This window comes from Neptunicoccus cionae, assembly GCF_002860325.1.
In the GTDB taxonomy this organism is placed as follows: domain Bacteria; phylum Pseudomonadota; class Alphaproteobacteria; order Rhodobacterales; family Rhodobacteraceae; genus Amylibacter; species Amylibacter lutimaris.
Window position 1 is genome coordinate 1 of record NZ_PKOJ01000011.1, and the last position, 95,515, is coordinate 95,515.

The 95,515-nt window shown below is 56.7% G+C and carries 115 protein-coding genes; 34 read left to right on the forward strand and 81 right to left on the reverse strand.

The genetic code is table 11. From position 1 onward, the window contains the following. Window positions 1-436 precede the first annotated feature (436 nt). Complete coding sequence (locus tag C0U40_RS19035; protein ID WP_101657386.1) at window positions 437-1,102, forward strand: sulfotransferase family 2 domain-containing protein; 666 nt, start codon at window positions 437-439, stop codon at window positions 1,100-1,102. 109 nt (window positions 1,103-1,211) lie between these two features. On the opposite strand, the gene C0U40_RS19040 is transcribed toward C0U40_RS19035, so the two are convergent. From C0U40_RS19040 to C0U40_RS19070, 7 genes are all read right to left on the reverse strand, one after another. Then, window positions 1,212-1,667, reverse strand: a complete 456-nt coding sequence (locus C0U40_RS19040; RefSeq protein ID WP_286135121.1) for a DUF302 domain-containing protein — start codon at window positions 1,665-1,667, stop codon at window positions 1,212-1,214. 103 nt (window positions 1,668-1,770) lie between these two features. Then, entirely contained in the window at window positions 1,771-2,367 is a 597-nt protein-coding gene (gene msrQ / locus C0U40_RS19045) for a protein-methionine-sulfoxide reductase heme-binding subunit MsrQ (RefSeq protein ID WP_101657387.1), read from the reverse strand. Between the two features lie 34 nt (window positions 2,368-2,401). Then, a complete protein-coding gene (gene msrP, locus C0U40_RS19050; RefSeq protein ID WP_101657388.1) occupies window positions 2,402-3,331 on the reverse strand; it encodes a protein-methionine-sulfoxide reductase catalytic subunit MsrP in 930 nt (309 codons plus the stop codon). A gap of 134 nt (window positions 3,332-3,465) precedes the next feature. Then, window positions 3,466-4,965, reverse strand: a complete 1,500-nt coding sequence (locus C0U40_RS19055) for an FMN-binding glutamate synthase family protein (RefSeq protein ID WP_101657479.1) — start codon at window positions 4,963-4,965, stop codon at window positions 3,466-3,468. Between the two features lie 331 nt (window positions 4,966-5,296). After that, on the reverse strand, window positions 5,297-7,906 hold the full coding sequence (clpB, locus tag C0U40_RS19060) for an ATP-dependent chaperone ClpB (protein WP_101657389.1): 2,610 nt from the start codon (window positions 7,904-7,906) through the stop codon (window positions 5,297-5,299). A gap of 167 nt (window positions 7,907-8,073) precedes the next feature. Then, entirely contained in the window at window positions 8,074-9,258 is a 1,185-nt protein-coding gene (locus C0U40_RS19065; protein WP_101657390.1) for an MFS transporter, read from the reverse strand. A 104-nt stretch (window positions 9,259-9,362) separates the two neighbouring features. Further along, window positions 9,363-10,604, reverse strand: coding sequence for a multidrug effflux MFS transporter (locus C0U40_RS19070; RefSeq protein WP_286135123.1), 1,242 nt, complete (start codon window positions 10,602-10,604; stop codon window positions 9,363-9,365). 68 nt (window positions 10,605-10,672) lie between these two features. Between C0U40_RS19070 and pyrF the strand changes: the two genes are divergently transcribed. The 3 genes from pyrF (at window position 10,673) to C0U40_RS19080 (ending at window position 12,908) form a co-directional block, all read left to right on the forward strand. Continuing rightward, window positions 10,673-11,368 carry an orotidine-5'-phosphate decarboxylase gene (gene pyrF, locus C0U40_RS19075; protein WP_101657392.1) on the forward strand — a complete coding sequence of 232 codons (696 nt, stop codon included), beginning with the start codon at window positions 10,673-10,675 and terminating at the stop codon, window positions 11,366-11,368. Window positions 11,369-11,466: 98 nt separating this feature from the next. Further along, on the forward strand, window positions 11,467-11,613 hold the full coding sequence (locus C0U40_RS20255; protein ID WP_180957753.1) for a hypothetical protein: 147 nt from the start codon (window positions 11,467-11,469) through the stop codon (window positions 11,611-11,613). A 35-nt stretch (window positions 11,614-11,648) separates the two neighbouring features. Further along, window positions 11,649-12,908 carry a DNA polymerase IV gene (locus tag C0U40_RS19080; protein WP_101657393.1) on the forward strand — a complete coding sequence of 420 codons (1,260 nt, stop codon included), beginning with the start codon at window positions 11,649-11,651 and terminating at the stop codon, window positions 12,906-12,908. Window positions 12,909-12,954: 46 nt separating this feature from the next. Here C0U40_RS19080 and C0U40_RS19085 read toward each other — a convergent pair whose 3' ends face one another. Continuing rightward, window positions 12,955-14,955, reverse strand: coding sequence for a peptidoglycan -binding protein (locus C0U40_RS19085; protein WP_101657394.1), 2,001 nt, complete (start codon window positions 14,953-14,955; stop codon window positions 12,955-12,957). Between the two features lie 3 nt (window positions 14,956-14,958). After that, window positions 14,959-16,170, reverse strand: a complete 1,212-nt coding sequence (locus tag C0U40_RS19090) for a biopolymer transporter ExbB (protein WP_101657395.1) — start codon at window positions 16,168-16,170, stop codon at window positions 14,959-14,961. A gap of 167 nt (window positions 16,171-16,337) precedes the next feature. On the opposite strand from C0U40_RS19090, the gene C0U40_RS19095 reads away from it, so the two are divergent. Together C0U40_RS19095 and C0U40_RS19100 are read left to right on the forward strand one after the other, a co-directional pair. Then, window positions 16,338-17,279, forward strand: a complete 942-nt coding sequence (locus tag C0U40_RS19095) for an SPFH domain-containing protein (protein ID WP_286135125.1) — start codon at window positions 16,338-16,340, stop codon at window positions 17,277-17,279. A 12-nt stretch (window positions 17,280-17,291) separates the two neighbouring features. Next, window positions 17,292-17,759: an NfeD family protein gene (locus tag C0U40_RS19100; RefSeq protein WP_101657396.1), complete on the forward strand. Its 468-nt coding sequence runs from the start codon at window positions 17,292-17,294 to the stop codon at window positions 17,757-17,759. A gap of 4 nt (window positions 17,760-17,763) precedes the next feature. On the opposite strand, the gene C0U40_RS19105 is transcribed toward C0U40_RS19100, so the two are convergent. Beyond that, complete coding sequence (locus tag C0U40_RS19105) at window positions 17,764-18,315, reverse strand: gamma-glutamylcyclotransferase (RefSeq protein WP_435673804.1); 552 nt, start codon at window positions 18,313-18,315, stop codon at window positions 17,764-17,766. A 60-nt stretch (window positions 18,316-18,375) separates the two neighbouring features. Here C0U40_RS19105 and C0U40_RS19110 point away from each other — a divergent pair, with 60 nt between their 5' ends. Further along, complete coding sequence (locus tag C0U40_RS19110; protein WP_180957754.1) at window positions 18,376-19,383, forward strand: DUF2125 domain-containing protein; 1,008 nt, start codon at window positions 18,376-18,378, stop codon at window positions 19,381-19,383. Window positions 19,384-19,393: 10 nt separating this feature from the next. Here C0U40_RS19110 and C0U40_RS20375 read toward each other — a convergent pair whose 3' ends face one another. The 4 genes from C0U40_RS20375 to C0U40_RS19130 all read right to left on the reverse strand — a co-directional run bounded on the left by C0U40_RS20375 (window position 19,394) and on the right by C0U40_RS19130 (window position 24,678). Then, window positions 19,394-20,368, reverse strand: coding sequence for an extensin-like domain-containing protein (locus tag C0U40_RS20375; RefSeq protein WP_286135126.1), 975 nt, complete (start codon window positions 20,366-20,368; stop codon window positions 19,394-19,396). 2 nt (window positions 20,369-20,370) lie between these two features. Next, window positions 20,371-21,294 (reverse strand): prephenate/arogenate dehydrogenase family protein, encoded by a 924-nt coding sequence (locus C0U40_RS19120; RefSeq protein ID WP_101657398.1) that lies wholly within the window; start codon window positions 21,292-21,294, stop codon window positions 20,371-20,373. Then, window positions 21,291-22,382 carry a histidinol-phosphate transaminase gene (gene hisC, locus C0U40_RS19125; protein ID WP_101657399.1) on the reverse strand — a complete coding sequence of 364 codons (1,092 nt, stop codon included), beginning with the start codon at window positions 22,380-22,382 and terminating at the stop codon, window positions 21,291-21,293. Before hisC ends, C0U40_RS19120 begins: the two co-directional genes overlap by 4 nt. A 73-nt stretch (window positions 22,383-22,455) precedes the next feature. Continuing rightward, entirely contained in the window at window positions 22,456-24,678 is a 2,223-nt protein-coding gene (locus C0U40_RS19130; RefSeq protein WP_101657400.1) for a primosomal protein N', read from the reverse strand. Between the two features lie 83 nt (window positions 24,679-24,761). On the opposite strand from C0U40_RS19130, the gene fsa reads away from it, so the two are divergent. The 4 genes from fsa to C0U40_RS19150 are packed head-to-tail and all read left to right on the forward strand — an operon-like array spanning window position 24,762 to window position 27,808. Continuing rightward, the gene (gene fsa / locus C0U40_RS19135; protein WP_101657401.1) at window positions 24,762-25,415 is read left to right on the forward strand and encodes a fructose-6-phosphate aldolase; all 654 of its coding nucleotides are present in this window, start codon (window positions 24,762-24,764) and stop codon (window positions 25,413-25,415) included. A gap of 25 nt (window positions 25,416-25,440) precedes the next feature. Further along, window positions 25,441-26,157 (forward strand): DUF484 family protein, encoded by a 717-nt coding sequence (locus tag C0U40_RS19140; protein WP_101657402.1) that lies wholly within the window; start codon window positions 25,441-25,443, stop codon window positions 26,155-26,157. Beyond that, on the forward strand, window positions 26,157-27,077 hold the full coding sequence (locus C0U40_RS19145) for a tyrosine recombinase XerC (RefSeq protein ID WP_101657403.1): 921 nt from the start codon (window positions 26,157-26,159) through the stop codon (window positions 27,075-27,077). The genes C0U40_RS19140 and C0U40_RS19145 overlap by 1 nt, the downstream gene beginning before the upstream one ends. Window positions 27,078-27,115: 38 nt before the next feature. Beyond that, complete coding sequence (locus C0U40_RS19150; RefSeq protein ID WP_101657483.1) at window positions 27,116-27,808, forward strand: CDP-alcohol phosphatidyltransferase family protein; 693 nt, start codon at window positions 27,116-27,118, stop codon at window positions 27,806-27,808. 14 nt (window positions 27,809-27,822) lie between these two features. On the opposite strand, the gene C0U40_RS19155 is transcribed toward C0U40_RS19150, so the two are convergent. Both C0U40_RS19155 and C0U40_RS19160 read right to left on the reverse strand, forming a co-directional pair. Beyond that, complete coding sequence (locus C0U40_RS19155; RefSeq protein WP_101657404.1) at window positions 27,823-28,659, reverse strand: EamA family transporter; 837 nt, start codon at window positions 28,657-28,659, stop codon at window positions 27,823-27,825. Window positions 28,660-28,669: 10 nt separating this feature from the next. Next, window positions 28,670-29,125, reverse strand: coding sequence for a methylated-DNA--[protein]-cysteine S-methyltransferase (locus C0U40_RS19160; RefSeq protein ID WP_101657405.1), 456 nt, complete (start codon window positions 29,123-29,125; stop codon window positions 28,670-28,672). Between C0U40_RS19160 and C0U40_RS20260 the strand changes: the two genes are divergently transcribed. Beyond that, window positions 29,124-29,291 (forward strand): hypothetical protein, encoded by a 168-nt coding sequence (locus tag C0U40_RS20260; protein WP_180957755.1) that lies wholly within the window; start codon window positions 29,124-29,126, stop codon window positions 29,289-29,291. The two genes, C0U40_RS19160 and C0U40_RS20260, sit on opposite strands and share 2 nt — an antisense overlap. A 146-nt stretch (window positions 29,292-29,437) precedes the next feature. On the opposite strand, the gene C0U40_RS19165 is transcribed toward C0U40_RS20260, so the two are convergent. The 10 genes from C0U40_RS19165 to folK all read right to left on the reverse strand — a co-directional run bounded on the left by C0U40_RS19165 (window position 29,438) and on the right by folK (window position 37,312). Beyond that, on the reverse strand, window positions 29,438-29,767 hold the full coding sequence (locus C0U40_RS19165) for a DUF1491 family protein (protein WP_101657406.1): 330 nt from the start codon (window positions 29,765-29,767) through the stop codon (window positions 29,438-29,440). A 3-nt stretch (window positions 29,768-29,770) separates the two neighbouring features. Continuing rightward, the gene (era, locus tag C0U40_RS19170) at window positions 29,771-30,685 is read right to left on the reverse strand and encodes a GTPase Era (RefSeq protein WP_101657407.1); all 915 of its coding nucleotides are present in this window, start codon (window positions 30,683-30,685) and stop codon (window positions 29,771-29,773) included. A gap of 1 nt (window position 30,686) precedes the next feature. Further along, window positions 30,687-31,367 carry a ribonuclease III gene (gene rnc / locus C0U40_RS19175; protein WP_101657408.1) on the reverse strand — a complete coding sequence of 227 codons (681 nt, stop codon included), beginning with the start codon at window positions 31,365-31,367 and terminating at the stop codon, window positions 30,687-30,689. Next, the gene (lepB, locus tag C0U40_RS19180; protein WP_101657409.1) at window positions 31,364-32,170 is read right to left on the reverse strand and encodes a signal peptidase I; all 807 of its coding nucleotides are present in this window, start codon (window positions 32,168-32,170) and stop codon (window positions 31,364-31,366) included. The genes rnc and lepB overlap by 4 nt, the downstream gene beginning before the upstream one ends. Window positions 32,171-32,220: 50 nt before the next feature. Then, on the reverse strand, window positions 32,221-32,622 hold the full coding sequence (acpS, locus tag C0U40_RS19185; protein WP_101657410.1) for a holo-ACP synthase: 402 nt from the start codon (window positions 32,620-32,622) through the stop codon (window positions 32,221-32,223). Next, window positions 32,619-33,371 (reverse strand): pyridoxine 5'-phosphate synthase, encoded by a 753-nt coding sequence (locus C0U40_RS19190; RefSeq protein ID WP_101657411.1) that lies wholly within the window; start codon window positions 33,369-33,371, stop codon window positions 32,619-32,621. Before C0U40_RS19190 ends, acpS begins: the two co-directional genes overlap by 4 nt. Window positions 33,372-33,392: 21 nt before the next feature. Continuing rightward, window positions 33,393-34,028, reverse strand: a complete 636-nt coding sequence (locus C0U40_RS19195; RefSeq protein ID WP_101657412.1) for a DUF2062 domain-containing protein — start codon at window positions 34,026-34,028, stop codon at window positions 33,393-33,395. Between the two features lie 69 nt (window positions 34,029-34,097). Continuing rightward, window positions 34,098-36,221, reverse strand: coding sequence for a RelA/SpoT family protein (locus C0U40_RS19200; protein WP_101657484.1), 2,124 nt, complete (start codon window positions 36,219-36,221; stop codon window positions 34,098-34,100). Between the two features lie 36 nt (window positions 36,222-36,257). After that, window positions 36,258-36,608, reverse strand: coding sequence for a DNA-directed RNA polymerase subunit omega (gene rpoZ / locus C0U40_RS19205; protein WP_101657485.1), 351 nt, complete (start codon window positions 36,606-36,608; stop codon window positions 36,258-36,260). Between the two features lie 86 nt (window positions 36,609-36,694). After that, window positions 36,695-37,312, reverse strand: coding sequence for a 2-amino-4-hydroxy-6-hydroxymethyldihydropteridine diphosphokinase (gene folK / locus C0U40_RS19210; protein ID WP_219619819.1), 618 nt, complete (start codon window positions 37,310-37,312; stop codon window positions 36,695-36,697). A gap of 95 nt (window positions 37,313-37,407) precedes the next feature. On the opposite strand from folK, the gene C0U40_RS19215 reads away from it, so the two are divergent. The 3 genes from C0U40_RS19215 to C0U40_RS19225 all read left to right on the forward strand — a co-directional run bounded on the left by C0U40_RS19215 (window position 37,408) and on the right by C0U40_RS19225 (window position 39,582). Next, entirely contained in the window at window positions 37,408-37,986 is a 579-nt protein-coding gene (locus C0U40_RS19215) for an NYN domain-containing protein (RefSeq protein ID WP_069301526.1), read from the forward strand. Window positions 37,987-38,070: 84 nt separating this feature from the next. Beyond that, window positions 38,071-38,424: an MmcQ/YjbR family DNA-binding protein gene (locus C0U40_RS19220; RefSeq protein ID WP_101657414.1), complete on the forward strand. Its 354-nt coding sequence runs from the start codon at window positions 38,071-38,073 to the stop codon at window positions 38,422-38,424. A gap of 105 nt (window positions 38,425-38,529) precedes the next feature. Further along, on the forward strand, window positions 38,530-39,582 hold the full coding sequence (locus tag C0U40_RS19225; RefSeq protein WP_101657415.1) for a fatty acid desaturase: 1,053 nt from the start codon (window positions 38,530-38,532) through the stop codon (window positions 39,580-39,582). A gap of 25 nt (window positions 39,583-39,607) precedes the next feature. On the opposite strand, the gene C0U40_RS19230 is transcribed toward C0U40_RS19225, so the two are convergent. Continuing rightward, window positions 39,608-40,525 (reverse strand): response regulator transcription factor, encoded by a 918-nt coding sequence (locus C0U40_RS19230; protein ID WP_101657416.1) that lies wholly within the window; start codon window positions 40,523-40,525, stop codon window positions 39,608-39,610. A 316-nt stretch (window positions 40,526-40,841) separates the two neighbouring features. Here C0U40_RS19230 and ispH point away from each other — a divergent pair, with 316 nt between their 5' ends. From ispH to C0U40_RS19260, 6 genes are all read left to right on the forward strand, one after another. Then, a complete protein-coding gene (gene ispH / locus C0U40_RS19235) occupies window positions 40,842-41,795 on the forward strand; it encodes a 4-hydroxy-3-methylbut-2-enyl diphosphate reductase (RefSeq protein ID WP_101657417.1) in 954 nt (317 codons plus the stop codon). After that, window positions 41,795-42,238, forward strand: coding sequence for a DUF3429 domain-containing protein (locus C0U40_RS19240; RefSeq protein ID WP_101657418.1), 444 nt, complete (start codon window positions 41,795-41,797; stop codon window positions 42,236-42,238). Before ispH ends, C0U40_RS19240 begins: the two co-directional genes overlap by 1 nt. Window positions 42,239-42,316: 78 nt before the next feature. Next, a complete protein-coding gene (locus C0U40_RS19245) occupies window positions 42,317-42,904 on the forward strand; it encodes a class I SAM-dependent DNA methyltransferase (protein WP_101657419.1) in 588 nt (195 codons plus the stop codon). Beyond that, window positions 42,897-43,373 (forward strand): ribonuclease HI, encoded by a 477-nt coding sequence (rnhA, locus tag C0U40_RS19250; RefSeq protein ID WP_101657420.1) that lies wholly within the window; start codon window positions 42,897-42,899, stop codon window positions 43,371-43,373. The genes C0U40_RS19245 and rnhA overlap by 8 nt, the downstream gene beginning before the upstream one ends. Beyond that, on the forward strand, window positions 43,370-43,993 hold the full coding sequence (locus tag C0U40_RS19255; protein ID WP_101657421.1) for a trimeric intracellular cation channel family protein: 624 nt from the start codon (window positions 43,370-43,372) through the stop codon (window positions 43,991-43,993). Before rnhA ends, C0U40_RS19255 begins: the two co-directional genes overlap by 4 nt. A gap of 146 nt (window positions 43,994-44,139) precedes the next feature. Next, a complete protein-coding gene (locus C0U40_RS19260; protein WP_101657422.1) occupies window positions 44,140-45,099 on the forward strand; it encodes an acetyl-CoA carboxylase carboxyltransferase subunit alpha in 960 nt (319 codons plus the stop codon). 32 nt (window positions 45,100-45,131) lie between these two features. Here C0U40_RS19260 and C0U40_RS19265 read toward each other — a convergent pair whose 3' ends face one another. Further along, complete coding sequence (locus tag C0U40_RS19265; RefSeq protein ID WP_145991959.1) at window positions 45,132-46,682, reverse strand: hypothetical protein; 1,551 nt, start codon at window positions 46,680-46,682, stop codon at window positions 45,132-45,134. A gap of 44 nt (window positions 46,683-46,726) precedes the next feature. On the opposite strand from C0U40_RS19265, the gene C0U40_RS19270 reads away from it, so the two are divergent. Then, window positions 46,727-47,473, forward strand: a complete 747-nt coding sequence (locus C0U40_RS19270) for a metallophosphoesterase (RefSeq protein WP_101657424.1) — start codon at window positions 46,727-46,729, stop codon at window positions 47,471-47,473. 96 nt (window positions 47,474-47,569) lie between these two features. Here the strand turns inward: C0U40_RS19270 and C0U40_RS19275 are convergent, their stop codons facing one another. The 10 genes from C0U40_RS19275 to C0U40_RS20270 all read right to left on the reverse strand — a co-directional run bounded on the left by C0U40_RS19275 (window position 47,570) and on the right by C0U40_RS20270 (window position 55,411). Continuing rightward, window positions 47,570-47,761 (reverse strand): DUF2783 domain-containing protein, encoded by a 192-nt coding sequence (locus C0U40_RS19275; RefSeq protein ID WP_101657425.1) that lies wholly within the window; start codon window positions 47,759-47,761, stop codon window positions 47,570-47,572. A 4-nt stretch (window positions 47,762-47,765) separates the two neighbouring features. Beyond that, window positions 47,766-49,364: an FAD-dependent oxidoreductase gene (locus C0U40_RS19280; protein WP_101657426.1), complete on the reverse strand. Its 1,599-nt coding sequence runs from the start codon at window positions 49,362-49,364 to the stop codon at window positions 47,766-47,768. 3 nt (window positions 49,365-49,367) lie between these two features. Further along, the gene (locus C0U40_RS19285; protein ID WP_286135130.1) at window positions 49,368-49,883 is read right to left on the reverse strand and encodes a DinB family protein; all 516 of its coding nucleotides are present in this window, start codon (window positions 49,881-49,883) and stop codon (window positions 49,368-49,370) included. Beyond that, a complete protein-coding gene (locus C0U40_RS19290) occupies window positions 49,880-50,164 on the reverse strand; it encodes a hypothetical protein (RefSeq protein WP_101657428.1) in 285 nt (94 codons plus the stop codon). The genes C0U40_RS19285 and C0U40_RS19290 overlap by 4 nt, the downstream gene beginning before the upstream one ends. A gap of 15 nt (window positions 50,165-50,179) precedes the next feature. Further along, on the reverse strand, window positions 50,180-51,130 hold the full coding sequence (locus tag C0U40_RS19295; protein ID WP_101657429.1) for an MBL fold metallo-hydrolase: 951 nt from the start codon (window positions 51,128-51,130) through the stop codon (window positions 50,180-50,182). A 149-nt stretch (window positions 51,131-51,279) separates the two neighbouring features. Next, entirely contained in the window at window positions 51,280-51,747 is a 468-nt protein-coding gene (locus C0U40_RS19300) for a DUF922 domain-containing protein (protein WP_101657430.1), read from the reverse strand. A gap of 128 nt (window positions 51,748-51,875) precedes the next feature. After that, window positions 51,876-53,147: a fumarylacetoacetase gene (gene fahA / locus C0U40_RS19305; protein WP_101657431.1), complete on the reverse strand. Its 1,272-nt coding sequence runs from the start codon at window positions 53,145-53,147 to the stop codon at window positions 51,876-51,878. Between the two features lie 42 nt (window positions 53,148-53,189). Continuing rightward, window positions 53,190-53,336, reverse strand: coding sequence for a hypothetical protein (locus C0U40_RS20265; protein ID WP_180957757.1), 147 nt, complete (start codon window positions 53,334-53,336; stop codon window positions 53,190-53,192). Next, complete coding sequence (gene hmgA, locus C0U40_RS19310; protein ID WP_101657432.1) at window positions 53,333-54,697, reverse strand: homogentisate 1,2-dioxygenase; 1,365 nt, start codon at window positions 54,695-54,697, stop codon at window positions 53,333-53,335. The genes C0U40_RS20265 and hmgA overlap by 4 nt, the downstream gene beginning before the upstream one ends. A gap of 60 nt (window positions 54,698-54,757) precedes the next feature. Beyond that, entirely contained in the window at window positions 54,758-55,411 is a 654-nt protein-coding gene (locus tag C0U40_RS20270; protein WP_286135131.1) for a class I SAM-dependent methyltransferase, read from the reverse strand. Between the two features lie 75 nt (window positions 55,412-55,486). Between C0U40_RS20270 and C0U40_RS20380 the strand changes: the two genes are divergently transcribed. Further along, the gene (locus C0U40_RS20380; RefSeq protein ID WP_286135132.1) at window positions 55,487-55,915 is read left to right on the forward strand and encodes a MarR family winged helix-turn-helix transcriptional regulator; all 429 of its coding nucleotides are present in this window, start codon (window positions 55,487-55,489) and stop codon (window positions 55,913-55,915) included. After that, a complete protein-coding gene (gene maiA / locus C0U40_RS19325) occupies window positions 55,912-56,538 on the forward strand; it encodes a maleylacetoacetate isomerase (RefSeq protein WP_101657433.1) in 627 nt (208 codons plus the stop codon). Before C0U40_RS20380 ends, maiA begins: the two co-directional genes overlap by 4 nt. A 112-nt stretch (window positions 56,539-56,650) precedes the next feature. Here the strand turns inward: maiA and C0U40_RS19330 are convergent, their stop codons facing one another. Further along, entirely contained in the window at window positions 56,651-57,382 is a 732-nt protein-coding gene (locus C0U40_RS19330) for an SDR family NAD(P)-dependent oxidoreductase (protein ID WP_101657434.1), read from the reverse strand. A gap of 92 nt (window positions 57,383-57,474) precedes the next feature. On the opposite strand from C0U40_RS19330, the gene argB reads away from it, so the two are divergent. Genes argB through C0U40_RS19355 form a run of 5 tightly spaced genes read left to right on the forward strand, consistent with a single transcriptional unit; the run spans window position 57,475 to window position 61,754 of the window. Continuing rightward, window positions 57,475-58,338, forward strand: coding sequence for an acetylglutamate kinase (gene argB, locus C0U40_RS19335; protein WP_101657435.1), 864 nt, complete (start codon window positions 57,475-57,477; stop codon window positions 58,336-58,338). Continuing rightward, a complete protein-coding gene (locus tag C0U40_RS19340; protein WP_101657436.1) occupies window positions 58,338-59,132 on the forward strand; it encodes a sterol desaturase family protein in 795 nt (264 codons plus the stop codon). The genes argB and C0U40_RS19340 overlap by 1 nt, the downstream gene beginning before the upstream one ends. Next, entirely contained in the window at window positions 59,129-59,791 is a 663-nt protein-coding gene (locus C0U40_RS19345; protein ID WP_101657437.1) for a ferredoxin, read from the forward strand. Before C0U40_RS19340 ends, C0U40_RS19345 begins: the two co-directional genes overlap by 4 nt. Continuing rightward, window positions 59,791-60,300, forward strand: a complete 510-nt coding sequence (locus tag C0U40_RS19350; RefSeq protein WP_101657438.1) for a SixA phosphatase family protein — start codon at window positions 59,791-59,793, stop codon at window positions 60,298-60,300. Before C0U40_RS19345 ends, C0U40_RS19350 begins: the two co-directional genes overlap by 1 nt. A 29-nt stretch (window positions 60,301-60,329) precedes the next feature. After that, a complete protein-coding gene (locus C0U40_RS19355; protein WP_101657439.1) occupies window positions 60,330-61,754 on the forward strand; it encodes a M20 family metallopeptidase in 1,425 nt (474 codons plus the stop codon). Between the two features lie 56 nt (window positions 61,755-61,810). Here C0U40_RS19355 and C0U40_RS19360 read toward each other — a convergent pair whose 3' ends face one another. The 8 genes from C0U40_RS19360 to C0U40_RS19395 form a co-directional block, all read right to left on the reverse strand. Next, window positions 61,811-62,602: an amino acid ABC transporter ATP-binding protein gene (locus C0U40_RS19360; RefSeq protein WP_101657440.1), complete on the reverse strand. Its 792-nt coding sequence runs from the start codon at window positions 62,600-62,602 to the stop codon at window positions 61,811-61,813. A 15-nt stretch (window positions 62,603-62,617) separates the two neighbouring features. Continuing rightward, window positions 62,618-63,928: an amino acid ABC transporter permease gene (locus C0U40_RS19365; RefSeq protein ID WP_101657441.1), complete on the reverse strand. Its 1,311-nt coding sequence runs from the start codon at window positions 63,926-63,928 to the stop codon at window positions 62,618-62,620. Window position 63,929: 1 nt separating this feature from the next. Further along, the gene (locus C0U40_RS19370; protein WP_101657442.1) at window positions 63,930-65,147 is read right to left on the reverse strand and encodes an amino acid ABC transporter permease; all 1,218 of its coding nucleotides are present in this window, start codon (window positions 65,145-65,147) and stop codon (window positions 63,930-63,932) included. A 156-nt stretch (window positions 65,148-65,303) separates the two neighbouring features. After that, complete coding sequence (locus C0U40_RS19375) at window positions 65,304-66,323, reverse strand: amino acid ABC transporter substrate-binding protein (protein ID WP_101657443.1); 1,020 nt, start codon at window positions 66,321-66,323, stop codon at window positions 65,304-65,306. A gap of 304 nt (window positions 66,324-66,627) precedes the next feature. Continuing rightward, on the reverse strand, window positions 66,628-67,347 hold the full coding sequence (locus C0U40_RS19380; RefSeq protein WP_101657444.1) for an ATP12 family chaperone protein: 720 nt from the start codon (window positions 67,345-67,347) through the stop codon (window positions 66,628-66,630). A 6-nt stretch (window positions 67,348-67,353) separates the two neighbouring features. Further along, window positions 67,354-68,397 (reverse strand): RluA family pseudouridine synthase, encoded by a 1,044-nt coding sequence (locus C0U40_RS19385; RefSeq protein WP_101657445.1) that lies wholly within the window; start codon window positions 68,395-68,397, stop codon window positions 67,354-67,356. Further along, window positions 68,394-68,771: a fluoride efflux transporter CrcB gene (gene crcB / locus C0U40_RS19390; RefSeq protein WP_101657446.1), complete on the reverse strand. Its 378-nt coding sequence runs from the start codon at window positions 68,769-68,771 to the stop codon at window positions 68,394-68,396. The genes C0U40_RS19385 and crcB overlap by 4 nt, the downstream gene beginning before the upstream one ends. 64 nt (window positions 68,772-68,835) lie before the next feature. Next, entirely contained in the window at window positions 68,836-69,015 is a 180-nt protein-coding gene (locus C0U40_RS19395; RefSeq protein WP_101657447.1) for a hypothetical protein, read from the reverse strand. Between the two features lie 3 nt (window positions 69,016-69,018). Between C0U40_RS19395 and C0U40_RS19400 the strand changes: the two genes are divergently transcribed. After that, on the forward strand, window positions 69,019-69,219 hold the full coding sequence (locus C0U40_RS19400) for a hypothetical protein (protein ID WP_101657448.1): 201 nt from the start codon (window positions 69,019-69,021) through the stop codon (window positions 69,217-69,219). 165 nt (window positions 69,220-69,384) lie between these two features. Here the strand turns inward: C0U40_RS19400 and C0U40_RS19405 are convergent, their stop codons facing one another. The 9 genes from C0U40_RS19405 to C0U40_RS19450 form a co-directional block, all read right to left on the reverse strand. Then, window positions 69,385-70,716, reverse strand: coding sequence for a replication-associated recombination protein A (locus tag C0U40_RS19405; protein ID WP_101657449.1), 1,332 nt, complete (start codon window positions 70,714-70,716; stop codon window positions 69,385-69,387). 158 nt (window positions 70,717-70,874) lie between these two features. After that, entirely contained in the window at window positions 70,875-71,297 is a 423-nt protein-coding gene (rplQ, locus tag C0U40_RS19410) for a 50S ribosomal protein L17 (RefSeq protein WP_101657450.1), read from the reverse strand. A 137-nt stretch (window positions 71,298-71,434) separates the two neighbouring features. Next, window positions 71,435-72,451, reverse strand: coding sequence for a DNA-directed RNA polymerase subunit alpha (locus C0U40_RS19415; protein ID WP_101657451.1), 1,017 nt, complete (start codon window positions 72,449-72,451; stop codon window positions 71,435-71,437). 113 nt (window positions 72,452-72,564) lie between these two features. Then, complete coding sequence (rpsK, locus tag C0U40_RS19420) at window positions 72,565-72,954, reverse strand: 30S ribosomal protein S11 (RefSeq protein WP_069301459.1); 390 nt, start codon at window positions 72,952-72,954, stop codon at window positions 72,565-72,567. 14 nt (window positions 72,955-72,968) lie between these two features. Next, window positions 72,969-73,337, reverse strand: coding sequence for a 30S ribosomal protein S13 (gene rpsM / locus C0U40_RS19425; RefSeq protein WP_101657452.1), 369 nt, complete (start codon window positions 73,335-73,337; stop codon window positions 72,969-72,971). 332 nt (window positions 73,338-73,669) lie between these two features. Next, window positions 73,670-74,320, reverse strand: a complete 651-nt coding sequence (locus C0U40_RS19430; protein WP_101657453.1) for an adenylate kinase — start codon at window positions 74,318-74,320, stop codon at window positions 73,670-73,672. 196 nt (window positions 74,321-74,516) lie between these two features. After that, the gene (secY, locus tag C0U40_RS19435; RefSeq protein ID WP_101657454.1) at window positions 74,517-75,881 is read right to left on the reverse strand and encodes a preprotein translocase subunit SecY; all 1,365 of its coding nucleotides are present in this window, start codon (window positions 75,879-75,881) and stop codon (window positions 74,517-74,519) included. A gap of 216 nt (window positions 75,882-76,097) precedes the next feature. Beyond that, window positions 76,098-76,580: a 50S ribosomal protein L15 gene (gene rplO / locus C0U40_RS19440; protein WP_101657455.1), complete on the reverse strand. Its 483-nt coding sequence runs from the start codon at window positions 76,578-76,580 to the stop codon at window positions 76,098-76,100. Between the two features lie 532 nt (window positions 76,581-77,112). Further along, the gene (locus tag C0U40_RS19450) at window positions 77,113-77,736 is read right to left on the reverse strand and encodes a class I SAM-dependent methyltransferase (RefSeq protein ID WP_219619820.1); all 624 of its coding nucleotides are present in this window, start codon (window positions 77,734-77,736) and stop codon (window positions 77,113-77,115) included. An 85-nt stretch (window positions 77,737-77,821) separates the two neighbouring features. On the opposite strand from C0U40_RS19450, the gene C0U40_RS19455 reads away from it, so the two are divergent. Next, entirely contained in the window at window positions 77,822-78,724 is a 903-nt protein-coding gene (locus tag C0U40_RS19455; protein WP_101657458.1) for a LysR family transcriptional regulator, read from the forward strand. Window positions 78,725-78,793: 69 nt separating this feature from the next. Here the strand turns inward: C0U40_RS19455 and rpmD are convergent, their stop codons facing one another. The 11 genes from rpmD to rpmC form a co-directional block, all read right to left on the reverse strand. Beyond that, window positions 78,794-78,982 carry a 50S ribosomal protein L30 gene (gene rpmD, locus C0U40_RS19460; RefSeq protein ID WP_101657459.1) on the reverse strand — a complete coding sequence of 63 codons (189 nt, stop codon included), beginning with the start codon at window positions 78,980-78,982 and terminating at the stop codon, window positions 78,794-78,796. A 4-nt stretch (window positions 78,983-78,986) separates the two neighbouring features. Beyond that, window positions 78,987-79,568, reverse strand: coding sequence for a 30S ribosomal protein S5 (gene rpsE / locus C0U40_RS19465; protein WP_101657460.1), 582 nt, complete (start codon window positions 79,566-79,568; stop codon window positions 78,987-78,989). A 108-nt stretch (window positions 79,569-79,676) separates the two neighbouring features. Further along, window positions 79,677-80,036: a 50S ribosomal protein L18 gene (rplR, locus tag C0U40_RS19470; RefSeq protein ID WP_101657461.1), complete on the reverse strand. Its 360-nt coding sequence runs from the start codon at window positions 80,034-80,036 to the stop codon at window positions 79,677-79,679. A 12-nt stretch (window positions 80,037-80,048) separates the two neighbouring features. Beyond that, a complete protein-coding gene (gene rplF / locus C0U40_RS19475; protein WP_101657462.1) occupies window positions 80,049-80,582 on the reverse strand; it encodes a 50S ribosomal protein L6 in 534 nt (177 codons plus the stop codon). A 10-nt stretch (window positions 80,583-80,592) separates the two neighbouring features. Next, window positions 80,593-80,985 carry a 30S ribosomal protein S8 gene (gene rpsH, locus C0U40_RS19480; RefSeq protein WP_101657463.1) on the reverse strand — a complete coding sequence of 131 codons (393 nt, stop codon included), beginning with the start codon at window positions 80,983-80,985 and terminating at the stop codon, window positions 80,593-80,595. A 12-nt stretch (window positions 80,986-80,997) separates the two neighbouring features. Continuing rightward, window positions 80,998-81,303 carry a 30S ribosomal protein S14 gene (gene rpsN / locus C0U40_RS19485; protein WP_069301450.1) on the reverse strand — a complete coding sequence of 102 codons (306 nt, stop codon included), beginning with the start codon at window positions 81,301-81,303 and terminating at the stop codon, window positions 80,998-81,000. A gap of 21 nt (window positions 81,304-81,324) precedes the next feature. After that, window positions 81,325-81,876, reverse strand: coding sequence for a 50S ribosomal protein L5 (rplE, locus tag C0U40_RS19490; RefSeq protein ID WP_101657464.1), 552 nt, complete (start codon window positions 81,874-81,876; stop codon window positions 81,325-81,327). Continuing rightward, the gene (gene rplX, locus C0U40_RS19495) at window positions 81,869-82,183 is read right to left on the reverse strand and encodes a 50S ribosomal protein L24 (RefSeq protein ID WP_101657465.1); all 315 of its coding nucleotides are present in this window, start codon (window positions 82,181-82,183) and stop codon (window positions 81,869-81,871) included. Before rplX ends, rplE begins: the two co-directional genes overlap by 8 nt. Further along, window positions 82,183-82,551: a 50S ribosomal protein L14 gene (gene rplN / locus C0U40_RS19500; RefSeq protein ID WP_101657466.1), complete on the reverse strand. Its 369-nt coding sequence runs from the start codon at window positions 82,549-82,551 to the stop codon at window positions 82,183-82,185. Before rplN ends, rplX begins: the two co-directional genes overlap by 1 nt. A 79-nt stretch (window positions 82,552-82,630) precedes the next feature. Further along, the gene (rpsQ, locus tag C0U40_RS19505; RefSeq protein WP_101657467.1) at window positions 82,631-82,867 is read right to left on the reverse strand and encodes a 30S ribosomal protein S17; all 237 of its coding nucleotides are present in this window, start codon (window positions 82,865-82,867) and stop codon (window positions 82,631-82,633) included. Window positions 82,868-82,880: 13 nt separating this feature from the next. Further along, complete coding sequence (gene rpmC / locus C0U40_RS19510) at window positions 82,881-83,084, reverse strand: 50S ribosomal protein L29 (protein WP_101657468.1); 204 nt, start codon at window positions 83,082-83,084, stop codon at window positions 82,881-82,883. Between the two features lie 345 nt (window positions 83,085-83,429). Here rpmC and C0U40_RS19515 point away from each other — a divergent pair, with 345 nt between their 5' ends. Further along, the gene (locus tag C0U40_RS19515; RefSeq protein ID WP_101657469.1) at window positions 83,430-84,242 is read left to right on the forward strand and encodes a hypothetical protein; all 813 of its coding nucleotides are present in this window, start codon (window positions 83,430-83,432) and stop codon (window positions 84,240-84,242) included. A 28-nt stretch (window positions 84,243-84,270) separates the two neighbouring features. On the opposite strand, the gene C0U40_RS19520 is transcribed toward C0U40_RS19515, so the two are convergent. The 3 genes from C0U40_RS19520 to C0U40_RS19530 form a co-directional block, all read right to left on the reverse strand. Next, window positions 84,271-84,807, reverse strand: coding sequence for a hypothetical protein (locus C0U40_RS19520; RefSeq protein ID WP_286135139.1), 537 nt, complete (start codon window positions 84,805-84,807; stop codon window positions 84,271-84,273). A 147-nt stretch (window positions 84,808-84,954) separates the two neighbouring features. After that, on the reverse strand, window positions 84,955-85,584 hold the full coding sequence (locus tag C0U40_RS19525; RefSeq protein ID WP_101657471.1) for a 2OG-Fe(II) oxygenase family protein: 630 nt from the start codon (window positions 85,582-85,584) through the stop codon (window positions 84,955-84,957). 41 nt (window positions 85,585-85,625) lie between these two features. Next, complete coding sequence (locus C0U40_RS19530; protein ID WP_101657488.1) at window positions 85,626-87,011, reverse strand: sodium:proline symporter; 1,386 nt, start codon at window positions 87,009-87,011, stop codon at window positions 85,626-85,628. Window positions 87,012-87,171: 160 nt separating this feature from the next. Here C0U40_RS19530 and C0U40_RS19535 point away from each other — a divergent pair, with 160 nt between their 5' ends. Both C0U40_RS19535 and C0U40_RS19540 read left to right on the forward strand, forming a co-directional pair. After that, on the forward strand, window positions 87,172-87,423 hold the full coding sequence (locus C0U40_RS19535; RefSeq protein WP_101657472.1) for a ParB N-terminal domain-containing protein: 252 nt from the start codon (window positions 87,172-87,174) through the stop codon (window positions 87,421-87,423). Between the two features lie 53 nt (window positions 87,424-87,476). Beyond that, window positions 87,477-88,256, forward strand: coding sequence for a hypothetical protein (locus tag C0U40_RS19540; RefSeq protein ID WP_101657473.1), 780 nt, complete (start codon window positions 87,477-87,479; stop codon window positions 88,254-88,256). Window positions 88,257-88,291: 35 nt separating this feature from the next. Here the strand turns inward: C0U40_RS19540 and rplP are convergent, their stop codons facing one another. From rplP to C0U40_RS20440, 11 genes are all read right to left on the reverse strand, one after another. Then, window positions 88,292-88,705 carry a 50S ribosomal protein L16 gene (rplP, locus tag C0U40_RS19545; RefSeq protein WP_069301442.1) on the reverse strand — a complete coding sequence of 138 codons (414 nt, stop codon included), beginning with the start codon at window positions 88,703-88,705 and terminating at the stop codon, window positions 88,292-88,294. Window positions 88,706-88,717: 12 nt separating this feature from the next. Further along, entirely contained in the window at window positions 88,718-89,419 is a 702-nt protein-coding gene (gene rpsC, locus C0U40_RS19550) for a 30S ribosomal protein S3 (protein ID WP_069301441.1), read from the reverse strand. After that, the gene (gene rplV / locus C0U40_RS19555) at window positions 89,419-89,802 is read right to left on the reverse strand and encodes a 50S ribosomal protein L22 (RefSeq protein ID WP_069301440.1); all 384 of its coding nucleotides are present in this window, start codon (window positions 89,800-89,802) and stop codon (window positions 89,419-89,421) included. The genes rpsC and rplV overlap by 1 nt, the downstream gene beginning before the upstream one ends. A gap of 3 nt (window positions 89,803-89,805) precedes the next feature. After that, window positions 89,806-90,084: a 30S ribosomal protein S19 gene (rpsS, locus tag C0U40_RS19560; RefSeq protein WP_069301439.1), complete on the reverse strand. Its 279-nt coding sequence runs from the start codon at window positions 90,082-90,084 to the stop codon at window positions 89,806-89,808. Between the two features lie 3 nt (window positions 90,085-90,087). After that, a complete protein-coding gene (gene rplB, locus C0U40_RS19565) occupies window positions 90,088-90,927 on the reverse strand; it encodes a 50S ribosomal protein L2 (RefSeq protein ID WP_101657474.1) in 840 nt (279 codons plus the stop codon). A 304-nt stretch (window positions 90,928-91,231) separates the two neighbouring features. After that, window positions 91,232-93,127, reverse strand: a complete 1,896-nt coding sequence (locus C0U40_RS19570; RefSeq protein ID WP_101657475.1) for a choice-of-anchor I family protein — start codon at window positions 93,125-93,127, stop codon at window positions 91,232-91,234. Window positions 93,128-93,295: 168 nt separating this feature from the next. Then, window positions 93,296-93,592 carry a 50S ribosomal protein L23 gene (locus C0U40_RS19575; RefSeq protein WP_101657476.1) on the reverse strand — a complete coding sequence of 99 codons (297 nt, stop codon included), beginning with the start codon at window positions 93,590-93,592 and terminating at the stop codon, window positions 93,296-93,298. Next, the gene (gene rplD / locus C0U40_RS19580) at window positions 93,589-94,209 is read right to left on the reverse strand and encodes a 50S ribosomal protein L4 (RefSeq protein WP_101657477.1); all 621 of its coding nucleotides are present in this window, start codon (window positions 94,207-94,209) and stop codon (window positions 93,589-93,591) included. The genes C0U40_RS19575 and rplD overlap by 4 nt, the downstream gene beginning before the upstream one ends. Continuing rightward, window positions 94,206-95,054: a 50S ribosomal protein L3 gene (gene rplC / locus C0U40_RS19585; protein ID WP_101657489.1), complete on the reverse strand. Its 849-nt coding sequence runs from the start codon at window positions 95,052-95,054 to the stop codon at window positions 94,206-94,208. The genes rplD and rplC overlap by 4 nt, the downstream gene beginning before the upstream one ends. 15 nt (window positions 95,055-95,069) lie before the next feature. Continuing rightward, window positions 95,070-95,378 (reverse strand): 30S ribosomal protein S10, encoded by a 309-nt coding sequence (rpsJ, locus tag C0U40_RS19590; RefSeq protein WP_069301434.1) that lies wholly within the window; start codon window positions 95,376-95,378, stop codon window positions 95,070-95,072. Between the two features lie 71 nt (window positions 95,379-95,449). Beyond that, window positions 95,450-95,515 (reverse strand): hypothetical protein (locus tag C0U40_RS20440; protein WP_219619822.1); only part of this gene is annotated, 66 nt, incomplete at its 5' end.

The following is a 95,515-nucleotide window of genomic DNA, read 5'->3' on the forward strand; positions in this document are numbered from 1 at the left end:
AGTCCTTGTTGCCGTCAGCGCCGTGGTGTGTACCTCGTTGCCTCCGGTGAAGCGGTGTTTAGGCCTACTAACTCAGACCCGCAACCCCTTTTTTTACGAAACTGTCATTTTTTCGAAATAATCCGAAAAATCGGGTGTTATCAACGCCCACGGGGCGGAATGTTGCGCAGACCCCTAGGGTAAACTTGTCAAAAATTGCGCAGGAATCCCGCAGCAATCCACGCAGCCCGGTTGTTCGCACGGCTTAAGAGGTTCCGGGCCCCGACTCGTGCGTTGAATCGCACCGGAATCACGGGAGCCGAAGTCTGATTCCGACTCGGAACCGGTCCCAGAGCCGGTGAAATGCGGAATCAGGACAGAAATTCGCTCTGAGACCGACTGATTTGCCCAGCCCGTGCGTAACAGGCAGATCCTGTCATAATAAAGGTGCCCAGAGATGTACGTTCCCCGAACCTTCCTTGATGAACTGATTCCCGCACGCGGCCGTAAGATGCTGTTCGTCCACCCGCCCAAATGCGGCGGCAAGTTTGTGGAGCGTGCCTTTGGCAAACGGGCCCGCAATTGTATATCGGTCAGGCATCCGAACCTGCGAGGGCATCTGTTCTGGACAGAGTATCGGGACCGGATGAGAGCGCTGGGGGATAGTGTTGATACCTATTACACCTTCTCTGTCATGCGGAACCCTTTTGCCTGGCGGGTGTCCTTCTATGAATACGTGCGCAAAGACACCGGAGGGCGGCACTCCGGCCTGCCCCATCTCCACGCTCTTTGGTCCAGGATGACATTTTCAGATTATCTGGACTGGCTGGAAGATCCGGCGGCCCCGACAACGGTGCGGTTCAGGCCCCGTGCGCAAGTGTCCGACTGGTTTACCAATGAAGAGGGGATCATCAGTGTGGACTATGTGATGCGGCAGGAAGTGCTGACGCAGGATCTCTCGCGGCTTGGCCACAGCTTCGGCATCAGACTGCGTATTCCTGACGCTCCGGTGAACCGATCGGTATCGGGCGACTGGCGGCGGTACTACAGTTCTGGTGATGTAGATAAAGTGGCGGCTTTACATCAAAGAGATATTGCCCTGTTCGGGTACAGCTTTGAATAGGGCGCACATCCGCCTACCGTGGTCCCAACACCAAAAACAACGATGCCCCCTGCCTTTATCCGGCGGGGGGCATTTTTACAGTTTGGTCAGTCTGGCTGAAAAGCAGGCCTTACATCGCAGCCTTGGCAGTCAGATTCTTCAGCGCAGTTGCCATCGGATCCAGTAGCGAAGCATCCGGTTCGATGCTTTCTAGGGATCCCAGCGACTCGGCAGGGTTTTCATAGGCAAACCAAGTCTTACCTGCGTCATCTTCATAGACCAACACCTTCAACGGCAGATGCAATCCGGCAAGGCGGTTTGCTTCCATAGCAGGCGTCCCCACTTTGGGATTGCCAAAGATCACGAGTTCGCTTGCCCCGATGTCCGAGCCTATGGATTTGGCCCCTGCCCCGTGATCAACCCGTGCAAACACTTTGGCGCCAGCGCCTTCGATTGCGCTCACAAGCGCATCGACGGCACCTGAAACAGTTTTTTCCGTTTCAACTTTTACAATCCCCTCGGCCCAAGCCAGCATCGGGGTCACGGCCACAGCGGCTGTGGCGATAATCGTCTTCATGTAATGCATGATCGTTTCCTTATAATTCCAGTTAACGCGACACATTCAAGACGTAGCTTCATACCAGCGAAAAGCGAACCACAGTGCCGTGAACAGGGGGATCGCGCAGGTTTCAGCGGATCAGCTTTGGAATCCTGTACGCGACCAGAATCACAGCGATGGCGAGATAGACCAGAGGCTCTGTCTGCCACGTCTTTTTCAACATCACGAAATGCGCTGCTCCCAGGATCACGGCCAGATAAGCGCCATAGTGGATCTGGCGCCAGCGTTTGGGGCCAAGTTTGCGGATTGAAAGATTGTTCGAGGTGACGGCCAACGGGATCAGGATCAGGAACGCCAGAACACCGACGATGATATAGGGGCGTTTGGTAATGTCCTTGATCAGGGCGTCCCACCAGAACTGGTTGTCGAGCACCAGATAGACCAGCAAATGCGCGCACACGTAGAAAAATGCCATCAGACCGATCGCGCGGCGGTATTTGATCAGATTCAAACCGCCCAGATCGCGCAGCGGTGTCACCAAAAGGCCGAGCACCAGAAGTTTCAGCGCATATTCCCCCAACCCGTGCTCCAACGCCTCGACCGGATTGGGGCCGGGGTTTTGCAACACGGTCCAGAACAGCCAGAACCCCGGAAACAGCAGGATCGGATACAAAGGCCATGCCGGCAGCTTGCGCGCTGCCGCATTCACAGATTGGCTGACTGACATGATTGGTCCCTGTCCGATGGCAATGTTGTACCGGTTAGTAGAATTTCGACAGGTCCATACCGTCATAAAGGCTCGCCACCGCGTCCCCGTAGCCGTTGAACATCTCGGTCGGTTCCTTGCTGGCGAACAGCCCGGAACCGATCACCCGATGGGACGCCTGAGACCAGCGCGGATGGCTGACGTTCGGATTCACATTACTATAGAACCCGTATTCCCGCGCGTTAATCAGGTTCCATGTGGCAGGAGGTTCCTTTTCCGTCAGGGTAATCTTCACAATGGATTTGATGGATTTGAAGCCGTACTTCCAAGGCACAACCAGACGCAGCGGTGCGCCGTTCTGGTTTGGCAAAGGCTCGTCATACAAGCCCGTGGCCATCAGTGTCAGCGGGTGCATGGCTTCGTCCAGACGCAAACCTTCTACATAAGGCCACGGGAAAGAACCGTTTTTCTGACCGTGCATTTCCTCGGGGCGCATCAGGGTTTCAAACGCTACGTATTTGGCATTGCCTTGCGGATCGGCTTTGGCGATCAGGTCAGACAGTTGGAAACCGACCCAAGGCACCACCATGGACCACGCCTCGACACAACGGAAGCGATAGATGCGTTCCTCCAATGTCATATCCTTGAGAATATCTTCCAGCGCATAGTTGCCCGGATTGTTCACCAGCCCGCCGATTTCCACAGACCAAGGGTCCGTCGTCAGTGCGTGGGCGTATTGTGCCGGATCGCCCTTGCCGGTGCCAAATTCATAAAAGTTGTTATAACTAGTGACGTCTTCGTAAGAGGTCGGTTCCTCGGTTGTGGACCATTCGCTTTTCGCAGCATTCAGGGCCGCCGCTGCCGGAGTGACCAGCCCGCCTGCAAGGGTCATGCCGGCGGCCCCTGTCATCAACTGGCGACGGTTTAGAAAATCAGCCTTTGGCGTGATGTCGGAATATTTCAGCGCGGTCTTAAAACGGCCCATAAAGACCCTCCCTCTACAATAATGTCTGTATCCAGATTGGCTTAGACCTAGTGTAATTCCAAAGCAAAACACGCGCGTTCACGACCTTGTTGGAAAGATTACAGCCCTGTGGCGCTTACAACGTTGTAAGCAGACTAACCGGATGCGCTGCCGGTTGGGATCGGACGCGGCCAGATTTCCGACATAAGCGTAGAGCGGCCATTGTCCTGCACGATCCGCACATGGTGACGCCGTATCGCGCGGGGTTCGGTAACACCAACGGAATGGGCGATGATCTCGACTTCCTTAGTGATCATCTTCGCATAGGCAGCCACCTTCTCGAATTTATCCTCGGGCACCAGCCCTTTCTGAAAGCGTGGATCATGGGTGGTGATCCCTGTCGGACAGGTGTTCCGGTTGCATTTAAGCGCCTGAATACAGCCGAGGCTGAACATGAAGCCGCGCGCCGAGGTCACGAAATCCGCACCCGCTGCAATCGCCCAAGCCACATCACCCGGGTTCATCAGCTTGCCACTGGCAATCAGGCGGATGCGATCGCGCAGCCCCATTTCGACCAGCAGATCAGAAACCAGAGGCAGGCTTTCGCGGATGGTAATCCCAACCAGATCCATCAACGGCATCGGGCTTGCGCCCGTTCCACCGTCGCCACTGTCTACAGTAATGAAGTCCGGTGCACTTTCCTCACCGCGTTTGTGGATCTCGCCAAAGAGTTCACGCAGGGCCGCTTCATCACTGACAACGGTTTTGATCCCCACAGGTTTACCCGTCACATCACGAATATGGTGAATCATGTCGAGCAGTTCCGACATGCTGCCGATCTCGGGGTGGCGGTTTGGAGAGATCGACGCCTCACCTACAGGAATACCGCGAATTTCGGCAATTTCCGGTGTAACCTTTGCCGCCGGAAGTATTCCCCCTTTGCCGGGCTTTGCCCCCTGCGCCAGTTTGATTTCGAACATGCGCACCTGTTCATGGGCGGCAATGGCGCGCAGGCGATCATCTGACAGGCTGCCATCGACATCCCGCACGCCGTATTTTGCCGTACCGATCTGGAACACAAGATCACAGCCGCCTTCCAGATGAAACGGCGACAGGCCACCCTCCCCCGTATTCAGCCAGATCCCCGCTTTTTGTGCCCCACGGGACAAGGCCCGCACCGCAGGGCGGGACAACGCGCCAAAGCTCATGCCGGAAATGTTGAACAGGGACGGCGCATCATAGGGCTGGCGGGCGTATGGGCCGATTTGCAAAGGTTCGGTCCGCGCAGCCTGCGTTTCCAGTGGCGGAAAGGCGGCATTCACGAAAATCGGCGTCCCCGGAATCGTCAGGTTGCGGGTAGACCCGAAGGCAACTGTATTGCCCTTACCGGATGCGGCCCGTTTCACCCAGTTTCTTTGCGCACGGTTGAACGGCAGTTCCTCGCGATCCATGGCAAAGAAATACTGGCGGAAGAATTCGCCCAGTTCGGTGAACAGACCGCGAAACCGCCCCACAACCGGATAATTCCGCCGCACCGCATCGCTGGTCTGGCTGCGGTCGATGACAAACATCACCACCACGGCGGCAAAACCGATGCCAACCGCACAGATAAAGGCAATCGCAAAATAAAAGAGGATCGTAGACACAAGGTTCATCAGGAACATAAGGCAGGGAACTCCGTAGCTTTCAGGTGTTCAGGGGACACTGTCCCAGCCCCACTGAACCCTTCAATGTGTAGCCCGTGCCGCCTGAAACACAAAGCCCGCAGGCAAATGCGACAGTCAAAAATACTTGAGATAAACAAACAGCCCCACAGCCAGCGTGAAAGGCCAGACCACGAAGGCCAGCCGCACAGCCAGAAACAGGATGATCCGGAGAAATCTGGCCAGCATATCGCAGGTCCCTTCCTTTGGCCTGATTGCAAACCGCCCCGCAAGCACAAGACCTGCGGGGCGGCAAGGGTTTTACATGCCCGAGCGGCAGCGGTTAATGAACCGGCGCATCGGCGGGCGGCTTGGCAGCCTGCGCGACGCCGTTGATCACCAGTCCGTTGTCATCGGCGCTGACTGTGACGGTGGACCCGTCCAGCACTTCGCCCGACAACAACAGTTCTGCCAGCGGGTCCTGAACCGCTTTCTGGATCACACGTTTCAACGGGCGTGCACCATAGACCGGATCATAACCCTGATTGGCCAGCCAGGTCCGCGCGGCTTCGTCCATTTCCAGCGCAATCTTGCGTCCCGAAAGACGGCGTTCCAGAATATCGAGCTGGATGTCCACGATCCCGTCCATGTTCTCACGGCTGAGCCGGTCAAACAGCACGATCTCGTCCAGACGGTTGATAAACTCGGGCCGGAAATGGGCTTGAACCGCCTGCATCACATCCGCCTTCGCCTTGTTGCTGTCCGCCCCTTCGGGCAACTGGCTAAGCGCCTGCGACCCGAGGTTACTCGTCAGGATAATCAGCGTCTGCTTGAAATCCACAGTCCGCCCCTGCCCGTCGGTCAGAACACCATCGTCCAGCACCTGCAAAAGCACGTTGAACACATCGGGGTGGGCTTTTTCCACCTCGTCGAACAACACCACCTGATAGGGCCGGCGCCGCACGGCTTCGGTCAGCACACCGCCTTCGTCATACCCGACATAGCCCGGAGGCGCACCGATCAGGCGGGACACCGCGTGTTTTTCCATGAATTCGGACATATCAATACGAACCATCGCCTGATCGTCGTCAAACAGGAACTCTGCCAGAGCCTTCGTCAGTTCGGTTTTACCTACACCGGTCGGGCCGAGGAACAGGAAAGACCCCTGCGGACGGTTTTCGTCGGACAGCCCCGCACGGGACCGGCGCACCGCATTGGAAACGGCCCTAACCGCCTCGCGCTGGCCGATCACCCGTTTACCGAGCTCTCCTTCCATGCGCAGCAGTTTTTCGCGGGTGCCTTCCAGCATCTTGTCCACGGGAATACCTGTCCAGCGCTCGACAACGCTTGCGATATGTTCGGGGCGCACGGCCTCGTCCACCATCACATCGTCCTCGCGGCCTTCAGCCTCTGACAGCTTCTTCTCCAGCTCGGGGATAACGCCGTATTGCAGCTCGCCCATCTTGGCCAGATCACCGGCGCGGCGGGCAGTTTCAAATTGCACCCGCGCCTGGTCCAGTTCTTCCTTGATGTCACGCGCGCTCGCCAGCTTGTCCCGCTCTGCCTGCCAGTGTGCCGTCATCTCGGACGACTTTTCCTGCAGTTCGGACACCTCTTTTTGCAAGGTCTCCAGACGGTCCTTGGAAGCCGCATCACTTTCGGTTTTCAGCGCCTCGACCTCGATCTGTTTTTGCAACAACTCGCGGTCGATCGCATCAAGCGCTTCGGGCTTGCTGTCCACTTCCATGCGCAGACGGCTGGCCGCTTCGTCCATCAGGTCAATCGCCTTATCCGGCAGGAACCGGTCGGTAATATACCGGTTGGACAGATTGGCCGCAGCAACCAGCGCACTGTCGGAAATACGGATACCGTGGTGCAGTTCGTATTTTTCCTTGATGCCGCGCAGGATTGAGATCGTGTCAGATACAGTTGGCTCCTGTACCATGACAGGCTGGAAACGCCGCGCAAGGGCTGCGTCCTTCTCTACATGCTTGCGGTATTCATCAAGCGTGGTGGCACCAACACAGTGCAACTCTCCCCGCGCCAGCGCAGGTTTCAGCAGGTTGGACGCATCCATCGCGCCTTCGGATTTACCGGCCCCGACCAGCGTGTGCATCTCGTCGATGAACAGGATAATCGCGCCGGCTGCCTCGGTCACTTCCGTCAGGATTGACTTCAGACGTTCTTCAAATTCACCGCGATATTTCGCGCCAGCAATCAACGCCCCCATGTCCAGCGCCATCAGCGTCTTGTTTTGAAGGCTTTCGGGTACGTCGCCGTTGACGATGCGCAGGGCAAGCCCTTCGGCAATCGCGGTTTTACCCACGCCCGGCTCCCCGATCAGCACAGGGTTGTTCTTGGTGCGGCGCGACAGAACCTGCATGGCACGGCGGATTTCTTCGTCCCGGCCAATGATCGGGTCAATTTTGCCGTCCCGTGCCGCTTCGGTCAGGTCGCGGGCGTATTTCTTCAGCGCGTCATAGCCGTCCTCGGCACTGGCGCTGTCGGCGGTGCGCCCCTTGCGCACGTCATTGATGGCTGCGTTCAGCCCCTGAGCCGTCACACCCCCGTCTTTCAGAATGGTCGCCGCATCGGACTTCACGATTGCCAGCGCGGTCAGCATCCGTTCGACAGGTACAAAAGAATCGCCTGCTTTTTGCGCCAGTTTCTCGGCCTCGGCAAAAATCTTGGCGGTTTGCCCGTCCATATAAATCTGGCCGTTGTCGCCTGACACTTTGGGCATTTTTGCAAGGTTCACGTCCAGATCCTGCAGGACACGGGACGGATTGCCCCCCGCTGCCTTGATCAGATTGGCCGCAAGCCCCTGCTCGTCATCCAGAAGGGCCTTCAACAGGTGTTGTGGTGTAAAGCGCTGGTGATCCTCGCGCATTGCAATGGTCTGGGCCGATTGAATCATCCCCCGAGACCGTTCTGTGAACTTCTCTAAGTTCATGGTCTTCTCCTTTTACAAGCGCCTGCGATGGAAAATGACGCCCGAAAACGGCACGTCAGGGTGCAAGCCTTAGCATCAAGATAGGAAGCCCCCTCCCAACCGACAAGAGCCGCAGTGAAAATCCCGCAAGGGTTTCAGGCCGCTTCAATGTTCCGAAAATACTCGGATCACGACCGGATGTTCTTGCCATCGCGGCTGAAGACATAGGCGACACAGCCCGCCAGAAGACAAAGCGCGAAAAAACCGAACAGCCATTGATAGGCGACAACAGCCGTGCTTTGTGGTGCAACCGCTCCGTAGATATTGCCCGAAAGGGACTGCAACAACCCCGTGCCGCCCATCCCGAACAGGTTCAGCAGGGTCACACCGCGCCCTGTCAGATGCTCGGGGAAGAAGGTTTTCGCATGGGCAATAATCACCACAAATGTCGCCCCTGTCAGACCGATCATTGCCAGCAACACGGTTGCAACCACAACAGAATGCCCCGCAAACAGGATCAGCAGCAGCACACAGGCCAGATTGATCAGGTTGCCGCCCAGCACAATCGTCTTGCGCGACGGGATCAAGCGGTCCATCGGCCCGTAAACGAAATTCCCTGCCACCATCGCAAAGCTCATCACAAGGGTCACAACCCCGATCACTTCCGGAGTGGCCGCAAAAACTTCGTCCAGATAAGGGCCAACCCAAAGCCCCCGCAAACCGGCAACAGAAATATAGTTCACCGCCATCATCGCAAGAATCGGCCAAAGCACCGGCATGGCCAGCAGGTCCAGCACAGATCCTTTCTGCGCCACCGCAACCCGTTCGGGATCACGTACAAAAACCGCAGCCATCAATGCGATGAACAGCGTCACCCCTGTCAACACCCACATGGTCCCGCGCCAGCCGAACCACTCGACCGCCAGCGTCAGCGGCAGGGCGCTGCCGATATTACCGAACGTACCGATCCCGAGTGTCACCCCCGCCAGAGTCGCAAATACTGCAGGAGCGTAGGAGCGGGCAAAGATGTAGTAAGAGGCCATCAGGACCGGCGAACACCCCACGCCGATCAGCATCATCGCAAGGGTGATGTGAAGCGGAGTACTTGCAAGCGCGAACAGTGCCGCCCCGCCTCCGCCGCCAATAGCAAAGAGAACACTCGCCGTGATCCTTGGCCCGATCCGGTCGAGCGCTTCCCCGACAGGGATTTGCATCGCCGCGAAGACAAGGAACCACATACCGCTCGCAAAGGCGAGGTCTTCGGGCCCTGCCCCGATATCCACCCCGAGCGCAGGCGCCATAACTGCAAGAAAAGCCCTGTAAAACTGGCTCATCACATAAGCCAGCACAAGAAAGACGATGCCCGCGTTCATGGCCTAATTCCACTTCTCAAATTTGCTGACCCAACTGGTAGGGGAATTCACGGCCCTTGCCAATTCGCAAATACGGCGACCCTGCGTCGGCACTTGTCCTAACGTCAGCTTCGTTCGGCGTTGCGCACGTCATTGGCTGCAACCAGACCGAGGATCGTCACTCCGAACAGGATCGCCATCAGCACAAAAACGCCCGAATTTTCGTTCAGAACCGCGCCGGTTACAGAGGTGAGGATCGCACCACCCCCGACCACAGCCGCACCGGACAGGCCCGATGCACTGCCAGCCAGATCGGGCCGCACGGACAAGGCACCCGAATTGCTCGCCGGAAGGGTCAACCCGTTGCCGATCCCGATAAAGACAACCGAACCGAACAAAACCAGCGGATGCATGATCCCTGCCACCAGCAGGACAAATCCGCCGCCAAGCCCGACCAGCGCCACAATCCGGCCTGCGATCATCATGGTAGAAAGCGCGTAGCGTTTGGCATTTCGCCCCGACAGGAAATTACCAAAGACAAACCCCATCGTAATTGCCCCCATCCCGAGGCCGAGCATGGCAGGTGTCAGACCGAACTGCGCCTCTCCTACCAACGGGGCTCCTGCAAGGAAGACATAAAAGGCGCCAACCGAACAGGCCTGACACGCCACATGGCCCCAGAACTCCCGTGCGCCCAACAGGGCCGGATAGGTTTTGAACTGAGCAAGTAATGTATCCGATTTCTTGGTATTGGTTTCTCCGAGATCGCGCCAGCACAAGGTAAAAACACCCGCACCAAGCGCGGCAAACAACAGGAATGTCACCCGCCAGCCGAACATCTGGTCCAGCACGCCGCCCACAACCGGCCCCACCATCGGTGCCAGCGCCATGACCATCGCCACATACCCCATCATGCTTGCCGCTTCCTGCGGGGGGGCCATATCCCGGATCACTGCACGGCTTAGGGCCATTCCTGCAATCACCGCCCCCTGAAGCAGACGGAACCCCAGAAAGACCCAGACATTCGGCGCCAGCCAGCACCCGATCGACGCCACCGTAAAGATCGCCATAGCCGCCAGCAAAACCGGTCTGCGGCCCCACCGGTCCGAAAGCGGCCCCATGATGATCTGCAATACAGCGCTCACCCCGAGATACCCTGCAATCGATAGATTGATCACCGCGTAATCCACCTCAAAGTCCCGCGCCATATTCGACAGGGATGGCAGAAACATATTCAGCGACAGCACAGAGATCGCAGTCAGCAACACGAGCGTTACAAAACGGGGCGGAGAGTGGGGCGTGAACACAGAAAAACTCTTTAATCGGGTTGCCAGCAAATACCATGCTGCCACACCATGCGCAAACACTGCCTGTTGCCTTGACTTTCCGCCCTCACCGCCCCAAACCCCGAAAAACCAGCCAACGGAGCCCTGATATGCCTGCTGATGACCGCCTGATCGTTGCCCTTGATGTCCCTAACATTCTGGATGGCATGGCCATCGCGGAAAAGCTCGGGGATAGTGTGTCGTTTTACAAGATCGGGCTCGGCATGTTGACGGGGGGCGGTCTTGCGCTTGCCAATGAATTGAAAGAACAGGGCAAACGCGTATTTCTTGACATGAAGTTCTTTGACATCGGGGCCACTGTAGAGCGGGCCGTCGGCGGCATCGCGCAGTATGATTTCGACTTCCTGACCGTCCACGGTGATCCCCATGTGGTGCGTGCGGCTGTGGCAGGCCGCGGCGACAGCGGCCTCAAGATCCTTGCTGTTACAATCCTGACCTCCCTCGACCGGAGCGATCTGGACGATTGCCTGATCCAGTCCGGTGATCTGCAAGACCTCGTGATCGAACGGGCCCGCGCGGCTTTTCTTGCCGGTGCAGACGGGGTGATTGCCTCACCGCAAGAAGCTGCTTTGATCCGTGCCCTGCCAGAAGCTGCAGGGCGGTTGATTGTAACACCGGGGGTACGCCCGACCGGCTCGGCCTCGGGCGATCAGAAACGCATTGCAACACCGGCCAGCGCCATCGGGGACGGGGCGGATCACATCGTTGTAGGGCGTCCGATTGTTCAGGCCGACGATCCGGCTGCCGCAGCACGGGCGATCCTTGCGGAACTGGCCACGATCTGAGGGCAAACGCCTAAAATACAAGAATCTTCAATTGAATATTTAACGCATCGTTAAGGTTTGGGCGCGATCCAGAGAGCCGAACCTTAACGGAGCCCCCAATGGATATATTCTCGAAAATCGGCCTGACTGCCCTGATCGCGACCAGCCTGCTTGTGACCCACGCCAAAGCATCCCCTGACACTTCGAACGCCTTGGCATTTCCAGTATTATACGCCGGAAATTCCCAAACTGACATCACGTCCTGACTGGTATTGGCAACAGAACTGCGGGATAAGACCCTATGCCAAAACCTGCCTTCTGCCGAGATTGCCTGAAACGCTGCGCGCCAAAACCGCGCTGCGAACATTGTGCTTCACCGCGGGTGCTGGCCCATGAGGAATTGTTCTCGCTCTCCATCGCCCATATGGATTGCGACGCATTTTATGCATCAGTGGAGAAACGGGACAATCCGGATATCCGCGACAAGCCGGTGATCATCGGCGGCGGCAAACGGGGCGTTGTTTCCACCGCCTGCTATATCGCGCGGATCAACGGGGTGCATTCTGCCATGCCCATGTTCAAGGCGCTGAAACTCTGCCCCGAAGCGGTGGTGGTAAAACCCAGAATGGACGCCTACGTCGAAGTGTCCCGCGCCATCCGCGCCATGATGGAAGACCTGACACCGGTGGTCGAACCCCTATCACTGGATGAGGCATTCATCGACCTAAGCGGCACAGAAAAACTGCACGGCGCCCCGCCAGCGATCATGCTCGCACGGCTGGTGAAACGGATGGAGGACGAATTGGGGATTTCCGGTTCCATCGGCCTGTCCCACAACAAGTTCCTAGCCAAACTTGCCTCCGATCTGGACAAGCCGCGCGGGTTTTCCGTGGTTGGAAAGGCGGAAACACTGGACCTTCTCGCGCCACTCCCCATCAAGAAAATCTGGGGCGCCGGACCGGTTTTGCAACGCAAACTGCAAAGTGACGGCATCCAGACCTTCGCAGACCTGCGCCGCCGCGATCGCAAGGCGCTCGGTGAACGCTACGGCTCCATGGGGGATCGGCTCTGGCACTTGGCGCAGGGACTTGATCACCGCCGCATTTCGGGGCGCGATCCGGTGAAAAGCATCTCCAAGGAAACCACTTTCTTTGAAGACACAGGCGATGCCGACCTGCTGGACGGGCATCTCTGGCGGCTGGCCGAACAGGTGTCAGACCGCGCAAAGGCCAAGGAATATGCGGGTAAGACCGTTACGTTGAAGGTGAAGAAAGCGGATTTCAAAACCCTGAACCGCTCTGTCACCCTGTCCGAACCAACCCAGATGGCGGACAGGATTTACACCCACGGGCGCCAGATGCTTGACGGGGTGATCGACAAGGCCCCCTTCCGCCTGATCGGTATCGGCATCAGCCAACTGACCCGCCCCGAAGAAGCCGATCACTATATGGACCTGCTGGAACAGGACGCCGCGAAACGCGCCAAGGCGGAACGGGCCACAGACGCAATCCGCGAAAGATTCGGCAAAGACGCCATCCTGAAGGGACGTGCCCTGCGCTGACCTGCTTCGATGTTCCAGAAATACTCCCCGCGCGGAGCGCAGAAACCTATTTTTCCGTAAACTTCAATTCAATCCGACGGTTCTGCGCCAGTGCCTCTGGGCTGTCGCCCTCTGCAATCGGCTGGTATTCCCCGAATCCGTTGGCCGCCAGCCGGTTCGCCGGCACCCCGAGCTCGCTGTTCAGATAGCGCACCACAGACAGCGCCCGCGCCTGACTAAGCTCCCAGTTGTCGCGGAACTCTCCGAAACCGGACAGGGGTATTTTATCGGTATGTCCGTCCACCCGCAGAATCCAGTCGATTTCCGGCGGGATCTGGTCGGCAACATCCAGAATGATGCTGGCCACATTGGCAATCTCTGCCTTGCCCTGCTCCCCGAGAGTGGCCGAACCGGCGGCAAACAGGATTTCGGAGGAAAACACGAAACGGTCCCCGACGATACGAACCCCTTCCTGTGTCCCGAGCACATCGCGCAAGCGGCCAAAGAACTCGGAGCGGAACTTCTTGAGGTCATTGGCCTCTGCTTCCAGTCGCTGGCGTTCAGCTTCTTCCAGCTCAAGCCGCTTTTTCTGCTCGGCCGCTACACGGGCCAGCGCGGTGTTCAGGTTCGCGCCCAGCGCTTCTATCTGTACCTGACTGGCTTCATCTGCTGCCTTTGAGGCGTCAAGCAATCCCTGCAAACGGTCCAGCTGCTTGCGCAGTTCTACCGTTTGTTCGTTCAGTAAAGCCAGCTTTTGCGCGGCTTCGCGGCTTGCGGTTTTCTCATCGGCCAGTTCCTGCCGTGCTACGGACAAAAGGGCGGCCTGACGGTCGCCTTCGCTCATGTTTTGGGCCGCTTCGCGCTCTGCCTCGCTCAGTTCGGCGCGGGTGGCAGCCAGCAGGGTCAGCGTGTCTTCCGCTTCCTTACGTTTGGCCTCCAGCGACAGGGTCATGGCGGTCAGTTCGTCCTCGGCCCCCTTCAGTTTCTCCCGCAGGGCTGCAGCGGCGGCGGCTTCGGCAAGTTTCGCCTTTTCCTCTTCGGAAAGGCTGTTAACCAGCGCATCAATCCGCGCACGCAATTCTTCTTCGGTCAGACCACGGGCGGTCAGTTCGGACTGCGCCTCTGCCAATGCCTGCGCCCGATCTTCGGTTTCCTGTTCGGCCCGAGCCAGCGCAGCCCTCTCCCGTTCCAGGGCGGTTTTTGTCTGGCCCAGTTCGCTGCGGCTCTCGGCCAGTTCGGAGCGTGTGGTGCTGACCTGCGCCAGCGCATCACTTAGCGATCCACGTGTCTGCGACAGGTCATCCTGCGTCGCCGCCAAAAGCGCCAGCGCATCCGCGAGCGAACCTTCCTTATTGCTGACGTCAGCCCGCAAATCGGCAATCAACCCTTCCAGTGCTTCCCGTTTCGCGGCTGCCAGACGCGCCGCCTCGGCGCTTTCGTCGATTTCTGTGCGGGCCTGTGCCAGTGCCAGTTGCAGGGCCTCTTTCTCGGAGATCACTGTCAGATTGGCTTGTTCCAATGCGTCTTTATCCGCCAGCAGCAGGCGTTTTTCCTCTTCCAGCGCGGCTTCGCGGCTTTCAGCATCCGCCACATCACCTTCTAGATCTTCAACCTGCCCCGTCAGAATTGCAACACGGGAACGGCTGTCGGAAAGCTGCGAATCCAGATCGGAATTTTGCGCCAGCAATGAAGCCACCTGCTCTTCGAACCCGGCAATCTGCGCGGCTTGATTCGAGGTTTCCGCGTTCAATGCAGCGATCAGAGAGTCTTGTTGCGCAGCGCGGTGCTGCGCATCCGCAAGCGAATCATTCAAACGGCTGACGTCTTCTTCCAGACCCGAGGCACGGGCCCGTTCCAGACCAAGCGCTTCGGACAGGCCAATGATTTCACCTGCAAGCGCGTCGAGTTCTTTGTCCTGTCCGGAGATTCGTTCGTTCAGCGTATATTGAACCACCATGAAGATGGTCAGCACAAACATCAGGATCAGCAAAAGCGCGGTCATCGCATCCACGAATCCGGGCCAGATATTGGCCGAAAACCGGTTCGCTGCGCGGCGGTTCAGGGCCATGGATTATCCCCTGCCACCGGGTTCATCAGATGCCGAGATTGCCGCACGCAATGTGGATGTCAGCCCTAAAAGATCGCTACGCAGTTCGCTGATGGCGCCCTGCCGTCCGGCAGTCATTTCCTCAAGAATGCGCAACATCTGGGTATCGATATTGCGCAAACGCATCTTGGCTTCGGCATCCCAGACCTCATCCCCTGCGGGGCGGGCCATTTGTGCAGGCAGCGCCTGCACAGCCTCGACCAGTTGTTTCTGCCCATAGGCGATTTGCTCGGCCAGACGATCCCGATCGCCCTGCCCCGCCGTTGCAACCTCGGCAAGGCGCTCCACCACCTGCCCCAGCCGTTCGAGCCGCTGATCGGTTTCGGCACGCCGTTCCTGATTCTGGCGCAGCAGGTCATGCAGGGTTTCTATCTGGTAGGTCGTATGTTCCAGCATGTCAGCGAGCGCGAAATTTTCCACGCTGCCCATATCCCCTTCACCTGTTGCGACCCCGATCCGTGTAATTGAAGACAGCCACTCTTCTAGTTCGCGGTAAAAACGGTTCTGGCCACGCCCTGCCATCAGATCCAGCAAACCGACAACCAGTGACCCTGCCAATCCCAGCAGCGACGAACCGAAGGCCGTACCCATACCGCCAAGCTGGCGTTCCAGACCGGACATAAGGTTGTCGAACACATCGACCGAACTGCCATCATCCTGTGGCGCGAGGGAACGTATCGTATCAACTACGGCAGGAACCGTCGTGGCCAGCCCGTAAAATGTACCCAAAAGACCAAGGAAGATCAGCAGGTTAATGACATATCGTGTGATCTCGCGGCCTTCATCAAGCCGTGTCGCCACACTGTCCTGAATGCTTTGTGTACTGGTCGAAGTCAGCGAAGCCCGGGCCGAGCGTTTACGCAGCAGATGGGCCAAAGGCGCCAATAATCCGGGCGGTTGAACGAACTCATGCCCCGGCCGGTCCAGCGCCAGCCCTTCGATCCAGCTGACCGAGCTGACCAGCGTAAACACCTGCCAGAAACAGGCAATGATGCCAAAGATGAACACCAAGCCGATAAAGCTGTTCAAATAGACGTTTGCCATAAAGATCGGCAGCAGTGATTGATACGACAGAAATCCCCCAATGGCGACGATGACGACAAACATCAACATCATAAGGATTTGCCGCACCGGTTGGGTAAAATGCGGGTCGATCTTCGTGTCTGACTTCAACATTCTTTGGGGCCTGCTCCGTGCTTGTCTGCACCCTAACCTGCTTGACTGGTGTTGCCAAATGGTATGTTCGCCGGACGCGCCAGACTGTTTACCAACTAAACCATTGTAAAAAAGCCGCGAACTCCCCAAATATAACTGTGTAAACCTGATTTGTTGGAGTGGTTGTTTTGGACGAATTACTTGGATTTGAATCCGTAGGCCTGACGGCCATTGCGCTGTTTGTCTTTGCGTTGATCCTGATATTCATGATGGTTCGCTCCATCCCGCAAGGCGAGGAATGGACGGTAGAGCGGTTTGGCCGTTACACCCGCACTCTCAAGCCCGGTTTGCGGTTCCTGATCCCTTTCATGGACAAGATCGGGGCGAAAATAAACATGATGGAAACCGTGCTTGATATCGACAGTCAGGAAGTCATCACCCGCGACAATGCGATGGTCGTGACCGATGCGGTTACTTTCTATCAGGTTGTGGACGCCGCTGCCGCTGCCTATGAGGTCCGCGATCTCTACCGTGCGCTGTCCAACCTGACGCAAACCAATATCCGTTCGGTAATCGGCTCTATGGATCTGGACGAAAGCCTGTCCAACCGCGAGATTATAAACGCCAAACTACTGACCGTGATTGACGAAGCCGCCAATCCGTGGGGCGTTAAAGTTACCCGTGTCGAGATCAAGGATCTGGCCCCGCCGCCGGACATCAACGAAGCGATGGCCCGCCAGATGAAAGCGGAACGGGACAAGCGCGCCTCGGTCCTGCAGGCCGAAGGTATGAAACAGGCTGCCATTCTGAAAGCGGAAGGCGAGCGGGAAGCCCAGATTCGCGAGGCTGAAGGCCGCAAGGAAGCTGCCTTCCTTGACGCGGAAGCCCGTGAACGGATGGCACAGGCCGAAGCCAAGGCGACGCAGATGGTTTCCGAAGCCATTGCCGCCGGTGACATACAGGCCGTGAACTACTTTGTTGCGCAAAAATACACCGAAGCCCTGCGGGATGTTGCCGCCAGCCCTTCGGCCAAGACCATCATGATCCCGCTTGAGGCGTCCTCTCTGATCGGGTCTATCGGGGGTATTGCCGACATCGCCAAAGCCGTCACCTCCGGCGACAAATCTTAAAAGGATTCAGCCATGCCTTTCCTCGATTTTCTCGTTGATCTGTCGCCGTGGTGGTGGGTCGCAGCGGCCTTTGTCATTGGCGCGGCAGAAATGGTTACAGGCACGGCAGTTTTGATCTGGATCGCCCTTGCGGCATTGGTCATGGCAGTATTGCACGCGCTGATGCCGGGCCTGTCGGGAGAGATGCAAATCACCTTATTTGCGGCTCTGTCCGTTGGCCTGACCTTTGCGGGGCGCTGGGTGGTCCAACGCTTTGGCGACGGTGCAGCGGCCCATGATACGCTGAACCAGCGGTCCAACCATTTGATCGGGCGCACGGCCACGGTGCTCGACTTTCATCCTGCCAGCCATAGCGGGGCCGTCACAATCGAGGGCATGCGCTGGCGGGCGGAATGGGCTGCCGGTGCAACTGCGGAAATCGGCAGCACCGTCAGGGTCAGCGCCGCAAAAGGAATGGTTTTGAAGGTAGAACCGGTTTAACCGCTCAGGCGGTTACACTCAGTTCCAGCACACGTTGGGTCAGCCATTCCAGATCGGGGTCGGGCAGACCCAGTTCCGCAAGGTGGCGGTTTACCTCTACCAGATATTCCGTGTTGGGCCCGCGCCCGCCGACAGCCTTGGCAATGACCTCGGCCTGACGTTCCAGCGAAAGACCCCCACAATACTGCACGTGATCCCGGTCCACCACATAGGACACACAGTCAACAACGCGACCGTCCCGCAGCTTTGCCGGATGGACCTGCTCCAGATAGGCCGCCGAAACCAGTTCCCGCTCTCGCAGGTAATCTATCGTCTGTTGTGCGGTTTCCGGCGGCACGAAAAAGGCGACCCCGTCACAATAGGATTTCGGCGCAGCGTCTAGGGCCAGCACCAGTCCCGGGGCTGCTTCTGTACCGCGATGGTGGATCGACCACATGCAAAAGCTGCGGGAAAACCCGTCCATCCGCGCAACTTCGCGTTCCGCAAACTCAAAACCCGGTTGCCACACCAAAGAGCCGTAGCCGAATACCCAAAAACCGTTATCAATATTTGTCACTGGTTCACCCCTTTCAGGGTGCTATAACCCGCGCCAAACGGAAAAGAAAAGGGGCTGCCCGTGGTTCGTGCTTTATTTGGAATCCTGATTGTCGTGTCGCTGGCATGGTTTGGCTATTGGTGGGTCGGCTCCAGCGCGCAGCAAACGGCCCTGTCCGCATGGCTGGAAGACCGCCGCTCTGCAGGATGGGTCGCGGATTACGACACGCTGGATGTGCAGGGCTTTCCCAGCCGCTTTGACACCCGTGTCACCGATCTCAACCTTGCAGACCCTGCTACAGGCTGGGCATGGCAGGCGCCGGAGTTCGAGGTTCTGATGCTCAGCTACAAACCGAACCACGCGATTGCCGTCTGGCCGGACACTCAAACCATCGCCACACCGCAGGAACGTATCGACGTGACCTCGCAGGATATGAGAGCCAGCATCAAATTTGATGCCAACACCGATCTTTCGCTTAATGCCGCAACGGCAGAGGTCAAGGACCTGACACTGACCTCCAATGCCGGTTGGGTGACTGAAATGGATGCAGCCATGCTGTCCACACGGCAAACAGCGGGTCAGGCCAATGCCCATGATCTGTTCTTGCAGACCACAAATCTGAAACCTGCGCGGATTTTCAAGGACATTATCGACCCCGACAACCTGCTACCGGATGTATTCGAAACCGTGCGTTTTAACGCAACCGCCGGATTTGATGCCCCTTGGGACCGCCACGCGGTGGAGGGGCGCAAGCCGGAGCTGACTTCCCTTGAGATCAAGGAGTTCAATGCCGCTTGGGGAGAGTTGAATTTCCAAGCCACCGGCACTGTAGAGTTGGATGCCGACGGTTATCCTACCGGCAAGATTTCAGTCAGGGCTAAAAACTGGCAGGATATGCTGGAACTCGGAGTGAGCGCAGGAATCGTCCCTGCCGAACTGCTTGGCACACTGGAAGGCGGGCTCGGTCTGCTGGCAAAACTATCCGGCAATCCCGATACGATTGACGCGCCATTGTCCTTTCAGAACCGCGTGATCTCGCTCGGTCCCTTCCCGATAGGCCGCGCCCCGCAGTTCCGGATCAATCCGTAACACAGCAGGATCAGCGGCAGTAAGCTCCGCCACCACGGTGCTGGGCGACGTCAAAGTGAAAGTGATCCTGATGAAAGCGGTTTGCCTTGGGGCCGAGCACGGTGCGAAAAGGGCCACAAGCAGTTTTGTGCAGGCGTTTCAAGGTCGGCCCGTCCTCGCCCGAGCGCCAGCCGCGCAGCACGCTCATGGTTGTGCCGTTCTTTAGCACAAATCCCGCAATATCCACGGCATTACCTTTGGCGTGTTCAGATAATTTGCCCCGTTTGGCGCTGTTGCGGTTGCGGCAGGAATAGCTGGCGATCAGTTGGATGCTTGCCAGCCCGCCGCCTTTCGTCCCCACTGTGGGTTTGGCAGAATCATGGACCCAACGATAAAGCGCACGGGCTGCGTCGCAGCCGATAAGCGCCTCTCGGGTCAGCTTGATGCCGTCGATCTCTGAAACCTTCACCGGCTTGGCGATACCACAAGCCCCTTTGCCGCGCACCCGTTTTACGGAATAGCCCCTGATCCCGCGCAATCCGCAAACCGATCCTTCCAGACTGTAGCGTTTCGCGCGATCCTTGCGCTTTGCCATCGCAAGCTGGAACCCTTCGGGCCGCGCCTGCGGCCGCGGGGACACAGCCAACCCGTCCAGCAGATCATCCGGCACAATTTGGCGCACAGACACGGTTACGGATTCCCCGATGCCGTCCCCTGCATCCATTCCCGTGGTCACAATCGCCGCTTTGGTCAGTTTCTGCGCGACTACGTCTTCTGTAATGGTCTGTTCCAGCACAACTTTCTGCACCGCGATGCTGGAAGCTGTCCGTCCGGTATCAAAGCGGCGCAGCTTTGGACGGGGCGCCATCAAAGGAGCTGCTGTCGGATTAAACTGCTCTGCCAACGCAAGGGGCCGCAATCGGGGCCGCTGATCCGGAGTTTGCGCAATGGCGGTACCTGCAATCAGGACCGCGCAGGCCATCAAGGATATCCGCCATTGCGCCATTTTCAGTCTCCTGCTTTCGGGTCGCGCCCGAAGTTCGGTGCGTTGGTATCCTGCCCTGCATCAATAATGCTGCGCCGGATTGCACGGGTGCGCGTGAAGTGGTCGAACAACTGTTCTCCGTCCCCGCGCCGAATGGCCCGTTGCAGATCGAACAGTTCTTCTGTGAAACGCCCGAGAATCTCTAGCGTCGCTTCTTTGTTATTGAGGAACACATCCCGCCACATGGTCGGATCAGAGGCCGCGATCCGCGTGAAATCGCGAAAACCGGCGGCAGAGAAATCAATGACTTCCTTATTCGCCACCCGTTGCAGATCATCAGCCACACCCACCATCGTATAGGCGATCAGATGCGGCGTATGACTTGTGACAGCCAGCACGAGGTCATGGTGCTCTGCATCCATTTCCTCAACATTCGCGCCCATTAAGGACCAAAGCTTTTGCAACCGTTCCACATAGGCGCGATCTGTATCCGGCAGGGGGGTAAAGAGACACCAGCGGTTCTTGAACAGATCGGCAAAGCCTGCGCGGGGGCCAGAGTGTTCTGTCCCTGCAAGCGGATGTGCCGGAATAAAATGAACATGATCGGGCATATGGGGCTGCACTGCTTCAATGATGGCCTTCTTGACCGATCCCACATCGGAAACCGTAGCATTCTGCGCCAGATGCGGTGCGATTTCCTGCGCAATCGCACCCATTACCCCGACCGGCACACAAAGCACTACCAGATCCGCGCCCTGAGCAGCTTCGGCGGCTGTGTCGAACACGGCATCCACCAGTCCAATGTCCAGTGCTGTTTTCCGTGTTTCTGCGGATCGGGCGTGGCCGACGATCTCACCGGCCAAACCTGCGCGGCGCACAGCCAGTGCCATGGAACCGGCGATCAGCCCAAGCCCGATCAGGGCGACCTTGTTGTAAAGCTGCGTCATGCTTCCCAGCCTTCCTTAAAGACGGAAAGAACAGCGATCACACGTTTGCAATCGGCCCCCTTGCCCACGGTAATCCGCAGACACTCCGGCAGGCCATAGCTTTTAACAGCGCGCACGATCAGTCCTTCAGCCCCGAGCGCACGATCCGCCGCATCGGCCTCGGCCTCTGATCCGAAACGGGCCAGAACAAAATTCCCCAAGGACGGGTCACAGGCAATGCCCAGCGCGGTCAGTTCTGTTTGCAGATAATCCCGCCACTGGCTGTTCAGCTCCTGACATTTGGCTGTGTAATCCACATCAAGCATTGCAGCTTGAGCAGCTGCAAGCGCACCTGCGTTTACATTGAATGGCCCGCGTACCCGTTGCAGCGTGTTCACGATCTCTGCCGGACCATAGCCCCAACCCATCCGCAAACCGCCCAGACCGTAAATCTTGGAAAAGGTGCGGGTCATGAAGATATTTTCGCGTTCTTCAACAAGACCGGCGTGCCCGTCAAAGCCTTCGACAAATTCAGCATAGGCCCCGTCCAGCACCAAAAGCGCCTGTTCGGGCAGCCCATCTGCCAGCCGCGCGACCTCCGCTTCGGAGATCATTGTGCCGGTGGGATTGTTGGGATTGGCAATGAAAACCAGCTTGGTGTTTTCATTCGCTGCTTCCAGTAGCGCATCCACATCTGTGGTCCGTTCTGTTTCACGCTCGGATACAGGCGTAGCCCCTGCTGCCTGTGCACAGAGTTTATACATCAGAAAGCCGTGTTCGGTGAACAGAACTTCGTCCCCTGCGCCGGCATAAGCCTGACACAGGAAGGAAATCAGCTCGTCCGAGCCGTTGGAGCAGATGATCCGCTCTGCATCCAGACCGTGCACCTTGGCAATGGCCGCACGTAATTCGCTGTGGTCCGACGACGGATAGACATGCAGATTGCCTGCAACGGAACGATAGGCCTGCTTGGCCTTCTCGCTTGCGCCCCAAGGGTTTTCGTTACTGCTGAGCTTCACCGTATTGGACACACCATCCACATGGGCCTTCCCGCCCACGTAAAGTTCGATGTCCATAATGCCCGGTTGTGGCTGAATGCGCGCCGTCATCTCACGTTATCCTTTTGGTATTCTGCGCCCGTGTTTAGCGGCGCAGCCCCCCCTGATAAAGCATTAATAGGCTTTAATAGAAGGTCTGGGGGTCGATATCTATGCTGATGCGCAGATTATTGGGCGGCTTTATGCTGGCATGCCAAGCGGCCAGCGCGGGTTGCAGCACGGTACCTTTATCCGCCTTGACCAGAATGCGCACACGGTGACGGCCCCGCACACGGGCAATCGGTGCGGGGGCAGGTCCGTAGATTTCCGCATTGATCCGCCGCAGGGGTTCGGCGTTGCGCACCATGTACTGCGCCACATCAAACACTTGGGCAAGGTCAGGACCGGACAGCACAATCCCCGCCATCCGTCCGAAAGGTGGCACGCCAGCCTGTTCGCGCTGGGCGGCTTCGGCGGCCCAGAAATCTTCCTCGTCGCCGGTCAGGATCGCCTGTATCACCGGATGCTCCGGTTGCAGGGTCTGGATGTAGGCAGTGCCTTTCTTATCAGCACGCCCCGCCCGACCTGCCAGCTGACGGATTAACTGAAAGGTCCGCTCCGCCGCACGCAGATCACTGCCCTGTAGCCCCAGATCCGCATCAATCACTCCAACACAGGTCAGCAGCGGAAAGTTATGCCCTTTGGCCACAAGCTGCGTGCCGATGATAATATCCGCCTCACCCTCGGCAATGGATTTGATCCGTTCTTTCAGGTTCCGCGCGGTCATGGACATATCGGAGGACAGCACCGCAATCCGCGCATCGGGAAAGCGTTCGACCGCTTCTTCGGCCAGACGCTCTACCCCCGGACCGACCGCTGCCAGCTTGCCTTCCACCTGACAGGAGGGGCAAGCCTCGGGCATCGGTTTGGTTTCCCCGCACTGATGGCACATCAGGCGACCCTGAAAGCGGTGTTCCACCATCCGCGCATCACAATCGTCACAGCCGATCTGGTGGCCACAGGCACGACACACCGTCACCGGCGCATAGCCACGACGGTTCAAAAACAACAGCGACTGTTCCTTGCGCTCCAACCTTGAAAAAACTTCCCGCGCCAGACTGTCGGAAATCCACCGCCCACTGGGGAGGTCTTCCTTGCGCAGGTCAATCGCCTTCATCTCCGGCAGTTCCGCCGCGCCAAACCGTTGCGCCAGATCAAAGCGTTCGTATTTCCCCGCCCGCGCATTGGCCCAGCTTTCAAGCGAAGGCGTCGCGCTGGCCAACACAACTGAAGCCCCGCAGATCGAGGCCCGTAACACCGCCATATCCCGCGCATTATAGAGCACACCGTCTTCCTGCTTGTAGGACTGATCGTGTTCTTCATCCACGACGATCAGGCCCAGATTCTGGAACGGCAGGTAAAGCGCCGAACGCGCCCCCACCACAAGCTGCGCCTTGCCTTCACCCACCATGCGCCAGCAGCGCCGCCGCTCTGTCACGGTGACGCCAGAATGCCACTCGGCAGGGCGTGCGCCAAAGCGTTGTTCCACTCGGTCCAGAAACTCCACCGTCAGGGCAATTTCCGGCAAAAGCACCAACGCCTGCCGCCCCTGCGCGAGACATTCGGCCACCGCCTCAAGGTAAACTTCGGTCTTGCCGGAGCCCGTCACCCCTTTGAGCAAGCTGGTACCATAGCTCTGCGAGGCCACTTTGTCCCGCAGCAACCCCGCCACCCGCGCCTGATCGCCGGTTAGTTCCTTACCTGCGTGAAGTGCATCCAGATGCGGATAGGGCAGATCGCGCGGGGTTTCGTATTCGACAAGTACCCCCTGCTTTACCAAACCCTTCACCACCGAAGACGTCACCCCCGCCAGTGTGGACAGCTCCCCCGCAGTAAAGCGCACGCCGCCGTGGTCTTCCAGAACGCCGATCACCTTTTCCCGCGCAGGGGTCATCCGGTCCGGTTCCTTATCCCCAAGCCCGTAGATCCGGCGCATTCCGGGCGGATCTGTCAGTCCGGGCGCACGGGTCGCCAACCGCAGCATGGCAGAAAGCGGCGTAAGCGTATAATCCCCGACGCGTGCCAGAAACTTTTGCATCTCCTCGCGCATCGGGGGCACATCAATCACCCCGATCACAGAGCGGATTTTTTTCGGGTCATACCCGCCCTGCCCAGCGCCCCAGACGACGCCAATTACCTTACGCGGGCCAAGGGGCACCTCCACATAGGCACCAAGGAAACAGCCCCCCGCAGGGGCCTTGTAATCCAGCAACCGGTCGAGCGGCTGCGCGGTCAGGACAGCCACAAGCTGACCCGCTTCAAAATAGCTTTGATCGGTGTATTCGGGCACGATAAGCGGGGTTCTCATTCACGGCGCATTGCGATAAACCCCAACATGACATCTGCGCAAGCCACGCGCAAGAAACCAACCGGACACAAGGAACCCCGAAGATGAAATTTTTTGTTGATACCGCCGATGTGGATGCAATCGCCGAACTGAATGATCTGGGCTTTGTGGATGGAGTTACAACCAATCCCTCACTGATCCTGAAATCCGGTCGCGACATTCTGGAAGTGACCAAAGAAATCTGTGGCATGATTGACGGTCCGGTCAGCGCTGAAGTTGTGGCACTGAATTACGACGACATGATTCAGGAAGGGCGCAAACTGGCCAAGATCGCAGAAAACATCGCCGTGAAAGTGCCACTGACATGGGACGGTCTGAAAACCTGTAAAACCCTGTCCGAAGAAGGCACAATGGTCAACGTAACCCTGTGTTTCTCTGCCAATCAGGCACTTCTGGCGGCCAAAGCGGGCGCGACCTTTATCTCTCCGTTCATCGGGCGTCTGGACGATATCAACATCGACGGGCTGCAACTGATCGAGGATATTCGCGTGATTTACGACAATTACGCCTATGAGACAGAGATCCTCGCAGCGTCTATCCGCACCGTTAACCATGTTTCCGATTGTGCCAAAATTGGCGCAGATGTTGTGACAGCCCCGCCAAATGTGTTGCAAAACCTTGCAAAACACCCGCTGACCGATAAAGGTCTTGAGGCGTTTATGGAAGATTGGGCGAAAACCGGACAGAAGATCCTGTAACGCCCCCAGATACGAGGCGTAGCGAATGGCAGAGCAAGCGAAACCGCAGGACGCGGTGCGTGAACATATTCTATCCGACCCTATTCAGGTTCTCGAAGACCGTGACATCATGCGCGCGCTCATCTCGGCAGACGAGGTGGCGCGCGGCAAAAATGTCATCGACCTGCGCGCCATCGCGCTTGAGCGGCTTGAGGCCAGACTGAACCGGCTGGAAGACACCCACCGCCATGTGATCGCTGCGGCCTATGACAATCTGGCCAGTACGAACCAGATACACAGGGCTACGCTTGCCATTCTTGAACCCAAGACATTCGCGGATTTTCTGGTTCTTCTGCAAGAAGAACTGGGCCGTATCCTGAACGTGGCTTCGGCCCGTCTGGTCCTTGAAAGCCCGGCAGCAACGCCGGATATGGAAGACCAGCTTCAGGCAGAATTCGGCAGCGGTGTGTGTTTTTGCGCCCCCGGTGCTGTGAATGATTATATCTCGCGCGGGCGCAACACATCGGTGCGCCCCGTGACCTTGCGGACTATCCATGACCCCGATCCGGTTCTGTTTGGTGATGCAGCAAGCAAGGTGACATCCGAAGCCCTGCTGCGGCTTGATCTGGGCAAGGGCAACCTTCCCGCGATGCTGGTGCTCGGCTCTGCCAGTAATGACCAGTTTACCCCGCAAAAAGGCGCAGATCTTCTGGTCTTTTTCGCCAGCGCCTTTGAACGTGTGCTGCGCCGCTGGCTGAACTGATGACAGCCCAAAGCGGCGCCTTTGATCTTCTGGGCCGCTGGCTGGCCAGTATCACTGCGTTGCAAGGCGCCTCTGCCAAAACCGTTGAAGCCTATCAGCGGGATGTGTCGGGGTTTCTCGGGTTTCTGGCCAATCATTTCGGCGGCGATCTGGGGAAAGCCAAACTCGGCACGGTTAAAATCACCGACATGCGGGCCTGGATGGCCCATGAGCGGCGGCGCGGTGTGGGGCCGCGCTCTCTCGCGCGGGAACTCTCGGCGGTTAAATCCTTTTACCGCTGGCTGGGCGAGGCAGAGGGCATTGAAGTCACCGCTCCGCTGGCAACGCGCGCCCCGAAGTTCAAAGCCCAACTGCCCCGCCCCGTCGCTAAAGATCAGGCAAAGGCCATGATCGAAACAGTAGAATTCCAAACACAGGACAGCTGGACAGGCGCGCGGGACACAGCGGTGATCACGCTGCTTTACGGATGCGGCCTGCGCATTTCCGAAGCACTGGGCCTGACATTCGCCGCCGTGCCATTGGGGGATACCCTGCGTATCCGTGGCAAGGGTGACAAAGACCGCGTTGTGCCCGTGCTGCCCGCCGCGCGCAAGGCCGTGGACAGCTATCTTGCGCTCTGCCCGTTCAGCCACACGGCTGAAACGCCACTGTTTCTGGGCAAAAAAGGGAAGGTTCTGAACCCGCGCCATATCCAGAAGGTGATGGAACAGACACGGATGCAGCTTGGACTGCCTGCCACCGCAACCCCCCACGCAATGCGTCACTCCTTTGCAACCCATCTGCTGGAAGCCGGCGGAGATTTGCGTGCGATACAGGAATTGCTGGGCCATGCCTCGCTTTCGACGACCCAAGCCTATACCGCTTTGGATCAGGCCCATTTGATGGCCGTATACAGAAAAGCCCATCCCAAAGGCGGATAAACATCGCCTTATTTGCAAAAATCTATATGAAGCCGCCCATGACACATCAGATCAAAGCTCTCTCGGTTCATCTTTTCACAGCCACCGGCGCCGTGTTTGCCATGCTCGCCATGCTGGCAGCGGCGCAGTCAAAATGGGATTTGATGTTCCTCTGGCTGGTTGTGGCCTTTGTTGTGGACGGGATCGACGGGCCACTGGCGCGGAAATACGAGGTGAAAACCCACGCTCCGCAATATGACGGTGTGATCCTCGATCTGATTATTGACTATCTGACCTACATCTTCATTCCGGCCTTTGCCCTGTTCCAGAGCGGTCTGCTGCCGGACTGGACAGGCTGGATTTGCATCCTTGTGATCACCTTCACTTCGGCGCTTTATATGGTGGACACGCGGATGAAGACCAAGGACAACAGCTTTTCCGGCTTTCCGGCCACGTGGAATATGCTGATACTGGTGATCTTTGCCACCGAGCCGAATTTCTGGGTGACATTATTTCTTGTCGTAGCCTGCGCGATCACCATGTTCACGCCGCTGAAATTCATCCACCCCGTGCGCACCGAACGCTGGCGCTGGCTGAGCCTGCCTGTCGCCCTGATCTGGACTGCCGCGGCAGCTATGGCCGCATGGGTTGATTTCAACCCCGGTCCGGGTGTGATACTGGTGCTGGCAGCCACAAGTATTTACCTGCTGCTTGCCGGTATCCTGCAACAGATCTTTCCGCAAAAAGCCTGATCCCCGCAAACGTTTCAGATTCTGATCGCTATCACCCCGAGAACGATCACTAGGGCGGCAATCAGCTTGCCTGTATCGGCTTTATCCCTGAAGAACAGAATACCGATCAGAACCGCGAAGAGGACGGATACCTCTCTTAGGGCTGTGACAAGTGCAATCGGGGCGACTGTCATCGCCCAGACAGCGATCCAGTAGGCGATGACCGAAGCCAGTCCCGCAATCATCCCCAGCGCCCACACCCGTGGGGCGCGTGGCAGCACAGCCCGCCCGCGCAAGGCGAGCCCTCCTATGGTGAACAAAAAGGCATCGAGGAAGAACAACCACCCCACAAAGCCTGAAGCATGGCCGGAGGCGCGCGCCCCCATACCGTCAAACAGCGAATACCCCGCCGTTCCCACTGCAGCCATCAACGCATAAGGAATAAGGGCGCGTTCTTCCCCGTGGGTAAAAACGCCCTTGGCCATCAATACAATACCAAGCCCGACCAGAAGAATACCGCCAATCTGTGCGAAGCTTACAACATCCGGCAGAATCATCAGGCTGACAACCAGCACGATCATGGGCGCAGTACCCCGCGCAATGGGATAAACGCGGCTGAGGTCTCCGCGCGTGTAAGCAATGGTCAGAAAGGACTTGTAAATCAGGTGAAACAGCACCGATCCCGCAAGAAGCCACCAAGACTCTTGTGCAGGGGCAGGAAAGACCAGAATCATCACCAACCCGATCACCCCGTGGGCGATCGACAAGAGGACCATGCCCTGAAACTTGTCCTCTCCGAACTTGATAATGGCGTTCCAGCTGGCGTGAAGCAGGGCCGCAAACAGGACAGCGGCGAAAACAGCTACGGACATGGACAGACTTTCAGATCAGAAGGGAATAAGCGCCTTCGCCTTGCAGCAGTTTGACTTTGGTTTCCACGCCGCCTGCACCGGAGAACCCGCCCAGATGGCCGGTGCCGACGACGCGATGGCAGGGAATAATCACCGGAATAGGATTGGAGCCACAGGCCTGCCCGACAGGCTGCGCTGGCACGCCAAGCGCCTTTGCAATCTCTCCATAGGTGCGCGTCTCCCCCTTCGGGATTGCTGACATGGCAGCATAGACCTGTTGCTGAAAATCAGTACCCGCAGGGGCAAGGGGCAGGTCGAACTGTTCAAGCCGCCCCTCAAAATAGGCTGCTAGCTGGTCAAGCCCTTCTTGCAACAACGCAGTATGCGATCCTTCCTGCCGCTCGGCCCACAGGAGTTCGGTAATCGCTTCGTTTTGTGCAATCAGGGTCAGGGTGCCGACCGGCGTTTTCAGATAGGCTGCGTTCATGGGCGCAGTGTTCCTCGGTTTGCAGGAATTTGGCAAGCGGGATATGGCCGGGGGAGAACTGCGAGATGTGTATCGTCATCCAGTGTTTGCCGTGAAACCCGAACCGATCACCCTGCTTAAACGACGCTTCATTTATGAAGCTTCAAATATCGCGCGTCTTGTATGAAGCTTCATTTATGACGCTTCATATTTGCAGGGTCATGCCTATTACATAGGAATAACAACACTTTATAAAAAACGAAAATCCGTAAAAGGAACATTGCAGGACCACCCCGTGCCTTTAACCGGAAGCCCCGTCATCTAGCGCTGGCCTCACTCCCGCAGACCGTCCTCATCCAGCAGATGCCGACCGGCCCGGTCTTCCACCTCGACAACCCAGATATCAGGATCAAAGGACCGTTGACGGCGCACAGCTTCGTCCACATCCCGTTCCGGCCCTTGGGCCAGAGTGACCCAAACGCGGTCCCCGTCCAGATTATAAGACCGCTGGTACAGTGTTGCTGTTCCGTCCAGAGGCGCCTGTTTCACCAGAACCGCCCCCGCCGTTGCATCCCCGCGCGCGGTGACAAACGCGGCTATATCTGCCAGCGCAAGGCGTCGCAGATAGGCTTTAACCCAGAACTCGGCGGTCACGCGGACCACGGATCACTCCCGCGTGTCTTTGAAGTCCAGACCCATTTCGGTAAACCGCTCGGCTTCGGTTTCCCAACGGGGGCGAACCTTGACCTGAAGGAACAGATGCACCTCGGCGCCGACCAGTTCTTTCAGTTCCTGCCGCGAGGCCATGGACACCGCCTTGATGGTTTCCCCTTTCGGCCCGACTGCGATCCCCTTGTGGCCTTCACGGGTGACATAAATCACCTGATCGATCCGCACAGAGCCGTCTTTCTTCTGTTCCCAATTTTCGGTTTCCACCGTCAGGAAATAGGGCAGTTCCTGATGCAAACGCAGCATCAGCTTTTCACGGGTGGTTTCCGCTGCGATCATGCGCAACGGCACATCCGCGATCTGGTCTTCCGGATACAGCCACGGGCCTGCGGGCAGGTTTTGCGCCAGATATTTGGTCAGATCCTTCACCCCGTGGCCCTTTTCAGCCGAGATCATAAAGACCTCTTCAAACGGGTAGGCATTGGACAGTTCCTGCGTCAGGGCGAGGAGTCGGGCGGATTCCACCTTGTCGATCTTGTTGATCGCAAGGGCAACCTTGGTGTTCTTGCCGACCTTGTTGCCCAACTCTTCCAGAATCATCCGCACCCCCGGAGACATGCCGCGATGGGCCTCTACCAGAAGAACGGTGATATCCGCATCCCCTGCCCCGGCCCAGGCTGCAGCCACCATGGCGCGGTCCAGATTACGCCGCGTGCGGAACAGACCCGGTGTATCAACAAAGACGATCTGGCTCTGGTCTTCAATCGCGATACCCCGAATACGGGCCCGCGTGGTTTGCACCTTGTGGGTCACGATAGAGACTTTCGCCCCGACAATCCGGTTCATCAGCGTGGATTTCCCCGCGTTCGGCTCTCCGATCAGTGCCACGAATCCGGCTCGTGTTTCAGTCATTCTACTTCTCCAGCAGCGTCAGGACGGCCTTCGCGGCAGCCTGTTGCGCATTGCGTTTACTTTCAGCGGCCCCGCGTCCGCGAAGCCCGTTTTCCAACTGCGCCTCGATCTCGAACTTGGGGGCGTGATCGGGTCCGGTGCGGCCCACTTCTATGTATTGTGGCGGCTTCATGCCACGGGCCTGCGCCCATTCCTGCAAAGTCGTCTTGGCATCCCGCGCATCTTCTTTGGCCGCATCGATCCGGCTGTCCCAAAGGCGCAGGATCAGGCGGCGGGCAACCTCGAATCCGGCATCGCGGTAGACTGCGGCCAGAACCGCTTCCATCGCGTCAGCCAGAATAGCCTGTTTACGCCGTCCGCCCGAAATCATCTCGGAGCGGCCCATTTTCAACGCCGCCCCCAGATCCAGTTCGCGGGCAATGTCTGCGCAGGTCTCCTTGCGCACCAATGCGTTGAACCGTGGCGCCATCTGCCCTTCCGAAGCAGACGGATCACGATCTGACAAGGCTTCGGCGATCACCAGCCCGAGCACCCGATCCCCTAGAAATTCCAGCCGTTGGTTGTCAGGCCGTGTGGCCGAAGACAAAGACGAATGGGTCACAGCCTGAATCAAAAGTTCGGGGTCTGCGAAATCATGCCCGAGACGGGCACTAAAGTCACGAAGTTCGGCAGCAAGCTTCACTGGAGCGCCTTGAAGAATCGATCGCTGCGCCATGTCCAGAACGCCAGAATGGAACTCCCCGCAGAAGAGAACATCACACGATCCGCGCGTCCGATCAGATAGGATTCCGGCACGAAGCCAACGCCATTGGGCTGGCGGAAGCGGCTGTCAGTGGAATTGTCGCGGTTGTCACCCATAAAGAAATAATGCCCTTCGGGAACGGTATAAACCGGCGTGTTATCTCCGCCGCGATCCCCGATGTTGAGCGTCAGATGGGAAACACCATTAGGCAGGGTTTCGACAAACTGTTCCTTTACGCATTCCGCGCCAATTCCGACCGCCCCGTTTCCGCAGGCTGGCAGATTGCCCATTGGACCTTGGGCATCGTAGGTTTCCACAAAAGACCCTGCAGGCTCCATCGGGACCGGTTCGCCGTTGATGTTCAACTGGCCGTTCACCACCTGCACCTTGTCGCCGGGAAGACCGATCAGACGTTTGATGTAATCCGCTTCGCTGGCAGGATGTTTGAAGACGATAATATCACCCTGTTCCGGCTCCCCCCCAAAGAGACGTCCGTCCCAATCCTTCGCGAACCCGCAGAAGTTGAAGCCGCGGATACTGGGACAGGAGGCCCAGCTGTAGCCATAAGTGAATTTATTTACGAACAGGAAATCCCCGATCAGCAACGTCGACTTCATAGAGCCTGACGGAATCCAGAACGGTTGAAACAGGATGGTACGGATTATGCCTGCCAGAAACAAAGCCCAGAATATGGTCTTGAATGTCTCGGCGATTCCGCCTGATTTTTCGCTTTTATCTGCCATTGCTGCCGCCTGTGTTCAAATATGCTGGCTACATGGCCTGTCAAAGGGGTTTAGTCAACTGGTGTAGCCTCTATCACCACAAAGGCCTGTGCCCAGGGATGATCATCCGTCAGGGAAACATGCACCACTGCGCGGTGACCCGGCGGAGTTAATTCTTCAAGCCGTTTCGCAGCCCATCCGGTCAGTTCCATCACCGGCTGGCCGGTCCGCATATTGCGCACGGACATATCCTTCCACGCGATCCCCATGCGCAATCCGGTACCAAGCGCTTTTGAGCACGCCTCTTTCGCGGCCCAGCGTTTGGCATAGGTGCCAACCGTATCACGGCGCCGCTCGGCCTTTGCCTGCTCGACTTCGGTAAAGACGCGGTTGCGGAACCGGTCTCCGAAACGCTCCAGCGTTCCGGCAATCCGGTCAATATTGGCCAGATCGGTTCCGATACCTAAAATCATAGTCCCGAACGCGCCTCGTCCATCAGGACGCGCATTCGCAGAATCGCGGTTTCCAGTCCGGTGAAAATCGCCTCACCGATCAGAAAGTGACCGATATTAAGCTCCTGAACCTCTGGCAGAGCGGCGATGGGTTTGACGGTGTCATAGGTCAGTCCATGGCCTGCGTGGACCTCCAGACCCAGATCCGCCGCAAAGGCGGCCATATCCCGCAGGCGCGCAAATTCTGCGTCCCTTTCTTCAAACCGCCCCTCTGCATGGGCATCGCAATAGGCTCCGGTGTGCAATTCGATGACCGGCGCACCGATCCGCGCCGCCGCTTCGATCTGCGGCCTGTCGGCGGCGATAAAGATAGAAACCCGGCAGCCCGCGTCCTTCAGAGGTGCGATGAAATGGGCCAGCTTGTTTTCTTCCCGCGCCACTTCCAATCCGCCTTCGGTCGTGCGTTCCTCGCGCTTTTCAGGGACGATACACACTGCGTGCGGCTTGTGGCGCAGTGCAATGGCCTGCATTTCATCCGTCGCCGCCATTTCAAAATTCAGCGGCACGGTCAGCCCGTCTACAAGCGCCTCAATGTCGGGATCTGTGATATGGCGGCGGTCTTCGCGCAGATGGGCGGTGATACCGTCCGCACCGGCCTGTTCCGCCAGAAGCGCGGCGCGCAACGGATCAGGCGTGTCGCCACCCCGCGCATTCCGAACCGTTGCCACGTGATCGATGTTCACACCCAGCCGCAATTTGCCCGTCGCCATCGGCTATTCCTTCCAGTCTGCTTAATCTGCTTTCTGCTGGCGCTTGGCCCGCAGTTCGTGAAACTTCTTCAATAACGCACCTTTACGGCGGTGTTGATAGGCCGAGATCATCGGTTTGGAAACAAAATACAAAACCAAGGCGCAGATCAACCCCGGGGCAATCCCGCCCACCAGATAAGGCCAGAACACATCATAAAAGAAGGATGTCACCCCGTGCCACGGGCTTGGCGGATAACCGAACAAGGCTTTGGCATTATCCAGTATAGTCCCCCAGGTTTCGACCACACCATGTTTCACCCGATGCCAGACCCGGCCCTCGTGGCCCTCCCCCAGCATCCACAACCCCAGCCGGTAACTGGTGGCGGCGATAAAGGGAAAGGTGATCGGGTTGCCAACAAAAGTACCCAGCAAAGCCGCCAGAACATTCCCACGCAGCACAAAAGCCAGTCCGGCTGCCAGAAAGAAATGCAATCCGAAAAAAGGGGTAAAAGTCACGAAAGCGCCGCAAGCGATTCCAAGCGCGATCTTGTGGGGCGTATCGGGCAACCGCTTGATCCGGTGCTTCACATACCCAAAGGCGCGCTTCCAACCCGATTTGGGATAGAAGAACTCTGCAATGCTTTGCAGCCACGTCCTTTGCTTTCTGCGTTTGAACACCCGAGATGCCTTTTGATCCTGTTGAACTGCACTTAGCGCCCTTGCACGCGAGTCGCCAGAACCCGCAGTTCACTCTGTCTGGTGATTTCGGTTTTTGCGCAACACTTGCGCCACGTCCGAATCAGCTTCCACCGCTGTGAGGACATGAATCAAATGTTCCACATCCCGCACCTCGATATCAATCGTCATCCGGTAAAAATCCTGTTTACGATCAGTGAATTCCAGATTTGATATGTTGGAGTTATGCTCTCCGATCAGGGTGCAGATCCGGCCCAGCACACCCGCATCATTGGCCATCGTGACCTCGATAGTGGCTTCCTGATCCGCCATTCTCTTGCCATCCAGCCAGCGCAAGTCGATCCACCGCTCAGGCGAGTCTTCGTATTCCACCAACCGCTCGCAATCGATCCGGTGTACCAGCACGCCGCTGCCCCGTGTCGCGATCCCGACGATCCGTTCTCCGGGAAGGGGTTGGCAGCATCCGCTGGTCTGCGCGAACTGGCCGGGCTCCAACCCGACAATCCGTTCGGCCGGTTCTTCTTGGGACAGCTCGTCCACACGGACCAGTTCGGGATAAAGCACCCCGACCAGATCGGAGCCGGTCATCTCGGCGCTGCCAATCTTGGCAAGAAGCTCTTCCGCGGAACCGATACCCATATGGGCCGCCGCAGTGCCAAGCGCCTTGTCAGTCGCTTTCTTGCCAACCCGCTCCAGCGCCACACGCGCCAGTTCACGTCCCAGCCGCACAAAGCCCTCACGATGTTCTTCGCGCAGGGCCTTTCTGATGGCAGATTTGGCACGGCCCGTCACCGCAATATCCATCCATGTGGATTGCGGGCGCTGGCCTTCGGCGGTGGTAATTTCCACCGACTGTCCGTTGCGCAACCGCGTCCAGAGCGGCACACGCCGCCCGTCCACCTTGGCCCCCACACAGGCAGAGCCGATGCGCGTGTGGATCGCATAGGCAAAATCGATCGGTGTCGCGCCACGGGGCAATTTGATCACATCGCCCTTCGGCGTGAAGCAGAACACCTGATCCGCAAACATATCCAGTTTCACATGTTCGAGGAATTCCTCGTTCATGTCATTGTTGGCCACATGTTCCGTCAGCTCTTCAAGCCATTTGAACGGATCGACAGCAAAAGGGTTCTCGGCCCGTTCGCCGTTACGATAAGACCAATGGGCCGCGACGCCGGATTCTGCCACTTCGTGCATCTGTTGGGTGCGGATCTGGATTTCCACCCGCTTGCCATCCCGTCCCGACACGGTGGTATGAATACTGCGATAGCCGTTGGACTTCGGCTGGCTTACATAGTCCTTGAACCGTCCCGGAACAGCCCGCCAGCGGCGATGCACCAACCCGAGAGCGGCGTATATATCGTCTTCTGTCTTTGTAATGATCCGGAAGCCAAAGATATCGGACAGCCGCGAAAAGCCCTCTTTCTTTTCCTCCATCTTGCGCCAGATGGAATAGGGCTTTTTTTCACGTCCGAGAACCGTCGCCTCGACCCCGGCTTTTTTCAGCAGGTCGCGGATGTCTTGGGTGATCTGCGGCGTCACATCGCCGGTTTCCTTGCGCAGGGTCAGGAAGCGGCGCATGATCGAATTACGCGCTTCGGGATTAAGGACGCGGAATGACAGGTCTTCCAGTTCCTCGCGCATCCACTGCATCCCCATGCGTCCCGCTAAGGGCGCATAGATTTCCATTGTTTCGCGGGCTTTGCGTTCCTGTTTGGGGCCGACCATATGGCGGATCGTGCGCATGTTATGCAGACGGTCGCTCAGCTTCACAAGGATCACCCGCACGTCCTTGGACATGGCAAGCAGCAGCTTGCGGAAGTTCTCGGCCTGTTTGTTGTCTTTCGACGACAGCTCCAGATTGGTCAGCTTGGTCACACCGTCCACCAGTTGGGCAACTTCGGTGCCAAAGCGTTTCTCAACGGCCTGATATGTGGATTTTGTGTCTTCTACCGTGTCGTGCAACAGGGCGGTGATGATCGTGTCATCGTCCAGCCGTTGTTCGGCCAGAATCATCGCAACTGCAATCGGGTGGGTAAAATAGGGCTCGCCGGAATGACGCATCTGCCCCGTGTGCATCAGCTTGCCATATTCATAGGCCGCCTCAATGCGCTCCACATTGCAATTCGGATTATACGTCCTGACCAGATCCACGAGAACCTGGGCAGGGACCATTTCAGTATTGGATTGAACAGAAGGCCCCATTCAGCCTTATTTCATTTCTTGCGCTTCCATCAGCGCGCGCAACAGGTTTTCTTCAGACATGTCGTCATCCGGCTTGTCCTGTTCTGTCCCCATCAACAGCGCCATTTGATCTTCTTCAGGCTCGTCGACCTCGATTTGGGTCTGGTAGCTTTCGATCGCAGCTTCACGCAGTTGGTCGGACGTCAGTGTTTCCTCTGCGATTTCGCGCAGGGCAACGACAGGGTTCTTGTCGTTGTCGCGGGGCACCGTGATTTCCGCGCCGGTTGAAATCTCACGCGCCCGATGTGCAGCCAGCATTACCAGCTCGAAACGGTTCGGTACTTTATCTACGCAATCTTCAACAGTAACACGTGCCATATTGGAAAACTCCGGCGGTTTGGGGATATCAAGAGTGCGCAAATAGCCGCTTTCCGGCAGGATTGCAAGGCCTATGCGGCAGGAGTTTACCCTGCCCCCGCGCCGTCACCGTCATTGTAAGGTACAATTTGGGCAACATCTTTTTCGCCGAACGCATTAATCAACTGGTCAAGCGTGGCTCCGGACACCGGATGGCGCCAATCCGGCGCGACATCCCGCAAGGGAATCAACACGAAGAGTCTGTCCTGGATTCGCGGATGTGGCAGGATAATCCGCCCCGGAGCCCGTTCCATCTGCAATTTTATCGGCAGATCGCGCCATTGTGAAAATGTCGCGATATCGGGTAAAACCTGCCCGGCAAAGTCGATCAGATCAAGGTCAATGACCCGCGCTTCCCAGCGTTTATCACGGGTGCGCCCAAGGCGCTGCTCTACCTTATGTAGCGCTTCCAAAACTGCTTCTGCACCAAGCGCAGTTTCACAATAAACAACCGCATTTACAAAATCCGGCCCTGCTCCGGCGGGAAATGCAGGCGTGCGAAAAAAACGGCTGATTTCAACCGGAAATAGCCCGATGCTTGACAAGTCATCGATTGCAGCTTCTACTATTTTCACTGAGGCGCCAATTTCGTTTGACAGGTTCGAACCCAAAGCAATTAAGCACTTTGAAAGATCTTCTCGGGCATTTTGTTGTTGCAGTACCAAAATTAGAACCTATTTTCTGCGGAGTTTCAGCCAGATCACAACACGCCAATAAACGACACCGCACTGGCTGAACAGACATTTTGGAAGGATCAATTATGTTCTATCGCGACGAGCGTCTGGCATTGTTCATCGACGGCTCAAATCTCTATGCGGCAGCCAAAGCCCTTGGTTTTGACATCGACTATAAGCTACTCCGTTCGGAGTTTATGCGTCGGGGCAAACTGTTGCGCGCATTCTACTACACAGCCCTTTTGGAAAGTGACGAATACTCTCCGATCCGTCCGCTGGTGGACTGGCTGAATTACAACGGTTTCAACATGGTTACGAAACCGGCCAAAGAATACACGGACAGCATGGGCCGCCGTAAGGTGAAAGGCAACATGGACATCGAACTTTGCGTCGATGCGATGGAGCTGGCTCCGCATGTGGATCACATTGTGTTGTTCTCCGGCGATGGCGACTATCGCCCGATGATCGAATCCCTGCAACGCAATGGCGTCCGGGTTTCTGTTGTCTCCACTATTCGCAGCCAGCCACCGATGATTTCGGACGATCTGCGCCGTCAGGCCGATAACTTTATCGAACTGGACGAACTGCGGGACGTTATCGGCAGACCACCGCGCCCCGAAGGGGAAGACCAGCGGAGTGAGCCGGAATACGAAGTTGAAAACTAATGGAAAAGGCGCCTGCGGGCGCCTTTTTTTTTCGGCACACACAGATAGTTCGCCCCGCGATTTTGCAGATATTGGTCTGGCACAATGAACCGTGAGGAATTCAACACCTTCTGCGCCGCACTCCCCCAAACCACACATGTGGTTCAATGGGGCAATGCAGATGTCTGGAAAGTGGGCGGCAAGGTTTTTGCAATTTGCGGCTGGAACGACGGCAAGGATGCATTCACCTTCAAAGCCCGACCTATCGCTTTTGAAGTTCTTTCCGGTCAACCGGGAATCCGCCCGGCGCCTTATCTTGCGTCCCGCGGAATGAAGTGGCTGCAACAATACGACGAGCCCGGCCTGTCTGATGAAGAACTCAAGGCACATCTGCGCGACAGTTACGATATGGTCGTGGCAAAACTGACCAAGAAGATGCGGGCCGAATTGGGATTATAGGCGGTTTGTCCCATGTTTGCCCTTAAGGCAGGTTGCTTAAGGGAACCCTGTAGCCTAAACCCGTGCGCAAAGACGAATAAAGATCAGGCAAGGAACCCCTGCTTCATGGACAACCCCCAACGGGCGGATGCAAACGACACTTCCGAAAAATCCGCACGCGACTGGGCCCTTAGCCTTGCGCAATACCGCAAACCAAACACAAGACGCGCTGTTTATGAACTTGCCGCCAGCCTGATTCCGTTTATCGGCCTCTGGGCGCTGGCATGGTGGATACTTCCTTACAGCGCGGTACTCGCCGTGCTGATCGCCATTCTCAACGGCGGGTTTCTGGTGCGGTTGTTTGCGATCCAGCACGATTGCGGCCACGGAGCCTTTGTGAAAAACGCGAAAGCCTCCAACTGGATCGGGCGCTGTCTGGGCGTGCTGACACTGACCCCCTATGCGGTTTGGCGCAAAAGCCATTCCCACCACCACAGCACATCGGGCAATCTGGACCACCGCGGCATGGGCGATGTCCACACGAAAACCGTTGCCGAATATGCAGAATTGAACCGTTGGCAGAAACTCGGCTACCGGCTCTACCGTTCTCCGTTTGTGTTGTTCGGCCTTGGCCCTGTCTATTTGTTTGTCTTGCAGAACCGCCTGCCTATCGGTCTGATGACGGCGGGGCGCATCTACTGGATTTCCGCCATGGGCACCAATGCTGTGCTTGCGCTGCTGCTGGGTCTGATCGCCTATTTCGGCGGCATCTGGCCGTTGCTGCTCGTTTTCGCGCCGACTGTGATGACCGCCGCTGCCGCTGGTGTCTGGCTGTTCTATGTCCAGCACCAGTTCGAGGAAACCCATTGGGACAGGGACGATGCGTGGAACATTCAGGACGCCGCCTTCCACGGCAGTTCCTATTACAAACTGCCTGCCTTCCTGAACTGGCTGACTGCCTATATCGGCGTGCACCATGTGCATCACCTGAACTGTCGCATCCCGTTCTATCGCCTGCCCGAAGTGCTAAGCGACCACACCAGACTGGCCCATATCCAGATTATCACTCTGGCCGAAAGCTTTCACTGCGCCCGCTTGCACCTGTGGGATGAAGACCAGCGCCGCCTGTTGTCTTTTGCACACGCGAACAAGCTGATCGCAGCCCAGCGACCGGCCTGAGCGAAGATCAGCGAAGCCGCAGCCCCTATGCGGCCTGCGCTTGTGACAAGGCCGTTTCCAGCATCTGCACCGGTTGAAACGCCTCTGGCGGGCACTCGTGGCTGGAATGGCCGAAGGCGATCCGGCTTTTGACGTAATCAACTGTGATGAAAGCCTCGTCCATCCGCGCGATGGCCCTGCTGAATCTGTCACACAGGGCAGCCACCTGCGCCGGTGTGGAACTGGTGTTTTGCACCAGAAATGCGCCATCCCCGTGATAGGTGAACAAGAACCCTTCCTGCTCTACGGTTTTCGCCAGAACCTTGACCATCTGGCTCAGGTAGTATCGGAACCCTTCCGGACTAAGCCGCATATGCAGGCTTGGCAGGTTCTTGATCTTCAGTGCCAGAATATTCAGCCGCTCGGGATGGTTCTGCTTCAACTGGAACAGGAAATTTTCAAACGCATCCTTCGGGATAAGGCTGGTGCTCCCCGCACTGGCGCGCCCTGCCTGCTCGACCGCAGCCACCAGCGCCCGCTCCATTTCCGGCAAGCCGGCACTCGGATCATTGCGCAGGTTGCGCAAGCTCGCCAAACGGGTTTCCGCCGCGTGCAGGCGGGTTTCGACCTCAAAGAACTCGAACGGTTTCGTGATGTAATCAAGCGCCCCTGCCGCGAAGGCCCCCTGAATGTTCTTAACATCCCCCATTGCGGTCAGCTTTAGCACCGGGGCATTTTTATATTCGGGAATTTCTCGCAGTTTCCGCAACAATTCCGTACCAGTCATCTCCGGCATCTGGATATCAAGAATGAAGCAGTCGAACGGAACAGTCGCCGCCTCCAAAAGCGCCAGCGCTTGTGCCCCCGACTCTGCCGTTTCGACGTTCTGATATCCTGCATGAAGGAGAAACGCCGCCAGAATTTCTATGATTTCGGGATCATCGTCCACAACCAGTATTTTCATCAGCCCACCTTGATGTAACCAAGCCGCGCAGCGGAACCCATACTCTCCGAAGCCGGCGAACCAAAAACAATTTACTGAAAGACCCGTTACACTTTCTGGATAGCATCAAGCGAAAAATACACGCAGAGGTTAAAACAATCTGTCAATTTTCGCCCTTATTTGACACAATTTTGCCACAGTTTTTAAACCAGCATTCCCGAATCTGCTCCGCAAAGCGGCAACATTTTACCGCCGCTGCAATTAAAACCCCCGTCAGGCTCGACCAGAGAGACAGTTTCACCTAGATAGAAAGCGCATCCAATCACAAGCCAGAGCCATGACAAAACCACCCCTGAACCTCTATCTTGCCGCACCACGGGGCTTTTGCGCCGGTGTGGACCGCGCCATCAAGATCGTCGAAATGGCGATCGAGAAATGGGGCGCCCCTGTCTACGTGCGTCACGAAATCGTGCACAACAAATACGTGGTGGACGGGCTGCGCGAGAAAGGCGCGGTTTTTGTGGAAGAACTCTCCGAATGCCCAGACGACAGGCCTGTGATTTTTTCGGCTCACGGCGTCCCGAAATCCGTCCCCGCCGCCGCACAGGCCCGCGAGATGGTTTTTGTCGATGCCACCTGCCCGCTGGTCAGCAAGGTCCACATAGAGGCAGAACGCCACCACCAGAACGGCCTGCAAATGGTGATGATCGGCCATGACGGCCATCCCGAGACCATCGGCACCATGGGCCAGCTGCCCGAAGGCGAAGTGTTGCTGGTGGAAACCCCTGCGGATGTGGCGAAACTAGCGCCCCGTGATCCGGAACAACTTGCCTATATCACACAGACCACCCTGTCGGTGGACGATACGATTGAAATCGTAGATGCGCTCAAAGCCCGTTTTCCGGCCATCGTCGGCCCCCATAAGGAAGACATCTGCTACGCCACCACAAACAGACAGGAAGCGGTTAAGGCGGTCGCACCGAAAATCGACGCCCTGCTGGTGATTGGTGCGCCGAACTCGTCCAACTCCAAACGGCTGGTTGAAGTGGGCAAAACCGCCGGATGCAGCTATTCCCAACTGGTGCAACGGGCCGCCGATATAGACTGGCGCGCCCTTGACGGGATCACATCTGTGGGCATCACCGCAGGGGCATCTGCGCCGGAAGTCCTGATCAACGAGGTGATTGACGCCTTCAAGGACCGTTATGACGTAACCAGCGAAGTGGTGGAAACCGCCGTCGAAAACGTCAGCTTCAAAGTGCCCCGCGTGCTGCGCGACACAGCCGCTTGATGGTACCGACACTGCCGCCACGCACCCCGCTGGCACTGGCAACCCTTGGAACCGCCCCCTTTGTCATCGGTGCAATCGGGGCCGCAACCGATACGGTTTTCACCCCTTTTCCCTACAGCAGTGTGCAATCTGTTATTCACTACGGGGTGGTGATCCTGTCTTTCCTGACCGGCATCCTCTGGGGGTTTGCGTCACATTCGCCGAAAGGCGAGTCCTCTTACGCCTACATCACTGGTGCGATCCCTGCGCTTTACGTCTTTTTCGCGGTTGCCGGAACTGATGCCGACAAGCTGGAAGCGCTGATGTTCGGCTTCCCTGCCCTGCTGGTGATCGACACATCCTTCCAGAAATCCGGACTAGCCCCGAAATGGTGGTTGACCCTTCGGATCCCCTCAACGCTGCTGATTATTGCCTGCCTGTTTCTGACACGGATCAGCATCTGACGGTCCGGCACAATAGACAATGCAGATTGAACAGGGCGACCCAACCGTGACACACTGCCCCAAAGACGGAGAGTGCAAATGGACCGCCAGACCATAGACATCTATGACGAGAAAGCCAGCGAATATGCCAGCCGCGTCACACGTGATACACCGTCCACCCATCTACGTGCTTTTATGGATGCACTTCCGGAAGGCGGCAGGGTTCTGGATCTGGGCTGTGGACCGGGCAATGCGGCAGCAAACATGCGGGATGCAGGGTTTGAGGTAACAGCCCTTGATGCCAGCCCCAAAATGGTAGAGCTCGGCGCGGCCCGTTACGGGCTGAACATCACCCTTGGCACCTTTGATGATGTGACACAGGTTGCGGTGTATGACGGTATCTGGGCCAGTTTCTCGCTGTTGCACGCCGCGCGGCAGGATATTCCCCGACACCTGAAGGCCATACATACGGCACTGAAATCCGGCGGTATTTTCGTGATCGGCGTAAAAACCGGAACCGGCACCAGCAGGGATGCAATCGGGCGACAGTATACCTATTTTGAACCGGACGAACTGGACCGGCTTTTGCGCAATGCGGGCTTTCGCCCTGTTGCCTCTGACAGCGGCTCTGATACAGGGTTGTCCGGTGAAACTTCCCCGTGGATTATTGTGACTGCCCATGCCTGAACTCTTCGCTTACACAGACGGTGCCTGCTCCGGAAACCCCGGTCCCGGAGGCTGGGGCGCTATGCTGATCGCCCGCGACGGCGACACCATCCTGAAAACCCGCGAACTGAACGGCGGCGAGCCGGAAACCACCAATAACCGGATGGAACTTCTGGCCGCGATCAACGCGCTCGAAGCACTGGAAAAACCCAGCACCATTACGCTCGTAACCGACAGCAATTACGTGAAAGACGGTATCACCAAGTGGATTTTCGGCTGGAAGAAAAACGGCTGGAAAACCGCCGCTAAAAAGCCGGTGAAGAACGAGGAATTGTGGAAGGCACTGGATGCCGCCACCAAGCGGCACAATATCACATGGAAATGGATTAAGGGACACGCTGGACACGCCGAAAACGAACGGGCAGATGAACTGGCCCGTCAGGGGATGGAACCCTTCAAACCCGCCAAGAAACCAGCCAAATCAAAATGACTCCGCTCGAAGCCCTTGATTTCGCAGCTGTTTTTGTCTTTGCCCTGACGGGAGCATTAACCGCCAGCCGCGCGCAGCTTGATATCATCGGCTTTGCCTTTCTGGCGAGCCTCACAGCGGTGGGTGGCGGAACCATCCGCGACCTGCTTCTTTACCAGAACCCGATCTTCTGGATCGAAGCCCCCCGATACATCATGATCGCCTGCGCGGCGGCAGCGCTGGTCTTTGTTACAGCCCATCTGTTTGAAAGCCGCCTGCGGGTGATCCTCTGGCTCGACGCCCTTGCCCTGTCCGTAGCCGTCGCAGCCGGTGCGGGTGTGGCCCTTGCCACCGGCCAGTCCCCGATTATCGTGGCCTTGATGGGTGCGGTTACCGGCACTATGGGCGGCCTGATGCGCGATGTGGTGGCCAACGAAGTGCCGCTTGCCCTGAAGCAGGGGGAACTCTACGTAACCGCCGCCTTCGCCGGTGCAGTGGCCGCCCTGCTGACGGCAGGTGTGACAGATCATACGCTGGCCCCTCTGGCAGCCTGTACCGCTGTCACCCTAATCCTGCGCGCCGGCTCCATTGCCTTCGGCTGGCGCCTGCCCGTCTACAAAAGCCGACCGCCCAAACAATAAGCCCTGCGCGCACCTTTTCAATGTTCCCGAAATACTCCTGCCGGAGGCAATTCGCCCATTGGGACTGCCCTGCCGCACCCCATTGCAATTCCGCGCCAGCACCGCCATATAATGCCAATCTAAAAATAACGCTGACACGGGTGACAATGCAAAACTACCTCGAGTTTGAAAAGCCTCTGGCCGAGATCGAAGGCAAAGCCGAAGAACTGCGTGCCATGGCACGGCAGAACCCCGAAATGGATGTGGAAAAAGAGGCACAAGCGCTCGACAAGAAAGCGCAGGACCTGTTGGTGGATCTTTACCAGAAACTGACTCCGTGGCGCAAATGTCAGGTGGCCCGTCACCCCGACCGGCCCCAGTGCAGCGACTATATCAACGCAATTTTCACCGAATATACACCGCTCGCCGGTGATCGTAACTTCGCTGACGATTATGCCGTGATGGGGGGGCTTGCCCGCCTCAACGACAAACCTGTGATGGTGATCGGCCATGAAAAGGGCAAGGACACCAAATCCCGCATCCACCACAACTTCGGCATGGCCCGCCCCGAAGGCTATCGCAAGGCGATCCGCCTGATGGACATGGCAGACCGTTTCGGCCTGCCGGTGATTACACTGGTGGATACGCAGGGCGCCTACCCCGGCAAAGGGGCGGAAGAACGCGGCCAGTCCGAAGCCATTGCCCGATCCACCGAAAAATGTCTCTCTCTCGGGGTCCCGCTGATTTCGATCATTATCGGTGAAGGCGGTTCCGGCGGTGCGGTGGCCTTTGCCACGGCGGACAAGCTCGCCATGTTGGAACACTCGGTTTATTCCGTTATCTCCCCCGAAGGCTGCGCCTCCATCCTGTGGAAAGACGCAGGCAAGATGCGTGAAGCGGCAGAAGCACTGCGCCTGACCGCGCAGGATCTGAAGAAACTTGGCGTAGCCGATGTTGTGATCCCCGAGCCCATCGGTGGTGCCCAGCGCAATACCGAAGACACAATCCAGAATGTGAAAGCAGCTTTGGACGAAATGCTCGGCCAGTTGGAAAAGAAAAAACCGGATACGTTGCGCAAGGGGCGCCGCAAGAAGTATCTCGATATGGGGTCTAAATCGCTGGTGTAACCGCCGCGTTTTCATCCCGCAACGGCGGGGGATTATCCCCGCCGGATTACACCTGTTACGGCCGCCGCGCCCAGCGCAGTGATCACCCAACCGGTGATTTTGGCAACCCAGCGTATCCACCAACCGTGCCAGCCCCAAGGGCTGCGCGAGGTAGACGGCCCCCAAGCATCCTCCTGCCCGAGATTGACGATCGGCACCAGCAGGTCAGCGGCATAGGCATAGGGCTGGAAAGTCTCATAGTCCTGCCCCGCCTGCCCGCGCATCGCCCAGAACGCACCCGGATTATCGGGGTGTTCTTGTGTGGCAGATACCCAGCCCGCCGAAATCAGGATCGGCGCGGCGGCCGGGGTCATATCCCCTGCCTCCCATGTTTTCTGGAAATAGAACCCCAGCCCGACGATCAGCAACACCGCCCAAAGCACCACCCGCGAGGGGCGATAGCCATAGGCCAGCAAAAACCACCCCAGCCCGTCCCGCACCGTCATCATCAACTGCATCCCGCCGGTCGCCGCGGCGCGGTTCGCTGCTCTTTGCAGACGCTCCTTTTCGATCAGCACTTTTTCAGCGTCTTCACGGTGGCCGATCCGCTCCAGCACCCGCGCCAGATGCTCATAGGGCTGGGCGCGGAAATCTATACCGTCAGGGCGTCGGGCCAGCCATTCCAAACGGGTTTTTACTGAAATATCCGTATGCTGGGCGAAATCCTGATACTCGAACCCGTCCAGCCGGACCGCACCACCGCCCACGCCCCCCGGTTCGTCGTTGAGCCTTCGGGCTTGTGCGCCGGAAAAGTTGATGATCCCGCCGGAAATCTGGTTCTGCTTGAAATAGAGTACACCGCGAATTTCACAACGGGTCAGGGACAGCGCAATGGCATTGCTGCCCTCTGCCCCGTCGGCCACCGATTTTCCGCCCTGCCCCGCCGCAGAAATCGCCACATTGCGGCAGTGGAAACCCTCTTCGATGTCCCCGTTGGACAGGATCACCGCGCCTTCGCAGTGCAACTCGGTTTCATCCGTATTGAACGGGTAATCCCCGAGATAGACAGACCCGCCCACGCGCATGGAATTGGCAAAAATCGCTGAACGGCCGCCACCGTCAATCTGTGCTCCGCAGATTTGCAGGTCTCCGCTGATGCGCGCGCCCGGAAAGGCAATTTCTCCGGTACAGATAAAATCGTTACGCAGATAGACCGAGCCGTCGAACACCGCGTTATCCGCTGCGATCCCTGGGCACTGGCAGCCTGACAGAAAGACGCCACGCATCCGTGCATTCACAAACACCAGAGTTTTATCCATCACGCATCGGGAAAGGCTAAGATCATTGGCGCAGTCCACACCCTGAAAATCCAGCGTTCCGGTGATCCGCGCCCCGCGAATGCGGATACCTTTCGCGTGGGGCACCGCAGTGGGATCAAGCTCCAGCAGGATGAGCCGGATCAACCCTGCACGGATTTCAACCTCCCCTGCTTCGGGTTTCGGGCGTTCTCCGTCCCCTATTATCACCCGTGCGCCGGTCTCGGCCTGTTCGACCAATCGTCGTTCTGCGGGAAGGAGGGGTTCAAATTCGCGTAAACTCTGCATATGAAACAGCTAACACGCGCATTACTCTTAAGGAAACCCTGCCCATGTCCGATCCTGTTCTTTATGCCATTGGTGACATTCACGGCGATCTGGACCAGATGTTGATGATCCACGACCGGATTGCCAAAGACATCGCCGCCAACGCTGTCGGCCCCCATCAAGTCATCCATATTGGCGATCTGGTAGACCGGCGCTTTAACAGCTGTCAGGTCATCGATCATCTGATGCAAGGCCAGCAAGAGGGCAAACCGTGGATCGTGCTCAAAGGCAATCACGACCGGATGATGACGCTGTTTCTGGATCACATGGAACAGGATCCGATCCTGCGCAAGGATCTGACGTGGCTTCATCCCCGTCTTGGCGGGCTGACGACACTTGAAAGTTATGGCGTCAGCGGGTTTGATCACACACAGGAAAAGGAAATTCTGGCCGAGGCCCGCGCCAAAGTGCCAGAGGCCCATCGCGATTACCTGCGCGATCTGCCAGCCTTTCACGATACCCCACGCGCCTTTTTCGCCCATGCTGGGATCGAGCCGAACGCACCGCTGTCCGATCAGATCGAGGACCACCTGATCTGGATTCGCGCCCCTTTCCACGAACACACCCGCCCTTACGAAAAACTGGTGGTCCACGGCCATACACCTGTGGATGTTGTAACCCACTACGGCAACCGCCTGAACATTGACACAGGCGCCGCCTACGGGCGCAAGCTGTCGGCGGTTGTGCTGGATGACAGCGGTGTCTGGGAACTGACCGAGGACGGGCGGACCGAGGTCCATCGGGAGGGTTGACTGACATACGGTCAGACCCTCCCGCAACCGGAGACAGAAAACGCCCGCCAGACAGCAGGTCTGGCGGGCGTTTTTCGTGAATAGCGTGTTGTCCTGTTAGCCGGCCTGTTTGGCCAGTTCGAACGCACGGCTCAGCACGTCACGATCCCCGACCACATTGGACAGCAGCAGAACCAGACGGGCGTTCAGCGCATGGCTTTCCGCCTCGCTCAGCCCTTCGTGGGCCGCCAGAAGTTCGGCGTAAAAGCCATCGGCATCTTCGATATTCGGCGTAAAGAGTTTATCCACGGGTTTACCCTCCCATCGCGGTTTTCAAGGCAGCAGATACATCGGCGGTAGTCGGGTTGACCCAGCGGGCTGCTATCACCTGATCCGGCCGGATCAGATAGACCGCCTGTTCAGCCCCGCCAAGATAACGTTCGGCGATCAGATCATCCGGCGCCACGATCACGTCCACCAGATCAAGGTCGAGCCCTTCGGGTTTGAATTCCGAATTCACGGTAAACAACTGGAACCGCCCGCCAATACGGTCGATCAGCCAACCCTGATCTGTAGGCGCATCGACCAGCGTTGCCCCGACACGGGTGCGTTGCGGCAGGCTTGCGTCATCCGCCCCGTTCAGGGACGATCCGTCATAAACACATGGTACGGACAACCGGCCCGAGTTCACCAGCGGGCGCATGGCATCGGTGTGTTCCACCAGATCCAGAACGCTTTCACGGAACAGTTTCGCAATCTCCGTTTTCGGCGTCATGAAGTCGGTCGTGCGGCTGGAGTTCAGAATATTTTCGTCCGCACCGTGCTTGCGCTCTTCCTGATAGGTGTCGAGCAGGCGTTCGCCCGCCTCGCCCTTGATCACTGCGGCCAGTTTCCAGCCCAGATTGTCCACGTCCTGAATGCCGCCGTTACAGCCCCGTGCGCCGAAAGGGGACACCTGATGGGCGCTGTCTCCGGCAAAGAAGACGCGGCCGTGGCGGTATTCATCCATGCTCATGCACTGGAAGGTGTAAACGCTGACCCATTCCGGTTCAAACTCTACGCCTTCGCCCAGCATCGCCTGAACCTTTGGCATGTAGTATTCCGGCTGCACCACCGCCTTGCGATCGATATCCCAGCCAAGCTGGAAATCGATGCGCCAGATGTCATCGGGCTGTTTGTGCAGCAGCACAGACTGGCCGCGGTTAAAGGGCGGATCAAACCAGAACCAGCGTTCGGTCGGGAAATCCGCGGTCATCTTCACATCGCAAATCAGGAAGTTGTCTTCAAATACGCGCCCTGTGAAATCATGCCCCAGCATGGTGCGCACCGGAGAGCGCGCGCCGTCACAAGCCACCATGTAATCCGCTTCCATGCGGTAAGGGCCTTCGGGGGTGTCCACTTCCAGCACTACATGATCGTCATGGGAATCGACCGAGAGCACGCGGTTCTTGCCACGAATTTCAATCGGCGCCCCTTCGGCCTGTGCCGCACGGATGCGTTCGACCAGAAACTTTTCGAAGTAGGGTTGTTGCAGGTTGATGAAAGCGGGGCGCTTGTGGCCCTCTTCCGGCAGCAGATTGAAATCGTAAATCTGCCGCTCGTCACGGAAGACACGGCCCACGTTCCACACCACGCCCAAATCCACCATAGGATCGGCGGCGCCCATACGGTCACAAATTTCCAGCGTGCGTTTGGCAAAACAGATCGCGCGGCTGCCGACACCGACACCGTCGTGGTCATCCAGAACCACGCAGGGCACGTTTTTCAGCCCCAATTCCAGCGCCATCCCCATCCCGACAGGGCCGCCGCCTACAATCACCACAGGGTGGCGCGCGGGGCTTTGTGCATCCTGATCCGCAGACCGTTCATAGGGGTACAGCGTGAACGCTGTTTCATATCTTACATCAACCATGGGTCACTCCCAATAGGGCGCGGCACTCTGCACGCGACCAAACTCCAGATAAAAATCGTCCAATTGCGGCGGAGCAATGCCCGCCGCGCTAAGCATGCAATGCACCTGTCCGCGGTGGTGCAGCTGATGTTGCACCAGATGCAGGAACAACCAGTCCACCCGCTCCTCCTGCGGGGCGTCAGGCCGGTCTGTCATCCGCGTTGAGTGCAGATCGTCAGGTTCTAGCTCTTGCGCAAATGCGATGAACCGCGCGTCCGCCCGCGCCTGTGCCTGTTGCAGTGGTGGCAGGGTGGCGAAATCCTCGCGTTCATAAACAGCACGCCCTTTGCCCCCCTGTTCCAAAGCATCAAGGTAATACAGATCCACTTCGTAAATATGGTTGAGCGTGCGCCCGACAGAGCCGAAAAACCCCGGACGCGCCGCCCAAAGCGCAGATTCCGTCAGAGCAGAGCAGGCATCGTAAAGCACCCCGTTCGCCCATGCGTTGTTCTGCGCCATTTTCACGAAATGCTGTATCACCCGCGCGGCACCAGTACAAAAGGTTGGGCCAGAACCACCAGCATCAACAGGATTGTCACCCAGATCAGCTGGCGCCGTTCAGTCGCGACCGACGGGTCACTGAAGAACCCGCCAAAAGCGCGAAAGATATGGCCCATCCAGACAGAAAAGCCACCACCCGTGCGATCATGCTCCCGCACGGACTGGCGTGTCAGCCGCCCGAGCATCCGGAACATCAGGAAAACCCAAACGGCAAAAACGATGCCCATCAAGGTCAGTATTGCAATGTTGAGTGGTGGCATATCGTCCTCCTGTGATTAGCCTTGCAGCGCCTCCCACATCTCCAGATCGCGTTGTGCGGTCCAGATGCGCGGATGCGCGATGCCACGGGCCTCGTCATAGGCACGGGCAACGTTGAAGGGCAGGCAATGCTCGTAAATGGCATAGTCCTTGAATTTCGGATCGCACACCTCGCGGCAGGCATCCCAAGCGTCTTTGAGCGAGCCGTTCCGCGCGGCAACCTGTGCAACCGGCTTGTAGGTGCTGTTGACGAAATCGCGGGTCAGCTCGATGGCTTCATCCACGGCTTCACGGCCAACCAGTGCATCCCCGCGACCCGGCGCGATGGACTGCGGATCATAGGCTTTGACGTTATCCAGTGTCTGGCCCCAGTCATTGAAATATCCGTCGCCGCAATAACAGGCGGAGTGTTTTTCAACGATGTCACCGGTGAACATGACCTGCTCGTCCGGCACCCAGATGACGCTGTCGCCTGCAGTGTGCGCACGGCCGATCTGTTTGATCTCTACCTTGCGGTTGCCAAGATAAACGGTCATGGAATCGCTGAAAGTTGTGGTCGGATAGGTCAGACCGGGAATGCTTTCGTGGCCTTCAAACAAGCGCGGGAAACGCTGGAATTCGGAATCCCAGTCTTCCTGACCCCGCTCCATAACCATTCCACGGGCCACGTCAGACATAATGATCTGGTCCGCGTTGAATGCGGAAGCACCCAATACGCGCACCGCGTGATAATGGGTCAGAACAACATGGGTGATCGGCTTGTCGGTAATCTCACGCACCTTGTCGATGACCATATTGGCTAGACGAGGTGTGGCCTGTGCCTCTACGATCATGACGGAGTCATCGCCAATAATCACACCGGAGTTCGGATCGCCTTCTGCGGTGAACGCCCACAGATCCTTGCCTACCTCGGTAAAGCTGATCTTCTTTTCTGCCGTATCGCCTTGCGATGCGAATGCTTTAGCCATGTCTGTCTTCCTTGGTTGTAACGTCATTAGAATATCGGGTCCAACCGGCACAGCCGGCGGTGGAAACGGGCTTTACCCCCGTGGCCTGAACCCAGTTCTGTCCCGCATCCCCTGAACCCCGTCCGGAGCATGCGGTATTCTTCAAACGCCTAGAATTTAACCCCTTCACGAAGACCGTGTTTTGTCTTCTTGTCGTAGGCCACATCAAGGGCGTTATGTTTCTTCAGGATCGCATCACCGTTTACACAGTTTGCGGCCTCTATCTGTTGTGCGGCCGAAATCCCGTTCTTCCCGTGGTTCTTCTCATGGGCGAGAAGATTGGCGTACATCCGGTCGAACTTCGCCTTTACATCCGCCGGCACCTTCTTGGGTGAAGCCAGTTTCGGCATGGTGTATTTCACGTCGACCGAAACCTTACAGGAGCCGCTCCATTTCACGTACCATTCGGTGTAACCCCAATACCCTCTGGGGCCGTTTTTCTTCATGCTGGCCTTCAGTTCCTCAACGGTATTTCCCGAAATGGAATAGTGCCTGATCCCTTCTTTGACCTTCGGACCGGCCAGTGCAGCCTGCCCGATAGCTGTAATCAAAAAGGCCCCTACGATGATCTTGCGCATTAAACTCTCTCCCTTTGTTTATGCTGGTGTCAGGGCTTAAGCCCCAACGCCAGCATATCCTAAACGGATCATGCCCGTTGTCAGAAGGCATATTTTACAGCGCATCGGAACGGGGCCACTCTCTGGCGTCAGGGGAACTTGACCGCTGGCAGAACGGTGCCAGCGCATTCGCCGAAGCCGATCGTGAACCCGTCACCCTTGGCCGCACCGCGCAGGGTGACTGTGTCACCGTCTTCAAGGAATGTACGAGTCTCGCCACTGTCGAGCGTGATCGGATCAGCGCCCGCCCACGTAATTTCCAGCAACGCACCGCGCTGGTGTTTTTCCACACCTGAAATCGTACCGGACCCCAGCAAGTCGCCTGCACCCATCTCACAGCCGCCGCTGGCATGATGGGCCAGTTGCTGCGCCGAGGAGTAATACATCTCGTTGTAATTGGTGCGCGAGATTACAGTCTCTTCCTTGTTCTCAGGGGCAAGGGCCACTTCCAGATCGATGTTGTACAGCATCGGGCCGGGCTCTTGCAGGTAAGGCAGCAGCTCGAATTCGCGCTCCGGTGTGTTGCAGCGGAACGGCTCCAGCGCCTCTTTGGTCACAACCCAAGGGCTGATCGTGGTGGCGAAAACCTTGGCCTGAAACGGGCCGAGCGGCTGGTATTCCCACGCCTGAATGTCCCGTGCGGACCAGTCGTTAAGCAGCACATAGCCAAAGATCATCTCGTCGGCTTCGGCCACGCTGACAGGCTGGCCCATCTTGTTGCCAGAACCAACAACCGCGCCCATTTCCAATTCGATATCAAGACGTTTACAAGGGCCAAAAGAAGGAACCGTGTCATTCGGGCCTTTCAACTGGCCGTTCGGACGGTGGAAGTCGGTGCCTGACACAACCACAGTGCTGGCACGACCGTTATAGCCGATCGGGATGTGCAGCCAGTTCGGCGGCAGTGCATTTTCCTTGCCACGGAACATCTCGCCCACGTTCTGGGCGTGATTGCGGCCTGCATAAAAGTCTGTGTATTCGCCAACGACGAAGGGCATGCCCATTTCTACATCGCTTTGGGCGATCATGGCCGCGTTGCGCAGGTCTTCGTTGCCCGACAGCGCATCGTCACCGCCTTCGGCCAGAAGCTCCGTCAGGCGCGCCCGCACGGATTTCCAAGCGTCAGAACCAAGATCCATGAATTCATTCAGGAACGGCACGTCAAACACAGGGTCTTCACCACCTGCATTGATCACGCCTTCGTCTTCCAGAACGCCCAGATCAACGATCATGTCGCCAATGGCCACACAGGGGCTGCCGACACCGTCTTCATCCAGATAAACGCCATAAGGCAGGTTGTTCAGGGGAAACTGGCTCTCGGCAGAGTTCGCAGACTCTACCCAACTTTTCTTCAAACCCAAGGTTCTATTCCTTCCATTTTGCAGCCCGAAAGGGCCGCGTGTTCAGTCTTGCGAGGCGGCATCCTTACCGGAGCCGCCCTTCGCATCGTTTCTTGATCGCTGCTGCATCCATCCGATACACCAGACAACCCCCGCAACAAGGCACAACAGACCGGCGGCACCGATCAGACCCTGTAGATGCAGGCTCAATCCTTCAGGCCGGGCGTGCCGTCAAACTTCTTCTCCAGCCCGTCCCAGCAGTCCACGTAATCATCCTGCAACGGCGCTTCGTCAGCGGCAAAGCGGGTCAGTTGCTGCGGGAAGCGGGTTTCAAACATGAACGACATGGTGTTCGTCAGCTTGACCGGATCCCAGCTCTCCTTGGTGGCATGCTCGAACGCGTTGTTGTCCGGCCCGTGGGGCAGCATGCAGTTATGTAGACTGATCCCGCCCGGGATAAACCCTTTGGGTTTCGCATCATAGACACCGTAAACATTGCCCATCAGTTCGGACATGATGTTCTTGTGATACCACGGCGGGCGGAAGGTGTTCTCATTCGCCAGCCAGCGTTCGGGGAAGATCACGAAGTCGATATTCGCGGTGCCTTCTTCAGCGGTGGGCGCGGTTAGCACGGTAAAGATAGACGGATCGGGGTGATCAAAGCTGATCGAACCGATGGTCGCATAGGTGCGCAGATCGTATTTGTAAGGCGCATAGTTGCCGTGCCATGCCACCACATCCAGCGGCGAGTGGTCGATTTCGCAAGTGTGGAACTGGCCGCACCATTTTACGGTCACGCGGCAAGGGGTTTCCTTTTCCTCGAACGCAGCAACCGGTGTTTTGAAGTCCCGCGGGTTGGCAAGGCAGTTCGCCCCGATCGGACCGCGGTTCGGCAGGGTGAATTTCGCGCCGTAGTTTTCACAAACAAAGCCGCGCGCCTGACCGTCCGGCAGCGTCACCTTGAACAGCATACCCCGTGGCAGCACACAGATTTCCAGAGGTTCCAGATCAATGATGCCAAACTCGGTAAAAATCTTCAGACGTCCGTCCTGCGGTACCACCAGAAGCTCGGAATCAGCGGAATAGAAATAATCATCCTCCATATCCGTATTGGCCAGATAAACATGGCTCGCCATGCCGACCTGCGTACCCACATCCCCTGCGGTGGTCATCGTTCGCATACCGGTGACGAAGGTCAGTTTCTCATCGTTGAACGGCACCGGATCCCAACGGTACTGACCCAAGGAGATAACATCCTCAATCACATGAGGTGCGGTCTTCCAGTAAGGCATATCTACCTTGTTGAACCGGCTGACGTGCTTCACGCTCGGGCGGATACGATACATCCAGGACCGTTCCAGCGTCGCATGGGGCGCTGTGAAGGGAGAGCCGCTGAGCTGTTCTGCATAAAGACCGTATTCAACCCGCTGCGGGCTGTTTCGCCCGACGGGCAGCGCACCGGGCAGGGCCTCGGTTTCAAAATCATTGCCAAAGCCGGGCATATAGCCTTCGGTCACACCGATATTCGATGCGGCCTGAACGAAACCCTTCGGCTGTGTCTGCTTGTTCATATCAACTCTCCCATGGGCGGATTCGATTGGTCACATTATATCGTTGCAAATGCAACGATGTCAATTCCCGAGTTGCCCCTTCCGCCCTTCGGCCCCTGAAACTTCCAGAACGAGCCAGTCCCACGTGACCCCCGCCGCGATATTCTGCGGTTGGACTGACGCCACCTTTTTATGACACGTCACAGAAAGCCCGATATCACGGGCCTGCCCCAGCAGCCGCCCCGCCTCTCCGCCATAGCTTGGCCGTCCCGCCGGCGCCGGACCGTTACGTACCGAGATCACCAGTCTTGCCACAGGGGCTGCAAGGGAACACAACGTGCGAAGGGCAGTTTCCCGCTCTGCCAGCTTCAGGTGGTGCCAGACTCCGTTCAGGATCAATACGTCATAGAGACCACCGGCCTGCCGCAGTTCTGTGAGGTCGGGCAGTTGATCCGCACTCCACGTCAGATCAAGGCCACGGTGCAACGACTGCCCAGCGCTGCGGAACGCCGCCACAGGCTCAACCGCCGTCACGATATGCCCCGCCCGCGCGAGCCATGCAGCATCCCGACCGGTCCCTGCCGCCACATCAAGCACGCGGCAGGGTCGGACGGGGAGAAAATCCAGTACCGGCGCAAAGACCTGCAAGGGATCAAGCGCTTCGAACCGGTCAATCAGATCTTCCGCATCGCGCGCATAACCTGCCAGAACCTCTGTCTCCCTATTATCGGTCAAACCGATCCCCCTCTTGATCCCGTTGCGCCCACATCGCATACTCATATCACTTGCAACGATATCAGGCGACCGGATTTGTCCCAATTCTCTCTCGACGATTTTCTGCCCTATCAACTTGCCGTAGTCTCTGCGCGGGTCAGTCGCGAGTTCTCGCAGATTTATGCGGAACATTTCGACATGTCTGTTCCGGAATGGCGGGTGCTGGTGCATCTACATAATGCGGGCCCCGTTTCGATACGCGAAATTCAGGCGCGCGTTGATATGGATAAATCCAAAGTCTCCCGCGCGGCTTCACGGTTGGAGAAAGCGGGATTCCTGACCAAGGAAACCAACGCCGACGACCGCCGCCTTCTGAAACTCGGCCTGACCGAACAAGGCTATGCGCGAATGGAACAAATCATCCCGCTCGCCAACAAATTCGAGCAGGAACTGCTGGAACGGATGGGCGCAGATACAGACGGTTTCCGCGAAACCCTTCTCAAACTTCTGAAAGACAACACATGACCACGACCCTTTACGATTACTGGCGGTCCTCTGCTGCATACCGCCTGCGCATTGCCTTTGGTATCGCAGGTATCGGCTATGAAGCCGTGCCGGTGGACCTGCTGACCGGTGCGCACCAAAGTGCCGAAAATCTGGCCCGCAATCCGCAAGGGCTGGTGCCAACTGTTGAAATCGACGGCCATACGCTGACCCAGTCTCTGGCCATCATCGAATATCTTGGTGATGCGGGGCATTACAACTTCCTGCCCGAAGGCGCATTGGAGAAGGCCCGCGTCCGCGCGTTGTCCTACGCAATCGCCATGGAAATTCATCCTGTGTGCAACCTCTCGGTTGCCAAATTCGCTGCTACGAACTCCGGCGGCGAAATCACGATGGAAAGCTGGATGCGCCAGTTCATTCCAAAAGGGCTGAAAGGGTTCGAGGACATGCTGCAAGGGGACGGCACATATTGCTTTGGCGACAATGTGACACTCGCTGATCTTTGCCTCGTGCCGCAAATCTACAACGCAAACCGCTGGGGTGTGGACCTGTCGCCCTTCCCCAAAACCCGCGCCGCCTTTGCCGCGCTAGAGAAACTGGATGCAGTGCAAGCGGCCCACCCGGACAACTGGCAGCCGGAATAAATCAAAGCGCGAAATTTGGATACTTGAACCAAAAAGAGCCGGTTGGCCCTGCGCTTCAGGCTCTTTTTGGGGAAAATATCCAAAAAAACTCCGCCTGCGCCACGGATGGCAATCAGACGTGTTGTCCGCCGTTCACTTCGATCTCTGTCCCCGAAACATAGGCGCTTGGCGCGGTGCAGAGGAAGTAGATCACATCTGCGACTTCCGAAGGCTGCCCGAGGCGGCGCATGGGCAGTTTTTCAACGATTTTTTCCGTGCCCGGTGACAGGATGCTGGTTTCCACCTCACCCGGAGCAATCGCATTGACCCGCACGCCGAGCGGTCCGAAATCATGGGCCATTTCCCGCGTCAGCGCCGCCAGCGCTGCCTTGGAGGTGGCATAGGCGGCCCCCGCAAAGGGATGCACCCGCGCCCCTGCGATAGAGGTCACATTCACCACCGAACCTTTCGCTGCGGCCAGTTCCTTTTGCAACCCGCGCGCCAGCACCACCGGCGCGAAGAAATTCACGTGAAACACATGCCCCCAGGTGCGAAGGTCGGTGTCGATGGTGCTCAACCGCTCCCCTTCCGGTCCTTTCGGCGAAATTCCCGCGTTATTCACCAGCGCATCGAGTTTCCCCGATGGCAGACGCTTGCGCACGCGCTCTACCGCTTCGATAGTGCTTTCGGGATTGGCGAGGTCAACCTGAATGTGGTTTTCCTCTCCCCCCGGCCAAGGGCAGTGTTCGGAAAACGGATGGCGCGAACAGGTCAGCACACGCCAGCCTTCGGCGCTGAATTTCTTGACCGTTGCATGGCCTATTCCGCGACTTGCACCGGTCAACAGCAGGTTTTTGCGTTCCATTTCCACATCCTTGTGACTTTGTCGGGACGGTATCCCCTTGGCGCGTGGGGCGCAAAGGGTTAAATCAAATCAGACACTACATAGAGGCCCCCATGGAGAAATCAAAAGCCGTGAAGCGAGACAGTATCACCACCGCGAAAATCCTGTCCGACGCCCTGCCCCATATGCAGCGCCATGACGGCTCTATTATCGTTATCAAACTGGGCGGCCATGCCATGTCCTCGCCCGAGGCTATGGCCTCTTTCGCCCGTGACGTGGTTCTGATGCGCCAGTGTAACGTCAATCCGGTGATCGTGCATGGCGGCGGGCCAATGATCAACGAGATGCTGAAGAAGCTCGACATCCCGTCGGAATTCGTCAACGGCAAGCGGGTCAGCGATGCGGCCACAGTGGAAGTCGTTGAAATGGTTCTTTCGGGCAAGGTCAACAAATCCATCGTTCAGGCGATCAACGGACAGGGTGGACGTGCCGTCGGGATTTCCGGCAAGGATGCCAACCTGATGGTCTGCACACAGGCCGAGGGCGGCCTCGGGCTGGTTGGCGACCCGCAAACCGTGGATGCGCGGGTTGTGCGGTCCCTGATTAATGACGGGATGATTCCGGTCATCGCGCCCCTTGGTGCGGGCGCAAACGGCGAAACCTTTAATGTGAACGGCGACACCGCCGCCGGAGCCATCGCTGCCGGTCTGAAAGCGGACCGTCTGCTGCTGCTGACTGATGTTGAAGGCGTGAAAGACGCTGACGGCGACGTAATCACCAGCCTGAGCGCCGAGCACGTCGAGAAACTGACCCGCGAAGGGGTGATCGCCGGGGGCATGATTCCCAAAACCCAAACCGCGCTTGATGCGGTGCGTGGCGGGGTGAAGGCGGTTGTCATCATGAACGGGCAACAGGAAAACGCCTGTCTGCTGGAGCTGTTCACCACTTATGGTGCCGGTTCGATGATCCGCGCTTGATGGAGGGCGAAGCGGGCATACGCCTTTCGGTCTTTATCGGCCTCTTCGTACTTCTGGCACTGGCCGAACATCTGCTGCCCCGCCGCAAGCTGCGGGTGCGCAAATCAAGGCGTTGGGTGACGAATTGGGCGATTGTTCTGATTGACACGGCCACACTGCGCCTGCTTGCCTTTGCGGTGCCTGCCCTTGCAGTGGGCGCTGCCTTTGACGCTGCACAACGGGGTTATGGACTGTTCAACCAGACGGACTGGCCGTTTTGGGTAGAGTTTCTTGCTGGTCTGCTGATCCTTGATTTCCTGATCTGGGCGCAGCATCTGATCACCCACAAGGTGCCTCTGTTGTGGCGGCTGCACAGTGTCCACCATGCGGACAGGGATTTTGACGTGACCACGGCGATCCGCTTTCATCCTGTCGAAATCGCCCTGTCGATGCTGCTGAAAATCGGCGCGGTCTACCTGTTCGGCCCTGCGGCAGTGACGGTCATCGTCTTTGAAATCCTGCTCAATGGATGTGCGATGTTCAATCACTCCAACCTGAAACTGCCCCGCCGCGTTGACGCCGTGCTGCGCCTGTTTCTGGTCACGCCGGACATGCACCGCGTGCATCATTCCGACAAGCGCTCCGAGCATGACAGCAACTACGGGTTTTCCATATCGCTTTGGGACCGTTTGTTCCGCACTTATATTCCGCAACCAGAAGCGGGGCATGAGGAAATGACGATCGGGTTGCAGTGGCAGGACGACAGACCAACGCGGCTCGGGTGGTCACTAAGCCTGCCGTTCCGCCGCAAATGAGCTATCCCGCCGCCTGTTCTGCTGCCAGAGCTCAGGGGCTGGATGTGCTTGGCGGGTTTCACGGTGGGGCAGAGGACGGTCTGCCTGTGGATTGTCAAACACTTTTACTGCTCGGGCCGGCGCCGGATTTCTGGCCACAGTTCCGCCAGTCCGGTGAATATAGCGACCGTTTGCCTGATCCGGTGGACCGCTGGTCCAAGCGGGTAATTCCGCAATTGGCCGACGAATTGTCCGCTGTACCGTTCCTGCCCTTCGGCGGGCCACCCTATGCGCCGTTCTTAAGCTGGGCCATCAAGACACAACGGGCGTGGAGCTCTCCTGTCGGGATGCTGGTGCATGACACAGCCGGGCTGATGGTTTCCTTTCGCGGGGCGTTGGCCTTTCGCCAGAAGCTGGATCTTCCACCGACAGGCGTGCGCCCCTGCGACAGTTGTACGGCGAAACCCTGCCTGTCCGCCTGTCCGGTGGATGCTTTAAGCGCGGCGGAGGGCTATCATACTGCGGCGTGCCATGATTATCTCGACACAGCGGATGGGCAGAACTGTCTCTCTTCGGGATGTAAGGCGCGGCGGGCCTGTCCGGTCAGTGCCGGTGCAAACCGTGATCCGGAGCAGTCCGCACATCATATGAAGTATTTTCACAAACCCAGAGCATTTTAATGAAAACCCTAATTCTTACCCGCCATGCCAAGTCCAGTTGGGACGATTTGAACCTTCTGGATCACGAGCGCAAACTGAACGCCCGCGGGCAGGAATCTGCCGGAACCATCGGCCGTTGGCTGGCGCAGCAAGGGCATGTGCCGGATCAGGTTATCAGTTCCGATGCGCAGCGCTGCAAGGAGACATGGGAACTGCTGGCTGCCGAACTGCCTGACGCACCCGAACCGAGCTTCCATCGCAGGCTTTACCTTGCGGCCCCTGTCACCCAGTACGAAGCCTTGAAACAGGCGAAAGGGGATAAGGTCATGATGCTGGGTCACAACCCGGGTATAGCGCAATTTGCCCATGACCTGCTGGCCCCTCGTGCAATACCGGACCACCCGAAATTCGGGCTCTACCCGACAGCCGCAACGCTGGTGGTCACGTTTGACATCCCGAATTGGTCCACGCCTTTTATGGGAACCGGACAGGTCGTCGATTTCGTCGTCCCCCGAGAGCTAGACGCCTGAAGAATGACCGAGAAGAAGGAAGGACAGCCATGAAGAACACCGATGACATATGGGATCTGGCGGACCGGCACAGTGACCGGTTTATAGCACTGTCGGACGCTGTTTTTGACACACCGGAAACGCTCTATACCGAGTTCAAGTCTGTCGCGGCCCACCGGGAAGCCCTTGTCGAGCAAGGCTTTCGCATAACCGACAACGCAGGCGGCCTGCCCACAGCCATCATCGGAGAGGCCGGAGAAGAAGGTCCGGTCATCGCCATCCTCGGGGAATTTGACGCCCTGCCGGGCCTGTCGCAACACTCCGGTGAAACCGAACCGCGCCCGATAGAGGACGGGGCCCACGGCCACGGTTGCGGCCATAACCTGTTTGGCGCCGGCGCGTTGCTGGCAGCAACCGCGCTGAAGGACTGGATCGAAGCCAATAACATCAAGGCACGGGTGCGGTATTACGGGTGTCCTGCGGAAGAAGGCGGAGCGGCCAAGACCTATATGGTGCGGGACGGGCTGTTTGACGATGTGGATGCCGCGATCAGCTGGCACCCCGCCCCCTACCTTGCGGTTAATCAAGAGCCGAGCCTTGCCAATGCGCGTATCGACTACACCTTCCACGGCACCGCCTCCCATGCTGCATTCGAACCCGATATGGGACGTTCTGCACTGGATGCGGTGGAACTGATGAATGTGGGCGTGAACTATATGCGCGAGCATATGCCGGATGCAGCACGGGTTCACTACGCCTATATGGATGCCGGAGGAGAGGCTGCCAATGTAGTGCAGGCCCGCGCAAGGGTGCGCCAGTTGATCCGTCATCCCAACCTGCCCGGCCTGAAAGACCTGATCGCCCGTGTCGACAAAATCGCAGAAGGCGCGGCGCTGATGACGGAAACGCGGATGGAAAAGAAAGTCTATTCCGGCGTGTCGAACCTGCTGCCCAACCGCCCCTTGGAAGAGGCGATGCAAACCGCGGTGGAACAACTTGGCCCCGTGCCCTTTGATGATAAAGACCGCGCCTTCGCGGCAGAAATTCAGGCGACCCTGCCCAAGGGCGCGGTGGACAGCACGCTGGCGTCGATGGACTACACCCCCTCCGCCGGTCAGGATATTTCCCTGTGCGATTTCATTCTGCCACTGGACCGTAATGGAGTGATCCGTGCCGGCTCTACCGATGTGGGCGATGTCAGCTGGGCGGTTCCAACGGTGCAGCTTTGGGGTGCTACCTGGACCCTTGGCACACCGTTTCACACCTGGCAGGTGGTAGCCCATGGCAAAACACCGCTGGCCCACAAGGGTATGATCCATGCGGCCAAGGTCATGGCCGGAACGGCGCGGATGTTGATCGAAAACCCCGATCTGCTGGCCAGTGCGAAAGAAGCACATGCCGCCCGTCTGGAGAAAACGCCTTACGAATGTCCGATCCCCGACGAGACCAAACCGCCTATCGTTCAACCTTCCTGAAACGAAAAAACCCCGGCCACTGGCCGGGGTTTCTGTTTGTATTGCAGAGGTTGGGTTTAGTGGCCCAAAATCTGGCTGAGGAACAGTTTGGTGCGTTCGGATTTCGGGTTGTTGAAGAACTCTTCCGGCTCGTTCTGTTCAACAATCTGGCCCGCATCCATAAAGATCACGCGGTTGGCAACCTGTTTGGCAAAACCCATTTCGTGGGTCACACACAGCATGGTCATGCCTTCTTCGGCCAGTTCCACCATCGTATCCAGCACCTCTTTGATCATCTCGGGATCAAGCGCAGAGGTCGGTTCATCGAACAGCATGATGCGGGGTTTCATGCACAAGGAACGCGCAATCGCAACACGCTGCTGCTGACCACCCGAAAGCTGGCCGGGGTATTTGTCAGCCTGCTCGGGGATCTTCACCTTTTCAAGGAAATGCATCGCAATTTCCTCGGCTTCCTTCTTGGGTGTTTTACGCACCCACATTGGCGCCAGCGTACAGTTCTCAAGGATCGTCAGGTGCGGGAACAGGTTGAAGTGCTGAAAGCACATGCCAACCTCGCGCCGGATCTTGTCGATGTTCTTGAGATCAGAGGTCAGTTCGATCCCGTCCACGATGATATCGCCCTTCTGGTGTTCTTCCAGACGGTTGATACAGCGGATCAGCGTCGATTTCCCTGAACCGGACGGACCGGCAATAACGATCCGCTCCCCCCGTTGCACGGTCATGTCGATGTCACGCAGAACGTGAAATGCACCGTACCATTTGTTCATTTTGTTGATCTGGATCGCCACCTCGTCGGAGACGGCCATCTTGCTACGATCAATTTCACGATCAGTTGCTATTTGAGACATATTGAAGGCTCCTAACTAGTGGCCGGTCTTGAGCTTGCGCTCGAGGTACATGGAGTACCGTGACATGGAGAAACAGAAGATAAAGAAGATCAGTGCGATAAAGCCGTAAAGCTCCCACACAATACCGTTCCAGTTGGAATCTGCGCGGATATTGGCAGTCAGGCCGATCGGGTCCAACAGACCGATGATCGAAACCAACGTGGTATCCTTGAACAGACCAATAAAGGTGGACACGATTCCCGGAATGGAAATCTTCAACGCCTGCGGCATGGTAATCAGCCGCGTGGCCTTCCAATAGTCCAGACCCAGAGCATCCGCTGCTTCGTACTGGCCGGTTGGCAAAGCCGCCAGACCGCCCCGAACCACCTCGGCCATATAGGCAGAGGCAAACAGCGTCACCATGATGATCACCCGCAGGATGATGTCAAACGTCGTGCCCGGAGGCAGGAAGTAGTTCAACAACGTCGAGGCCACAAACAGCAGCGTGATCAGCGGCACACCGCGAATGAACTCGATAAAGCCTACGCAAATCGCCTTGACGATCATCAGGTCGGACTGACGCCCGAGCGCCAGAAGAATGCCCAAGGGCAACGACATAACGATCCCCGTCACACCAATGATGATCGACAGCATAAAGCCGCCGAATTTTGCGGATTCAACCGGCTCCATCGCCAGCGGGATCACCGCAGCCAGCCCGTTCGCCACAGGCCCTGCCAGCAACAGCCACCAGATGACAGGCACCAGAATAGCGGCAATCACACCGACAAGTGATCCAGCCGCACGGTTCAGTATCTCGAATGCAAAATACGCGAGAACGAAACCAGCAACGGCCACGACAGGTGTCCAGAGTGTCCCCCCCCAAAGCAGCCAGAAGGCCAGGAACGGGTAAAGTGCCGAAAACCACAGAATCTTGCGTGGCAGGTTGGGATAGAGCACAGGTGCCAGAGCCACGATCATCAGGATGAAAGCCAAGTTGGCACGCCAGTACAGTTCATCCGGATAAAACCCGTAAATCAGCTGGAGATAGCGCTCTCCGATAACGGACCAGCAGGCCGCACCATGTGCGAGACCCAAGTCGGAAACTACCTCGCGGCACTCTCTCAGAGAGGAGGCGGTCCATGACCCGTACCAGACCCAAGGCAGGACAAGGGACAGAACGACCCAGAGGAAGTAAACCGACAAAAGAGTCAGCACCGTATTCATGACACTGGAAAATAGGTTATCCCGCATCCACCGGATAGGCCCTGCCGCAGTCGACGGGGGCGCTTGTTCGGGCAGCATCGTTTCGCGAACGTAAGCTACCGTTTGTGCATGAGTATCGCTCATATCAACGCTCCCTCAACTTTACGGATTCATTGTACCAGTTCATCACGGAAGAGATGATCAGGCTGATTGCCAGATAGATCGCCATCAGGATCAGCAGACATTCCATTTCCTTACCGGTCTGGTTCAATGTGATCCCGCCAAGTGTACCGGTGACGTCCATATACCCCACGGCAATCGCCAGAGAGGAGTTTTTGGTCAGGTTCAGGTACTGGGAGATCAGCGGCGGAATAATGACCCGCAGTGCTTGAGGCAGGATGATCAGGTTCATTGTGCGGTTCGGGCTCAGGCCGAGGGCGAAAGCAGCTTCGGACTGTCCCTTGCTCACAGCCATGATCCCTGCACGAACGTTCTCGGCGACAAAGGCCGCTGTATACAGTCCAAGCGCGAGCGTCAGCGCAATCAGGGAGTTGCGCATATAGATGCCGCCCTGAAAGTTGAAGCCTTTGAGCTCTGGCAGTTCCAACCCGATAGGGCGGCCCAGAATGAAATAGACCAGCAGCGTTGGTACGAAGAAGATCGCCAGCTTGATCCAGAAGTTCGGCAGGATTTGACCTGTCGCCTCCTGCCGCTTGCGCGACCATGTCCCAAAAACGAAAATGCCGATGATGGACAACAGGAACACAACGATCACGGCCGTGGAACCGGCATACATCTCAGGCTTGGGAATATAGAGCCCCCGGTTCGTCAGCGCGACCGAATCCCACAGGCTCATGGATGCGCTGGCATTCTCGCCGCGAAACGCCCGAGGCGCGGGAAACGTTTCAATAAAGATCGCCATTGTCAGAACGATCCACAGCAACACGGGAACATTGCGGAAGGATTCGATGTAAACCGTCATCAGCCGTGCAACGACCCAGTTGTTAGACAAACGCAACACACCGATAACAACGCCAAGCACGGTTGCCAGAATACAGCCGAGCACCGCGACCAACAGCGTATTCAGCACCCCGACGAGCGCGGCGCGGCCGTGGGACATCTGGTTGTTATATTCGATCAGTTTCTGGTTGATATCATACCCGGCGGCTTCCCCGAGAAAGCCAAAGCTCAACGGTTTCCCCAAAGCCGCGAGATTCTGCGCAGCGTTGTTCAAAAGCCATCCAACGCCCAACAAAAACAACACCAGCGCCACGATCTGAATCGTCATGGAGCGATAGCGGGTGTCGTAAATTAATTGGCTGAGTTGGAAGCCGTCCTTTGGAGGATCGGTGGTTGCAGACATGTGTCCACGCTCCCTTGTTCTGTCATTGAGGTCACAACTTCCAATTCCACGGAACGCGTGGCGAACTGGTTGCACCTTGTTTTTGTATAGTTCGGAGTATTTCCGGTCTGGCCGGAGGAAAACGGGCGCGGCTTGTGCCGCGCCCGTTCTTAAAACTTAGCGGAAAGGAGGCGAGTAGATCAGGCCGCCGTCTGTCCACTGTGCGTTCAGGCCGCGGGCCAGACCGATTGGAGTGGATTCACCGATGTGACGGGCGAAGATCTCGCCGTAGTTACCACCAGCAGCAATCGCGTTCTTCGCGAAGTCTGCGGACAGACCCAGCTGCTCGCCGAGGTTGCCTTCAGTACCCAGCAGACGGTTGATTTCCGGATTGTTACCGGCAGCCATCGCGGATTCTTTTACGTTCGCGGATGTAATACCCAGCTCTTCAGCTGCGATCAGTGCGTTCAGTGTCCAGCGACCGATGTCAGCCCATTGGTCGTCGCCGTGGCGTACAAGCGGACCCAGCGGCTCTTTGGAGATGATTTCCGGCAGAAGCGCGTGTGCGTCCGGGTTCTCGAAAGTTGCGCGTGTCGCGGCCAGACCGGATGCGTCTGTTGTGTAAACGTCACAAGCGCCAGCCAGATACTGCTGTTGGGCTTCTGCGTTGGTTTCGATTGGCACCGGCTCGTAGCTGATGTTGTTGGAACGGAAGAAATCCGCCAGGTTCAGCTCTGTTGTTGTACCAGTCTGGATACATACAGTTGCACCGTCCAGATCTTTTGCGGAAGACACACCCAGTTCTTTTGGAACCATGAAGCCCTGACCGTCGTAATAGTTCACGCCGATGAAGGTGAACTTCAGGTCTACGTCACGGGAGAAAGTCCATGTGGTGTTACGTGCCAGCATGTCGATCTCACCGGAAGCCAGCGCTGTGAAGCGAGTTTTACCGGTTGTTGGAGTGAACTTGACAGCTTGCGGGTCGCCCAGCACAGCCGCAGCAACAGCGCGGCACACAGCGACGTCGAAACCGTCCCAGTTGCCATTCGCGTCAGCCGCAGAAAAGCCTGCAAGACCGGTGGAAACACCACATTGCAAAAAGCCTTTTGCTTTAACGTCGTCGAGCGTTCCGGCAGCGGCGAAGCCAGCAGTCATAGTGGCCGCGGCTACAGCGCCGAAGAATGTTGTTTTTTTCATTTTTACCTCTTCCTGATGAACCGCCTATGGTCAGACGGCTTGCTAGGAGTTTACCCAGCTTGTCGTACTTTACCGGCGTGGCCGGAAAAGTAGGCCCCATAGTGTGAGGAGGAGTTTGTCAGGTCAAGGTTTTTATACACACCAAAAGGGTTCAAAAGTTTACGCTCGGTAAGACAATAGGTCAGGAGTTAAGACCTATTAATCAAGCGAAATTTCCCTGTTTTTCCAGTGATTATGGAAAGCCGAGGGTGTGCTTTCAAACCCCCGACGAAGGGTAGGTCAGCGATGCTGACTAAAGATTGCCCTAATGTAAGGTTTTACGCACAGACAGCAGTAATTCCTCGGAAAGAAGAAAGGCCTGTCGCTTTAATTCGGCTGCTTCGGCCGCTTCGTCGTCCACGCCCCAGTGCTCGATTTGCCAATTTTCATCGACCCGCGCCACGTCCCATGCCTGTTCTGCAACCATGTGTTGTCGTGCCACTGCAAGGGCAAGCACAAGAGATCCTGAAATTTGTACCAAATCGTGAAAAGCGGCCAGTTCGAACGGGTCGAACGTCTCTACTGCCTGTCGCAAATTGGCGACCGATTGATTCGGTTGCTCCACCGGAATCACTCCCGAAGTGACCAGCAGCGGTGCTTCGAATGTCTGGCTGGCCCATTGCAAGGGAGCATCCCAGAACGCTGCCTGACGGGCGATCAGTTCCTGCGGGTGGGTCGCACGATAGCACAGCAGATCATTCTCGCCATACGCCGCGAGCATGTCGACAACTGCCGCCATCTGACCGCCCATTTTGTCCACCGAAACATTTGCCCAGCGGGTCGCGGGCATAGCGGTCGGGTCCAGTTCTCCGCTGGTATCATCCCATTCCTGCGCCACCAGTTCTGCCGCCTTCCGTGTCGGCAGCAGCAGATCGCGCTTTTCCGGAGTTTTAACCGTGCGTCCGTCAAGCTGGATCACAAACCCTGATTCCGCCTCGGCCACGTCGACCGTGTTCCAGAAGCGCTTCTTCTTCGCCAGTTTCATCGCTTATTACTCTTGTTCTTCGAATGGATCTGTAGGGGCTTCCGCCGGATCAAAGCCGAAAAAGTCCCATGTCTGCGCCATATGATCCGGCAACGGGGCGGTGAAGGTCATTTTCGCACCACTTACCGGATGGGGAATCGCCAGGGAACGGGCATGCAAGTGCAGTTTACGGCTGACAGAGCCACCCAGTTGCGCGCCCCAACCGTCACCTTCATTCACCTGACTGTTGGTGCCATATTTGCCGTCTCCGATGATCGGATGGCCGATTTCAGCCATATGGGCGCGCAACTGGTGCGTCCGGCCCGTAATCGGTACCAAACCAACCCATGCGGCGCGCTGGCCAACAGCTTCAATCACAGCGTAATCCGTCGTCGCCCGTTTTGCGCCTTCGGTCTGCTCTACCTCATCAGGATGGATACAGTGCATCCGCTCCCCCGCGCCGTTCGGTCCGTGGCCGGCGGCTTTTACCAGCCCGTAACGAATGGTGCCCATCTTGGGGAACGGGCTGCCCGCAACCATCGCCCAGTAAATCTTGCGCGTTGTTCGCAGATGAAAGCTTTTGGCAAGGCCGGCCGCCGCGCGTCCGGTCCGTGCCATCACGAAAACGCCACTGGTGTCCTTGTCCAGCCGGTGAACCAGCTTCGGCTTTGTATCCATCTCGAACCTCAGCGCATCCGCAAGACCGTCGATATGGCGGGTCTGACCCGACCCCCCTTGCACAGCCAGGCCCGCAGGTTTGTTCAGCACAATGATATCGTCATCCCGATAGATTACGCTGTCCTGCATAAGTTTGGCATCGGCATCCGAGATCACCGCCTCGGGTTTGGCGGCGACCGTTCCGGGGTCCGGCAAGGGAGGGATCCGCACCACCTGCCCGGGTTGCAGGCGGGTGTTTGCCTTGACGCGCCCCTTATCAACCCGCAGGTCGCCTTTCCGGCACATCTTTTCCACACGTCCCTGACTGACATGGGGGAACATCCGGCGCAGCCAGCGATCCAGTCTCTGATCCGCAGCGTCTTCCGCTACAGCTATATGTTGCACACCACTCATGACAGCACCGCCCGCATAATTCCCATTCCGGCAAACAGGGCAGTAATCCCGCCCAACACCGATCCTATTACATAAAAGGCGGCCAGTCCGCCCCGTCCCTGCTCCCATAGCAGGATCGCATCCAGAGAGAACGCAGAAAACGTGGTAAATCCGCCTAACACACCCGTCATCACGAATGGCGCATAGCGCGCATCTCCGGCGCGATGCAGGAACCAGACAGCAAAGATCCCCATCAGAAAGGAACCGGCAAGATTTACCGCAAACACACCCGCCGGTGCTCCGGTTCCGATCAGACGCACAGCCGCTTGCACGGTGCCATACCGCATGACAGCCCCGAGGCCACCACCGATCGCAATTTGAATTAGAGTATTCATACAGACCTCTGCGCTTTAGAACCTGTATTCTACAGGTCCATTCCGCACGCGGCCATCAGGACATTCAGGCGTCCGCACCGCGTCTCTGGTCCGCCTCTACAGCAATGTTGACGATCTGTGCAAGGCTTTCAAAGCGCTCTCTTTCGGTCTCGGGGACATGACCAAGGTTGAAAACATCCGTATTCCACTTGGTCCATTCGCGGGTATCAAGCTGGACTTCGCGCACCACAAAAACGGATGCCACCTTATGTTTCCGGATCAAATGATCCACCTGCCCGACGACCACCGGCTCCGGCCCTTCGAACAGCCCTACAAGGTGCTGTCCGGAGCGCAGGAAAAAGCCCCCGATACGACGGTCAGCGCAACGGTTCCAAATATCTTTCTGAAGCGGTTCTGCCTGTTCGAAAGTAAGGCCGGAATGCAGCCGGCAAGTGAAAAGAATCTGTAAAGTCAAATGTCTATCGGGCAATACAAAATCGAATCAAGCCCCCTCACAATACACGCTACCTACCCCCATTCAACCATAGGGTTGCGGTATCTGCAAACTGGATCGCAATTTTTACCCAGAGTTGTATCGCTACGGAACGGCAACTAAACCCTACAGAGAGTACCCCTAAACACCCTTGTTCCGGCTTGTACGCAGCTTGGCAAAATACTCGGTCCGCTTTTTCAACTCCCGCTCGAAGCCCCGATCCACCGGCACATAATAGACCCCGTGCTTCATCCCGTCGGGGAAGTAATTCTGCCCCGAAAATCCGTCCTCTGCGTCATGGTCATACTCGTAACCGACTCCATAGCCTTCGTCCTTCATCAGCTTGGTCGGTGCATTTCGGATATGTTTGGGCGGCGGCTCCGATCCGGTTTTCCGCGCCGCTCTGCGGGCCTCTTTATAGGCTTTGTAGGCCCCGTTCGATTTCGGGGCGAGCGCAAGATAGATCACTGCCTGTGCCAGCGCCAGTTCCCCTTCGGGACTGCCAAGCCGCTCGTAGGTCTGCCAGGATTGCAGACAAACAGCCTGTGCTTGCGGATCGGCCAGACCGATATCTTCAACCGCCATACGGGTGATTCTGCGGGCGAGAAAACGCGGGTCTTCGCCCCCTTCCAGCATCCGGCACAACCAGTAAACAGCAGCATCCGGATCAGACCCGCGCACGGATTTGTGCAACGCAGAGATCAGATTGTAATGCTCCTCGCCGGATTTGTCGTACTTTGGTGCACGGCGGGACAGGCGTTTGGATAATCCGTCCCGCCCGACTTTTTCTTTCGCATCCCAAGCAAAGCACTGCTCCAGAATGTTGATCAGGGCACGCCCGTCCCCGTCTGCCATCTCCAGCACGGCTTCGCGGGCATCCGCTGTCAGGGGCAGTGCCCGCTGCACCAGCTGCTCGGCCCGCTGCGCCATCAGTTCCAGATCGGCAAGCGTCAAACGCTCCAGCACCATCACCTGACTGCGGCTCATCACAGCAGCGTTCAACTCGAACGACGGATTTTCTGTCGTAGCGCCAACCAGAACGATGGTCCCGTCTTCCATATGGGGCAGAAAGCCGTCCTGCTGGGCCTTGTTGAAACGGTGGATCTCATCCACAAACAAAACCGTTCCCCGGCCGGTCTTCTGCCGCAGTTTGGCTGCATCGAACACTTTCTTCAGATCTGCCACGCCCGAGAATATCGCGCTGATCTGGACAAACTCCATTTCGGTTTCATCTGCCAGCAACTTGGCCAGCGTGGTTTTCCCCACACCCGGCGGCCCCCAGAAAATGATCGAGGACAGACGTCCGCTTTCCAGCATCACCCGCAACGCGCCATCTTCGCCCAGAAGATGCTGTTGCCCGATCACTTCCGCAAAATGGCGGGGGCGCAGGCGGTCCGCCAGCGGCGCATTCTTTGCAGGGGCATCCGCCTGCCCCTTTGCCCCGTCATCCAGTGCATCAAATAGATCCGCCATCGCGTCACCCGCCCCAATTCAACCTGTGCCCAGTTTGGCCTGCAAACCTTGCCGACGCAATGTAGCGCCGCTTCATTGTTCACCAAATACTCAAAGAAAAACCCCGCCAGACCAGGACGGTCTGACGGGGTTCCTACTGTCCCGAATTTTATCGGTTTTTATTCGTCTGCTGCATCCATTTCAGCAGCAACGCGGGCTTTGTCAGCCGCGCCTTTGGCGTCTACGTCACGATCAACGAATTCGATGATCGCCATAGGCGCCATGTCGCCGTAACGGAAGCCGGCTTTCATGATGCGCACGTAACCGCCTTGACGGTCTTTGTAGCGCGGGCCAAGCACGTCAAACAGTTTGGAAACGTACTGGTCTTCTTTCAGCTTGGAAGCGGCCTGACGACGGGCGTGCAGATCGCCACGTTTCGCCAATGTGATCAGTTTTTCCATGATCGGGCGCAGTTCTTTTGCTTTTGGCAAAGTTGTTTTGATTTGCTCATGCTCGATGAGCGAGCCTGTCATGTTCGAGAACAGCGCTTTGCGGTGTTCATGAGTCCGGTTCAGGCGACGGTAACCACGTGCGTGACGCATTTTAGTTTTCCTTCTCTATGCTTTGTCCGGCGAGCCTGCGTGGGTCTCGCACTCCTTGGGGCAGAATTACCCGATATGTTCCCCGCCATCTGCGGGCATTTTGCGTAGGTCGGGCTTCAGCCCGACCCACGTTAAACTTAAAACTGGTCTTCGTACTTCTTGGCCAGATCTTCGATATTGTCCGGTGGCCAATCCACGATGTCCATACCAAGGTGCAGCCCCATTCCGGTCAGAACTTCCTTGATTTCGTTCAAGGATTTGCGGCCGAAGTTCGGAGTGCGCAGCATTTCTGCTTCGGTTTTCTGGATCAGATCGCCGATATAAACGATGTTGTCGTTCTTCAGGCAGTTTGCAGAACGGACCGACAGTTCCAACTCGTCCACTTTCTTGAGCAGCAGCGGGTTGAATTCCAGATCGTCTTCCTCTTCCTGACGGGAAGCGGACTCTGGCTCGTCGAAGTTCACAAACACGGACAGCTGGTCTTGCAGGATACGTGCAGCATAGGCCACAGCGTCTTCCGGCGTGATCGAACCGTCTGTTTCCAGTTTCAGTGTCAGTTTGTCATAGTCCAGAACCTGACCTTCACGGGTCGGTTGAACATCGTAAGACACTTTAACAACAGGCGAGAACAGCGCGTCGATCGGGATCAGGCCAATTGGCGCATCTTCCGGACGGTTCTTGTCGGCTGCAACATAGCCTTTACCTGTTTCAACGGTCATTTCCATGAACAGGGACGCGCCGTCATCAAGGTGACAGATCACGTGATCCTTGTTCAGGATCTGGATGTCAGCAGTTTCGGAAATGTCACCCGCGGTAACAACGCCCGGGCCTTTAGCCGCAATAGACACACGTTTTGTGCCTTCTGCTTCCATGCCAACGGCCACACCTTTAAGGTTCAGAACGATGTCGGTTACGTCTTCACGTACGCCGGCAACGCTGGAGAACTCGTGCAGAACGTTGTCGATCTGTACGGAAGTGATCGCAGCACCTTGCAGGGACGACAGCAGGACACGCCGCAGCGCGTTGCCCAAAGTCAAACCAAAGCCACGCTCCAGCGGTTCGGCAATACATGTTGCCTGACGCAGGGGGTCGCCACCTGGTTTGATGTCCAACTGAGTGGGGCGGATAAGCTCTTGCCAATTCTTGTGGATCATAAGTCCTCCATTCCTGTTCGCCGATCGGATCCGATTGATCGGGAACGCCCGAGGGTATTAACAATAACGCGGGCCGATCCTTTGAACCGGCCCGATAATTCTTGACGCGAGGCTTATACCCGGCGGCGCTTAGGAGGGCGACAGCCGTTGTGGGCGATCGGTGTCACATCGCGGATGGATGTGATGTTGAAGCCTACAGCAGCCAGTGCGCGCAGTGCGCTTTCACGACCCGAACCCGGACCCTGAACTTCAACTTCCAGCGTTTTCACGCCATGCTCTTGCGCTTTTTTGCCAGCATCTTCAGCAGCCATTTGCGCCGCGTAAGGTGTGGATTTGCGCGAGCCTTTGAAGCCCATTGTGCCAGCGGAAGACCATGCAATTGCGTTGCCTTGAGCGTCTGCAATCAGGATCTTTGTGTTGTTGAAAGAGGAGTTAACGTGAGCAACACCAGTCGTGATGTTCTTACGGACCTTCTTCTTTGCGCGAAGTTTTTCACGTGCCATGATTCAAGCCCTCCTTATTTCTTTTTGCCGGCAATCGCGCGGGCTGGGCCCTTGCGTGTGCGTGCGTTTGTGTGTGTACGTTGACCGCGAACAGGCAGACCACGACGGTGACGCAGGCCGCGGTAGCAACCCAGGTCCATCAGGCGTTTGATGTTCATGGAAACTTCACGACGCAGATCACCTTCCACGTCGAGGTTCGCGTCGATGTATTCGCGAATTTTCAGAACTTCCGCATCGGACAGTTCGTTGATCCGGCGGGTTACGTCCAGACCGGTTTCTTCGCAAATTTTAGCAGCGGTGGTGTTACCGATGCCGTGAATATATGTAAGGGCGATTGGGACCCGTTTGTGGGTCGGCAAGTTAACGCCGGCGATACGTGCCAAGGGCTCTTCCTTATGGTTGCGGCTCCGTGTTTCCAGAACCTTTTTTCACAACAAAAGCCCAACACCACCACGGCATCGGGCCATTCCCGAACAAGGATCAGACGAATCACTGGTATAAGCAGAAAAGGGCCGATTCCTTAAGGAAGCTGTGCGATACACCCCGTTCCCCATAAGGTCAACCCCTCTGACACAGCTGAGCCTTGCCAGAGCGTCTTTTCAGGCTTTCCACCCCAACGGTCGCGCCTTGGGGTCTGGCGAGTTTGCCCCATGAAAAAACCGCTTGCAAGAGCAAGCGGTTCCATCAGTTTTATTGTGCTGGCCGGACTACCGGATCAACTGTCAGACAGCGCCTTGTCAATCGACGCCTTAACCGTGTCGATGGCTGCAAGACCGTCAATGGTCTGCAACTGGCCCTTGGCGTAGTAATAGCCGATCAGGGGCGACGTGTCTTTGTAGTAGGCCATCAGACGTGTCTTGAGGCTTTCCTCATTGTCGTCTGCACGGCGCTTGAATTCTGTGCCGCCGCATTTGTCGCAGACACCCTCTTTCGCCGGTTTCTTGGCAGTATCGTGATAACCCGCCCCGCAATTGGCGCAGGTGTAGCGGCCGGTGATGCGGGACACGAGAGCCTCGTCATCCACACGCATTTCAATCACAGTGTCCAGAGACTGGCCAACACTGTCCAGCAATTCCCCCAGAGCATCCGCCTGTGCCAGCGTGCGGGGGAAGCCGTCAAAAATAAAGCCGCCATCGGCTTTGGCTGTTTCCAGTTGCTCGCGGATCAATCCGATCACGATCTCGTCCGTAACCAGTTCGCCGCGGTCCATGACACCGGCAACCATTTTGCCCATTTCCGTACCGGAAGACCGTGCCGCACGCAGCATGTCGCCCGTGCTCAGCTGCACCATATTCCGCTCTTCCACCAGCATCGCGGCCTGTGTTCCTTTACCGGCACCCGGTGGGCCAAGCAAAATAATATTCATGTAGATTCCCTTCATATCGCAGCACGCGCACAGCTATAGCCTCATTTCATATCCGGCGAAAACAAGAAACGTATACTTGCGCATACACGTCGCAGGTAGCCGGACCCGAGGAAAACCCCTTTGCCGCAAGGAAAAAGGCCGCACAGCAAGCTGTACGGCCTTTCGATCTGTCAACGAAACGTTACGTTCCGAAGGCTTAGCGCCCCCGACGACCGCCCCGTGCCTTGCTACGGTTCTTGCCGCGCAGCTTGGATTTCTCAATCAGGCTTTCATACTGGTGGGCCAGCAGATGGGACTGCACTTGTGTGATTGTGTCCATCGTCACCGACACAACAATCAAAAGGGATGTCCCGCCAAAGTAGAAGGGAATCGCCAGTTGCGAGCGCAGGATTTCCGGGAACAGACAGATTGCAGCCAGATAGGCCGAACCGAGCACAAGGATACGCGCGACCACATAATCCAGATACTCTTCCGTCTTCTTGCCCGGACGGATCCCCGGAACAAAACCGTTCTGTTTTTTCAGGTTGTCTGCAACATCATCGGTCTTGAAGGACACGTTGGCGGTGTAGAAGTAGCTGAAGAACACGATCATGCCCACGAAGAACAGCAGATAGAGCGGCTGCCCCGGCCCGAAGTAAGCCAGCAGCGTGTTCATGAACGGGCTGGTTTGTGTGCCGGAGAACGTGGAGATGGTCGTCGGCAACAGCAGCAGCGCAGAGGCAAAGATCGGCGGGATAACACCGGCAGGGTTGATCTTGATCGGCAGGTGAGAGGACTCGCCCCCGTAAACTTTCATGCCAACCTGACGTTTGGGGTACTGGATGTGGATCTTGCGCAGGGCGCGTTCCATAAACACGATAAACGCGATCACAACCACAACCATGATCATCACACCAACGATAACCGCAGGCGACAGCGCACCGGAGCGACCCGACGCAAAGAACTGTGCCAGCGCAGCAGGCAATTCAGCAATAATCCCAACGAAGATGATCAGGGAGATACCGTTACCGATGCCCCGTGCCGTGATCTGTTCACCCAGCCACATCAGGAACATGGTGCCCCCGACCAGCGTGATAATCGCAGGCAGCTGGAAGCTCAGGAAGCCGGGATTGGTCGCCAGATCGCCAGCCTCAAGCCCGCGGGACATGCCGTAAGCCTGAAAGAACGCCAGCGCCACGGTGCCGTAACGGGTGTACTGGTTGATCTTCTTGCGTCCGGCCTCGCCCTCTTTCTTCAATTGCTCCAAAGACGGAACCATCGCTGTCAGAAGCTGGACGATAATGGACGCGGAAATATAGGGCATGATCCCCAGCGCAAAGATCGCCATCCGGCCAATCGCACCGCCCGAGAACATGTTGAGGATACCGCCCACACCAGTCTGGGCCCCCTCGACAAAGTCCCGCAAAGCACCGGCGTCGATGCCGGGCACGGGGATAAACGTCCCGATCCGGTATACAATCAACAGACCCAAAGCAAAGAGGATACGAGATTGCAGTTCTTTCGCTTTACCGAAGGCACCCCAGCTTAGGTTGGAGGCCATTTGTTCAGCAGCAGAAGCCATGAACGTCCCTTTCATATAGTCGCACACGCGGCGTCCCGGGTGATGCGTCAAAAACAAAACGCCGCGAGACCAATCAACAGGGTCGCGCGGCGCCGAAAAACTTGATCGTGAGTTATGTAAGCGGCAGGTCCACCGCTCACAAGCCCAATTCAAGGGTTTTGACTTTTATTTGAAACGCCAGACCTTACCGGCGTTCCAAATTGCAGCCAGAACACTTTAGGCGTCAGCGTCGGCTTTCGCAGGCTGCGCAACGGTCAGCTTGCCGCCAGCCGCTTCAACAGCAGCAACAGCAGTGCGGGACGCGCCGGTGACGGTCAGATCGATCTTGGAAGTGATTTCGCCCTTGTTCAGGATACGAACACCGTCCTTGACGCGACGCACCAGACCGGATTCAACCAGAACTTCTTCTGTGATCGGCTTGCCAGCGTCGATTTTCTTCTCGTCGATGAATTTTTGCAGCAGGCCAAGGTTCACAACAGCATGTGTTTTTGCGTTGATGTTGTTGAAGCCGCGCTTAGGCAGACGTTGGTACAATGGCATCTGACCGCCTTCGTAACCACCGATGGATACACCCGAACGGGACTTTTGACCTTTGATACCACGGCCACCCATTTTACCTGTGCCGGAACCCGGACCACGGCCAATGCGCTTGCGCTTTTTGGTTGCACCTGGATTGTCTGAAAGCTGATTCAGTTTCATTGTCGCTATCTCCTTTTGCCGGAACTACCCCCGATGAGCGACAAAGGGGCAAACACGGCGTTACGATGTGATTCTGGAAAGGTTCCCAGATTGGTGGCGTATAGAGGGACGCGCCCCACAAAGCAAGACCGGTTTCAGGTTTCCTTATTGCTTTGGGAATATCCCGCCTTCGTTAATGACAGTGCACGCGTCCGGTACTTGTTTGCTTGTGACAACACTGCCCTGGAGGAGAGCTTTTCCGGCATCCTCCACCGTGGAAGACTTCTGAATAGGAGGTAGCTGACTGAACAGGCTGCCCTGCAATTGCAACGGGAAGGTACGGTACAGCCAGAACAATGGCTGCTAAGACGATCGCAAAACGTTTCATAATTATATCCAAAATAACTCAATCTAAAATAGAGTTAATAAAAGGTTAGTAAAAAGTAAACGAAATATTATGAGGCTATAACGCCGAGTGGCCCGTGTATACCAAGGTAGGTCGGGCTTTATCCCGACACCCTAATCGGACACCTTCAGCCCGACACCATCCCCCTCAAACCTTGCGCGCCACGATATAGCGGCTGATCCCTTTGGTCGGATATGAGTCGCTCTCCAGAATTTCAAACCCTGCGGCGCGGATCATGTCCTCCAGTTCCTCAACCCCCAGATACTTCAGAAAGGGCGCTTTGCCGAAAAGTTGCATCACCTTGATCAAAGGCCCGAACAACCAGCGTTTCGGCTTCAGGCATCCCGTCTTGCTGATGAACAGCCCACCCCTTTCGAGAGGTGCGGACAGATTGCCAATCACAGCCGCCGGATCCTTGGTCAGGTGCAACAGGTTAAAGGCAAGAATGGCGTCCGGCCTGGGGTCTAGTGTCAAAGGTTTCGTCACATCCGCTGTTTGAAAGGCGGCATTTGAAACTCCTTCTGCCTGCGCCTTGCCACGGGCGATTTCTATCATGGAGCGCGAAAAGTCTGTCCCGAGGATGGAACCGACATACGGTGCGAGCAACAGGGCCGTTGATCCTGTACCACAGCCGACTTCAACCACATGATCGTCGGGCTTCAGATAGGATTTCGTCCGATCCAGAGTTTTGTGATAATTTTCCAAATCGGAAATGGGTCTTTTTGCGTATTTACCGGCGATCCGGTTCCAGAACTGATCAGCGTTTTGCATCATGCGCTCCTGTTTTGCGCCTCTATACCTATACGGAGAATCATAGAAAATTGCCAAAATTTGTTGAGATGTTATACAAATTCGTATGACTGCCCCCTACCCTACCTTTGACTGGAACCACGCCCGCGCCTTTCTGGTGACCGCCCAGAGCGGTTCTCTCTCTGCTGCGGCGCGTGTACTTGGCCTGACGCAGCCCACGCTCAGCCGTCAGGTGGCCGCGTTGGAGGCCGAATTGGGACTGACCTTGTTTGAACGGGTGGGGCGCGGATTGGAAATTACGCAGGCTGGCCGTGATGTGCTCGAACACTTCTTGCGCATGGGACAAGCGGCGGAAAACGCAATGCTGGCCGCTTCGGGACAATCCCAGTCCGTAGAAGGCCGCGTCAGCCTTTCGGTCTCGGATATTATCGCGGCCAGCTTTATGCCAGAGGCCCTTGCCCGATTGCGGGAAATGGCACCGGGGATCGAAATCGAACTTCTTGCAGTTAACCGCATATCCGATCTGCAACGGCGCGAGGCGGATATCGCTCTGCGCCACATTCGTCCCACAGAGCCGGAACTGATCGCCCGCAATCTTGGGGAGGCTAATGGCAAGCTCTATGGCGCGGCGTCCTATCTGGACAGCCTTGGCCCGCTGCGAAGCCTTCCGGACCTGTCTGCAGCCCGCTTTGTCTCGACAGGCGACCCCGAAGAATTCATCGCCTACCTGAATGCGCGGGGATATACACTGCAACGGTCCAATGTGGCTTATTCCACCCGCAGCGGGATTGCGGGATGGGAGATGGTGAAACAGGGGCTCGGGCTGGGTGTAATGATGTCGGATGTCGGAGACAGGACACACGGCGTCAGGGCGGTTCTGCCTGAGCTTACTACAGTCCATTACCCGAACTGGCTGACAACCCATCGCGAATTACACACTAGCAAACGCATCCGCATCGTGTTTGACTTTCTCGCAGAATACTTCAGGGAAGCCTTCACCCTGAAATGAAAAACGCCCCCGCAAATGCGAGGGCGTTTTTTAGTGGTTGGCAGGTCGGGCTTCAGCCCGACACAACACTTAACCTTTTTCTTCGATGATCTCGGCCATGTGAGGGATCTTGGCGATCATGCCGCGAACCGCAGGAGTGTCTTCCAGCTCGCGTGTTTTGTGCATTTTGTTCAGGCCCAGACCGATCAGCGTTTGACGCTGTTTTTCAGGGCGACGGATCGGAGAGCCGATCTGTTTTACAACAATGGTTTTAGCCATGATCTTATACCTTCAACTCTTCAGCCACGTCGCCAGCAGGTGCTTCGGCAGGGGCGTCTGTTTTTGGCAGAATGTCGGAAACTTTCTTGCCACGACGTTGTGCAACATTGCGCGGGCTGGTTTCTTTGCTCAGACCGTTCATGGTTGCGCGGATCATGTTGTACGGGTTGGCCGAACCGATGGATTTGGACACAACGTCCTGAACACCCAACATTTCGAACACAGCACGCATAGGACCACCGGCGATGATACCGGTACCTTGTGGGGCTGTCCGCATCACAACTTTACCAGCGCCGTGACGGCCTTCCATGTCGTGGTGCAGGGTACGACCCTCACGCAGGGGAACGCGGATCATTTTGCGTTTTGCAGCTTCGGTTGCCTTGCGGATCGCTTCAGGCACTTCTTTGGCTTTACCTTTGCCAAAACCGACGCGGCCTTTTTGGTCGCCAACAACGACCAGCGCAGCAAAACCAAAGCGCTTACCGCCTTTTACTGTTTTGGATACGCGGTTGATCGCTACAAGGCGATCTTGAAATTCGGGGTTCTCGTCGCGATCGCGACCCCGACGGTTGTCATCTCTAGCCATCATTGGCCTCCTGGATAGTGTGGGGTTTCCCCCGAATGTTCCAATCCTGGTGGGACGAAACCGTCCCCCGGATCATCGAGGTGGGCCAGAGCGGCCCACCTGCAGACTTTAGAATTTCAGACCGCCTTCACGGGCTGCATCTGCGAGCGCTTTTACCTTGCCGTGGAACAGGAAACCGCCACGGTCGAAATAGCAGGTGTCAACACCGGCTTTTTTCGCACGTTCTGCGATTGCTGCGCCAACTTTGGCAGAAGCTTCAACGTTGTTTTTGCCCACAACACCCAGATCTTTTTCCATAGAGGAAGCGGATGCCAGTGTTACGCCGTTAACATCGTCGATCAGCTGCACGCTGATGTTCTTGGAAGAGCGGTGAACGCTCAGACGGGGGCGGCCTGCAGCCACCTTCCGCATTTTGCTCCGGTTGCGCATACGGCGCTTAAGGAACAGAGTTCTCTTGCTAATAGCCATGTTATGCGTTCCTTACTTCTTCTTACCTTCTTTGCGGAAGATATATTCGTCTTTGTACTTGATGCCTTTACCTTTGTAGGGCTCTGGCTTGCGGTACTGACGAATGTTTGCAGCAACCTGACCAACAACTTGCTGGTCGATACCTTCAACAATGATTTCAGTCGGTTTAGGAGCTGTTACAGTAATGCCTTCCGGCACTTTGTACTCAACGTCGTGGGACAGACCGAGCGCCAGCTTCAGGGTGTTGCCCTGCATCTGCGCACGATAACCAACACCGTTGATTTCCAGCTCTTTTTTGAAGCCTTCAGTCACGCCTGTTACCAGGTTGGCGATCTGTGTGCGGCTCATACCCCATTGCTGGCGCGCCCGTTTGGACTTGCCACGAGGTGTAACCAGCACACCGTTTTCTTCAACGGAAAGCGTTACGTCGTCAGTTGCCTTGAAGGTGCGTGCACCTTTCGGGCCTTTTACTTCTACGGTCTGGCCAGACACAGAGGCTGTTACGCCGCTGGGCAGCTCGACCGGTTTTTTACCAATACGAGACATCTGTCACCCCTTAGAAGATTGTGCACAACACTTCGCCGCCAACATTGGCTGCGCGTGCTTGTGCGTCTGACATGACACCCTTGGATGTCGATACGATGGAAACGCCGAGACCTTGACGAACCGCTGGGATGTCCTTGACGTTCGCATAAACGCGACGGCCAGGGGTGGATACCCGTTTGAGTTCTTTGATCACAGGCACGCCGTCGAAGTATTTCAGAGAAATCTCCAGCTCGGGGTGACCGTTGACGCCTGTACCAGCTTCGTAACCGCGGATGTAACCTTCGCTCTGGAGCACGTCCAGAACCCAGCCACGCAGTTTGGAAGCAGGTGTTTTCACTGTGGATTTGCCGCGCAGTTGTGCGTTGCGAATACGTGTGAGCATATCACCGATAGGATCGTTCATATGTACTTCTCCTTACCAGCTCGATTTGACCATGCCGGGGATCTGGCCGTCAGACGCCAACTGGCGCAACGCGATCCGGGACATTTTCAGTTTACGATAATACGCCTTAGGACGACCGGAAACCTGGCACCGGTTGTGAAGACGAGTGGCAGAGGAATTGCGGGGAAGTTCCGCAAGTTTCAGGCGCGCCTTGAAACGCTCCTCCATTGGGAGATCCATGTTTGTCGCGATTTCTTTCAGCGCGGCACGTTTGGCAGCATATTTCTCTACCAGACGTTGACGCTTCAGTTCGCGTTGGATCATTGCAGCTTTAGCCATGATGTTTTCTCCTGTCCGCGATCAGTTTGTGAAAGGCACGTTAAAGTGCTTCAACAGACTTTTCGCTTCCGCATCTGTGTTCGCGTTCGTGTTGAAAGCGATGTCCATGCCCCACATTACGTCAACTTTATCGTAGTCGATTTCAGGGAACACGATGTGCTCTTTCAGACCCATGGCATAGTTGCCACGGCCGTCGAAGCTTTTGCCGGATACGCCGCGGAAGTCGCGGATACGAGGCATTGCAACAGTGATCAGACGATCAAGGAATTCATACATCTGATCGCCACGCAGCGTGACTTTCACACCCAAAGGCATGTCTTCACGTACGCGGAAACCCGCGATGGATTTCTTCGCTTTGGTAATCACTGGCTGCTGACCGGCAATTGCGGCCATATCAGCTACAGCAGAGCGGATTTTCTTAGAGTCGTTTACGGCTTCGCCAACACCCATGTTCAGCACGATTTTCTCGAGCTTGGGGATTTGCATGTCGTTCTTGTAACCGAACTCTTCTTTCATGGCAGCGCGGATCGTGTCCTTATACGCAGCCTTCAGGCGTGGAGTATAATCAGCCATTGATCACTTCTCCCGATTTCTTGGCAAAACGGACTTTCTTGTCGCCGTCCATTTTGAAACCAACCCGTGTTGGGCCGCCGTTTTTAGGATCGACCAAAGCAAGGTTGCTCAGTTGGATCGGCATCTCGGTTGGTACGCGACCACCCTGAGAGTTCTGTGTCTGGGCCTGGTGACGGATGGCCACGTTAACGCCGGACACGATGGCTTTGCCAGTGGACGGGTTTACGGACGAGATTTCGCCCTCTTTCCCTTTGTCCTTGCCAGCCAGCACGATGACCTTGTCACCTTTACGCAGTTTAGCAGCCATTACAGCACCTCCGGCGCAAGAGAAATGATCTTCATGAAGTTCTTGGAACGCAGTTCACGAACCACTGGCCCGAAAATACGTGTGCCAACAGGCTCACCAGCGTTGTTCAAGAGAACGGCAGCATTGCCGTCGAAACGGATTGCTGTGCCGTCTTCGCGACGGACTTCTTTGGCGGTGCGTACAACTACTGCCTTGCGAACTTCACCTTTTTTCACGCGACCGCGTGGAATGGCTTCTTTCACAGAGACAACAATAATGTCGCCCACGGAAGCGTACTTCCGCTTGGAACCGCCCAGAACCTTAATGCACTGAACACGGCGGGCGCCGCTGTTGTCAGCCACTTCAAGATTGGTCTGCATCTGGATCATGGTAGATACTCCGACCTTTGGGGACCTAAATGCAGTCTAGGCCCCAGGGTTTCGATTAACTGTTGGTTACAGCAGGGCCTCAGGAGGCGTCTGTCAGAACTTCCCAGCGTTTGGTCTTCGAAATTGGCGCACATTCCTGAATGCGGACTTGGTCACCAACCTTGAATTGCTCGTTCGCATCGTGAGCCCGGTATTTTTTGGACTTACGGATGGTCTTTTTCAGAACCGGATGTGTGAAACGACGTTCAACAGAAACTGTTACAGTCTGTGCATTCTGGTCGCTGGTCACAGTGCCGGTGAGGATACGCTTAGGCATTGTTCACACTTCCTTATTCAGCCGCTGCTTCAGCAGCTTTTTGGTTCAAGATTGTGTTCACACGCGCAACAGCGCGGCGAACCTGGCGTACACGTGCAGTGTTTTCCAGCTGGCTTGTGGCCGCTTGAAAACGCAGGTTGAACGCTTCTTTCTTAAGATTGACAAGCTCCGTACGAAGCTCATCCGGGGTTTTGCCCCGAAGTTCGTTGGCATCCATAGCCATTTCCTTTTTTCAACATCATTGGCAGGCCGCATAGACGCATACTTTCGCATGCACATACGTCACCCTGATTCCAATGGAGTGGATGATGAACGCGCTCTATAGGTCGGATAGGAGGGGCTGGCAAGTCTTTTATCTCAAGTCTGTCGCCGCGCCCTGAACCTACCGCAGTCACACCCACCGTGCAATCCGGTAAAAGCATCGGGCAACCGACAGGCTGTTTGAGGAAACAGTCTATTTCCTTGATTGATCTCCCCCCCCCCCCCGCTACACTCGGTAGGGTAGAGCAGCGTTTGGCGTTCCGGCTGCTTGAAATACGTTGGCACTAAATAGGGTTACACTATGATTTACGGTTTATTGATTTTACTGGGCGCAGGTTTGTTGGTGTCTGCAATTGACGGCTCGGGCGGTTCCGACAGTACAGAAACGGAAGACACAGGCGACACCCCCGTTATGGAGGAAGGCACCCTCACCTGCACCGATGGTGCGGATCTGCTGGATCTGGCGGAATATGACGGTGTCGAAAAGGTGCTGGGTAAAGGTGGGAACGATGCGGTGACTTCTCCGGCAGATGACACGATGTTGGCCGGAACAGAAATCTATGGTGGTGCCGGCGATGACAGGCTCGACGCGTCCTATATCCCGGCGGCTGACGTATACGGGGGCGCGGGTGCGGATGACATCAGCGTCACAAACCACGTCTACGACGATTACGCCTCTGCCTATGGCGGCGCTGGCGCGGATGCGATCCATATGGACACCACCGCAATCGGCTCGGAGAGTCCTGATGGCGGGGTATACGCGGAAGGCGGGAGCGGGGCTGACCAGTTCGACGTCAACATCAGCTACGGGTATCTCGACATTCCCGCCGGATCGACCGAGGGCGCACAAGAAGTGGCCAGCATCGGGGACTTCAACGGGGCGGAGGATACGTTGGTCATCAATTTGGAACGGGAGAGCGCCTATTCCGACAGTCCGGTGAATGAGGACACAACCTTTACAGGACTACGGATCGAAGAAGGCGGTACCGAAGAAGATCCGACTGCTTCTGTTATCCTGAACTTCGTCAATGCTGGTGGCGATCCTTTTGAAGTAATCGTGGCGCTGGAAGGCGGTCCTTTTCCTGCGGCCTCGGACATTACAGTAAACCTTTGAGCTACTGCGTGAGGCATTGCGCCCTGCCCTAACCTGCGGCCCGTTCTGCGGCGCGGCGGGCCAGTACATCTTCCTGTCGAAGCCATTTGTATTTTTTGTCGCCAGCGACACTTCCCCAGTAGAGGGGTCCGCCAAAGCGCCACGGGTCCAGGATGATCGACTCTTCCATCGTACTGCCGACACGTCCGATCAGAACCGTTGAATGGTCAATCCGGAACGCCACATCGGAATTGGCAATGGCGCGGTGCAGGACAAGGGTCTGGAAGTTTTCAGCAGCAAGCCGTTTTTGCATGTCCTCGGCCCAGTGCCAACACAGACCGCGCGGGCGGGTGCCCGCATTGACCTTCGTGTTGTGGATCAGGGGTGGATCGGTAATGCCATATTCAACAGCCAGCTTGCGGGGATAATGAAACGCAATATAGGCCGCGCGGGCGGCCTCTTCGGGGTCTACATCCGGCCCCAGCGCAAGAATGCTCGATTCAAGTGCGGCGACTTCCGATTGTTGCACTGGTGGCAGACGGTCCGGCGGCGGTGTCCCGCAAGCGGCCAGAAACAGGGTTAACACCAGCGCGAAAGCGGTAAAGAAACGGCTAAAAATGGAACTGCCCCCAAGTCTTGGTCTTTTAGTCTCGATCGGTTTTGGCGCAGGCTAGCAATCCACTGCCAGCCTGTCGAGAGTTGCAGCCTTCACAAAAACGCCAATTCGGCAGGCTTACCCTGCCTCTACCAGCGCATAGTTAAAGCTGACGGAAATACGCTCTTCGTCGGACATATTCATAGGCACCTCATGGCGCAACCAGCTTTCCCATAACAGCACATCCCCGACCTGTGGCGCGACATAGTGGAACGGCTTCATTCCCGTTGCAGCATCCTTCTTGCGGGTCGGTGCCGCCATCATCATCGCCAGCCGCGGATCTTCGAACTTGATCGCGCTGGCATCAGACGGCATCGCCACATAGGTGGTGCCACTGATCGCGGAATGGGGGTGGATATGCGAGGTGTGAATCCCCCCTGTCGGCAGGATGTTGATCCACAAACTGTCGAGCCGCAGGGCACGTCCTTCCAGATCAAAGGCCAGATCTTCGGCAAAAGCCGCCACATGCGCATCCAGCGCCGTAACCAGATCCTTAAAGATCGGAAAACGCCACGGCAGATCGTCGAGACTGGCATAGCTGGTATAGCCGGGGAAATCGTTTTCCTCGCACCAGTCCTGCCCGGCCTCGTCATCATCTGCGATGGAAAGGCAGGTCGCCTCCAGTTCATTGGGATCAATGGCAGCGCCCAGCTCTGTCAGCTGGGCGCGATAAAGGCGGGTCACGAAGAGGGAATCAATCTGGCTCATGTCTTGTGCATACCGTGTTGATCAACGCGGGCCAACGCGCTTTATCGGATGGGCTGTGCGGAATGGCGGGATGATCCCGTCAGGACCGCCGCAAAGCCCACCAGAAGGACCATCAGACAAATCTGCAAGAGCTGTTCGTATTTGTGACCTTCTATCAAAACCGCCGAAACCACTTCGTTGTCCCGCAGGAAATATGCCGCAGCGCCGGACATCGCGGCCACGAAAGCCGTCATATAGGCCCAACCGGCAATCAGCCGCCCGCCAACGAGTCCGACCAACAGCACAGGCGTCAGGAACATGGAAGCCGTACCAGAGACCGCCACAGCGTCAAATAGGCTCTGATTGCCCCAAAGCGTTAGCGCCGCTCCCAGTACAGCGAACACCAGCATCGCAATCCGCCCGTTGGTTATTGTACGAGGGACGAGCGCTAGTTCCTCTACCACCAGACGGGATGCTGATGACAGGGCCGAATCCAGCGTCGACAGGGCCGAAACCAGCAACGACACCATCAAAGCGCTGAAGACCCAAGACGGCAACATTTGCGCCCAGGTCCCAAGCAACTGGTTTTCGTAAACAGCACCATCAAGCGCCGCCTGAATACCAAAGAGTCCGAAGGCGATGATGCACAGGGCAGAAATCCAGAAGGCATGCAAGAAGCTGCGCCGCGTGGTTTGGGGATCGCTGACAAAACCGCGGTCCATCATCACCGGATCGTGGACGGGATAGGAAAACACCTGAAGACCGGCAACTGCAAGAAGCACCCAACCGTTGTAACTGCCGGAAACACCCGTCGCTGTCAGTGTCGCCAGCGGATTAAAAAACGCACTGGTGACAAGGCAAATAAACGCCGCGCCAAAGACCACCAGAAACACCAGCATCTGCACCACATCACTGCGCAATGCAGCGCTCAGCCCGCCCCAGGCGGAATAAGCCAGCGCCAACAGCCCGACACCGATCACCGCATAATCCTGATAGCCCGCCAGCTCCGGCAGAACCGCGGAAAAGATCAAACCGACCACAAGAAGATTAGCAAAAACTTCGGACAGGAGGCGCAATGCAATTACCAGATTATAACAGGCAGTGCCCCGCGCACCAAAACGGTCTGTTAGCCAATCCTGCACCGACCGCGCCCCACCTGCGCGCAGGCGCCCCACGATAAACCCACCGGTCAGAAACGAAGCATAGTAAGTTGCATAAGCCAACACTCCGGCCATCCCGTAATAGTAGCCGAGAATGGCAGCGTTCATCAGGGAGCGGGCGAATATCCAAGTTGTCACCTGACTGAGTACCAGTGTCCAAAGCGCCGGCTGTGCCCCCGCCCCGGTTTGTCCGCCATAGAAACTGGCAACCGTGACGCGCCGGGGGGCTGCCAGCAGGCTCGCGATAACGACAAGGGCAAATACACCCAAAATTAGATAGGCTTGCATGGTGGTCTCCGGCAGTTGCCCCATGCGCGTAGCAGGGAAGCTGATAACGCTCCAGTAACGTCCCAGTGAGCGATCTGGCGATCTATTCTGCCTATGGTTTTGCAGTTCGATCCGAAAGACACCTCTGGTCATCTGTGCAAATCGGAGGCAGAGTTGAACCATGCCAGTAATAGAGACTTTCCCGATTGAACAGATCCGCGTTCCCGTGAAACGCAAAAAGACGCTGGATCCGGCGAAGGTCGAAGCATTGGCGGAAGATATACTGGAAAACGGTCAAACCACCCCGATCCGCGTGCGCGAGGGCAAAACCGGAGGCTATGTCCTGATCGAAGGCTATCACCGGCTTGAAGCGCTCCGCGCGCTCGGGGAGGTTACGATCGAAGGCTATGAGGTGCACGCCCGTCTGCATTAACCAAACCGGCCCCCAATTAAATCCAAACGAATTTCTGAATACCGAAGATTATTATGACGAATACTCCCCAAACCCTCGGCGAAGCTCTGGACGGCATTACGACCACCCCCCCTACCCCGTGGCAGATCGCGCTCAGGCGGCTGATCATTTTGCTCCTCAGTTTGATCGTCGCTGTGTTTGCTTACAAACTCTTTCAGAACGGCACAGCGCCTTTGATCGCCCTCGCTGTAATACCGTTGCTGTCGATGTTCTTCCCTCTTCGCCACAGCAAACAGCGCCATTGGTTGCTGAGACTGGACAGGAACCGCATTCTGCAACACTTGCGGTTAGACGCCAAAACCGCAGTGTTTGATGGCAGCAACATTTACCACCTTGGTTTGAAGCAGAACGTCGGGACCCGCCCATTGCTCTTGCTGGCAGGCAGGTTGCGGGAGGAAGGCTACCGGATTGTCTGCTTTTTCGATGCGAACATCTATTTTACCCTGCGTAACAACGGAGATCTTCCGACCCAAGGCGGCAGATTCCACCCCAAAATGCTACACGACGCCTTCGGGCTGTCAGCGTCAGAAACATATGTCGTTCCCAAAGGGGTTCAGGCGGATAAGTTCATTGTCGAAACCCTGTCCCACCTTCCCATATCCTTTGCGGTGACCAACGACCGGTTCCGTGATTACGAAGCACAGTACAGCCTGCTGCAAGACAGCAATGACTGGCGCAAGGGCGTTACCCTGAAGGGCGGAACCATCCAGCTTTATCAACACCGGTTCAAACCTCCGCTCGAACTCAACCCGCCAAAAAGAAAAACCCCCCGACCGGTTGGTCGGAGGGTTTAATTCTCAGCGTAGGTCGGGCTTCAGCCCGACACCACTTACCAGTCTTCGCGTTGAACGACGCGTGTTTTAACCGGCAGCTTCATTGCAGCAAGGCGCAGGGCTTCGCGTGCAACAGCGTCGGACACACCGTCAATTTCAAACATGATTCGCCCCGGCTTGACTTTGGCTGCCCAAAATTCAACGGAACCTTTACCTTTACCCATCCGGACTTCGGTTGGTTTTTTGGTCACTGGCAGATCAGGGAAAATCCGGATCCAAACACGGCCCTGACGTTTCATGTGACGTGTCATCGCACGGCGGGCCGCTTCGATTTGACGTGCAGTGATCCGCTCGGGTTCGATAGTTTTCAGGCCATAAGACCCGAAGTTCAGATCGGAACCGCCTTTAGCTTGACCGTGGATACGGCCCTTAAACGCTTTGCGGAATTTGGTACGCTTTGGTGAAAGCATCTCTCTGTCTCCTTAGCGACGAGGTGGACGCGAAGGCCCGCCTTCTTGCATTTCGGCCTGACGACGTTCGCGTGCGGATGGATCGTGCTCCATGATCTCGCCTTTGAAAATCATCACTTTGATGCCAATGATACCATAAGCTGTCAGACCTTCGGCCCGCGCATAATCGATGTCCGCACGCAGTGTGTGCAATGGAACACGACCTTCACGATACCATTCGGTCCGCGCGATTTCAGCACCACCCAGACGGCCGGCACAGTTGATACGGATGCCAAGGGCACCCATACGCATCGCGTTTTGAACAGCGCGTTTCATGGCACGACGGAAAGACACACGACGTTCCAGTTGCTGTGCAACACTTTCGGCAACCAGCTGCGCGTCCAGCTCCGGCTTGCGAACTTCAACAATGTTGAGGTGCAGTTCGGAGTCTGTCAGGTTCGACAGCTTCTTGCGCAGTGTTTCGATGTCAGCGCCTTTTTTGCCGATGATCACACCCGGACGTGCCGAATGGATTGTCACGCGGCATTTTTTGTGCGGACGTTCGATGATCACACGTGCGATACCTGCTTGCGCGCATTCTTTCTTGATGAATTCGCGGATTTTCAGGTCTTCGTGCAACAGATCGCCGTACTCTGCCTTATTGGCATACCAGCGGCTGTCCCATGTGCGGTTGACTTGCAGACGGAAGCCAATTGGATTGATCTTCTGACCCATTATGCTTGCTCCTCTGCTGGCTGACGCACCAGAATAGTGACTTGTGCGAAAGGCTTCAGGATGCGGCCATAGCGACCACGTGCCCGAGGACGTCCACGCTTCATGACAAGGTTCTTGCCGACGTAAGCTTCTGCAACGATCAGTTCGTCAACATCCAGACCGTGGTTGTTCTCTGCGTTGGCAATCGCGGATTGCAGCGTCTTGCGAACGTCTGCGGCGATGCGTTTCTTGGAGAACGTCAAATCGGCCAGAGCTTTTTCAACTGGTTTGTTGCGGATCAATTGCGCCACAAGATTCAGCTTTTGAGGGCTGGTTTTCAGCATACGAGAAACGGCAAACGCTTCGTTCTCTGCTACGCGACGGGGGTTCTTAGACTTTCCCATGGCTTACTTCCGTTTCGCTTTTTTGTCCGCAGCGTGCCCGTAATAGGTGCGCGATGGGGAGTATTCACCGAACTTCTGGCCGATCATGTCTTCTGACACGTTGACAGGAATGTGCTTTTTGCCGTTGTAAACGCCAAAAGTCAGACCCACAAACTGTGGCAGGATCGTCGAACGACGAGACCAGATTTTGATTACTTCTTTGCGGCCGGATTCCCGAGACTTTTCTGCTTTTTTAAGCACATAAGCATCGACAAAAGGGCCCTTCCATACTGAACGAGGCATCTGTTAACGACCCTTCTTCTTGGCGTGACGGGACCGGACAATGTATTTGTCCGTGGTCTTGTTGCTGCGGGTGCGCGCACCCTTTGTAGGCTTACCCCAAGGAGATACAGGGTGACGACCACCGGATGTACGACCTTCACCACCACCATGCGGGTGATCGACAGGGTTCATAACCACACCACGCACGGAAGGACGGATGCCCTTGTGACGGTTGCGGCCTGCTTTACCGAAGTTCTGGTTGGAGTTGTCGGGGTTGGATACCGCGCCAACAGTGGCCAGACATTCCTGACGCACCAGACGCAGCTCGCCCGAGGACAGGCGGATCTGTGCGTAGGAACCGTCACGACCAACAAACTGGGCGTAAGTCCCGGCAGCACGGGCGATTTGACCGCCTTTACCTGGCTTCAGCTCGATGTTGTGAATGATTGTACCAATTGGCAGACCTGTGAACGGCATGGTGTTGCCCGGCTTCACGTCAGCCTTTGCCGAAGAGATCACCTGATCGCCAACAGCCAGACGCTGTGGTGCGATGATGTAGGCCTGCTGGCCGTCTTCGTATTTGATAAGTGCGATGAACGCGGTCCGGTTCGGGTCATATTCGATCCGAATTACCGTAGCTGGAACATCCAATTTGTTGCGTTTGAAATCAACGATACGGTACAGGCGTTTCGCCCCACCGCCCTTGCGACGCATCGTGATCCGCCCGGTGTTGTTACGTCCGCCGTTCTTGGTCAAACCCTGTGTGAGGGCTTTGACCGGACGGCCTTTGTACAATTCCGAACGGTCGATCAGTACCAGTCCACGCTGGCCCGGCGTCGTTGGTTTATACGACTTAAGTGCCATTCTTACTGTCTTCCGTATATAGCGCAGGCAAACGAGCCTGCTATGGTTAAGGACCCCGAAGGTTCCAAGGTATAGGCCCCCGAAGGTGCCCGAATTGCGGTCGGCGAAAATTCTGTACGCCAAAAACAACAACGCCCCAGACGAATCTGGGACGGTGCAGATGGTGGCTTGTAGGAAAGAGGCGGCTTTGGGTCAAGTGATAGTTGGCTTTTTCTCTGCCAGAGCGGGATCAGGCATATCCGGACCTGCTAAAGCATAAGGTGAACGCCAAAGCGCTCCCCCTACCCCGGCCTGTTCTGCAATATCAGAACAGAAAGTCGTCCTTGGCAATCTCTACATCCACATCATGGATAATCTTGATCAGATCCTCGCCATATACAACATCCGTGCGGATGTCGGAGACTTCGGAAATTTCAAGCTGTTTATAGTTCACGCCGGTGGCCGACAGGTCAATCATATCCTCTGCGGCAAACTGCTTGATCTTGTCCTCTCCGTCGCCAAAATCAAAGACAAAGACATCACTTCCGGCACCGCCCTTAAGCTTGTCGTCACCGACACCGCCATTAATAACATCATCACCAGCGCGGCCTTTAAGAACGTCATCACCGGCACCGCCGTTGATTTCATCGTCTTTCTTACGCCCTTTGATCGTGTCGTCCAGCAAAGACCCGTTCGCCACGCCCGCCACGAACTCGCCTTTACCGTCTACGCGAGCACCAAGATCGATCAACGTGGTTGTTCCGGATACTTCATAGGACACTGCCAGCATCGGCTGACCAGTGCCACTGTCAGCGGCAGAAACGAACTGGATCACTTCGGGTGAGATATCACCGTTTGTGCTGCTTTCGATATAGGTCGCAAACTCCGCCTTCTTCGGGTTTGTAATATCATAAACCATGATACCGCTGTCCCGCTCCAGACCGATAAAGGCAAAAGTTTTTCCGCCCATCTCTCCGACGGTTATGGCTTCAGGCTCTGGACCTTTATTGTCAGACCGGCTCTCATCCACGACACCACTGTCATCGGATGGAAAATCGTCGTTGTTAAAAGCATTGGGAACACGGTGCTGGGCGATCACTTGTTCGAAATCGTCACCGCTGTCAAAAACAAGAGCGCCTTCGGCATCAAAAATCGAAAAGCTGCGGCTACCGTAGGAATGCAGAACATCAATATCTCCGTCACCGTCGGTATCACCGTCAATGATAGAGATGTTCAGCCGTTCCAGCCCCGTAGTATCCACACTCCCGTCGATGCTTACGCCTGTAACTTCTCCGTCCAGAATATCCCCCACACGCGCTGCTTCACCGCCTTCATCCCAATCGCCGCGGTCGTCCCCTTCGTTGGCCGTCAGGAAATAGGTTTCCCCTTTGAAGGATGTTACGGCAATCGCATCCGGCATATAGAGACCTTGGGTATTCTGGGACACGATGGTAATTTCCCCGTCGTCATCATTCGCATCCATTCCGTTCCCGTCTAGCGAATGTTCCTTGGTGCCCAGCGGCAGAATATCGGTGAACACCCGCTCTGTCACATCAAAGACAGCAACGGCGTTGGCCTCTTGCAACGTCACAAACAGGTTGCCCGTAGCCGGATCAATGGCAATATACTCGGCTTCGAAATCATCCGAAGCGCTCTCGCCGGGGAAAATGCGGACACCCAGTTCGCGTAAGTCATCTTCCATGCCGTCGTAGGCCGTGAAGTCGTAAGTCTCGGAAACCAGTTCTCCGTCAACAAACTCGATAACCGACACGCCGCCTTTTGCTTGTGTCTCAAGTTCTCCGTCAAACTCCGCTTCGATCGCGGCATAAATCTGGGTGCCATCCGCGCTGAACCGCACCATATCCGGCAGGGTACCAACCTCGGCAACACCCAGAAGAGTCAGTCCATTCACACCGAAGACTGCAACCTTGCCAGCAGAGGCAACTCCGTCGACAGGATCTACTTCGATTGCAACAGCAATGTTTCCACCATGAACCGCAACAGAATTTACACCGGCAAAGCCTTCGATGTCTGTAAGGTCAATGTCGCCGATCTTGCTGCCGGTGACAGTGCTGAACACGTCGATCCGGTCCTCTTCCCCATTGGTCACAAAAACATTGCTGCCTTCAAAGGCGACTACCTCTGAACCGGCTTCACCAACACCGGAATCAAATGTTTGCAGCACGGAAATGCCGTTATCAGTTGCGAGTTTATTGTACATGATGCCCCTCGGCCTGAATTGAAATCAGCTGTCGAGTAGCCCCGCCATGCTACAAAAGCGCGAAAATTTCGTAACAGTCCGCCAACAAAAAAGCCCCCGCTTCACAGCAGGGGCTCTCTCAATTTCAAACCGTAGGTCGGGCTTCAGCCCGACACACGCAAGATCCGATTAAAGACCGGTAGACACGTCGATGGTGTTACCTTCTTCCAGCGTCACATAGGCTTTTTTCACGTCTTTGCGTGTGCCCAGGCGACCGCGGAACCGCTTAACCTTGCCTTTGGTGATGGATGTGTTCACAGCCTTCACCTTGACGTTAAACAGGCTTTCAACAGCCTCTTTGATTTGCGGTTTGTTCGCGTCGATTGCCACTTCGAAAACAACAGCGTTATGCTCGGAAGCCATTGTTGCTTTTTCGGTGATGATCGGCTTGCGGATCACGTCGTAGAGTTCAGCTTTATCGCTCATTTCAAACGAGCCTCCAATGCTTCAACGCCAGCTTTGGTCAGGACCAGAGTGTCGCTTTTCAAGATGTCATACACGTTGGCACCCTGGCTTGGCAGAACGTTCACACCGTCGATGTTACGGGCAGCCAATGCAAAGTTTGCATTCACTTCCGAACCGTCAACGATCAGCGCGCGCTTCCAGCCGAGGTTTTTTACAGCCTTCGCCAGATCACCGGTTTTGGCAGTTGCCATTTCGGCGTTGTCCAGAATGACCAGTTCGCCAGCAGTCATCTTTGCAGACAGTGCGTGACGCAGTCCCAGCTTGCGGAACTTTTTGGTCAGGTCGTGGGCGTGGCTACGGGGTGTCGGGCCTTTGTAAACACCACCACCGCGGAAGATCGGAGCCGAACGGGCGCCGTGGCGTGCGCCACCGGTGCCTTTTTGGCGGTAGATCTTCTTGGTGGAATAGCTGACTTCGGACCGTGTCTTGACTTTGTGTGTCCCCTGCTGGCGTTTGGCCAGTTGGTAACGCACAACACGGTGCAGAATGTCTTTACGTGGCTCCAGGCCAAAGATCGCCTCGTCGAGGTCGACCGAGCCCGCTTTACCAGCGTCCAGTTTGATCACGTCGAGTTTCATTCTTCGCCTTCCTTCTTCTCAGCTTCAGCAGCAATTTCTGCTTCAGCAGCTTTCAGAGCAGCCTCTTCAGCAGCAGCAGCTTCAGCGGCGGCAGCTTCGGCTGCTGCGGCTTCTTCAGCAGCGGCTTCGGCAGCAGCTTCTTCAGCGGCTTTTGCAGCAGCAGCAGCGGCAGAGCGCAGTGCGGCAGGCAGAATGGCACTTTCAGGGAACGGCTTCTTGACCGCATCCTTAACAGTAACCCAGCAACCTTTGGACCCGGGAACCGCGCCTTTGATCATCAGCAGACCGCGTTCGCTGTCTGTTTTAACCACTTGCAGGTTTTGGGTCGTCACGCGGGCAGCACCCATGTGACCGGCCATTTTCTTACCTTTGAAAACGCGACCAGGATCCTGACACTGACCTGTAGAACCGTGGGACCGGTGGGAGATGGACACACCGTGTGTCGCCCGCAGACCACCAAAGTTCCAGCGTTTCATCGCACCGGCAAAACCTTTACCGATGGATGTACCGGATACGTCCACATACTGACCTTCGAAATAGTGGTCAGCGATGATTTCCTCGCCAACTTCGATCAGGTTTTCAGGGGACACGCGGAATTCCGCGATCTTCCGTTTTGGTTCAACCTTAGCAGCAGCAAAGTGACCGCGCATCGCTGCGGATGTGCGTTTTGCTTTTGCAACACCGGCACCCAGCTGAACAGCTGTATAGCCGTCTTTTTCGCCAGTGCGTTGTGCAACAACTTGCAGGTTTTCCATTTGAAGAACAGTAACAGGAACCTGTTTGCCGTCTTCCATGAACAAGCGGGTCATGCCCAGCTTCTTTGCGATAACTCCAGAGCGCAACATTGTCTTCATGCCCCCTTAAAGCTTGATCTCGACATCCACACCAGCAGCAAGATCGAGCTTCATCAGCGCGTCTACTGTTTGTGGAGTCGGGTCAACAATATCAAGCAAACGCTTGTGTGTACGGATTTCAAACTGCTCACGAGATTTCTTGTTCACGTGCGGACCACGCAGAACAGTGTATTTCTCGATGTGGTTAGGCAGCGGGATAGGACCGCGAACCTGCGCACCAGTCCGCTTGGCTGTATTTACGATTTCCTGTGTGGACGCGTCCAGCACACGGTAATCAAACGCTTTCAGCCGAATGCGAATGTTTTGGCTTTGCATATTAATGCCTTTCAAGATTGAGAGGAGGACCGGGCACTATTGCCCGACCCTCGTCGAACCGGTTAGGGTATTTAGTCGTTGATTTTGGAAACAACGCCGGAGCCTACAGTGCGGCCGCCTTCGCGGATCGCAAAACG

Bases quoted from the DNA above. Each gene is read 5' to 3' on its own strand.
- C0U40_RS19035 (WP_101657386.1), top strand. From the start codon at position 437: ATGTACGTTCCCCGAACCTTCCTTGATGAACTGATTCCCGCACGCGGC.
- C0U40_RS19040 (WP_286135121.1), bottom strand. From the start codon at position 1,667: ATGCATTACATGAAGACGATTATCGCCACAGCCGCTGTGGCCGTGACC.
- msrQ (WP_101657387.1), bottom strand. From the start codon at position 2,367: ATGTCAGTCAGCCAATCTGTGAATGCGGCAGCGCGCAAGCTGCCGGCA.
- msrP (WP_101657388.1), bottom strand. From the start codon at position 3,331: ATGGGCCGTTTTAAGACCGCGCTGAAATATTCCGACATCACGCCAAAG.
- C0U40_RS19055 (WP_101657479.1), bottom strand. From the start codon at position 4,965: ATGAACCTTGTGTCTACGATCCTCTTTTATTTTGCGATTGCCTTTATC.
- clpB (WP_101657389.1), bottom strand. From the start codon at position 7,906: ATGAACTTAGAGAAGTTCACAGAACGGTCTCGGGGGATGATTCAATCG.
- C0U40_RS19065 (WP_101657390.1), bottom strand. From the start codon at position 9,258: ATGAACGCGGGCATCGTCTTTCTTGTGCTGGCTTATGTGATGAGCCAG.
- pyrF (WP_101657392.1), top strand. From the start codon at position 10,673: ATGCCTGCTGATGACCGCCTGATCGTTGCCCTTGATGTCCCTAACATT.
- C0U40_RS20255 (WP_180957753.1), top strand. From the start codon at position 11,467: ATGGATATATTCTCGAAAATCGGCCTGACTGCCCTGATCGCGACCAGC.
- C0U40_RS19080 (WP_101657393.1), top strand. From the start codon at position 11,649: ATGCCAAAACCTGCCTTCTGCCGAGATTGCCTGAAACGCTGCGCGCCA.
- C0U40_RS19085 (WP_101657394.1), bottom strand. From the start codon at position 14,955: ATGGCCCTGAACCGCCGCGCAGCGAACCGGTTTTCGGCCAATATCTGG.
- C0U40_RS19090 (WP_101657395.1), bottom strand. From the start codon at position 16,170: ATGTTGAAGTCAGACACGAAGATCGACCCGCATTTTACCCAACCGGTG.
- C0U40_RS19100 (WP_101657396.1), top strand. From the start codon at position 17,292: ATGCCTTTCCTCGATTTTCTCGTTGATCTGTCGCCGTGGTGGTGGGTC.
- C0U40_RS20375 (WP_286135126.1), bottom strand. From the start codon at position 20,368: ATGGCGCAATGGCGGATATCCTTGATGGCCTGCGCGGTCCTGATTGCA.
- C0U40_RS19120 (WP_101657398.1), bottom strand. From the start codon at position 21,294: ATGACGCAGCTTTACAACAAGGTCGCCCTGATCGGGCTTGGGCTGATC.
- hisC (WP_101657399.1), bottom strand. From the start codon at position 22,382: ATGACGGCGCGCATTCAGCCACAACCGGGCATTATGGACATCGAACTT.
- C0U40_RS19130 (WP_101657400.1), bottom strand. From the start codon at position 24,678: ATGAGAACCCCGCTTATCGTGCCCGAATACACCGATCAAAGCTATTTT.
- fsa (WP_101657401.1), top strand. From the start codon at position 24,762: ATGAAATTTTTTGTTGATACCGCCGATGTGGATGCAATCGCCGAACTG.
- C0U40_RS19140 (WP_101657402.1), top strand. From the start codon at position 25,441: ATGGCAGAGCAAGCGAAACCGCAGGACGCGGTGCGTGAACATATTCTA.
- C0U40_RS19145 (WP_101657403.1), top strand. From the start codon at position 26,157: ATGACAGCCCAAAGCGGCGCCTTTGATCTTCTGGGCCGCTGGCTGGCC.
- C0U40_RS19150 (WP_101657483.1), top strand. From the start codon at position 27,116: ATGACACATCAGATCAAAGCTCTCTCGGTTCATCTTTTCACAGCCACC.
- C0U40_RS19155 (WP_101657404.1), bottom strand. From the start codon at position 28,659: ATGTCCGTAGCTGTTTTCGCCGCTGTCCTGTTTGCGGCCCTGCTTCAC.
- C0U40_RS20260 (WP_180957755.1), top strand. From the start codon at position 29,124: ATGGGCGCAGTGTTCCTCGGTTTGCAGGAATTTGGCAAGCGGGATATG.
- C0U40_RS19160 (WP_101657405.1), bottom strand. From the start codon at position 29,125: ATGAACGCAGCCTATCTGAAAACGCCGGTCGGCACCCTGACCCTGATT.
- era (WP_101657407.1), bottom strand. From the start codon at position 30,685: ATGACTGAAACACGAGCCGGATTCGTGGCACTGATCGGAGAGCCGAAC.
- lepB (WP_101657409.1), bottom strand. From the start codon at position 32,170: ATGGCAGATAAAAGCGAAAAATCAGGCGGAATCGCCGAGACATTCAAG.
- acpS (WP_101657410.1), bottom strand. From the start codon at position 32,622: ATGATTTTAGGTATCGGAACCGATCTGGCCAATATTGACCGGATTGCC.
- C0U40_RS19190 (WP_101657411.1), bottom strand. From the start codon at position 33,371: ATGGCGACGGGCAAATTGCGGCTGGGTGTGAACATCGATCACGTGGCA.
- C0U40_RS19200 (WP_101657484.1), bottom strand. From the start codon at position 36,221: ATGGTCCCTGCCCAGGTTCTCGTGGATCTGGTCAGGACGTATAATCCG.
- rpoZ (WP_101657485.1), bottom strand. From the start codon at position 36,608: ATGGCACGTGTTACTGTTGAAGATTGCGTAGATAAAGTACCGAACCGT.
- C0U40_RS19215 (WP_069301526.1), top strand. From the start codon at position 37,408: ATGTTCTATCGCGACGAGCGTCTGGCATTGTTCATCGACGGCTCAAAT.
- C0U40_RS19220 (WP_101657414.1), top strand. From the start codon at position 38,071: ATGAACCGTGAGGAATTCAACACCTTCTGCGCCGCACTCCCCCAAACC.
- C0U40_RS19225 (WP_101657415.1), top strand. From the start codon at position 38,530: ATGGACAACCCCCAACGGGCGGATGCAAACGACACTTCCGAAAAATCC.
- C0U40_RS19230 (WP_101657416.1), bottom strand. From the start codon at position 40,525: ATGAAAATACTGGTTGTGGACGATGATCCCGAAATCATAGAAATTCTG.
- ispH (WP_101657417.1), top strand. From the start codon at position 40,842: ATGACAAAACCACCCCTGAACCTCTATCTTGCCGCACCACGGGGCTTT.
- C0U40_RS19240 (WP_101657418.1), top strand. From the start codon at position 41,795: ATGGTACCGACACTGCCGCCACGCACCCCGCTGGCACTGGCAACCCTT.
- C0U40_RS19245 (WP_101657419.1), top strand. From the start codon at position 42,317: ATGGACCGCCAGACCATAGACATCTATGACGAGAAAGCCAGCGAATAT.
- rnhA (WP_101657420.1), top strand. From the start codon at position 42,897: ATGCCTGAACTCTTCGCTTACACAGACGGTGCCTGCTCCGGAAACCCC.
- C0U40_RS19255 (WP_101657421.1), top strand. From the start codon at position 43,370: ATGACTCCGCTCGAAGCCCTTGATTTCGCAGCTGTTTTTGTCTTTGCC.
- C0U40_RS19260 (WP_101657422.1), top strand. From the start codon at position 44,140: ATGCAAAACTACCTCGAGTTTGAAAAGCCTCTGGCCGAGATCGAAGGC.
- C0U40_RS19265 (WP_145991959.1), bottom strand. From the start codon at position 46,682: ATGCAGAGTTTACGCGAATTTGAACCCCTCCTTCCCGCAGAACGACGA.
- C0U40_RS19270 (WP_101657424.1), top strand. From the start codon at position 46,727: ATGTCCGATCCTGTTCTTTATGCCATTGGTGACATTCACGGCGATCTG.
- C0U40_RS19280 (WP_101657426.1), bottom strand. From the start codon at position 49,364: ATGGTTGATGTAAGATATGAAACAGCGTTCACGCTGTACCCCTATGAA.
- C0U40_RS19290 (WP_101657428.1), bottom strand. From the start codon at position 50,164: ATGCCACCACTCAACATTGCAATACTGACCTTGATGGGCATCGTTTTT.
- C0U40_RS19295 (WP_101657429.1), bottom strand. From the start codon at position 51,130: ATGGCTAAAGCATTCGCATCGCAAGGCGATACGGCAGAAAAGAAGATC.
- C0U40_RS19300 (WP_101657430.1), bottom strand. From the start codon at position 51,747: ATGCGCAAGATCATCGTAGGGGCCTTTTTGATTACAGCTATCGGGCAG.
- hmgA (WP_101657432.1), bottom strand. From the start codon at position 54,697: ATGAACAAGCAGACACAGCCGAAGGGTTTCGTTCAGGCCGCATCGAAT.
- maiA (WP_101657433.1), top strand. From the start codon at position 55,912: ATGACCACGACCCTTTACGATTACTGGCGGTCCTCTGCTGCATACCGC.
- C0U40_RS19330 (WP_101657434.1), bottom strand. From the start codon at position 57,382: ATGGAACGCAAAAACCTGCTGTTGACCGGTGCAAGTCGCGGAATAGGC.
- argB (WP_101657435.1), top strand. From the start codon at position 57,475: ATGGAGAAATCAAAAGCCGTGAAGCGAGACAGTATCACCACCGCGAAA.
- C0U40_RS19340 (WP_101657436.1), top strand. From the start codon at position 58,338: ATGGAGGGCGAAGCGGGCATACGCCTTTCGGTCTTTATCGGCCTCTTC.
- C0U40_RS19345 (WP_101657437.1), top strand. From the start codon at position 59,129: ATGAGCTATCCCGCCGCCTGTTCTGCTGCCAGAGCTCAGGGGCTGGAT.
- C0U40_RS19350 (WP_101657438.1), top strand. From the start codon at position 59,791: ATGAAAACCCTAATTCTTACCCGCCATGCCAAGTCCAGTTGGGACGAT.
- C0U40_RS19355 (WP_101657439.1), top strand. From the start codon at position 60,330: ATGAAGAACACCGATGACATATGGGATCTGGCGGACCGGCACAGTGAC.
- C0U40_RS19360 (WP_101657440.1), bottom strand. From the start codon at position 62,602: ATGTCTCAAATAGCAACTGATCGTGAAATTGATCGTAGCAAGATGGCC.
- C0U40_RS19365 (WP_101657441.1), bottom strand. From the start codon at position 63,928: ATGAGCGATACTCATGCACAAACGGTAGCTTACGTTCGCGAAACGATG.
- C0U40_RS19370 (WP_101657442.1), bottom strand. From the start codon at position 65,147: ATGTCTGCAACCACCGATCCTCCAAAGGACGGCTTCCAACTCAGCCAA.
- C0U40_RS19375 (WP_101657443.1), bottom strand. From the start codon at position 66,323: ATGAAAAAAACAACATTCTTCGGCGCTGTAGCCGCGGCCACTATGACT.
- C0U40_RS19380 (WP_101657444.1), bottom strand. From the start codon at position 67,347: ATGAAACTGGCGAAGAAGAAGCGCTTCTGGAACACGGTCGACGTGGCC.
- C0U40_RS19385 (WP_101657445.1), bottom strand. From the start codon at position 68,397: ATGAGTGGTGTGCAACATATAGCTGTAGCGGAAGACGCTGCGGATCAG.
- crcB (WP_101657446.1), bottom strand. From the start codon at position 68,771: ATGAATACTCTAATTCAAATTGCGATCGGTGGTGGCCTCGGGGCTGTC.
- C0U40_RS19400 (WP_101657448.1), top strand. From the start codon at position 69,019: ATGTTTCCGGATCAAATGATCCACCTGCCCGACGACCACCGGCTCCGG.
- C0U40_RS19405 (WP_101657449.1), bottom strand. From the start codon at position 70,716: ATGGCGGATCTATTTGATGCACTGGATGACGGGGCAAAGGGGCAGGCG.
- rplQ (WP_101657450.1), bottom strand. From the start codon at position 71,297: ATGCGTCACGCACGTGGTTACCGTCGCCTGAACCGGACTCATGAACAC.
- C0U40_RS19415 (WP_101657451.1), bottom strand. From the start codon at position 72,451: ATGATCCACAAGAATTGGCAAGAGCTTATCCGCCCCACTCAGTTGGAC.
- rpsK (WP_069301459.1), bottom strand. From the start codon at position 72,954: ATGGCACGTGAAAAACTTCGCGCAAAGAAGAAGGTCCGTAAGAACATC.
- C0U40_RS19430 (WP_101657453.1), bottom strand. From the start codon at position 74,320: ATGAATATTATTTTGCTTGGCCCACCGGGTGCCGGTAAAGGAACACAG.
- secY (WP_101657454.1), bottom strand. From the start codon at position 75,881: ATGGCTTCTGCTGCTGAACAAATGGCCTCCAACCTAAGCTGGGGTGCC.
- rplO (WP_101657455.1), bottom strand. From the start codon at position 76,580: ATGAAACTGAATCAGCTTTCAGACAATCCAGGTGCAACCAAAAAGCGC.
- C0U40_RS19450 (WP_219619820.1), bottom strand. From the start codon at position 77,736: ATGCAAAACGCTGATCAGTTCTGGAACCGGATCGCCGGTAAATACGCA.
- C0U40_RS19455 (WP_101657458.1), top strand. From the start codon at position 77,822: ATGACTGCCCCCTACCCTACCTTTGACTGGAACCACGCCCGCGCCTTT.
- rpmD (WP_101657459.1), bottom strand. From the start codon at position 78,982: ATGGCTAAAACCATTGTTGTAAAACAGATCGGCTCTCCGATCCGTCGC.
- rpsE (WP_101657460.1), bottom strand. From the start codon at position 79,568: ATGGCTAGAGATGACAACCGTCGGGGTCGCGATCGCGACGAGAACCCC.
- rplR (WP_101657461.1), bottom strand. From the start codon at position 80,036: ATGGCTATTAGCAAGAGAACTCTGTTCCTTAAGCGCCGTATGCGCAAC.
- rplF (WP_101657462.1), bottom strand. From the start codon at position 80,582: ATGTCTCGTATTGGTAAAAAACCGGTCGAGCTGCCCAGCGGCGTAACA.
- rpsH (WP_101657463.1), bottom strand. From the start codon at position 80,985: ATGAACGATCCTATCGGTGATATGCTCACACGTATTCGCAACGCACAA.
- rpsN (WP_069301450.1), bottom strand. From the start codon at position 81,303: ATGGCTAAAGCTGCAATGATCCAACGCGAACTGAAGCGTCAACGTCTG.
- rplE (WP_101657464.1), bottom strand. From the start codon at position 81,876: ATGGCTGATTATACTCCACGCCTGAAGGCTGCGTATAAGGACACGATC.
- rplX (WP_101657465.1), bottom strand. From the start codon at position 82,183: ATGGCTGCTAAACTGCGTAAAGGTGACAAGGTCATCGTGCTGGCTGGC.
- rplN (WP_101657466.1), bottom strand. From the start codon at position 82,551: ATGATCCAGATGCAGACCAATCTTGAAGTGGCTGACAACAGCGGCGCC.
- rpsQ (WP_101657467.1), bottom strand. From the start codon at position 82,867: ATGCCTAAGCGTATCCTCACCGGCACTGTGACCAGCGACCAGAATGCA.
- rpmC (WP_101657468.1), bottom strand. From the start codon at position 83,084: ATGGATGCCAACGAACTTCGGGGCAAAACCCCGGATGAGCTTCGTACG.
- C0U40_RS19515 (WP_101657469.1), top strand. From the start codon at position 83,430: ATGATTTACGGTTTATTGATTTTACTGGGCGCAGGTTTGTTGGTGTCT.
- C0U40_RS19525 (WP_101657471.1), bottom strand. From the start codon at position 85,584: ATGAGCCAGATTGATTCCCTCTTCGTGACCCGCCTTTATCGCGCCCAG.
- C0U40_RS19530 (WP_101657488.1), bottom strand. From the start codon at position 87,011: ATGCAAGCCTATCTAATTTTGGGTGTATTTGCCCTTGTCGTTATCGCG.
- C0U40_RS19535 (WP_101657472.1), top strand. From the start codon at position 87,172: ATGCCAGTAATAGAGACTTTCCCGATTGAACAGATCCGCGTTCCCGTG.
- C0U40_RS19540 (WP_101657473.1), top strand. From the start codon at position 87,477: ATGACGAATACTCCCCAAACCCTCGGCGAAGCTCTGGACGGCATTACG.
- rplP (WP_069301442.1), bottom strand. From the start codon at position 88,705: ATGCTTTCACCAAAGCGTACCAAATTCCGCAAAGCGTTTAAGGGCCGT.
- rpsC (WP_069301441.1), bottom strand. From the start codon at position 89,419: ATGGGTCAGAAGATCAATCCAATTGGCTTCCGTCTGCAAGTCAACCGC.
- rplV (WP_069301440.1), bottom strand. From the start codon at position 89,802: ATGGGAAAGTCTAAGAACCCCCGTCGCGTAGCAGAGAACGAAGCGTTT.
- rpsS (WP_069301439.1), bottom strand. From the start codon at position 90,084: ATGCCTCGTTCAGTATGGAAGGGCCCTTTTGTCGATGCTTATGTGCTT.
- rplB (WP_101657474.1), bottom strand. From the start codon at position 90,927: ATGGCACTTAAGTCGTATAAACCAACGACGCCGGGCCAGCGTGGACTG.
- C0U40_RS19570 (WP_101657475.1), bottom strand. From the start codon at position 93,127: ATGTACAATAAACTCGCAACTGATAACGGCATTTCCGTGCTGCAAACA.
- C0U40_RS19575 (WP_101657476.1), bottom strand. From the start codon at position 93,592: ATGAGCGATAAAGCTGAACTCTACGACGTGATCCGCAAGCCGATCATC.
- rplD (WP_101657477.1), bottom strand. From the start codon at position 94,209: ATGAAACTCGACGTGATCAAACTGGACGCTGGTAAAGCGGGCTCGGTC.
- rplC (WP_101657489.1), bottom strand. From the start codon at position 95,054: ATGTTGCGCTCTGGAGTTATCGCAAAGAAGCTGGGCATGACCCGCTTG.
- rpsJ (WP_069301434.1), bottom strand. From the start codon at position 95,378: ATGCAAAGCCAAAACATTCGCATTCGGCTGAAAGCGTTTGATTACCGT.